103 protein-coding genes and 1 pseudogene (1 of these 104 running past the window's edge) are annotated in these 115343 nt (G+C 63.4%); 59 read left to right on the forward strand and 45 right to left on the reverse strand.

Going from position 1 to position 115343, the window contains the following annotated elements; genetic code table 11:
- Positions 1 to 1957, reverse strand: a 1957-nt coding sequence (locus tag P3C39_RS23945; RefSeq protein WP_275955456.1) for a VCBS domain-containing protein, incomplete at its 3' end; no start/stop codon positions are given.
- 323 nt (positions 1958 to 2280) lie between these two features.
- On the opposite strand from P3C39_RS23945, the gene P3C39_RS23950 reads away from it, so the two are divergent.
- A complete protein-coding gene (locus P3C39_RS23950; protein WP_275954428.1) occupies positions 2281 to 3210 on the forward strand; it encodes a transglutaminase-like cysteine peptidase in 930 nt (309 codons plus the stop codon).
- Between the two features lie 49 nt (positions 3211 to 3259).
- Here the strand turns inward: P3C39_RS23950 and P3C39_RS23955 are convergent, their stop codons facing one another.
- The 11 genes from P3C39_RS23955 to P3C39_RS24005 form a co-directional block, all read right to left on the reverse strand.
- Positions 3260 to 3901, reverse strand: coding sequence for a ribbon-helix-helix domain-containing protein (locus tag P3C39_RS23955; RefSeq protein ID WP_024502654.1), 642 nt, complete (start codon positions 3899 to 3901; stop codon positions 3260 to 3262).
- On the reverse strand, positions 3891 to 5180 hold the full coding sequence (locus P3C39_RS23960) for an HlyD family type I secretion periplasmic adaptor subunit (RefSeq protein WP_275954429.1): 1290 nt from the start codon (positions 5178 to 5180) through the stop codon (positions 3891 to 3893). The genes P3C39_RS23955 and P3C39_RS23960 overlap by 11 nt, the downstream gene beginning before the upstream one ends.
- A gap of 42 nt (positions 5181 to 5222) precedes the next feature.
- Positions 5223 to 7355, reverse strand: a complete 2133-nt coding sequence (locus tag P3C39_RS23965) for a type I secretion system permease/ATPase (RefSeq protein WP_013529845.1) — start codon at positions 7353 to 7355, stop codon at positions 5223 to 5225.
- 39 nt (positions 7356 to 7394) lie between these two features.
- A complete protein-coding gene (locus P3C39_RS23970; RefSeq protein ID WP_013529844.1) occupies positions 7395 to 8843 on the reverse strand; it encodes a TolC family protein in 1449 nt (482 codons plus the stop codon).
- A 421-nt stretch (positions 8844 to 9264) separates the two neighbouring features.
- The gene (locus P3C39_RS23975) at positions 9265 to 9813 is read right to left on the reverse strand and encodes an invasion associated locus B family protein (RefSeq protein ID WP_275954430.1); all 549 of its coding nucleotides are present in this window, start codon (positions 9811 to 9813) and stop codon (positions 9265 to 9267) included.
- Positions 9798 to 10259, reverse strand: a complete 462-nt coding sequence (locus P3C39_RS23980; RefSeq protein ID WP_013529842.1) for a DUF4189 domain-containing protein — start codon at positions 10257 to 10259, stop codon at positions 9798 to 9800. Before P3C39_RS23980 ends, P3C39_RS23975 begins: the two co-directional genes overlap by 16 nt.
- 38 nt (positions 10260 to 10297) lie before the next feature.
- A complete protein-coding gene (locus P3C39_RS23985) occupies positions 10298 to 10966 on the reverse strand; it encodes a hypothetical protein (RefSeq protein WP_275954431.1) in 669 nt (222 codons plus the stop codon).
- 13 nt (positions 10967 to 10979) lie between these two features.
- Positions 10980 to 11537, reverse strand: coding sequence for an invasion associated locus B family protein (locus P3C39_RS23990; protein ID WP_013529840.1), 558 nt, complete (start codon positions 11535 to 11537; stop codon positions 10980 to 10982).
- Between the two features lie 7 nt (positions 11538 to 11544).
- Positions 11545 to 16383, reverse strand: coding sequence for a YadA-like family protein (locus P3C39_RS23995; RefSeq protein ID WP_275954432.1), 4839 nt, complete (start codon positions 16381 to 16383; stop codon positions 11545 to 11547).
- Positions 16384 to 16582: 199 nt separating this feature from the next.
- Positions 16583 to 17101, reverse strand: a complete 519-nt coding sequence (locus P3C39_RS24000; RefSeq protein ID WP_275954433.1) for an AraC family transcriptional regulator — start codon at positions 17099 to 17101, stop codon at positions 16583 to 16585.
- Positions 17102 to 17707: 606 nt separating this feature from the next.
- Entirely contained in the window at positions 17708 to 17911 is a 204-nt protein-coding gene (locus P3C39_RS24005; RefSeq protein WP_275954434.1) for a hypothetical protein, read from the reverse strand.
- Positions 17912 to 18216: 305 nt separating this feature from the next.
- On the opposite strand from P3C39_RS24005, the gene P3C39_RS24010 reads away from it, so the two are divergent.
- From P3C39_RS24010 to P3C39_RS24025, 4 genes are all read left to right on the forward strand, one after another.
- Complete coding sequence (locus P3C39_RS24010; RefSeq protein ID WP_275954585.1) at positions 18217 to 19680, forward strand: phosphatidylserine/phosphatidylglycerophosphate/cardiolipin synthase family protein; 1464 nt, start codon at positions 18217 to 18219, stop codon at positions 19678 to 19680.
- Positions 19681 to 19789: 109 nt separating this feature from the next.
- Entirely contained in the window at positions 19790 to 20638 is an 849-nt protein-coding gene (locus P3C39_RS24015) for an endonuclease/exonuclease/phosphatase family protein (RefSeq protein WP_275954435.1), read from the forward strand.
- 62 nt (positions 20639 to 20700) lie between these two features.
- A complete protein-coding gene (locus P3C39_RS24020) occupies positions 20701 to 21033 on the forward strand; it encodes a hypothetical protein (RefSeq protein WP_224675620.1) in 333 nt (110 codons plus the stop codon).
- Positions 21034 to 21419: 386 nt separating this feature from the next.
- Positions 21420 to 22280: a hypothetical protein gene (locus tag P3C39_RS24025; protein ID WP_024502664.1), complete on the forward strand. Its 861-nt coding sequence runs from the start codon at positions 21420 to 21422 to the stop codon at positions 22278 to 22280.
- A 62-nt stretch (positions 22281 to 22342) separates the two neighbouring features.
- Here the strand turns inward: P3C39_RS24025 and P3C39_RS24030 are convergent, their stop codons facing one another.
- From P3C39_RS24030 to P3C39_RS24065, 8 genes are all read right to left on the reverse strand, one after another.
- Positions 22343 to 23857, reverse strand: a complete 1515-nt coding sequence (locus tag P3C39_RS24030; protein ID WP_063172998.1) for an aldehyde dehydrogenase family protein — start codon at positions 23855 to 23857, stop codon at positions 22343 to 22345.
- 185 nt (positions 23858 to 24042) lie between these two features.
- Positions 24043 to 25317, reverse strand: coding sequence for an RNA polymerase sigma factor (locus P3C39_RS24035; protein WP_024502666.1), 1275 nt, complete (start codon positions 25315 to 25317; stop codon positions 24043 to 24045).
- Entirely contained in the window at positions 25314 to 25688 is a 375-nt protein-coding gene (locus tag P3C39_RS24040) for a YciI family protein (RefSeq protein WP_013529829.1), read from the reverse strand. Before P3C39_RS24040 ends, P3C39_RS24035 begins: the two co-directional genes overlap by 4 nt.
- Positions 25689 to 25795: 107 nt before the next feature.
- The gene (locus P3C39_RS24045) at positions 25796 to 26902 is read right to left on the reverse strand and encodes a DNA topoisomerase IB (RefSeq protein ID WP_063168907.1); all 1107 of its coding nucleotides are present in this window, start codon (positions 26900 to 26902) and stop codon (positions 25796 to 25798) included.
- Positions 26903 to 26986: 84 nt separating this feature from the next.
- Complete coding sequence (locus P3C39_RS24050) at positions 26987 to 27871, reverse strand: transglutaminase family protein (protein ID WP_275954436.1); 885 nt, start codon at positions 27869 to 27871, stop codon at positions 26987 to 26989.
- A gap of 2 nt (positions 27872 to 27873) precedes the next feature.
- On the reverse strand, positions 27874 to 30285 hold the full coding sequence (locus P3C39_RS24055; RefSeq protein ID WP_275954437.1) for a circularly permuted type 2 ATP-grasp protein: 2412 nt from the start codon (positions 30283 to 30285) through the stop codon (positions 27874 to 27876).
- A 6-nt stretch (positions 30286 to 30291) separates the two neighbouring features.
- Complete coding sequence (locus P3C39_RS24060) at positions 30292 to 33651, reverse strand: transglutaminase family protein (protein WP_275954438.1); 3360 nt, start codon at positions 33649 to 33651, stop codon at positions 30292 to 30294.
- A gap of 112 nt (positions 33652 to 33763) precedes the next feature.
- A complete protein-coding gene (locus P3C39_RS24065; protein ID WP_013529824.1) occupies positions 33764 to 34960 on the reverse strand; it encodes an acyl-CoA dehydrogenase in 1197 nt (398 codons plus the stop codon).
- Positions 34961 to 35097: 137 nt separating this feature from the next.
- Between P3C39_RS24065 and P3C39_RS24070 the strand changes: the two genes are divergently transcribed.
- From P3C39_RS24070 to P3C39_RS24080, 3 genes and pseudogenes are all read left to right on the forward strand, one after another.
- On the forward strand, positions 35098 to 35994 hold the full coding sequence (locus tag P3C39_RS24070) for a LysR family transcriptional regulator (protein ID WP_275954439.1): 897 nt from the start codon (positions 35098 to 35100) through the stop codon (positions 35992 to 35994).
- A 53-nt stretch (positions 35995 to 36047) separates the two neighbouring features.
- Entirely contained in the window at positions 36048 to 36302 is a 255-nt protein-coding gene (locus P3C39_RS24075; RefSeq protein ID WP_013529822.1) for a type II toxin-antitoxin system ParD family antitoxin, read from the forward strand.
- A gap of 3 nt (positions 36303 to 36305) precedes the next feature.
- Positions 36306 to 36512: pseudogene (locus P3C39_RS24080) on the forward strand (type II toxin-antitoxin system RelE/ParE family toxin); the annotation flags it as partial.
- Positions 36513 to 36675: 163 nt separating this feature from the next.
- Here P3C39_RS24080 and P3C39_RS24085 read toward each other — a convergent pair.
- The 8 genes from P3C39_RS24085 to P3C39_RS24120 form a co-directional block, all read right to left on the reverse strand.
- Positions 36676 to 39003 carry a Tex family protein gene (locus P3C39_RS24085; RefSeq protein ID WP_275954440.1) on the reverse strand — a complete coding sequence of 776 codons (2328 nt, stop codon included), beginning with the start codon at positions 39001 to 39003 and terminating at the stop codon, positions 36676 to 36678.
- 127 nt (positions 39004 to 39130) lie between these two features.
- Complete coding sequence (locus P3C39_RS24090) at positions 39131 to 40312, reverse strand: serine hydrolase (protein ID WP_063168912.1); 1182 nt, start codon at positions 40310 to 40312, stop codon at positions 39131 to 39133.
- Positions 40313 to 40349: 37 nt separating this feature from the next.
- On the reverse strand, positions 40350 to 41546 hold the full coding sequence (locus P3C39_RS24095; protein ID WP_024502675.1) for a serine hydrolase: 1197 nt from the start codon (positions 41544 to 41546) through the stop codon (positions 40350 to 40352).
- Positions 41547 to 41610: 64 nt separating this feature from the next.
- Positions 41611 to 42645: an extracellular solute-binding protein gene (locus P3C39_RS24100; protein WP_027161445.1), complete on the reverse strand. Its 1035-nt coding sequence runs from the start codon at positions 42643 to 42645 to the stop codon at positions 41611 to 41613.
- Positions 42646 to 42668: 23 nt separating this feature from the next.
- Positions 42669 to 43469 carry an ABC transporter permease gene (locus tag P3C39_RS24105; RefSeq protein WP_275954441.1) on the reverse strand — a complete coding sequence of 267 codons (801 nt, stop codon included), beginning with the start codon at positions 43467 to 43469 and terminating at the stop codon, positions 42669 to 42671.
- Entirely contained in the window at positions 43462 to 44382 is a 921-nt protein-coding gene (locus tag P3C39_RS24110; RefSeq protein ID WP_013529815.1) for an ABC transporter permease, read from the reverse strand. The genes P3C39_RS24105 and P3C39_RS24110 overlap by 8 nt, the downstream gene beginning before the upstream one ends.
- Before the next feature lie 2 nt (positions 44383 to 44384).
- Entirely contained in the window at positions 44385 to 45479 is a 1095-nt protein-coding gene (locus tag P3C39_RS24115) for an ABC transporter ATP-binding protein (protein WP_027161444.1), read from the reverse strand.
- A 141-nt stretch (positions 45480 to 45620) separates the two neighbouring features.
- On the reverse strand, positions 45621 to 47300 hold the full coding sequence (locus P3C39_RS24120) for an amidohydrolase (protein WP_275954442.1): 1680 nt from the start codon (positions 47298 to 47300) through the stop codon (positions 45621 to 45623).
- Between the two features lie 154 nt (positions 47301 to 47454).
- Here P3C39_RS24120 and P3C39_RS24125 point away from each other — a divergent pair, with 154 nt between their 5' ends.
- The 4 genes from P3C39_RS24125 (at position 47455) to P3C39_RS24140 (ending at position 51303) form a co-directional block, all read left to right on the forward strand.
- A complete protein-coding gene (locus tag P3C39_RS24125) occupies positions 47455 to 48216 on the forward strand; it encodes a TetR/AcrR family transcriptional regulator (protein ID WP_275954443.1) in 762 nt (253 codons plus the stop codon).
- 26 nt (positions 48217 to 48242) lie between these two features.
- Positions 48243 to 49274, forward strand: coding sequence for a histone deacetylase family protein (locus tag P3C39_RS24130; RefSeq protein WP_024502679.1), 1032 nt, complete (start codon positions 48243 to 48245; stop codon positions 49272 to 49274).
- 551 nt (positions 49275 to 49825) lie between these two features.
- The gene (locus P3C39_RS24135) at positions 49826 to 50536 is read left to right on the forward strand and encodes a helix-turn-helix transcriptional regulator (protein ID WP_024502680.1); all 711 of its coding nucleotides are present in this window, start codon (positions 49826 to 49828) and stop codon (positions 50534 to 50536) included.
- Positions 50533 to 51303 carry a helix-turn-helix transcriptional regulator gene (locus tag P3C39_RS24140; protein WP_027161441.1) on the forward strand — a complete coding sequence of 257 codons (771 nt, stop codon included), beginning with the start codon at positions 50533 to 50535 and terminating at the stop codon, positions 51301 to 51303. Before P3C39_RS24135 ends, P3C39_RS24140 begins: the two co-directional genes overlap by 4 nt.
- Before the next feature lie 16 nt (positions 51304 to 51319).
- On the opposite strand, the gene P3C39_RS24145 is transcribed toward P3C39_RS24140, so the two are convergent.
- Genes P3C39_RS24145 through motA form a run of 6 tightly spaced genes read right to left on the reverse strand, consistent with a single transcriptional unit; the run spans position 51320 to position 56158 of the window.
- Complete coding sequence (locus P3C39_RS24145) at positions 51320 to 51757, reverse strand: hypothetical protein (protein ID WP_024502682.1); 438 nt, start codon at positions 51755 to 51757, stop codon at positions 51320 to 51322.
- Positions 51754 to 52836 (reverse strand): flagellar biosynthesis protein FlhB, encoded by a 1083-nt coding sequence (flhB, locus tag P3C39_RS24150; RefSeq protein ID WP_027161440.1) that lies wholly within the window; start codon positions 52834 to 52836, stop codon positions 51754 to 51756. The genes P3C39_RS24145 and flhB overlap by 4 nt, the downstream gene beginning before the upstream one ends.
- Before the next feature lie 9 nt (positions 52837 to 52845).
- Entirely contained in the window at positions 52846 to 53856 is a 1011-nt protein-coding gene (locus P3C39_RS24155) for a flagellar motor switch protein FliG (RefSeq protein ID WP_275954444.1), read from the reverse strand.
- 43 nt (positions 53857 to 53899) lie between these two features.
- Positions 53900 to 54286, reverse strand: coding sequence for a flagellar motor switch protein FliN (gene fliN, locus P3C39_RS24160; protein ID WP_023809994.1), 387 nt, complete (start codon positions 54284 to 54286; stop codon positions 53900 to 53902).
- A gap of 16 nt (positions 54287 to 54302) precedes the next feature.
- The gene (locus P3C39_RS24165) at positions 54303 to 55250 is read right to left on the reverse strand and encodes a FliM/FliN family flagellar motor switch protein (protein ID WP_275954445.1); all 948 of its coding nucleotides are present in this window, start codon (positions 55248 to 55250) and stop codon (positions 54303 to 54305) included.
- 32 nt (positions 55251 to 55282) lie between these two features.
- Positions 55283 to 56158 (reverse strand): flagellar motor stator protein MotA, encoded by an 876-nt coding sequence (gene motA / locus P3C39_RS24170; RefSeq protein ID WP_013529803.1) that lies wholly within the window; start codon positions 56156 to 56158, stop codon positions 55283 to 55285.
- Positions 56159 to 56305: 147 nt separating this feature from the next.
- Between motA and P3C39_RS24175 the strand changes: the two genes are divergently transcribed.
- From P3C39_RS24175 to P3C39_RS24325, 31 genes are all read left to right on the forward strand, one after another.
- The gene (locus tag P3C39_RS24175) at positions 56306 to 58117 is read left to right on the forward strand and encodes a DUF1217 domain-containing protein (RefSeq protein WP_024502684.1); all 1812 of its coding nucleotides are present in this window, start codon (positions 56306 to 56308) and stop codon (positions 58115 to 58117) included.
- A 7-nt stretch (positions 58118 to 58124) separates the two neighbouring features.
- Positions 58125 to 58847, forward strand: coding sequence for a flagellar basal-body rod protein FlgF (flgF, locus tag P3C39_RS24180; protein WP_013529801.1), 723 nt, complete (start codon positions 58125 to 58127; stop codon positions 58845 to 58847).
- A gap of 3 nt (positions 58848 to 58850) precedes the next feature.
- A complete protein-coding gene (fliI, locus tag P3C39_RS24185; RefSeq protein ID WP_024502685.1) occupies positions 58851 to 60254 on the forward strand; it encodes a flagellar protein export ATPase FliI in 1404 nt (467 codons plus the stop codon).
- Positions 60241 to 61080, forward strand: coding sequence for a hypothetical protein (locus P3C39_RS24190; RefSeq protein WP_275954446.1), 840 nt, complete (start codon positions 60241 to 60243; stop codon positions 61078 to 61080). The genes fliI and P3C39_RS24190 overlap by 14 nt, the downstream gene beginning before the upstream one ends.
- Before the next feature lie 80 nt (positions 61081 to 61160).
- Positions 61161 to 61541: a flagellar basal body rod protein FlgB gene (flgB, locus tag P3C39_RS24195; protein WP_013529798.1), complete on the forward strand. Its 381-nt coding sequence runs from the start codon at positions 61161 to 61163 to the stop codon at positions 61539 to 61541.
- Between the two features lie 2 nt (positions 61542 to 61543).
- Complete coding sequence (flgC, locus tag P3C39_RS24200) at positions 61544 to 61960, forward strand: flagellar basal body rod protein FlgC (protein ID WP_013529797.1); 417 nt, start codon at positions 61544 to 61546, stop codon at positions 61958 to 61960.
- Positions 61960 to 62286, forward strand: coding sequence for a flagellar hook-basal body complex protein FliE (locus tag P3C39_RS24205; RefSeq protein WP_013529796.1), 327 nt, complete (start codon positions 61960 to 61962; stop codon positions 62284 to 62286). Before flgC ends, P3C39_RS24205 begins: the two co-directional genes overlap by 1 nt.
- A gap of 11 nt (positions 62287 to 62297) precedes the next feature.
- Positions 62298 to 63086, forward strand: coding sequence for a flagellar basal-body rod protein FlgG (flgG, locus tag P3C39_RS24210; protein WP_013529795.1), 789 nt, complete (start codon positions 62298 to 62300; stop codon positions 63084 to 63086).
- Positions 63087 to 63089: 3 nt separating this feature from the next.
- Positions 63090 to 63617, forward strand: coding sequence for a flagellar basal body P-ring formation chaperone FlgA (flgA, locus tag P3C39_RS24215; RefSeq protein ID WP_063168917.1), 528 nt, complete (start codon positions 63090 to 63092; stop codon positions 63615 to 63617).
- The gene (locus P3C39_RS24220) at positions 63614 to 64855 is read left to right on the forward strand and encodes a flagellar basal body P-ring protein FlgI (RefSeq protein ID WP_275954447.1); all 1242 of its coding nucleotides are present in this window, start codon (positions 63614 to 63616) and stop codon (positions 64853 to 64855) included. Before flgA ends, P3C39_RS24220 begins: the two co-directional genes overlap by 4 nt.
- Before the next feature lie 3 nt (positions 64856 to 64858).
- Entirely contained in the window at positions 64859 to 65446 is a 588-nt protein-coding gene (locus P3C39_RS24225; protein ID WP_063168918.1) for a MotE family protein, read from the forward strand.
- On the forward strand, positions 65443 to 66153 hold the full coding sequence (gene flgH / locus P3C39_RS24230) for a flagellar basal body L-ring protein FlgH (RefSeq protein ID WP_063168919.1): 711 nt from the start codon (positions 65443 to 65445) through the stop codon (positions 66151 to 66153). The genes P3C39_RS24225 and flgH overlap by 4 nt, the downstream gene beginning before the upstream one ends.
- Positions 66154 to 66170: 17 nt before the next feature.
- Entirely contained in the window at positions 66171 to 66665 is a 495-nt protein-coding gene (locus tag P3C39_RS24235) for a flagellar basal body-associated FliL family protein (RefSeq protein ID WP_275954448.1), read from the forward strand.
- Positions 66662 to 67393, forward strand: a complete 732-nt coding sequence (fliP, locus tag P3C39_RS24240; RefSeq protein WP_275954449.1) for a flagellar type III secretion system pore protein FliP — start codon at positions 66662 to 66664, stop codon at positions 67391 to 67393. The genes P3C39_RS24235 and fliP overlap by 4 nt, the downstream gene beginning before the upstream one ends.
- A gap of 200 nt (positions 67394 to 67593) precedes the next feature.
- A complete protein-coding gene (locus tag P3C39_RS24245) occupies positions 67594 to 68595 on the forward strand; it encodes a flagellin (protein ID WP_013529788.1) in 1002 nt (333 codons plus the stop codon).
- A gap of 267 nt (positions 68596 to 68862) precedes the next feature.
- Positions 68863 to 69927, forward strand: coding sequence for a flagellin (locus tag P3C39_RS24250; RefSeq protein ID WP_024502691.1), 1065 nt, complete (start codon positions 68863 to 68865; stop codon positions 69925 to 69927).
- 134 nt (positions 69928 to 70061) lie between these two features.
- Positions 70062 to 71708 (forward strand): flagellar basal-body MS-ring/collar protein FliF, encoded by a 1647-nt coding sequence (fliF, locus tag P3C39_RS24255; protein ID WP_013529786.1) that lies wholly within the window; start codon positions 70062 to 70064, stop codon positions 71706 to 71708.
- Between the two features lie 3 nt (positions 71709 to 71711).
- On the forward strand, positions 71712 to 72338 hold the full coding sequence (locus P3C39_RS24260) for a hypothetical protein (RefSeq protein WP_013529785.1): 627 nt from the start codon (positions 71712 to 71714) through the stop codon (positions 72336 to 72338).
- The gene (locus P3C39_RS24265; RefSeq protein ID WP_013529784.1) at positions 72335 to 73672 is read left to right on the forward strand and encodes a MotB family protein; all 1338 of its coding nucleotides are present in this window, start codon (positions 72335 to 72337) and stop codon (positions 73670 to 73672) included. Before P3C39_RS24260 ends, P3C39_RS24265 begins: the two co-directional genes overlap by 4 nt.
- Positions 73669 to 75051: a chemotaxis protein MotC gene (locus P3C39_RS24270; protein ID WP_275954450.1), complete on the forward strand. Its 1383-nt coding sequence runs from the start codon at positions 73669 to 73671 to the stop codon at positions 75049 to 75051. The genes P3C39_RS24265 and P3C39_RS24270 overlap by 4 nt, the downstream gene beginning before the upstream one ends.
- Positions 75048 to 76424 carry a flagellar hook-length control protein FliK gene (locus P3C39_RS24275; protein WP_275954451.1) on the forward strand — a complete coding sequence of 459 codons (1377 nt, stop codon included), beginning with the start codon at positions 75048 to 75050 and terminating at the stop codon, positions 76422 to 76424. The genes P3C39_RS24270 and P3C39_RS24275 overlap by 4 nt, the downstream gene beginning before the upstream one ends.
- On the forward strand, positions 76354 to 76941 hold the full coding sequence (locus P3C39_RS24280; protein WP_275954452.1) for a transglycosylase SLT domain-containing protein: 588 nt from the start codon (positions 76354 to 76356) through the stop codon (positions 76939 to 76941). Before P3C39_RS24275 ends, P3C39_RS24280 begins: the two co-directional genes overlap by 71 nt.
- A gap of 223 nt (positions 76942 to 77164) precedes the next feature.
- Positions 77165 to 77833: a response regulator transcription factor gene (locus tag P3C39_RS24285; protein WP_013529780.1), complete on the forward strand. Its 669-nt coding sequence runs from the start codon at positions 77165 to 77167 to the stop codon at positions 77831 to 77833.
- A 79-nt stretch (positions 77834 to 77912) separates the two neighbouring features.
- Positions 77913 to 79172, forward strand: coding sequence for a flagellar hook protein FlgE (locus P3C39_RS24290; RefSeq protein ID WP_013529779.1), 1260 nt, complete (start codon positions 77913 to 77915; stop codon positions 79170 to 79172).
- A gap of 27 nt (positions 79173 to 79199) precedes the next feature.
- Positions 79200 to 80654 carry a flagellar hook-associated protein FlgK gene (gene flgK / locus P3C39_RS24295; RefSeq protein ID WP_063173019.1) on the forward strand — a complete coding sequence of 485 codons (1455 nt, stop codon included), beginning with the start codon at positions 79200 to 79202 and terminating at the stop codon, positions 80652 to 80654.
- A gap of 4 nt (positions 80655 to 80658) precedes the next feature.
- Entirely contained in the window at positions 80659 to 81702 is a 1044-nt protein-coding gene (locus P3C39_RS24300; RefSeq protein WP_013529777.1) for a flagellar hook-associated family protein, read from the forward strand.
- A gap of 31 nt (positions 81703 to 81733) precedes the next feature.
- Entirely contained in the window at positions 81734 to 82081 is a 348-nt protein-coding gene (gene flaF, locus P3C39_RS24305; protein ID WP_013529776.1) for a flagellar biosynthesis regulator FlaF, read from the forward strand.
- The gene (gene flbT / locus P3C39_RS24310; protein ID WP_013529775.1) at positions 82078 to 82521 is read left to right on the forward strand and encodes a flagellar biosynthesis repressor FlbT; all 444 of its coding nucleotides are present in this window, start codon (positions 82078 to 82080) and stop codon (positions 82519 to 82521) included. The genes flaF and flbT overlap by 4 nt, the downstream gene beginning before the upstream one ends.
- Entirely contained in the window at positions 82521 to 82928 is a 408-nt protein-coding gene (gene flgD / locus P3C39_RS24315; protein ID WP_013529774.1) for a flagellar hook assembly protein FlgD, read from the forward strand. The genes flbT and flgD overlap by 1 nt, the downstream gene beginning before the upstream one ends.
- Positions 82929 to 82952: 24 nt before the next feature.
- The gene (gene fliQ, locus P3C39_RS24320) at positions 82953 to 83219 is read left to right on the forward strand and encodes a flagellar biosynthesis protein FliQ (RefSeq protein ID WP_013529773.1); all 267 of its coding nucleotides are present in this window, start codon (positions 82953 to 82955) and stop codon (positions 83217 to 83219) included.
- A gap of 229 nt (positions 83220 to 83448) precedes the next feature.
- Complete coding sequence (locus P3C39_RS24325) at positions 83449 to 85092, forward strand: MFS transporter (RefSeq protein WP_275954453.1); 1644 nt, start codon at positions 83449 to 83451, stop codon at positions 85090 to 85092.
- 14 nt (positions 85093 to 85106) lie between these two features.
- Here the strand turns inward: P3C39_RS24325 and P3C39_RS24330 are convergent, their stop codons facing one another.
- Both P3C39_RS24330 and P3C39_RS24335 read right to left on the reverse strand, forming a co-directional pair.
- Entirely contained in the window at positions 85107 to 86888 is a 1782-nt protein-coding gene (locus P3C39_RS24330) for a chloride channel protein (RefSeq protein WP_027161424.1), read from the reverse strand.
- Between the two features lie 130 nt (positions 86889 to 87018).
- Positions 87019 to 87318 carry a putative quinol monooxygenase gene (locus P3C39_RS24335; protein WP_224621547.1) on the reverse strand — a complete coding sequence of 100 codons (300 nt, stop codon included), beginning with the start codon at positions 87316 to 87318 and terminating at the stop codon, positions 87019 to 87021.
- A 147-nt stretch (positions 87319 to 87465) separates the two neighbouring features.
- On the opposite strand from P3C39_RS24335, the gene flhA reads away from it, so the two are divergent.
- The 3 genes from flhA to P3C39_RS24350 are packed head-to-tail and all read left to right on the forward strand — an operon-like array spanning position 87466 to position 90688.
- Positions 87466 to 89553, forward strand: coding sequence for a flagellar biosynthesis protein FlhA (gene flhA, locus P3C39_RS24340; RefSeq protein WP_224621546.1), 2088 nt, complete (start codon positions 87466 to 87468; stop codon positions 89551 to 89553).
- Complete coding sequence (fliR, locus tag P3C39_RS24345; protein WP_013529768.1) at positions 89550 to 90302, forward strand: flagellar biosynthetic protein FliR; 753 nt, start codon at positions 89550 to 89552, stop codon at positions 90300 to 90302. The genes flhA and fliR overlap by 4 nt, the downstream gene beginning before the upstream one ends.
- A gap of 2 nt (positions 90303 to 90304) precedes the next feature.
- Positions 90305 to 90688: a hypothetical protein gene (locus tag P3C39_RS24350; RefSeq protein WP_063168930.1), complete on the forward strand. Its 384-nt coding sequence runs from the start codon at positions 90305 to 90307 to the stop codon at positions 90686 to 90688.
- A 185-nt stretch (positions 90689 to 90873) separates the two neighbouring features.
- Here P3C39_RS24350 and P3C39_RS24355 read toward each other — a convergent pair whose 3' ends face one another.
- The 3 genes from P3C39_RS24355 to P3C39_RS24365 all read right to left on the reverse strand — a co-directional run bounded on the left by P3C39_RS24355 (position 90874) and on the right by P3C39_RS24365 (position 94068).
- The gene (locus tag P3C39_RS24355) at positions 90874 to 91569 is read right to left on the reverse strand and encodes a response regulator transcription factor (RefSeq protein WP_275954454.1); all 696 of its coding nucleotides are present in this window, start codon (positions 91567 to 91569) and stop codon (positions 90874 to 90876) included.
- The gene (locus P3C39_RS24360; protein WP_275954455.1) at positions 91566 to 93098 is read right to left on the reverse strand and encodes a HAMP domain-containing sensor histidine kinase; all 1533 of its coding nucleotides are present in this window, start codon (positions 93096 to 93098) and stop codon (positions 91566 to 91568) included. Before P3C39_RS24360 ends, P3C39_RS24355 begins: the two co-directional genes overlap by 4 nt.
- Positions 93099 to 93174: 76 nt before the next feature.
- Positions 93175 to 94068, reverse strand: coding sequence for a hypothetical protein (locus P3C39_RS24365; protein ID WP_275954456.1), 894 nt, complete (start codon positions 94066 to 94068; stop codon positions 93175 to 93177).
- Positions 94069 to 94125: 57 nt separating this feature from the next.
- Here P3C39_RS24365 and P3C39_RS24370 point away from each other — a divergent pair, with 57 nt between their 5' ends.
- From P3C39_RS24370 to P3C39_RS24410, 9 genes are all read left to right on the forward strand, one after another.
- Positions 94126 to 99141: an autotransporter domain-containing protein gene (locus P3C39_RS24370; protein ID WP_275954457.1), complete on the forward strand. Its 5016-nt coding sequence runs from the start codon at positions 94126 to 94128 to the stop codon at positions 99139 to 99141.
- A gap of 421 nt (positions 99142 to 99562) precedes the next feature.
- Complete coding sequence (gene ugpC / locus P3C39_RS24375) at positions 99563 to 100648, forward strand: sn-glycerol-3-phosphate ABC transporter ATP-binding protein UgpC (protein WP_127370955.1); 1086 nt, start codon at positions 99563 to 99565, stop codon at positions 100646 to 100648.
- A gap of 37 nt (positions 100649 to 100685) precedes the next feature.
- Positions 100686 to 102011 carry an ABC transporter substrate-binding protein gene (locus P3C39_RS24380; RefSeq protein WP_013529762.1) on the forward strand — a complete coding sequence of 442 codons (1326 nt, stop codon included), beginning with the start codon at positions 100686 to 100688 and terminating at the stop codon, positions 102009 to 102011.
- A 94-nt stretch (positions 102012 to 102105) separates the two neighbouring features.
- Positions 102106 to 103056, forward strand: coding sequence for a sugar ABC transporter permease (locus P3C39_RS24385; protein ID WP_013529761.1), 951 nt, complete (start codon positions 102106 to 102108; stop codon positions 103054 to 103056).
- Position 103057: 1 nt separating this feature from the next.
- Entirely contained in the window at positions 103058 to 103951 is an 894-nt protein-coding gene (locus P3C39_RS24390) for a carbohydrate ABC transporter permease (protein ID WP_275954458.1), read from the forward strand.
- 138 nt (positions 103952 to 104089) lie between these two features.
- Entirely contained in the window at positions 104090 to 104662 is a 573-nt protein-coding gene (locus P3C39_RS24395) for a rod-binding protein (RefSeq protein WP_024502710.1), read from the forward strand.
- A 13-nt stretch (positions 104663 to 104675) separates the two neighbouring features.
- Positions 104676 to 105101, forward strand: a complete 426-nt coding sequence (locus P3C39_RS24400; RefSeq protein WP_275954459.1) for a hypothetical protein — start codon at positions 104676 to 104678, stop codon at positions 105099 to 105101.
- Between the two features lie 97 nt (positions 105102 to 105198).
- Positions 105199 to 105714, forward strand: a complete 516-nt coding sequence (locus P3C39_RS24405; protein ID WP_224621540.1) for a hypothetical protein — start codon at positions 105199 to 105201, stop codon at positions 105712 to 105714.
- Between the two features lie 173 nt (positions 105715 to 105887).
- Positions 105888 to 106196 carry an SCP2 sterol-binding domain-containing protein gene (locus tag P3C39_RS24410; protein ID WP_275954460.1) on the forward strand — a complete coding sequence of 103 codons (309 nt, stop codon included), beginning with the start codon at positions 105888 to 105890 and terminating at the stop codon, positions 106194 to 106196.
- Positions 106197 to 106291: 95 nt separating this feature from the next.
- Here P3C39_RS24410 and P3C39_RS24415 read toward each other — a convergent pair whose 3' ends face one another.
- Both P3C39_RS24415 and odc2 read right to left on the reverse strand, forming a co-directional pair.
- Positions 106292 to 106861 (reverse strand): N-acetyltransferase, encoded by a 570-nt coding sequence (locus P3C39_RS24415; protein ID WP_275954461.1) that lies wholly within the window; start codon positions 106859 to 106861, stop codon positions 106292 to 106294.
- Between the two features lie 153 nt (positions 106862 to 107014).
- The gene (odc2, locus tag P3C39_RS24420) at positions 107015 to 108148 is read right to left on the reverse strand and encodes an ornithine/lysine decarboxylase (protein WP_027161415.1); all 1134 of its coding nucleotides are present in this window, start codon (positions 108146 to 108148) and stop codon (positions 107015 to 107017) included.
- A gap of 540 nt (positions 108149 to 108688) precedes the next feature.
- Here odc2 and P3C39_RS24425 point away from each other — a divergent pair.
- From P3C39_RS24425 to P3C39_RS24440, 4 genes are all read left to right on the forward strand, one after another.
- On the forward strand, positions 108689 to 109885 hold the full coding sequence (locus P3C39_RS24425) for an amidase (protein ID WP_027161414.1): 1197 nt from the start codon (positions 108689 to 108691) through the stop codon (positions 109883 to 109885).
- Positions 109886 to 109887: 2 nt separating this feature from the next.
- Complete coding sequence (locus tag P3C39_RS24430) at positions 109888 to 110787, forward strand: LysR family transcriptional regulator (protein WP_063168937.1); 900 nt, start codon at positions 109888 to 109890, stop codon at positions 110785 to 110787.
- Positions 110788 to 110876: 89 nt separating this feature from the next.
- Positions 110877 to 111545: a DUF1007 family protein gene (locus tag P3C39_RS24435; protein WP_027161413.1), complete on the forward strand. Its 669-nt coding sequence runs from the start codon at positions 110877 to 110879 to the stop codon at positions 111543 to 111545.
- Complete coding sequence (locus P3C39_RS24440; protein WP_275954462.1) at positions 111542 to 112735, forward strand: nickel/cobalt transporter; 1194 nt, start codon at positions 111542 to 111544, stop codon at positions 112733 to 112735. The genes P3C39_RS24435 and P3C39_RS24440 overlap by 4 nt, the downstream gene beginning before the upstream one ends.
- A gap of 25 nt (positions 112736 to 112760) precedes the next feature.
- Here the strand turns inward: P3C39_RS24440 and denD are convergent, their stop codons facing one another.
- From denD to P3C39_RS24460, 4 genes are all read right to left on the reverse strand, one after another.
- On the reverse strand, positions 112761 to 113738 hold the full coding sequence (gene denD, locus P3C39_RS24445; protein WP_024502716.1) for a D-erythronate dehydrogenase: 978 nt from the start codon (positions 113736 to 113738) through the stop codon (positions 112761 to 112763).
- Between the two features lie 15 nt (positions 113739 to 113753).
- The gene (locus tag P3C39_RS24450; RefSeq protein ID WP_013529748.1) at positions 113754 to 113966 is read right to left on the reverse strand and encodes a hypothetical protein; all 213 of its coding nucleotides are present in this window, start codon (positions 113964 to 113966) and stop codon (positions 113754 to 113756) included.
- Between the two features lie 89 nt (positions 113967 to 114055).
- Complete coding sequence (locus P3C39_RS24455; RefSeq protein ID WP_024502717.1) at positions 114056 to 115024, reverse strand: cation diffusion facilitator family transporter; 969 nt, start codon at positions 115022 to 115024, stop codon at positions 114056 to 114058.
- Between the two features lie 10 nt (positions 115025 to 115034).
- Positions 115035 to 115343: the 3' portion of a GNAT family protein gene (locus P3C39_RS24460; RefSeq protein WP_063173791.1), read on the reverse strand. The gene runs 378 nt beyond the window's last position; 309 of the gene's 687 nt are visible here — the last part of the coding sequence; its start codon lies off the right edge, out of view; it ends in the stop codon at positions 115035 to 115037.

Consider the following 115343-nt stretch of genomic DNA (forward strand, 5'->3'; position numbering starts at 1 on the left):
CATTGGCCGTACCCTCGACCGTGCCAGTCCCAGTGATCACGTTGCCGGTCGCGGCATGCGCCGCGCCGTACTCGCCGTTCGCGATCGTATCGCTGTCGGCATGTGCCGTCGGCACGTCGTCGATGATGTTGATGACCAGGTTGCCGCCGGGTGCCGGATCGCCGTCGGCGTCCTTGACCACCACCGCGAAGCTGGCGTTGGTGTTGTCACCCGAGGTGTTGTCGAGCAGCGTGTAGGAATAGCTGATCGTGCCGACGCCGGTCGATGCATTGTAGACATAGCTTGCCGTCAGCGTGCCCGTCGTCCCATCCGCGTATGCGGTGGGCACGTTGGTCAGCACATGGCCGCCGAGCGACACTTCCGACACGCCGTCCGCCGAGGTGAAGCCGATCGTGCCCGACGTGGTCTCCGAGGGCGCCGGTTCATTCGAGCCCGCCGGTTCGCTGCCGCGTGCCGCCAGGCCCGCTTCGTAGACGGTGGTGTCGGCGCCGCCCGCCACCGGGATCGCGACGGTCGGCGTGGAGTCGCCGATCTTGATCGTCAGCGTGGCGGTCGTGCTGTCGTTGTCGCCATCGGTCAGCGTATAGGTGAACTTGTCCTCCACACCGCCGGCCGTGCCGGCATTGCGCACATAGGAGTAGGAGCCGTCCGTGTGGATCGTCAGCGTGCCGTACTGGCCGTTGACCGTCGCGTCGCTGCCGTCGCTGGCAACCGGCGAGCCGTTGGCCGGCACGTTGTTGCTGGCGATGTTGCTCACATGCGCCCCGTCCGCGCCCTGCACGTCGGCATTGGCCGTACCCTCGACCGTGCCAGTCCCAGTGATCACGTTGCCGGTCGCGGCATGCGCCGCGCCGTACTCGCCGTTCGCGATCGTATCGCTGTCGGCATGTGCCGTCGGCACGTCGTCGATGATCTGGACCGAAAGCGTGCCTGGAAGCGAGACGTCGCCGTCGGTGTCGGTGACCGTCACCGTCAAGTTCTCGAAGATGGAATCGGCGCCCACGCCGGGATGAGGCTCACTATGGACCAGCGTGTAGGTATAGCTCACCTGGCCGGTGCTGGCGTCGTAGCCGTTGATGGTCAGCGTGTTGCCGAACGGCGTGGTGATGCTGACCGGATTTGCTGCGCTGTCGGCAAGGGCGGCGCCCGAAATCTCCTGGCCGGCGATGGTGAGCTTACCGATGCCGTCAGCCGAGGTGACGGTGAACGCGCCGGTGCCGGTCTCGCTGGTGTCGGGGGCCGAGCTCAGGCCCTTTTCGTACACGGTGGTGTCGCCGCCATCGACCGCAGGCGTCAGGTCGCGAATCGACGGCGTGGAGTCGGGTCGAAGGCTCGGGAACAGTTCACGCGCTTCCAAGCGACCAAACTGCAAGGCGGTCGGCGGCAGCAATGCCGACAGGTCGAACCCGTCGCCGATGCCGCCGGGGGGAACCGAGAAATCACCGCCTGCGCTTGAATTCGAACCGCCGGGGCCGGCCGAGATGGAACCGTCGGCGCCGAAGGCGACATCGACATGGCTGGCTTCCAGCGCCGCCAGCAAGGCAACGCGCGGCACCTCGACGTCGCCGATGATGAAGGTCGGCACGTTCAGGGCGCCATCCTTGATCACGATCACCGAGCCGTCGGCCTGTTCGAGCACAAGGTTTTGGCCGTCGACCTTGATGTTGTCGATGGAAGCGTTGGCAGGAAGCCTTACCACGTGGCTGGCGTCGGCTACATATTCGTGCGGCGCAGCTGCCGGCAGCGTCTTCGCTTCCGCGGGGGCTTCCGGCTTGACGGGCGCTCCGCCGCCGACATCGACCGGCACCGGTTCGGACGCTGCCGGTGCGGCCTGCTGCGTCGAATTTGCCTGTGCGACCCGGATCTCCGCCGGCGATGTCTGATCGCCGTGTTCACTGGACGCGGAATGCTCGTTCAAGGAACCCGAAAAGCTGTCCAACTCGATATTGTTCGTCATGGCTGAAACCCCTCCGATATTTACCGGATAGAGACAGCGGCCATTTCTACTTTGCAACTGCCCCCTAATCTATTTCATATATTATGATATGCATTGCTCGGCATTTTTTACACGTGGTAAACCGCGACAATATAACCTGATATATGCTGGCTTCCGGAGGCTTCCCTGACGGAGGACTGGCCGAGATTTTTTGGTAAATCAAAGTATAAAATTGAATAAAATTTTAAATAAAATAGATGAAGACAGTTGCTGGATATTTATCCACCTTCCTTTCCAATAATTTGAGACAAGATTGGTAGCGTCCACAGTCAAAGGTGGCCGTTATGAAAAAGCAAAAATCGGTTCCGGGAAAAACCGGGCTCCAGATGCTCCTGCTGGCAATCGGGCTTGTCGGCCTGGCGGGGCCGTCATTCGCCAGCGATATCGCCGCACCCGGCAGGCCCCAGGAGAAGGTCCAGACGCCGCCCTGTCTCGGCGGTGTTTCACTGACGAGGCCCCAGCCCTGGCAGCCTGCGGACGCTTACCGGATCGGTATGGTCACCGGCAGCTATGGCCCGGATGTCGGCCGCAGGGACGGCTCGTCAACGGCGCGAGATGACGCCGGGATAGATCCGGTGCAGACCGCGTCGATTATTCCAGGGGTATTCGGATCGGTTGCCTTGTCCATGCGCAATTTTCCCGTCGCGGCGCGCTGGGCGCCTGTCTACCGGGCAATCACCGCTTGTTCGGCAGGCAGCCCCTGCGAGCACAAGAGCACGGCTTTTGCCGGCATGATCGCCGCCGCTCAAGACAAGGGATTCAGCGAGAAGCTGTCCTTCGTCAACAGCAGCGTCAATCGCCTGATCGCCTACAGGAAAGACAGCGTCGTCTACGGCAAGCTCGACTATTGGGCGAAGCCTTCGGAGATTCTCGAGCGGCGAGCCGGCGATTGCGAGGATTTTGCCATCCTCAAGATGACGGCCCTGCTGAGGGCCGGCATTCCGACGCAAAGCATGGCGCTTGTCGTCCTCCAGGATCGCAAGAGAGGCTTCTTTCACGCAGTGTTGTCGGTGAGCACAGGCAGCGGCACCTTCATTCTCGACAGCCTCAGCAACACCGTTATGCGTGACAGCGATCTCCCGGATTACGTCCCGCTCTATTCGTTCAGCACGGACCGGGCCTGGATCCACGGTTCAAGACCGGGCGGCGCCCAGATGGCCGACATCAAGGGCGGTTTCGCAACCGTCGCACCCGGCGAAGGTTTTCAGCCATAGGGTTTCGGCCAGTCTAAGCCATAGGTTCTCGCCAAGGACTGGCGGGCATTCAGCCGCCGAAGACGAACGCCATCAGCAGTTCCGGCTCGAGCACCGGAGCCCGCACCGCATTCAATTGCCCCCGGTATCGACGGTCACCCGCGCCGATGACAAAACCGGTGGCCACCGGCGATTCGCCATTGGCGTCGAGCCGCGTGAAGATGTCGGCCACATTGAGGTCCAGCGCCAGCTTGAGGTCGTGCCGTGCGTCATCGCTTGGGGCGATCGGCAATTGGCGTTTGACCAGTTGCTGGAACGGCGCGTTGAACGACAGGATCTTCTTCGAAGAAGCCAGGGCAAAGGCCGGAGACGGGCACGCGACCAGTATGGCGTTGATGGTGTTGATCGATGCAAGCCTTCGCAAGGTCAGGTTTTCGTCCCCCAACCCACGCATGCAGGCCACCCGGATCGCGGATGTCAGATTGCCTGTCTGGGCCTGGCTTTCGGCGATCTCGTCGATGAGCATGCCGATCGTGCACTTCCTGCTTTCGGCCATCTGCTTCAGCGACATCCAGAATGCCCGCTCCAGACGAATGCCGCGCCGTATGCCACCGCGCGCCACGACCCGAAACTCCAGCCCGAAATCCTCGGCGGCGACTGGCGCAAGCAGCCGCTCGCGATCGGAATGATGAGGGCTGGCGCTACCGCTCACTCATCGCCTCCTCGCGCGCCTTGTTGATCGGCTTCAGGAGGTAGTGCAGGATCGTCTTGCGCCCGGTCTTGATGTCGACCGAGCAGATCATTCCGGGGATGATCGAATAGGCCTTGCCGTCTCTTTGAAGCGTCGATTTGTCCGTCGCCACGCGCACCTGATAATAGGGCTCCCCCGTTTTCTGATCGACCAGGCTGTCGGCTGTGATGTTGGAGACCTTGCCCTCGATGCCGCCGAAGATCGAGAAATCATAGGCGGTGACCTTGATAAGGGCTTCCTGGTCGGGCCGGATGAAGGCGACATCCCGCGGCGAGACCCGCGCCTCCACCAGCAACGTTTCGGAGGTTGGCACGATGCCGGCCACGACGGCGCCAGGCTGGACGAAGGCACCGACCGTGTTCAGCTCCAGCGTGTTGACGATGCCGTCCACGGGAGACCGGATATCGGTGCGCGCGACCTTGTCGGTGGCTCCCCTTATGGTCTCATCCACCACCGAAAGGTCCGCCAGCGCCTGGGTAAGGTCGTCCAACGCCTCCTGCTGCAATTGCAGGCCGAGTTCTTCGACCTGAAGCTGGGCTTCCGTGATCGACGATTTGATCTTCTTTATCGTTTCGCCGGCAAGGTTCAGCTGGCCGTTGAGTTCGGTCTGCTCGCGCTCTACCCGGAGCTGCTCGGTCCTTGCCATCAGGCCTTTCCTGACCATCGCATCGACCAGTTTTGCCTCCTGGTCGCTGACCGCCAGGTTCTTGGTAAGACGATCGGAATTGGCCTCCGCCTCGGCAAGTTCCTTCTCGCGCTGATCGAGGCGTGACTTGAGCACGGACAGCTTGTTGTCGAAGTTCCCGCGCCGGGCGATGAGCAGCTTCTGTTCATTGTCGCAGATTTGCGGAGCGACCGACTGGATGTCCTGCGGGCACGGAAATGGGCCCGAGAGATTGCCGGCCTGTTCGTATTTCAGCCTCGCTATGCGAACTTCGAGCGCGCGCGCCTTGGCCTGCTGCTCGCCAAGGCTGGACGTGTTGAGCGTGTTGTCCAGGCGGATGATGAGATCGTTCTTCTTGACGACCTGGCCGATCGTCACGGCGATTTCCTGAACCACACCGGCCTCGCTCGCCTGGATGATCTGGGTCTTGGAAGCAGGTATGACCTTGCCGTCGCCGCGTGCGATCTCATCGACTTCGGCAAAGGACGCCCAGGCGACAAAAACGACGAAGAGCGCTCCGATGATGAATATGGACGCCGACGCAAACAGCGGCGGTCGATCTTCCCTGGCAAGCATTTCCCACGCCCCAACGCATTGGATGCAGCAATAATTGTTTTGTCAGGCGCTTGTTTTCTGCAACGCCTGTATGACTTGGTCCTTCGGTCCGTCGGCAACGATTTTGCCCTGTTCGATAACGATCAGGCGGTCGGCCAGTTCAAGCATGCTGAACCGATGTGTGGAGACGATCAGCGTGGTGTCGCGGTCAAAGGCGACTTTGAGCTGCTTGATCAACTGGCGTTCGGAAGCAAGATCCATCGAGCCCGACGGCTCGTCCAGAAAGACGATTTTCGGTTTGGTCAGCAGCAGGCGCGCGATCGCCACCGTCTGTCTCTGGCCGCCCGAAAGATTGGTGCCGCGCTCGCCGACATTCATGTCGTAGCCGCGCGGGTGGCGTGAAACGAAATCGTCGACACCGGCAGCCTTTGCCGCTTCGATGATCTGTTCGTCTGTAGCCTCGGGGCATGCCATCAGGAGGTTTTCCTTGATGGTGCCCGAGAACAGGTCGCCGGCCTGCGCAACGATGCCGACAGCGGCGCGAACCTCGGACGGGTGATACTGGCGAATGTCGATCCCATCCAGCAGCAACTCACCGGAAGTCGGCAGGAAGAGCCGGCCGACCAGCCGACCCATCGTCGTCTTTCCCGATCCTATGCGGCCGATGATGCCGATCCGCTCACCCGGCTTGACCGAGAAATTCAGGCCGGTCAAAACTTCGTTTTCCGAGCCTGGATAGACAAAACCGACATTCCTGAACACCATCGCCCCCTTGCGGATGGGGCGGTTGACGAAGCCCACCGTGTCGGGCCGGTCTTCCGGTTGAGCCATGATCGAATTCACCATCCTCAGCGAGAGCATGGCCTGGCGGAACCGGGACAACGTTATGGCGATCTGGCCGAGCGGCGCCACGGCCCTGCTCGCCAGCATCACCGTTCCTATGATTGCTCCTGTCGAAACATGCCCTTCCGAGAAGGCATAGGCGCCGGCCACGACCAGGGCGACGGTCACCAGCTGCTGTATGGACTGGGTGATGTTGCCCGCCGCCGCCGAAAGCTGCTTGATTTTCTCGGACGTGTTGGCAGCGTTCTTGGAGTGCTCGCCCCATTTCCGCAGCAGATACGCCTCGGCGCGCAGCGACTTGATGGTCTCCAGCGTCGAGATGGATTCGACCAGCAGGGCCTGGCGCTGCGATGCTTCGTTCATCGAGGCTGCGACGCGCTTGCCGATGCGGCGCTGGGTGACCAGGCCGACGATGACGGACATCACGAAGGCCAGCGCCGGTATGATCACCAGCCAGCCGCCTATTGCATAGATCACAAGGAGAAAGACGAAGACGAATGCCGTGTCGATGAACACGCTTATGGTGTTGGAGGTGAAGAACTCCCTGACGAACTCATATTGCGTGACCCTGTTTGCGTATTCGCCGGTCGAGCCGGGGCGCGCCGAAAGCGACGAGTTCAGCACTTTTTCGAACAGCAGATAGGATATCCGCAGATCCGCCTTGCGCCCGGCATAGTCGATGAGGGAAGCCCTTGCCGTCTTCAAAAGCAGGTCGAACAGGATGACCGCACCGATGCCGAGAGCCAGGACCCACAGTGTCGATATCGCCTTGTTCGGCAGGATCCTGTCGTAGACGTTCATGGTGAAGATCGGCGAGGCTATGGCCAGCAGATTGATGAACACCGCCGCCAGGACGACTTTCGAGTAGGTGCGCCAGAAAGCGCCCATCGTCCCCGTAAGCCAATGTCTTCGCTCGATCCTGGCCGCCGAGCCGACCGACATGGTCTCGGCGGCATTGGCATAGGTGATCGAAAAGGAAGCGCCGCCGCTGATGTAGCTGGCGGCCAGTTCCGACCGGCCGATCGTGGTGCGGCCGTCTTCCTGGGGCGCGGTGATATACGCATCGCCTTCGCCTAGAGCCAGCAGGGCGACGGGCAATTGGCTGACGCGAAAGACGATGGCCGGCAGGTCGATACGCCCCCTGAGAAAATCGCGATGATTGAACTCGGTGACTTCCAGGCCGATGCGTTCGGCAAGGTGCCTGATGTCGTCGGCCGCAATTCGCGTATCCGAGAGCGGCACGCCGGCAAACAGCACGGTCTCCGCGCTCGGCCTGCCGAGATATCCGGCAACGGCCGAGAAGCAGGCCTTGAACGCCTCCTTCGGGGAGAGGATGTTGGGTTGCTGGTTCACGATCTGCCCGTCAGGACGCTCGCTGGACCTTGTGCTGTCCTATTTCTTCCTCACCGGAGCGAGAATATCGAATGGCAGGTCGTTCTTCTGCTCCGATGGCGTCCGCGCATAGGTTTCTGTGTCCGCGGTTTCCGGTGCTGCGAACTCGGTGCGTGCATAGGCCGTCGCTTGCTTTGCCGGCTCGAGATTCATCGTTTTCAGCAACTGTCCGGTCGCGGCCAGGAGCCGGTACTGGGCAAACAGCGATGCGTAGGAAGCGGTATCCGCCAGCGTTGCCGTGTTGAACCGTGTATTCTGCGCATCGAGCACGTCGAGCAGCGAACGCTGTCCGACCTTGAACTGCTCGCGATAGGAAGCAACCAGCTTCTCATTGGCAGCGGCTTGTTGCCTCAGGGTCTTTGCCAGATCGGCTTGCCGGAAACGGCGATCCCATGAGGTGCGAACGGCTTCCTCGATTTCGCGCTGGACCTGATGCAGCGCGAGACGCTGTTCACTGGTGCGGCGGATCTGTTCCTGCTCGTTGGCCTTGTCGATGCCACCGCGGTAGAGGTTCCAGCGCAGGACCACGCGCGCCTGCAGGTCGGTGGTGTCGCCATCGTCGCCGTCAATGTCGGTTCCTGCCCGGGCCCGACCTTCAGCGATGATGGAGGGGCCAAATTTTGCCCGCGCAGCGTCCACGAGAGAGGCCGCCGCGTCGATGTCGCTGTTGGCCATGTGTACGCGCGGATTGCTTTCCCGCGCCAACCCTATCGCGTCGTCGAGCGAGCGCGGGAGTGCGGCCGAAACATCGCCGGGCCTCGAAGGGCTGGTCAGTGGCTTTCCGACGGTTTTGAAGAAGCGGATCTTGGCCGCTTCCAGTTCCTCGGTCGCCTCCTGCATGCGCGCCTTGGCGGCGAACAGCCGTTCCTCGGCCTGTTGTCGGTCGGCCTCGTTCAGCGCGCCGCCCGAGATGCCTTGCCGGATGTCGCCGAGAATTGCCTGGTGGAAGCCCAGATTTTTCTTCGCTTCGGCAACGATCGAAGCCTGCAGCATGTATTCCAGATAGTCCTGGACAACGGACAGCCCGATGAATTCGGACCGTTCCAGCACGCGGAACGAAGCGCCATCGACGCGCGATGCCTGACGGTTCAATTCGGCCCGCCTTCCGCCGCTGTCATAAAGCGTCTGCGAAACGGTAAGATCCGTTTCAGCCGGATAGAGCGCATCGCCTTCGATGGAAAGAGAGCGCCGGGACGGATTGTCGAGCCGGCGAACGCCAGCCGATGCCTCGACATCGACACTGGGAAGATAAAGGCCCTTGGCCTGCCGCAACTCGAACTCGATGGCTTCGCGATTTTCGATCGCCTGTCCAATCTCGGGATTGGACTCCACCGCGACAGCCATCGCCTCCTTGAGCGTGAGCGCGTGAGCACTGCCGCAGGTCAGCATGGTGGCCGCCATCAAAAGACCAAGGCGCCTGCCTATGGTCGACATGTTTGTCGTATTCATTAATCCCACCCTAACGTTTCCCCAGCGTCCTTTTCAGAGCGCTAACCAAGCCAAGGCCTGCCCGTCGGTGGATTATTCACAGATTCACGAAATATGTGAGCGATTATTGATTTAGAGATCGCTAAATAGCCTTTTTGGGCAACAAGGCTGCGAGATGTAGCAAAAATAGCACATAACGTCGGCTCGCTGCGGTTGTATCCGGACGCCGCATTCAGTGGGAAAGCACAAAAAACGGCAGGCCAGTGGGCCGGTATGGCCAGAATCATGGCCGGTTCGGATAGCGGCTGTCGATGATCCAACCTGAAGTTGAGCCCTTTTTCAGGCACGCCCCTTTGGATGCCGCGTCCAAAAATACTCCATCGCGGCGGCCGGCGTACGCTTCATGTGGCTCACTGCGGCCAAAAGCTGGTCAGCGCGCACCCTAATTTGCGCTCAACGCCACCATGCGGTCGAGCGCCGCGGTCAGGCCGCGAAGCGACACAGGGAAGCTCAGCGGGGTCTCGGCGTCCGTCGTGACATTGAGCTTCAGCACCGAGCCTTCCCTCAGCTTTCCAAGCGTCGGCCGATCGACCGTAAAGACGGAGACGCAACCCGTCGGCAGGCAGGTCCTGAAGCGCTGCGCGGACAGCGGCGGTTGATCGTCGATCTGCAGCGTCACGCCCGGATCAAGGAGGATGCCGAAGGGCAGAAGCAGGGTAGCCGTCGTCGAACCGTCCGGGCGTGCCGCGATCTCCATGGCAAGAAGCCTCTGCCCGTTCTGCTGGACCTGGTCTTGCGCAAGCGAGCACACTCTCGCCTTTTCCCGTACCGAACAGGTCACGCTCCAGTCCTGATAGACCTCACGCAGCGATGAGGGTCCATCCGGGACAGCCGCCACCTGTTGCTGGGCAGACGCCGGCGACATCAATGAGAATAGAATTGCTCCACATGCGGAGACGGCCTTCGGGCCAAGCTTCATGTGCAGACCCATTCGCGGATCTTGCATTTCTCTCCCGTCGCCTCGCAGGCCTGCAAAGCGAGATCCTCCGCTTCCCGACGGGTCTCGGCCGAGTTCACGCCCCAGGGCGTGAAACGGTTCTCCACTTTGTCTGCCACGGCAAGCGCACCGCAGTGCTTGTAGGGAAAGCCGGTCTCGTCGTCATCATTCCAATGGCGATGGTTGCGGAAGACGGTGACGACGTTGCAGGCCTTTCCGCCTGCGTTCTCGCAATATTTCTGTGCGATGTCCTTCGCTTCCTGCCGCTTGTCGGCGCCCCAGAAGAAGCCGTATTTGCTATCGGCCTGCGAATAGGCAATGGCCGCCCATATGCCTTTTTCCTCCTGTTGCGGTTCCGATGGGGCCACAAGGTCGGCTGAGACGACTTGTCCGCTCCACAACAAGGTCAAGCCCAAAACTGCCAAAGCCTGCAATCTCATGGTCGGCATCCTTTCCTTGACCTCACTCGCTTCGCGTCCTACTTCGCCGCCGAAGCAAGGGAGATCACCACACAGCTTTTGCCCGTCGGCAGGAGAAGCGCTTCACCGGCATTGCCGCCGAGCTCGTAGACCTCGACCTGCCCGAGATGGTCGGTGATCTTGCTGCCCTGCGGCAGGATGGATGGGATGTCGGCGCACGGGCTGGCGAATGGCGCCACCCGCACCATCGCCCCTTCGCAACCCGTGGCGGTGGGCGATGCGAAGACGATGCCGGCGGCCGGTCCGCTATAGCGTTCCGACGCATAGTCCATGCCGACAAAGGCCTGGATGGCGTGCTTGTCGGCGGCCTGGTCGTTCCACAGGGATTTGACGCTGTATTTCGTGCCGGTCGTCAGGATCTGTCCGAGCACTGGATAGATGGTCGAGCAGGCCTGCACACCGGCCTGCTTGACATGCTCGAGGAAGGGCGTGTCCGGAAGCACGGGGGCCGCCGCTGTTGCTGCAGGTGCGGCCGTCGCGCCGCCGACCAGATTGGCGACCGCGGCGTAATTCCCGGCGGCGAAGCCAAGCCCCGCCACGACCAATCCCAGCAATGAATATCCGGCCAGGCGTGGCCAGCGCCGCCTTGGGGGCTCGGCCCGCCTCTGCCGATCCGCCTCGACGCTCGGAGTGCGTTTGGCGGACGTGAACTGGTCCTGCTGGCTCATGGTGGCGCCTCGGTTATTTGAGTGGTGAAAGGGCGTCTGACAGCCCCTTGAGCGTTGCGGTAACGGTGATCGTCTGCCCGTCGACCGTCGAGTAGGAGATCGCCGGCGTCGCGTTCTGCGATATCTGCCGGCGCATGACGGGGCCGACCGGCAACATGCCGACACAGACCATTTCGTTGCAGCCGTTCAGCTGCACGTCGATCGGCTGCTTCTGTCCATCGAATTTCACGGACACAAGGCCATCGCTCCTGGCGTTCGGGGCGGTGCGCAGGATCATGTACGGCTTGCCGTCCTGGGTGGCGGCAAGCGACCAGCTGAAGGCCATCTTGCCGGACGCGTCCTCGATGATCTGCGAGACGTTGCAGACCTTCTTGCGGGCTTTGAGGTTCTCGTCGCAGATCAGCGTCCAGTTGTCGAATGGGCGTATGGTGCGCTGGTAGTCTCCGAGCTTCACCTCGGGCGGGAGCACCACGTCCGAAGGCTTGATCCTGTAGGTCGACGCGACCTGCCCGGCGGCCGGCACGAGGCCGCCGCAAAGCGCCAGGCAGGTCAGGGCAACAAGTCCTTTCATCCCTGCCTCAGTTCAAGGTGAAGCTGATGCCGGCGCCGACACCGACATGCCCACCCGCGGCCGTGCCCGACAGATTGCCCCGGATGCGGCCGTCTTCGCTGGTGTAGCCGGCGCCGAAGGCGAACGCGCCTGCGTCCCGCCACAAGCCGCCACCCGCCGCGACGCTCAGCTTTCCCGGCCGGTCGTCGTAGCGAAGCGATGCGGCCGCAAGACCTATTGCGGCCGCCTGCCGCGCCTCGTCGCGGATGCCGCTAATGTCCGAATTGAGCTGGCTGAGCTTCTGGTCGGTATAGTCGTTGGCCTGCTGCAAGGTCGTGACCGCCACCTTGTCGGTATAGGCGTTGGACGTATCGATAGCGTAGGCCACGCGGTTGTCCGTATAGCTCTTGCCCGCCGTCAGGCCCTGGTTCATCTGGTCGACGTTGACCGCATCGGTCCCTTTGACGCCGGGGCCGACATTGGAGATGACGACCGGCGCGTTGACGTCGCCACCTTGCAACGTGATGGTGTTCGTCTTGTTGCCGCCTTGGGTGTCATAGGTCACCGCGTTCTGGGTAAGGTTTCCGACGCCGGCTTTCAGATCCTCGATGGCCGTGTTGGTGGCGTAGAGCTGCGAGCCGTTGATCGCATCCGTGCTGCCGGCATCGACGCGGCCGGCGGCGACATTGGTGATCGTCCGCTCGGCGCCGGCATCGCCGACGCTGACGGTTCCGGTCGGCGTCGTCCCGGCATAAGTGTAGGTCTTGCCGTTGATGACGGTGCTGGAGGTGCCGACGGCTGTCTGCGTCACCGAGCCGGAGCCGAGCGCCACATCGTTGGCGTTGTTGGCCTGCGCACCCTGGCCGAGCGCGACGGCGCCCGCCCCGGTAGCCGTCGAGCCATGGCCCGCAGCCACGCTCTCGGCGCCGCTCGCCACGCTTTCCGGCCCGATCGCCACCGCGTTGGTGCCGCCGGCGATGCTGTCGGCCAGCGTCGAATTGGCGTGGAAGTATTTGATGCCGCCGCCATTGCTGATGGTGGTCAGGGCATTGTCGACGGCCGTCAGGCCGTCATAGACGGTCGAGTAGTTGTTGCCCTGGATAGTGTAGGTCGGGCCGGTGATCGAGCCGTCGGGATTGATCGTGGTAACGCCGCCGAACAGGTCGGTGACGTTTTTCGTCACGCCGCGCAACTGCGAGACGTTGACGCCGTCGGTGTCGGCCGAGCCCGCCGCGACATTGGTCAGCTTGCGTTCGGCCCCGGCGGCGCCGATCGACACCTCGCCGACCGAGGTCTGCGGACCGGCGAGCGCGAAGGCCGTGTAGCCGGCCTGCGCGCCGACCGTGGTGATGGATTGCGCACCGAGCGCCACGCTGTTGATGAAGGTGCTCTGGGCGCCGGCGCCGAGCGCCACCGACTGGACCCCGGACGCCAGCGAATTGGTGCCGAGCGCCAGGCCGTCGGCCAGCAACACATGGGCGTTCTGGCCGATGGCCGTTCCGCCGGGCGCTGTCAGGTCGACGATGGCGCCGTTGCCGATGCCGATGCCATTGTCGCCGTTGACGACAGTCGTCGGGCCGACCGCGACCGATTCCGCGCCGACCGCGAGCGAGTCGCCCGCAGCCGAATTGGCGTGGAAGTATTTCGTCGAGGTAACCGATACGGCAGCGATGGCGCCGGCGAGCTGGCGCACCGTCACTGCGTCTTGGTCCTGCGTGCCGTCGGCCACGTTGGTGATCTGCCGGTAGGAGTTGACATCGCCGACCGAAACCGCGCCGAGCAGCGTCTTGTCGCTCGTGTTGTACTGGATGAAGTTGGACGGACCGGCCGCGATCTGGCCGGTGGCCGGAGCGATCGCGCGATCGGAGATCGAACCCGAGCCCAGCGCCACGCTGCCGTCGATGCTGGCCTTGCTGTCGCGGCCGAGCGACAGCGCGCTGATGCCGGTCGCGGTCGCATTGTAACCGACCGCTGTGGACCCGACGCCTTGGGCGAAGGAATCGGTCTGCGCCAGCCCGGCCTCGTTGGTGCGGGCGTAGCGGATGCCTATGCCGTTGGCATCGGTATAGGCCGTCGAGGTGTCGCCGGCGATGTTGTTGAACGTGTTGCCGAGATTGGTGACGGAACCGCCGATGGTGCTGAGCGTGGTGCCGATGGCGTCGACGGCCTGGTTGGTGGCGGCGAGCTGCGAACCGTTGATGGCATCGGTCGACGTCGAACTGATCCGTCCGGCGGCGACGTTGGTGATGGTGCGTTCGGCGCCGACCGCGCCGACGCTGACCGTCGAGGTCGGGTTGGTGCCCTGGAAGGCGTAGGTGGTGCCATTGATCACGGTGCTGGGCGTGCCGACGGCGACGTCGGTGACACTGCCTGAGCCGAGCGCCACGTCGCCCGCATTGCCAGCAGCAGAGCCGGCGCCCAGCGCGAGCGCGTTCTGGGCGACGGCATTGGCGCCTACACCAACAGCAGTCGCCTGAACGCCAGCCGCAAGCGAGTTCTGGCCGATCGCCGTGCTGGACGTGGCTGTGGCGGTGGCGTTTGCGCCAATGGCGGTGCTGTATTGGCCCGAGGCCTTGGAGATGTACCCCAGTGCCGTTGCGTCGAGCGCCGACGCGACGGCGCCACTGCCGATGGCCGAGGCGTTGGCGTCGGAGGCGCTCGAATTGACGCCGGCCGCGATGGCGTTCGTCCCCGTCGCGGTCGCGACGGGTCCGATGGCGACCGAGTCCGTACCAGTGGCCGAGGAGTCCGCCGCCGTCGAGTTGGCGTGGAAATATTTGATGCCGCCGCCGACGTTGAGATTGTTGACGACGGCGCCGATGGCGTCCACCGCCTGGTTGGTGGCGGCGAGCTGCGAGCCATTGATCGCGTCGGTCGATGTTGAACTGATCCGCCCAGCAGCGACGTTGGTGATGGTGCGTTCGGCGCCGGGTGCACCGATGCTGACCGTCGAGGTCGGATTGGTGCCCTGGAAGGCGTAGGTCGTGCCGTTGATCACCCCACTGGCCGTGCCGACCGCCGTGGTGGTCACCGAGCCGGAGCCGAGCGCGACGTCGCCGGAGCTCGCCGCCGCCGTCGCGCCATTGCCCAGTGCGACATTCCCGGCTAGGCCGGCGGCACCTGCGGTCGAGCCGTTGCCGAGCGCCACGGAGCCCTGGCCGATCGCCTTGTTGCTGTTGCCGATGGCGACGGCGCCGTTGGCCATGTTGGCCGCGGTGGCGGTCGCCGTGCCGTCGCTGTTGGCGATGTTGTTGGCGCCGCCGGTGAAGGCGCCGGTGCCGCTGGCATAACTGGGATCGCCGATCGACACCGCGCCGTCGCCGTAAGCGGTGTTGCCGGAGCCGATGGAGACGGCCTTGCCGCCGGTCGCCACCGCATTGGTGCCCATGGCGACCGCCTCGGCGGAATCGGCCTTGGCGCTGGTGCCCATGGCGATGGCGTCCTGTGCGCTCGCAGTGGCCGACTTGCCGACCGCGGTGCTGTTTATGCCGCTCGCCGTGGCGCCCAAGCCCAGCGCGCTTGCGCTCGCGGCGCTCGCCGTGGCGTTGTTGCCGAGCGCGGTGGCCGAGACATCCGTGGCCTGGGCTCCCGAGCCCGCCGCGACCGAGCCTACGCCACTCGACGTGGCCGAATTGCCCAGGGCCAATGCGAAATTGCCCGAAGCCGTGGCGACGTTGCCGAACGCTGCCGAGTTTGACGCCGATGCATTTGCCTGAGGACCGACGGCGGCGGCATTGAGGCCGGCGGCCTGGGCCTGGAAGCCCACGGCTGTCGAACTGTCGCCACTCGCAACCGAGGCAGCGCCCATTGCGGTGGCGAAAGCGCCGGAAGAGAGCGAATTGGTGCCGATGGCGATGCTGTTGGGCAAGGCCGTGTTGGCCTGAACGCCTGCAACCGCGCCCAGGCCGAGCGCGATCGACTGGTTGCCCCACGCGCTGGCGTTCTTACCCATCGCCGTGGCGCTCGTGCCCGTTGCCTTGCTTTGGCGTCCAATCGCAGTGGCGTCTACCTGAGACGCTGTAACATCCGTGCCGATGGCGATGGCGCTCTGAGCCAACGCTCCCGTTCCGGCGGCCGTGCGCGAGCCGAGATAGACGGCGTTTATCGCGGTAGCGGTCGACTGGAAGCCGACGGCGACGGCGTTCTGCTGGCTAGCAACAGTGCTGGTGCCTTGTGCAACAGCATCCAGCCCGGACGCCGCTGCGAACTGTCCAATCGCAGTGCTGCGCAGCCCGCTGGCTACGGATCCGTAGCCAGCGGCGAACGCATAGTTGTTGCTGGCCGTGGAGCTGACACCGACTGCGGTGGAGTTCCCTCCCGAAGCTTGGGCGTTGGTGCCCAGCGCGCTGGCCCCGGCCCCAGTGGCACCCGCGGCGACGCCAATCGCTACCGTGTTGATGTTGTTTGAAATCGTACCGGAGCCAATCGCCACCGCGCCGCCGGTGCCCGTGGCTGATGCGGTCCGCCCGATAGCGATGCTGTATTGCGCCGCCGCATTGGACTGGAAGCCGAGCGCCACGGCCCAGTTAAGGCTGGCGGTTGATTGATTTCCGATCGCCACGGCCTCGGGAGCGCTCGCGGTTCCGCCGCCGGCCTGATATTGTGCCAGAGCCGGCGTCGCAGCCATGCCGATCGCGAAGGCACCCAGCATCGTGGCTGCCGCCGACGCCGCGCCGACGCCCAGCGTTCCCAACCCCAGGCGCTTGCGTCCCATGCCCAGCACGCAATGCGCCATGCGCAGCACCGCCATCAAACGACGGCGAACCGAGCGCGAGCCATGACCGGCCCCCGCAATCCACTGCCCGGCGAAATGCGCCGCGCGACGCTGAACAAGAAGCGAGCCGTTCGAAATCTGATTGTCGGTCATGGTCCCTCTCCGCTGGCCGGCACGAAATGTCTGACAATTCCGTTCCATCGCAGGAAGACATGATTCCTGCCTGCGGTATTTCACGAAATTGCTGTCTTGTGAGAAAAGATCCGAGCATATCGGCAGAGGTTAACAGCTCGTTACCTTAGAGACTGCTTCAAAATTAGGCAAACAAGCAATTCCATAAGCGCCGTCTCATCTAACCTTGGCGTTTAACCTTGCCGACCCGCAACTGCAGCGGTGTTACCTGCCGATATTTCTTCATGGCGGTGGTAAAATGGCTCTGGCTCGAAAACCCGCAGGAGTGCGCGATGTCGGCGATCGCCATGCGGCTGTCGGCAAGCAGTCTTTCAGCCAAATCCAGCCGCAGCTCGAGGACATACTGGTGCGGCGGCACCCCGAACGTCCTCGAGAAAGCCCGCATGAAGTGGTAGGGTGAAAGCTCGCAAACCGCGGCCATTTCCGCAAGCGCCAGCTTGCGCGTAAAGTTCTTGTCCAGGAATTCCTGCACGCGGCGTGTGCTGCGGACCGAAAGTCCGCCTTTCGCGTTGAGCGTCGGCTGTCGCGGATTGGTTCCGGAAGCCGGTCCGGGGAAACCATCATCACCCGGCATTTTTCGGCCTCCTGACACGTCCCAGATGAGGTTCAACCGGAGGCCTTCCTTCCCGTTCCCCCGAAAAACAATTCGTGATTGATCGAAGCTGACCGGCATCGCCATTCATCGGATCGTTCCGGCCGGACGGCGAACAATGAATGTCTGCGAGACGGGATCGCGGACGGAGGATATGACACTCCCCCGCGCGGTGGCCCTCCTGGGCCCGGCGCTTTCAGGAATTATGTCCAGGACAAATCGAGCTGTCCGTTCTCGATTGACGCCCCGGGAAACGCCGCTTTCCCGAGCATCGTCCGTATTTTTCATTGCCTGGCCTCAGCCGCTTGTCCGCCGCCTGAAATCCCCCTTAGCCCGACCCGGAGCCAACGTAACCCACATGGCGCGGAGTGTGAATAACATCCGTACGCAAACAAAAAATTTTGTTCGGGATAAAAGATCCTCCCTTGCGGGACGAGGAACCCAGGCTTTCAGGGCCGCGACTTCGGGTCAACGGGTTGACCTGGGGTCAACGGGTTCTTTCAGCGCATTGCTGATGGAGCATCAATCGAAAAACCCGCCTAGGCGGCGGGTCACTGGCGCAAATCAGCACCATGCACGAATATATACCTTAGCTGAGATCACCGTGTCAAGAAAAAATTCCTATCGCGAAAAGCTGCCGACGCAAAAGCCGCGACACCGCCAGCAATGCAGAGCTACCAGATTGGCTACCGGTCATTGCAGATCGTCGCGACGATTCTCATACAAATCCCATGCAAGTTCGACAAACCCCAGAAGAACGTCCTCCTCGCTCCATCCGGCAGCGACGGCCGCCTGGACGATCTCGCGGACGAGAGGCAGCAATTGGCGTTGGCATTCTGCCGACGTGTCGGCAGCTGCGTCATCGCCGGGAGGTCCATCGAAGTTGAATTTCATCATTCGGCGCCCCCCTCGCCATCAATCAAAGTGTTTATATCAATAAATTCATTCCTTCTGATATACAATAGAGGTGGTACCAAAGCATAAGAGGCTTCGGAGGCTCTGAGCAGAACAGGATGATGCCAGGCTCTATGCTTCCGCTAGGTCAGGTTTGTCCTTCTGAACAGGGTCCGTCGGGAAGCTTCTACCCATCAATCTCTGCGGCTGGTCGAAACCTTCGGCCAGGGCCGCATGCCACCATCCGGCGAATGCGCGGCATGACCGGCTGCATTGCCTTCTGCAACCGCTCGCTGGATAGTCTCGGCATGTTGGCGACCCTGGCGACTCACTGGCCGCAAATTCTGGCGATCATCTCCGTGGTGATGGCGACGGTCGGCATCGTCCATGCCGTCATGACCAAGGAAGATGTGCGCGCCGCCACCGGCTGGGTCGGCGTGATGGTGCTGTCCCCGATCCTCGGCGTGCTGATCTACGCCGTCGCCGGCATCAATCGCATCCGCCGTGCCACGATCACCGCCCAGCGCCCGTTTGCCGACGGCGCGGTGTCCGCCAAGCATGAGCGCGACGTTGCCGTCGAAGAGGCCCTGATCGTCGAGCGGTACGGGCAACGGTTCACGGGCTTGCGGACACTCGGCGACAGGGTGGCGCGGCGCGCGCTCAACCCCGGAAATGCAATCGATGTGCTGGAGACCGGCGACGACGCCTATGCCGCCATGTGCGCGGCGATCGATGGCGCCGAGCGCAGCGTCCTGCTCGAGACCTATATTTTCGACAATGACGCCGTCGGCCTGCTCTTCGTCGAGGCGCTGGCCGGCGCCGTCCGGCGCGGCGTCACCGTCCGCGTGCTGATCGATGCCGTCGGCGCCCGCTACTCGGTGCCGAGCATCCTGGGGCATTTGCGCGAGGCCAACATCCCCGCCGATGTCTTCAACGGCAACATCGTCATGGGCCTGCGCCTGCCCTACGCCAATCTGAGGACCCACCGGAAGATCCTGGTGGTCGACGGCATCGCCGCCTTCACCGGTGGCATGAACATCCGAAAAGGCTTCTCCGCCGAGTTCGCCGGCTCCAACAGCGCCAGGGACACACACTTCCGGGTGGCCGGTCCGATCGTCGCCGACCTCTTTTCGGTCGCCGCCGAGGACTGGCGCTTCGCCACCAACGAGGCGCTGAAGGGCGACGCCTGGCGCATTGCCCCGCTGTCGCCATCGCCTGGCGCACCGATGATGGTGCGGGCGGTCGCTTCCGGCCCGGATGCCAGCAACGAGACCAACCACAAGCTGCTGATCGGTGCATTCTCGGTCGCCCGCAAGTCGATACGCGTGATGTCGCCCTATTTCCTGCCGGATCGGGAACTGATCAGCGCGCTGATCACCGCCGGCAGGCGCGGGGTCGAGATCGACATCGTGGTGCCGGCGGTGAACAATCTTTTCCTCGTCGACCGCGCGATGATGGCGCAGTTCGATCAGGTGCTCAAACACTATTGCCGTGTCTGGCGAACCGAGGGACCGTTCGACCATTCGAAGCTGCTGTCGATCGACGGCGTGTGGGCCTATGTCGGATCTTCCAATCTTGACGCCCGATCGCTGCGGCTCAATTTCGAGATCGACTTGGAGGTGCTCGATGCCGGCTTTGCCAGCGAGATCGAGGCGCGGATCGGGTCGGCGATTGCCTCCGCCGTGCCGGTGACGCTGGAAGCCTTGCGGGCCCGGCCATTTCTGATCCGGCTGTTCGACCGCGTATTGTGGCTCGGTTCACCCTATCTCTAAGGCGGAGGTGCGCTTGAGGAACTCGTCTGTCATGGAACATACGCCGAAATTGCCTATTTGACTGTATCCTGCTTCTGAATTGAAGCCAGCGAGGACGAGCAGCACAGAGATGCACAGAATTGGACGCAGCCTCCCGGCAAGCATGCTTCTCTCCCTTCGTGACCGCCGGATGCAGAAGGCCAACGCCGCCGCACTCAAGACGACAGCCACCACCGGCACGCTGGTCGCCTCCTACAATGTCCACAAATGCATCGGCGTCGACAGGAAATTCGACCCGGAGCGGATCATCCGCGTCATCCGCGAAATCGATCCGGATGTCATTGCGCTGCAGGAAGCCGACAACCGCTTCGGCGACCGTGACGGGCTTCTCGACCTGCCCCGGCTCGAACGGGAAACCGGCCTGGTTCCGGTGCCGATTTCGGCCACCGGCAAAGGCCATGGCTGGCATGGCAACGTCTTGCTGTTCAAGAAGGGCGTCGTTCGCGACGTGCACCAGATCAAGCTTCCGGGGCTGGAGCCGCGCGGCGCGGTGGTGGCGGAGATCGACCTCGATGGAAGCCGGACGCTGCGCATCATCGCCGCCCATCTCGGCCTGCTGCGCCGCTCCCGCTCCCAGCAGGCGCGCGTCGTGCTCGACCTGATGAACAGCCCGGACGAAAGACCGACCTTGCTGCTCGGCGACCTCAACGAATGGCGGCTTGGCAACCGCTCCGCTCTCAACACGCTGCATGCGACGTTCGGCCCGCAGCCGCCGGCCGTCCCCACCTTCCCGTCGAACCTGCCGCTGCTGGCGCTCGACCGGATCATGGCCAACAGGCATGGCATGATTGCCGCCATCGACGCGCATGACACGCCGCTTTCACGCGTTGCCTCCGACCACCTGCCGCTGACGGCTTTCGTGCGCCTGGAGCGGGTGGACGATAACGCCTTGATGTCTCCCGCGTCGCAAAGAGTGTAAAATTAGTCGGAACGCCCAGTTCTTCCGCGAGTTACCATGTCTTGAACGTGTAGGAGGACGAGATGAAGAAGTTGATTCTGGCTTCCCTGTTGGCATTGGCCGCGACAGCGGCGATCACTGCGCCGACGCGAGCGGCAAGCGTGACCATCCAGTCCGACGACGATCGATATTTGCCGGACGACGATTCCGACAGTGGGATCGTTATTCGCCGTCATCACCGCGATCACTATTCCGACAATCAGTATGATGGCGACAGGAACGTTCAGTATGACGATGGCGAATACCGGTACGGCGAATATCGCCGCCACCACCGGCATCATCGCTGCCATATCGAACTGGTCAAGCACTGGCGCCACCACCACAGGGTGATCGAAGAGGTTCGCGTCTGCGGCTGATCCTGATCGAACCAACCGGCCGGCCAAAGCCGGTCGGTTTGGTCGCGTATGGTGGCGAGAGATGCCGCCATCGACCAGTTGGAAACGCTACTGCAGACGACTGACGCGCGGCGCGGTTCGCGCAGCTGGATTACCTGGCTGATCTTGTCGCGATTGCGCTTGGCCCGGTAACTCACTCTCCACCATCCTCGTCAAGCCGCAGATCACCGGCGCGCTTCCCAGGGCATGGCAATCGGCTAGCCGATCCCACCATGGACCGGTCGTTGCCCGACCCGTGTTCGGGTTGGGCTTGCTCTTCGCATTTGGTGCCTCTGGACACAGCCGTGGAAGGCTGAAAAATGTGGAGCGCAACTCGGCTTTTGGAGTTGAACCGGAACACCAGGAGGATGGCGCTGAAATTGGAAGATATTGCCGGCCATCCGGCGTTGCATCGCTACGTTCAGGAACAGTCCCTGGCGCTGATCCGAATCTATGAGGAGAGCCCTCGCCTGGCTTCCATTTTCGCCACGCAGCAGCGTTGGCTGATGGGTCATGTCGGCCTCGCCATGCATTTCAGGCGCGATCCGCACGACCGCCGCAAGGAACTGACGGTATCGCGGTTCATCGAGTTCGTGCACCAGCATGCGGTCGCCAGCCGCAACACGGCGGACGCTTTCATCAAGGAGATGCTGCACTACCACATCGCCGAGTATGTGTCGGGTGGCGACGGCCGTACGCACCCTTTGCAGCCGACGGCGGCAACCGTGCAGACCTTTACCGGCTGGGTCCTTGCCCATCTGCGGACGCTGGATCGCCTCGACGGCGCTGACCGCTTGGCCAGGTTCCTCGAACACCCCGAGATGGTTGCCGGGCTGCAGCCTCTGGTGGCGGACGGCCTGCTTGCCTCCAAGCCGGTGCGCGAACCCAACCAGACCTTTTCCCTGTTCATCTGGCTCAACAATGGCGGCATCGTCATGGACTGGCTGATGTCGGGCATCGACCCCGATCACGCCGGCCTGGACCAGATTCCGACCAGCGTGGTTTCGATCGGAGATTTCGCCAAATGGCTCAAGCTCTCGAGGACCCATCTGGCCCGCAAGCTGCGCGCTGCCGAGAATCTCGGCAGCATCGGCTGGCTCGGCCAGCGCGGCCATTCGGTGATGTGGGTGTCGAATACATTCTACCAGGAATACATGACAGTCCAGGCGGCCAAACTGGCCATCGTCGACACCGCTTTCAATGCCTGTTTTCCGCCGGCTGGAAGCTGATCGGTGCGGCATCCCCGTAGCGGGGATGCCTTTCAATGCGGGCGATCAAAATCCCGAAGTTCTCAGTCGATGTCGAACGACACGCCCTGGGCGAGCGGCAGCGCCTTGGAATAGTTCACCGTGTTGGTGGCGCGCCGCATATAGGCCTTCCATGCGTCGGAGCCGCTCTCGCGGCCGCCGCCGGTTTCCTTTTCGCCGCCAAAGGCACCGCCGATCTCAGCGCCCGAGGTACCGATGTTGACATTGGCAATGCCGCAATCCGATCCGTCGACACCCAGGAAACGCTCGGATTCCTGCAGGTCGCGGGTGAAGATCGACGACGACAGGCCTGCGCCCACGGCATTGTGCTCGTCGAGCACGGCGTCGAAATCCGAATATTTCATCACATAGAGGATCGGCGCGAAGGTCTCTTCCGTGACAGGGGCCACCTGCTTGGGCATCTCGACCAGCGCCGGGTGCACGTAATAGGCATCCGGGTGCCCGTTCTCGACCCGTGCGCCGCCGGTCACCTTGCCGCCATGGGCGGCGGCTTCCTTCAGCGCCTTCTGCATGGCCTCGTATGCCGCCTTGTCGATCAGTGGCCCGACCAGCGAGGAGGTCTCCAGCGGATTGCCGACAGACACACTCTCGTAAGCCTTCTTGAGGCGCGGAACCAGGGCGTCGTAGACGCTGTCATGCACGAACAGGCGCCGCAGCGTCGTGCAGCGCTGGCCGGCCGTGCCCATCGCTCCAAAGGCAATCGCGCGCAGCGCCATGTCGAGATCGGCGCTCGGGCAGACGATGCCGGCATTGTTGCCGCCGAGTTCGAGCACTGCGCGGGCAAAGCGCTTGGCCAGCCGCGGGCCGACGTCGCGGCCCATGCGGGTCGAGCCGGTCGCCGAAACCAGCGGCACCTTGGGGTGGTCGACCAGGATCTCGCCGACGGCGCGGTCACCGATCAGCACCGGCGCCAGGCCATCAGGTGCGTCCGCGCCGAAGCGCTTGACCGCACGCTTGAAGATGGCCTCGCAGGCAAGTGCGGTCAGCGGCGTCTTTTCCGACGGCTTCCACACCACCGCGTCGCCGCAAACCAGCGCCAGGGCGGCATTCCAGGACCACACAGCGACCGGGAAATTGAAGGCGGAAATGACGCCGACGACGCCGAGCGGATGCCAGGTTTCCATCATCCGATGGCCCGGGCGCTCGGTGGCGATGGTCAGGCCGTACAATTGCCGGGATAGGCCTACGGCGAAATCGCAGATGTCGATCATCTCCTGCACTTCGCCGAGCCCCTCGGACGGGATCTTGCCGACCTCGATCGAAACCAGCCGGCCAAGCTCGGCCTTGTGCGCGCGCAGTTCCTCGCCGAGCAGCCGCACCAGTTCGCCACGCCGCGGGCCCGGCACCATGCGCCAGGCCTGGAAGGCCTTGTGCGCGGCATCGATCACCTTGGCCGCGTCAGCCGGCGAGATCGTCTTCAGCGCCGCGATCTGCTCGCCCGTCACCGGGCTGCGCACGATCAGGTCGCCGCCGACGAGCGCTTCCTTGGCCACGCCCAGTTTCGCCAGCAGTTCGGTCGTTTCCTTGCCTATCGTCATTCTTGTCCCTTTCAGATCCCGTCGCCATCATATGGCGCTGGGTTAAGCCTTCGCCGTGCCGCCCGTGTGCCGAAAGGCACTTCAGGCGCAGTCATGGCGTGGCATTACTCGTTTCAGGGGAAAATCGCCACCCCGGCATGGTCCAAGCCCAAACTACACGATTGAGCCAGATGGGGAGGTGACGCTCAGTTTGCCTTTTTCGCCGGCGGGCGCACCGCACCGTCCTTGATCAACCGGTCGATATGCATGCGGATATGGGCAGCTTCTGCCGCCGTGTTCGCAAGCGCTATGGCGCGGTCGAAGGCGACGCGCGCCTCGTCGCCCCGGTCGAGCTGCATCAAGAGGCCCCCCTTGAGCCCGAAAAAGTGGAAATAGCCGGAAAGCCGTTCTTCCAGCGGCTCGATCATGGCCAGCGCCTCCCCCGGTCCACGCACCTTCGAGACCGCGACGGCCCGGTTGAGCGTGACCACCGGCGACGGCTGCATCTGCTCCAGCAAGCGGTAGAGCAGGTCGATCTCGTTCCAGTCCGTATCCTCGGCCTTTTCGGCCCGCGCATGCAGCGCGGCAATCGCCGCCTGCACCTGGTAAGGGCCGGGCTTGCGATGGCGCAGCGCCTTGTCGACCAGTGCCAGCCCCTCATCGATCATCTTGCGGCTCCACAGGCTGCGATCCTGGTCTTCGAGCAGCACGATCTCGCCGCTTTCGTCGAAACGGGCCGGTGCGCGCGCATGCTGCAGAAGCAACAGCGCCGTCAGCCCCATGATCTCCGGCTCGGTCTGGAACAGCCGCAGCAACAGCCGTGCCAGCCGGATCGCCTCCTCGCACAGCGGCGCGCGGGCCGGCGCCTCGCCGCTGTTGGTCGAATAGCCCTCATTGAAGACCAGGTAGACCATGGCGGCGACGGCGGCGAGCCGTTCCGAGCGCTCGACCGCGCCAGGCGTCTCGAACGGCACGCCGGCGTCCGCAATGCGCGCCTTGGCGCGAGTGATGCGCTGCTCCATGGCGCTTTCGCCAACCAGGAAGGCGCGCGCGATCTGCTTGACGGTGAGACCGGAGACGATGCGCAGCGCCACCGCGATCTGCTGTGTTGCCGGCAGATCGGGATGGCAGCAGATGAACAGCAGCCGCAATATGTCGTCGCGGTAGTGCGCCCCGTCCAGCCGCTCGGCGATATCGCTCTCGGCGTCTTCCAGATCGGAAACCTGGTCTTCATCCGGCATCGGCGCCTGCTTGGCGCGCTTGCGCACCGCATCGATGCCGCTGTTGCGGCCGACGAAGATCAGCCAGGCCGCCGGGTCGCGCGGCGGCCCGTTCTGCGGCCAGTTCTTCAACGCCCTGAGGCACGCGTCCTGGAAAGCTTCCTCCGCCGTATCGAGATCGCGGAAATAACGCAGCAGCGCGCCCATCGCCTGCGGGCGGGCGGCGCTGATCGCGGAGCTGATCCAGGCCATTTCGGTCATGCGGAAACCGTTGTTGGGTTGAAGACCGAAACCGGCCGGATTTCATAGGAGCCGCCGCTCGGGTTGACCTCGGAAAGCTCGCGGGCGAACTCCACCGCCTCGTCGAGATCGGCGCATTCGAGCGTGTAGAAGCCGAGAAACTGTTCCTTGGTCTCGGCGAACGGCCCGTCGATGACGACCGATTCGCCTTTGACCTTCCTCAACGTCGTCGCGGCCGTGGTCGGCAGAAGCCGTGCCACCGGGCCGAGCCGACCAGCCTTGGCGTACTTGTCCTGAACGTCGAGGAGATTGGCCATGACCTCGTCGTCCTGTGCCTTGCTCCAGGAGCAGACGACATCTTCGGAGGCATAGCAGAGGATTGCGTAGAGCATGGCTGGTCCTTTTCTCTGTCAAAGGACGAAACAGTAAGACCGATCCCGACATGACGTCGATAAAAAAATCCAGATGTGACGGATTTGGCCACCGTCGGCCGCGTCGGTCAGCTTTCTCCCAGTTTCAGCCATCGCAGCACGAGAGCTTCCTCGTCATCGAGACCGGCAATCGCCCGTTTGCGCTTGTTGGCCTGCGCCATTTCATCCAGCAACCGTCCCTCGGACCACGCTTCGAAGACCCGCGGATGGATATAGCATTTGCGGCAGACGGCACGCGTATTGCCCAGCCGTTCGGCAACCTTGTCGATGACGCTGTTCATCGCCCTGTTTCGCTGCGCCTGGCTTTGCGGCAGTTCCGTTTGCGCAAACAGCGACGCGGCGTGAATGGTGCCGCCCCAGGTGCGGAAATGCTTCGAACTGAAGGCGTCACCGACCGCCTCACGGATATAGCGGTTGACGTCCTCGGAGCGGACCGGCCGCCTGTCGCCGTCCTCATCGAGATACTGGAACAGCTTCTGGCCTGGCAGGTCCTGCGCGCCACGCACAATCCTGGCGATGCGGCGGTCGGCCAGCTTCAGCTTCCACTCCTTGCCCGACTTGCCCTTGAAGGCAAAGCGCAGGCTTGAACCGACAATATCGACATGCCGGTCGCGCAACGTGGTCAGCCCGAAACTCTTGTTGTCGCGGGCGTAGGCGGCATTGCCGACGCGGATCATCGTGTTGTCGAGCAGCCAGACGACCGCGGCGACGACCCGCTCGAACGGCAAGCCACGACGGCGCAGATCGCTGTCGACCCTGTGCCGCAGGTCCGGCAGGCTCTCGGCGAAAGCGACAAGGCTCGAATATTTGGCACCATCGCGCTCTTCGGCCCATTGCGGATGATAACGATATTGCTTGCGTCCCCGCTGGTCCCTGCCGGTTGCCTGGATATGGCCGTCCGCGTCGGGCGAAATCCACACATCCGTCCAGGCCGGCGGAATGACGATCGCCTCGATGCGGGCCTTGGTGGCGTCCGAAACCGTCCGTCCGTCCGGTCCCTTGTAGGAAAACCCCTTGCCTGTCTTCAGCCGCCGGATACCAGGCTCGGCATCGCTGACATAACTAAGCGACGCATGATCGGCCGAGCTTTGTGCCCCGTTTTTGAACACGCCATCTGGCGATACAGCGTCCTCGCCAGCCGGTCGGCCGGGCGACATTCCGGATTTCTGCAACATGTCGGCTCCACGCGAATTCCGTAGATAAGCCACTGGCCGACCGCTGGTTCCACGCGCCGTCCGAAAACGGTGTCGAGCCTGCCTTCAGGCTTTCTCGAGCACAACCGGAATGACGTCGACAGCCTGCTCGCCGACCTGTCCCCCCGTGGTCTTGAGCACGCCGACGATCGGCGCCACGTCCGAATAGTCGCGGCCGTAGCCGACGGTGATATGGTCGTTGCTGGCCCGCATGCCGTTGGTCGGATCGAATTCCTGCCAGCCTGCGTCGCGCCCGCACCAGACCTTGACCCAGGCATGCATGGCATCGGCGCCTTCCAGCCGGGGCTTGCCCTTCGGCGGGATGGTGCGCAGGAAGCCGCTGACATAGCCAGCGGGAATGCCGAGCCCGCGCAGGCCGGCGATCATGATATGCGAAAAGTCCTGGCAGACACCGCGCTTCAGCCTGAAGGCATCGCTGGCCCGGGTCCGCACCGTCGTCGCCTCGCCGTCATAGGTGAAATCACGATGAATGCGATGGCACAGGTTCATGGCCGTGCTGGCGGCGGAACCGGCGATGCTGCTGCGTGCGTAGGCGGTGATCGCATCGTCGATGCCGGCATGGGTGCTGGCCGTCAGGAAATGGTGCGGTGCATCAGGTGCCAGGGACCGCACCGCGGCGAGTTCCTGCCTGAGCCGGGCGAGATCGGGCGACACGTCGAGCCCGGGCTCGGGCCGAGACACCGACACGCGGGCGCTCATCCTGATATCGAGCGCATCATGCGCATCGCGAAAGGCGATCGAGGTGACGTTGTTGCCGAAGAAATCGGAAAAGTCGGAACGCTCGTTGGGCGCCGGCGCAAAGGACAGTGATGCGGCGATGACGCGCTGCACGCCTGATATCGTCGACGGCAGCACACGCACCTGATGACGACCGCCGCCGGCAGCGGAAGCGTAAGCATAGTGGAGATGAAGCCTGATATCGTAGAGCATGATTATCCGAAATAGGCTTTGGCGAGGCTGTTGTAGAGGCCGCCGATTTCGTGGGCGAGCTCGTCCAGCGCCTTTGCCGTCATATCCGAAGGCTCCTTGATGGCGATCTGGGTGTTGAGCTGCAGGATTTCCTTCGCCGCCGGCGACATTTGCCCCTCGCCGCCGAGCGACGGCAACAGGCCGATTTCGGCTTTCAGCCTTTCGAGTTGGAACAGGATCGAGCGCGGGTTAAGCGGATCGAGCGCCAGCAGGTCGATCACCGTGCGCCGGCCAGCCTGCACCGGATATTGGCGGCGATGGGTCATCACGCTGTCGCCGATCTCCAGCATCATGTCGAGCGCGCCGTCCGGCGCCTTGGCGCTGGTCAGCCGCGACAGCGTGCGGGAGATCTGGATGCCGCGCTCCAGCCGGCGGCCGATCTCGAGGAAGCGCCAACCGGCGAAGCGGTACATGTTCTCGTGCAGCAGGCCGGAAAAGCCGGCGAGCTTACGCAGGATGACTGTCATCGCCCGGGTCGCGTCGTCGCCGGGCGCGACCGTCGTTGCGAATTGATGGATGGTTTTCGACAGGTCCTTCAGCGCCAGCCAGCCATCGGGCGAGAAGCGGTCGCGGATCTGCCCGGCGCTGTAGACCGCGCTATCCAGCGTGCCGATCAGCCCTGACGGGATCGCCGTCTCCACATCGATGCCGAAAGGTTCGAGATAATCCCTGATGTCGGCGAGCAGCGGCATATCCGGGTCGGAAGTTTCGGCGAGCCGCACATGATAGGCGCGCAGGATGCGCACCGTGTCTTCCGAGCGCTCGATATAGCGGCCGAGCCAGGTCAGGTTCTCCGCCGCGCGACTGGGCAGGCTGCCGGGCCTGGTGCGGCTGAAACTGTCGCCTTCCTGCGGCAGCAGCGTCTCGCGCTCCACCGGTTTGTCGCTGACAACCCAGACATCCGCTGCCTGGCCGCCACGCTGCATGGCGATCGCCGTCGGATCGAGCGACAGGCCGATGCGGGCAAAACCGCCCGGCATCACCGTCCAGCCCTCCGGCGTTCGCGCCAGGTAGACGCGCAGGCTCGCTGGCCGCGGCTCCAGCCACCCGCCGACATAGACGGGCGTCGTCGAAAGCGTCACCGCTTCCTGGCCGACAAAATCGCCGCCATCGCGTTCGATGCGCGCCACCAGCTCCGCCCGCTCTCCGGCCGACAGCGCCGAACCGAGCTTCGTTGAATCGTCATCCTCGAAGGCAAGTCTCGTCGATAGCGCCGGGCCGATCACCATGCGATCGATGTTGGCCAGCACATGCGCGCGTTCGGTTGCTTGCCCGCACCACCATGTCGCGACGCTTGGCAGCAGCAATTCCTCGCCCCGCAAGGCCCGTGAAATCTTGGGCAGGAAGGCGAGCAGCGCACGCGTCTCCATCAGGCCGGAGCTAAGCGCATTGACGGTAGCAACCGCGCCCTGGCGGAGCGCCTCGACCAGGCCCGGCGTGCCGATCTGCGAATCCGGGCGCAGTTCGAGCGGGTCGGCGAAGGCGGCATCGAGCCGCCGCCACAACACGCTGATCGGCATCAGGCCGGAAACCGTGCGCACCATGAGCCGGCCGCCTGAAACGGTCAAATCCTCGCCTTCGAGCAGCATGATGCCAAGGTAGCGGGCGATGTAGGCGTGTTCGTAATAGGTTTCGTTGAGCGGCCCCGGCGTGAGGATGGCGACGCGGCCGTCGGTCTCCTTGGCCATGCCGATCAGCGCGTCGCGAAAACGGCGGAAAAAGCCGGCAAGGCGGTGCACATGCATCTCGCCATAGATGTCGGACAGCGCGCGTGTGGTGGCGACGCGGTTTTCCAGTGCGAAGCCGGCGCCGGACGGCGCCTGCGTGCGATCGCCAAGCACCCACCACTGGCCGTCAGGTCCACGGCCGAGCTCGAAGGCGCAGAAATGCAGGAAGTGGCCGCCGGCCGGCTTGGTGCCGACGACAGGCCGCAAATATTCGGGGCTGGCGGCGATCAATCCCGCCGGCAGGATGCCTTTTTCGACCAGCCGGTTCGGCCCGTATATATCGGCGATGGTTTCCTCGAACAGTTCGGCGCGCTGCACGAGGCCGGCGCTGATCGCCGCCCACTCGCTCTCTTCGATGAGAACCGGGACATGCGCCAGCGGCCATTCGCGTTCATTGGCGCCGGCCTTGTCATAGACGCGGTAATAAACGCCGGCATCGCGCAGATACTGGTCGGCGCGGGCAAAGCGCTGGCCGAGCTTTTCAGCACCGAGTTCCTCGAGCGCCTCGACAAAATGCTTCCAGGCCGGGCGAGGATTGCCCGATGCATCGACCATCTCGTCGACGACGCCGTCTATGGGCTGGTAGTGCTCCAGCAGGCTGTGGGTCTGCGGCTTGCCGCGTCCCCTCTTGTGATTCCCCTTTGCCATCGCTGATCAGAGTCTTGCCGGCCGCCGAAGGTCAAGGGTCATCGGGAAATCTTCCGCCGGTTGTTCTTCACGGATCACATAGGCGGATGGCGTATGACCACGCGGTTCGAAGCGGGCGAGCCGCCGAGCTTCCGCCTCGTTGCCATTGACCGGAAAGGTGTCGTAATTGCGCCCGCCGGGATGGGCGACATGGTAGACGCAGCCGCCGACCGCACGGCCCGACCATCGGTCATAGATGTCGAAGACCAGCGGCGTGTTGACCGGCAGCGCCGGATGCAGGCCCGATGCCGGCTGCCAGGCCTTGAAGCGCACGCCTGCCACCGCCACTTCGCGATTGTCAGTGACCTTCATCGGCACGATGCGGCCGTTGCAGACGACTGCGTGGCGCTCCGGGTTCAGCCCTTCGGTCTTGACCTGCAGCCGTTCGACCGAGGAATCGACGAAGCGCACGGTGCCGCCGATCGCGCCTTGCTCGCCCATCACATGCCACGGCTCCAGCGCCTGGCGCAGTTCCAGCTTGATGCCGGCATGCTGAACCTCGCCGCAGAACGGAAAGCGGAATTCGAGCTGGGCGTCGAACCATTCGGGACGGAACTCAAAACCATTGAGCTTGAGGTCGTCGAGCACGTCGAGGAAATCGGCCCAGACATGATGCGGCAGCATGAAGCGGTCATGCAGCGATGTGCCCCAACGCACGAAACGGCCGTCGAGCGGGCTCTTCCAGGCACGGGCAATGATAGCGCGGACCAAAAGTTGCTGCGCGAGGCTCATGCGCGCATTGGGCGGCATCTCGAAGCCGCGGAATTCGACCAGCCCCAGCCGGCCGGTCGGTCCGTCGGGCGAGAACAGCTTGTCGATGCAGATTTCCGAACGATGCGTATTCCCGGTGACGTCGGTCAACAAATTGCGGAACAGCCGGTCGACCAGCCATGGCAAGGGTGCGTTGCCCTGGTCTGGATGCGGCACCTGCGCCATAGCGATCTCAAGCTCGTAGAGCGAATCGTGACGCGCTTCGTCGAAGCGTGGCGCCTGGCTGGTCGGCCCGATGAACAGGCCGGAGAACAGGTAGGACAGCGACGGATGGCGCTGCCACTGCAGCACCAGGCTCTTCAGCAGGTCCGGCCTTCGCAGGAACGGGCTGTCATTGGGTGTCGCACCGCCGACCACGACATGGTTGCCGCCGCCGGTACCGGTGTGGCGGCCATCGATCATGAACTTGTCTGCGCCAAGCCGTGTCTGCCGCGCCTCCTCGTAGATCGCCGTCGTCGTCGCCACGCAATCCTGCCAGTTGGAAGCAGGATGGATGTTGACCTCGATGACGCCTGGGTCAGGCGCGACGCGGATGACGTTGAGGCGCGGATCGTGCGGCGGGCCATAGCCTTCGATGTGCACGGGAAGGCCTATCGCCTTCGCCGCGTTCTCGGCCGCCGCGACCAGTTCGAGATAGTCTTCCAGCGCCTCGACCGGCGGCATGAACACGCAAAGCCGGCCATCGCGCGGCTCGACCGAAAGTGCGGTGCGCACCGCGCCGCCGATCTCGGTGATCTCCTGCTCGACCCGCTCCTGCTGGCCGGTCGCAGCGGTGAACGATGCCGCCTGCTGGCGGCGCGCCATCTCGTCGGCGCCTTCCAGTTCGGCTGGAGCCGGTCCGGCCAGTATGGCTTCACGCGCGGGCAGCGGGCCGCGTGGCAGTGACGGATCGACCGGCACGATATAAGGGAATTGCTCCGGCGGCACATAGGGCAACGTGCCGAGCGGCAGCCGGTAGCCGACCGGTGAATCGCCTGGCACCAGGAACAGCCGGCCACGCCGCGTCTTCCATTTTTCCGAACGCCAGCGCGGATCCGATGCCTGGCTGTTCCAGCGCTGGACGGGGAGCACATAGCCGGACGGTTTGGTCAGCCCGCGCTCGAACACTTTCGCCATGCGGCTGCGTTCTTCCGGATCCTCCAGCCTGGAGTTGGACGGATCGACATTGTCGGGCAGCTTGCCTTCCTTGAGCAGCCATTCGGCCGGATCCTCATAGGCTTCGCTGACCATGGCTTTGTCGATGCCGAGCTCGCCGGCAATCGCGGTGAGCAGGCTTTCGGCCTGCTTCGGGCCGATATCGGCCTCGCTCTTTTCGCGTGCGATCAGCGACGGATCGCTCCACACCGGCTGGCCGTCGGCACGCCAGTAGAGCGAAAAGGTCCAGCGCGGCAGGCTTTCGCCCGGGTACCATTTGCCCTGGCCGTAATGGAGAAAGCCGCCCGGCGCAAAGCGCTCGCGCAGTTTACGGATCAGTTCGTCCGCCTTTTCGCGCTTGGTGGGACCGACGGCGGCGGTGTTCCATTCGGCCGACTCGAAATCGTCGATCGACACGAAAGTCGGCTCGCCGCCCATCGTCAGCCGCACGTCGCCGGCGGCAAGTGCTTTATCGACCTTGTTGCCCAGAGCGCCGAGCGCCTGCCAGCTTTCGTCCGAAAATGGCTTGGTGATGCGCGGATGTTCGGCGATGCGGTCGACCCGCATCTCGAAGCCGAATTCGACATTGGCGAAGCTCGCCATGCCGGAAATCGGGGCCGCGTTGCGGAAATGCGGCGTGGCGGCCAGCGGCACATGGCTCTCGCCGGTGAGCAGGCCCGAGGTCGGATCGAAGCCGATCCAGCCGGCGCCGGGAAGATAGACCTCGCACCACGCATGCAGATCGGTGAAGTCGACGGCGGTTCCGGCTGGACCGTCCAGCGCCACCAGATCGGGCTTCAACTGGACCAGATAGCCGGAAACGAAGCGCGCCGCGATGCCGAGATTGCGCAGGATCTGCACCAGCAGCCAGCTCGAATCCCGGCACGATCCCTTTTTCGCGGCCAAGGTCTCTTCCGGCGAGAACACACCGGTTTCCATGCGCACGATATAGGCGATCTCGCGCTGCAGCCGCGCGTTGAGATCGACCAGGAAATTGACGGTGTTGGCAGCGCTGCGATCCATGGTCTTCAGCAGCGCCGACAGCAGCGGTCCCGCCGGCTCCGGAGTGCGATAGATGGCGAGATCGTCGCGTATTTCTTCCGGATACTCGAACGGAAACGCCTCGGCCGACGGCTCGACGAAGAAATCGAACGGATTATAGACCGTCATGTCGGCGACGAGGTCAACCTCGATCTTCAACTCCGTCACTGGCTCCGGAAAGACGAAGCGGGCGAGGAAATTGCCGTAAGGATCCTGCTGCAGATTGACGAAGTGGTTCGCCGGCTCGACCTTGAGCGAATGGCTCAGCACCTTGGTACGGGAATGCGGCGCCGGCTGCAGCCGGATGATCTGGGGCCCGAGAACCACCGGCCGGTCGTATTTGTAATGGGTCAGGTGGTAGACGGCTGCCAGAATTGCCATGGGGCCCCGGAATTCAGCGTTTCAAACGATTTCGCTGAACCCTGACACATCTGGCGACCATTCTCCAAGCAGAGATGTTGCGGTGCACCTAATTTAAGCAACGGTTACCGGCTCAGAAAAATGCCTGCAACCCCGTCTGCGCCCTTCCCAGGATCAGCGCATGCACGTCATGCGTGCCTTCATAGGTGTTGACCGTCTCCAGGTTCTGCGCGTGGCGCATGACGTGGTAGCCGATCTGGATGCCGTTGCCGCCATGCATGTCGCGGGCCTGGCGGGCGATGTCCAGCGCCTTGCCGCAATTGTTGCGCTTGACGATCGAGATCATTTCCGGCGCCATCTTGCCTTCATCCAGCAGCCGCCCGACGCGCAAGGACGCCTGCAATCCCAACGCAATTTCGGTCTGCATGTCGGCAAGCTTCTTCTGGTAGAGCTGCGTCCCGGCCAGCGGCTTGCCGAACTGCTTGCGGTCGAGACCGTATTGGCGGGCGCGGTGCCAGCAATCCTCGGCGGCGCCCATCGAGCCCCAGGAAATGCCAAAGCGAGCCCGGTTGAGGCATCCGAACGGTCCGCCAAGGCCCTTTGCGTTGGGCAGCAGCGCGTCCTCGCCGACCTCGACGCCTTCCATCACCACTTCGCCGGTGATCGACGCCCGCAGCGACAGCTTGCCGCCGATCTTCGGCGCCGAAAGCCCTTTCATGCCCTTTTCCAGCACGAAGCCACGGATCTCGTCCTTGCCGTTCTCCCCCTTCAGCTTCGCCCAGACGACGAACACATCGGCGACGGGCGCGTTGGAAATCCACATCTTCGAACCGGACAGCTTGTAGCCGTTGGCGGTCTTCTCGGCGCGCGTCTTCATACCGCCCGGGTCGGAGCCTGCATCCGGCTCGGTCAGGCCGAAACAGCCGATCCACTCGCCGCTGGCGAGCTTGGGCAGGTACTTCTTGCGCTGTTCGTCCGAGCCATAGGCATAGATCGGATACATCACCAGCGACGACTGCACTGACATCATCGACCGATAGCCGGAATCGACGCGCTCTACTTCGCGTGCGACCAGCCCATAGGTGACGTAGTTCGCGCCAAGCCCGCCGAATTCTTCAGGGATGTTGATGCCGAGCAGGCCGGCCTCGCCCATTTCACGGAAGATCGCGGTGTCGAAGGTCTCGTTGAGGTAGGCGTCCTCGATCCGCGGCGCCAGTCTGTCGGCGGCGAAGGCGGCCGCCCCGTCGCGCACCATGCGCTCGTCTTCCGAAAGCTGGCCCTCGATCAGGAACGGGTCTTCCCAGACGAATGCGTTCTTGTCGGCGGCCATGACGTTCTCCCAAACCAATGCATGTCGCTCAAAACGATGACACGCATGAAGCAAAATGTTGGCCCGTTCTATCGGCCTGTGCCTCGAAAAAATCAAACGAAATTGATTCACCGATCAATGAGCATTAGGAATGGATCATGAGTGTCCAGCGCCGCCTTTTGCCCAACATCAGCGCCCTTGCCGCCTTCGAGGCTGTGGCCCGGCTCGGCAGTTTCACCGCCGCCGCCCAGGAGCTCGATCTGACCCAGGGCGCGGTCAGCCGCCAGATCAAACTTCTGGAAGATCAGTTCGGCCGCCGGCTGTTCGAACGCGACAGCCGCAATGTCAGGCTGTCGACATCGGGCGAGATCTACGCCGAGGCGGTGCGTTCAGCACTTGGGCAATTGCGTGACGCAGCCCTTGGATTGATGAGCAATCGGCATAGTGGTATCCTGAACCTTGCCATTTTGCCGACCTTCGGCACGCGCTGGCTGATGCCGATGATCCCCGATTTCGTCGAAAACAATCCCGATATCACCATCAACTTCGTCACCCGCGTCGGCCGCTTCGATTTCGCCAGGGAGAGGCTGGATGCCGCCATCCACTACGGCCTGCCGGACTGGCCGGAGGCCGACTCGACACTGTTGGTGCGCGAAACCGTGGCGCCGGTCGTGTCGCCCGAATTCCTCGCCGGCCGCGCCATCGCCTCAACGGCCGATATCGGCCGCCTGCCGCTGCTGCACATGGCGACGCGTCCTGGCGCCTGGACAGAATGGTTCGAGCATCAGGGCCTGAGCGCGCCGACCGGGCCCGGCATGCAGTTCGAACAGTTCGGCACCGCCGCCCAGGCCTGCATGGCGGGGCTCGGCGTGGCGCTGCTGCCGTTGATCCTTATTGCAGGCGAATTGCAGCGCGGCCAGCTGGTGCCGGCGCCAGGCCAGCCCATGCAAAGCCGCAGTGCCTACTATCTCGTCGTCCCGCACGACAAGCGCGGCCATCCGCCGGTCGCCAGTTTTCGCGACTGGCTGCTGGGTCAGGTCGCACGTCAAATTTGACTTGGCCGGTTTATCAAAAATTGATAATATTGGATAAAGCGAAAGGAGAGACCATGCCTGCAAGCTACAGCATCGGCACCCGCTATGAGACATTGGTTCGCGAGTTGGTGGAAAGCGGCCGCTATGCCAGCGCCAGTGAGGTTATGCGCGATAGCCTGCGCCTGCTGGAAGAGCGCGAAGAACAGCGCAAGGCAAAGCTTGCTGCGTTGCGCGCGGATATCCGCAAAGGCGTGGAAAGCGGCCCAGGTATCCCTGCCGAAGAGGTATTTCAGCGGCTGGAAGCAAAATACCGCGGCGGAAAGCCGTGAACTATGGCGGTCATATTTGCGCCAGCCGCCGCGCAGGACGTCGAAGAGATCAGCGACTACATCCATGCTGAAAATCCGGCTGCGGGTCGGCGCTTCATTGCCGCGCTCAGGGAACGCTGTAGCCGCATTGCAGACGTGCCGCATGGCGGCGTCCCCCGCCCGACCCTATGGCCCGGCCTGCGCTCCTTTGCATTTCATCGCTATGTTATTTTCTACACCACCGACGGCGATGAGGTGCGTGTCGAGCGCGTCTTGCATGGTGCCCGCGACATCCCAACTATTCTTGAGGGAGGACAGCCACTCAATGGCTCTCGAACTCCACGCCTCCCTGTCTCGTTGGGCTGGAACACTCATAGGGCTCGTCGCAGAATAGCTACTTTCGCTTCAGCGCATCCGCCAAAGCAGCACCGAACGCTCCCTGTTGCGCCGGCCGCTCCGGCTGGCGTTGCTGGGGTGCCGGCGAACGTGGTGCCGGCCTGCCGCCACCATTGTTGCGCGGTCCGCTGCGCGGAGCACCACCCTCGCCGCTATCCTTGCGCATCGAAAGCGCGATGCGCTTGCGCTTGATGTCGACGTCCACGACCCGCACCTTCACCACGTCGCCGGCCTTGACCACCTCATGCGCATCCTTGATGAACCGATCGGCCAGCTGCGAGACATGCACCAGCCCGTCCTGATGCACGCCGATATCGACGAAGGCGCCGAAGGCGGCCACGTTGGTGACCGTGCCTTCCAGCAGCATGCCGGGCTTCAGATCCTTGATGTCGTCGATGCCGTCGGCGAAGGTCGCCGTCTTGAAGCCTGGGCGCGGGTCGCGGCCGGGCTTTTCCAGCTCCGCCAGGATATCGCGCACCGTCGGCAAGCCGAAACGCTCGTCGACGAAGACGCGTGGGTCGAGTGCCTTGAGCGCGGCACTATCGCCCATCAACGACCGCACATCGCGCCCGCAGGCAGCGACGATCTTCTTCGCCACGCCATAGGCCTCCGGATGCACCGACGAGGCGTCGAGCGGCTCGCTGCCATTGGCAATGCGCAGGAAGCCGGCGGATTGTTCGAAGGCCCGAGGTCCGAGCCGCGGCACCTTGAGCAAATCCTTCCGGCTGGCGAAGGGCCCGGTCGCATCGCGATGCGCAACGATCGCGTCGGCCAGCGATGCGCCCAGACCTGAAACGCGCGCCAAAAGCGGCGCCGAGGCAGTGTTGAGATCGACGCCGACGGCATTGACCGCGTCCTCGACCACCGCTTCCAGCGAGCGGCCGAGCCGGTACTGGTCGACATCGTGCTGGTACTGGCCGACGCCGATCGATTTGGGTTCGATCTTGACCAGTTCGGCCAACGGATCCTGCAGCCGCCGGGCGATCGAGACAGCGCCGCGCAACGACACATCGAGACCGGGGAATTCCGCCGCCGCCGTCGCCGATGCCGAATAGACCGAGGCGCCGGCCTCGCTGACGATCACTTTCAGTGGCTTCGGCCCGCCGTCCGCCGGCATGTCGGACAGCATGTCGGCCACCAGCTTTTCCGTCTCGCGGCTGCCGGTGCCGTTGCCGATCGAAATCAGCTCGACCTTGTGCTGGCGGATGAGCTTGGCGAGTTCCGCCTGCGTGCCACGCACATCGTTTCTGGGCGGAAATGGATAGACCGTCGTCGTTGTCAGCACCTTGCCGGTGCCGTCGACCACCGCCACCTTGACGCCGGTGCGGATGCCGGGGTCGAGCCCCATCGTGGCGCGCGAGCCGGCGGGAGCGGCCAGCAGTAGATCCTTGAGGTTGCGGGCAAAGACGTGGATCGCTTCCTCCTCCGCCCGCTCGCGCAGATCGCGCATCAAATCGAGCGTCAGGTGCAGCGACAGTTTTATACGCCAGGTCCAGCCCGCCACCTCCATCAGCCATCTGTCACCCGCAAGGCTGCCGCCGATGGCATAGGCATCGGCGATCATCCGCTCGACCGGCTTCACCGGTGAGGTGTCATCGGCATCGACCTCGATGTCGAGCGACAGCACTTCCTCGTTGCGGCCGCGCAGCATCGCCAGCGCGCGATGGCTCGGCACATTTGCCCAACGCTCGACATGGTCGAAATAATCGGAGAATTTCGCGCCGGCCTCCTGCTTGCCGTCGACCATCCTGGCGCGCATGAAGGCGCGCTCCTTCATGTAGCTGCGCAATTTGCCGACCAGATCGGCATTCTCGGCGAATTGTTCCGACAGGATGTCGCGCGCGCCCTCGAGCGCCGCCTTGGTATCGGCCACCTCTTCGCTGACATAGGCCAGCGCCAGTTCGGCAGGCACCAATGAGCGGTTCGCCAAGATGGCTTCGGCCAGCGGCCCCAGCCCGCGCTCCCTGGCGATCTCGGCCTTGGTCCGGCGTTTGGGCTTGTAGGGCAGGTAGATGTCCTCAAGTTCCGCCTTGGTGGTGGCGGCGACGATCTTGCCTTCAAGCTCCTCGGTCAGCTTGCCCTGTTCGCGGATCGAGCCAAGGATGGTGTCGCGGCGCGCGTCGAGCTCGCGCAGATAGGCAAGGCGTTCGGCAAGATCGCGCAATTGCGTGTCGTCGAGCCCGCCGGTGACTTCCTTGCGGTAGCGCGCCACGAACGGCACTGTCGCGCCCTCATCGAGCAGTTCGATCGCCGCGGCCGCCTGTTCGGGCCGCGCGCTGATCTCGGCCGCGATGATGGCTGCAATGCGCTTGATGTCGGATGCCATGTCGTTCCTGCTCTCATCCAAAGAGCGGCGACCATAGGCGCAGACCTCCGGCCCGCCAACCGCCGCGCTTCGATCAGCCCGGCGGGTCCACAGGAAAGCGTGCGCCAATGTGGCGATCGCGGCGCGCCTAGATCAGCCGGCTGAGCGCCTCGAAGAACGCGACGATCTCGATATCGAGCGGATCGTCGACAGGCTCCGGCTGCGACGACATCTTGGCGATCACCACTTCGGTCCTGGGATCGACATACAGCCACTGGCCATGAATACCGATGCCGCAATAGGCGCCGTTCTCGTGTCCAGTCTGGTACCATTTGTTGCGGTAACGGCCCTTGGGAAACAGTGGCAGCATCGCGCCGCGCTGCCAGGCGTCCGCACTGCCGCCAGTGCTGGTCGTGTCGCGCACCCAGGCTTCCGGTACGATGCGGCGGCCATTGGCCATGCCACCTTGCCGCATCATCTCGCCGACACGCGCCAGGTCGCGCGGCGTCACCGAAATGCCGCCGGCCGTGCGCGCCGTGCCTTCCATGTCGACGCCGATCGAGGCTTCGCTGACAGCGCCGAGCGGCAGCCACAGCTTCTCGCGCATCAGGTCGGTGAACCGCTGGCCCGACGCACGCTCGAGCAGCAGGCCGAGCAGGTCGGAATTCGGCGAGCGGTAGCGGAAGGTCTGGCCATGCGGCTCTGCAAGGCGTTGCAGGGTCAGGATGAATTCGCGCAGGCTCTCCGTACCGCCGCCCGGATTCCACAGCGTGGCACGGCGATAGCGGGCGAAAGCACTTTCCGGATCGAGATAGGCTTCCTCGAAATCGAGACTGACGCTCATATCGAGCACATGCCGCACGCTCGCATCGCCATAGGCCGAGCCGGCGGCTTCGGGGATGTAGGCCGTCACCGGCGCTTCCGGGTCGAACACCCCCTCGCCTTCTAGTATGCCGGCAATGATGGCGGTCAGCGACTTGCTGATCGAAAAGATGATGTGGCGGGCGCCGAAATCCATATGCGGCGCGAACCAGTCGCCGACGATCCTGCCGCCTTTCATCACCGTCAGTGCGTCGGTGCTCGAACGTGCGAGAAAATCAGCCACCGTCTCCGGTGTGCCGGCGATCGCGACCTTCTCGCCGAGCAGGCCGCCCATATCGCGCACGGGGATTTCGACAACGCCCGACGTCGCCGCCACCCGGGCGGTCGGCACCAGTTCGCCGAGATTCTGGAACGACCACCGGTTGAACGGGTTCTCGCGCCAATTGGCGAGCACCACCTGGTTGCGCCGGAAGCCATAGCGGGTCTCGAACACGGTTTTGCCGGTCATGGCGTTTCCTTCCGGGTCGTTTCTTCTTTGTGGAGGCTCAGCGAAGTGCCGTGGCGATAGCGTGCACGGCTTTCAGCGTCGCTATGGAATAGGCACCATTGGCGAAATCCGGCCAGGTCGAAAGCTTCACCACGACCATTCCGGTGTTCCAGTCGATATGGATCATCTGACCGAACACGCCGCGGCACATCAGTGCGCGCGAGCGCGGGTCCTCGATCCAGAACTGGTTGCGATAGCTGCCCTCCGGCAGGCTGGGGCTGAAGTCCGGCCCATGCCTGCCGTTGCGCGTGTCCTCGACCCAGCCGGCCGGCACGACGCCGCCACCATTGTCGAGGATCAATTGGCCGAAGCGGCCATAATCGCGCAACGTTGCATTGAAGCCGCCATCGGCCACCGCATAGCCGGCGCTGTCGACGGTGAAGCAGGCGCTTTCGTCGGCGCCGAGCTTTTGCCAGAGCTCTTCCGAAACCAGCTGCGGCAGCCGTTTGCCTGTCACCCGCTCCATGATGAAGGCGAGCACATCGGTCTCGATCGAGCGGTATTCGAATTGAGCCCCGTGCGGGCGGATCGTGTCCTTCAAGCCCAGGATCAGCTCGAACATGTGCGAGGGCCAGCGAAAATCCGGATCGCTGCCCGGCGGCACCGGCTTCCAGCCGGTGGCGACATCGACCTGGCCGATGTCGGAATAGCGGTCGGTATATTCCTCGGAGAAACGCACGCCGCTGGTCATGTCGAGCACATGCTGCACATTGGCGCCGGCCCAGCCGGTGGCGCCGAGCTCCGGCAAATAATCCGTGACCGGCCTGGCCGGATCGATCAGGCGGCGCCCGACCAGTATGCCGAATACCGAACCGGTGACGGACTTGGCCATCGACTGCGACAGGTGCAGCGTGCGCTCACCCATGCCGTTGAAATAGCGCTCATAGGCTATCTTGCCGTCCTTGAGCACCAGAAAACCGTCCGTATAGGTCTCGTCGAGCAGCCCGGCGAGTGTCGTCGGCTTGCCCTCGCTGTCCTCGACCGCCAGCCCGTCAAGATCGACCTCGGCGCGTTCGAGACGGCGGCGATGGCCGTTGCCGCGCCAGACTTCGGCGGTCGGCAGAATTTCACGGATGTGCTGGAACGCCCAGCGGTTCCATGGCGGCCGGTCCCAGTCGAGCTTCGGCGGCACCATGGCGGGCGGCGAGCCCTGCATGATCGGCGGCCGCGGATCGCTGTTGCGATAGGAGTCCATGAAAGGCCATTCCCGGAAAAGAAAAGACCCGGCGGCATGTGCCGCCGGGTCTCTCATGCAGCGATTACTTCTGCAGTTCGGTCCAGATCTTGGTGTAGAGTTCCTGCGTTTCCGGCGGGCACATCTTCTGGAATTCGCCTTTCGGCTTGGCATCGGCCGGAATGACGACTTCCGGCGCATCCTTCATGTCCGCCGGCATGTATTTGTCCGAGCCGGTGATGGCGTTGGCATAGCGGTGGAAGGCCGAGAGGCCCGCCGCGTTTTCCGGATCCATGATGAAGTTCTGGAACAGCTTGGCATTGTCGACGTTCTTGGCTTCCTTCAGAACGACGACGTTGTCGCTCCACAGGCCGAAGCCTTCCTTCGGATAGTTGTAGTGGATAGCCGGATTGGCCAGCCGCTGGCGCAGCGCCGAGCCGTTCCAGTCGCTGGTCGCCTTGAAATCGCCGGCGCCCATCTTCTCGATGGTGTTGTATTCCATCGCGATCCAGTTCGGCTTGGCCGCCACCAGAAGGTCGCGCACCTTCTTCAGCACCGCCTTGTCGTCGGTGCACTGCTGGCCGCCGACATATTTGATCGCCGCGAAGATGACGTCGCCCATCTCCGGAACGACGTTGACCTTGCCCTTTAGCTCGTCTGGCGTGTTGAAGACGATGCCCCAGCTGTCGGCCGGACCCTTGTAGGCATCGGTGTTGACGACGACGCCGATCGTGCCCCAGGCCCACGGCACCGAATATTTGCGGCCCGGATCGAACTCGGGATTGGCCCATTCCGGCGCGACGTTCTTGAAGTTCTCCATCTTGCCCGGATCGGTCTCGAGCAGGAGACCTTCCTTGATCCAGATCGGCACATAGGTCTGCGACGGCACCGCGATGTCGAAGCCGGTGCCGCCCTGGCGAACCTTGGCCAGCGCGGTGTCGTTGGAATCGTAATCGGTGATGGTCACCTTGACGTTGTATTTGGCTTCGAACTTCTTGATCACGTCGGGGCTGGTGTAGTTGCCCCAATTGTAGATGTTGAGCACGCCGTCGGCGCGGGCCAGGCCCGTCGAGGCGAGCAACGCCAACCCCATGGCGGTTGCTGTTGTCTTCCAGTTCATGGTTTTAACTCCCATTTTTCGGTTCAGTCTCGTTTCCTGCTGACGAAGAAAAACAACGTGACGATGGCAACCGAGAGCAGCAGGAAGGCGGTCGATATCGCGTTGATCTCGGGTGTGATGCCGCGGCGGATCTGGCCGAGCATGTAGGTGGGCAGCGTGTCCTGGCCGCCCGATTTGACGAACTCGGTGATGACGACGTCGTCGAGCGAGATGACGAAGGCCAGCATCAGCCCGGCCAGGATGCCGGGCCACAGAAGCGGCAACGTGATGCGCCGGAACGTCTTCCAGGGCGTCGCGTAGAGGTCGGCTGCGGCACGCTCCAGCGTCAGGTCCATATTCTCAAGCCGCGCCCGGATCGGCAAATAGGCAAAGGGAATGCAGAACGCCGTGTGCGCGGCGACCAGATAGCCGATGCCGGAATAACCGGTGAAGATCTTGATGCGCGAGAAGAAGATCAGCAGCGCCACCCCGGTGACGATCTCGGGCACCATCAGCGGCTGGTTGATCGCCGCATACTTGAAGGTGAGGCCGGGATAGGACGCGGTGCGGGTGGTGGCCAGCGCCGCCATGGTGGCAAACATCGTGGAGAGCACCGCCGCGATGGAGCCGATCTGGAAGGAACGCAGCGTGGCATCGACGACCTGCGTGTTCTGCCATGCCGACTGGAACCATTTCAGCGAAAAGCCGCCCCATTCGGAGGTCGAGCTCGCCGCGTTGAAGGCATAGATGACCAGCACGATGATCGGCAGATACAGCACGATAAAGCAGGTCGCGGCGATCGCGCTGAATCCTGGCTGGTGCTTGATGGAAAAGTTCTTAGCCATGACGCACCCCCGATTTGCCGGCATTGCGCACATAGGCAAGCAGCGCCACCATGACGATGATCATGACGGCGATCGACAGCGCCGAGCCGAGTGGCCAGTTGCGGCCCTGCCCGAACTGCAATTCGATCAGGTTGGACAGCATCATGTTCTTGCCGCCGCCAAGCACGCTCGGCGTCACATAGGCGCCAAGCGCTGGAATGAAGACCAGGATGGAGCCGGCGATGACGCCCGGCTTGACCATCGGAAAGATAATCCGCCGCAGCACCTGGAAGCGCGTGGCGTAAAGGTCGTAGCCCGCCTCGACCAGCCGGAAATCCAGCTTTTCCATGCTGGCGTAGATCGGCAGCACCATCAGCGGCAGGTAGACATAGGCCATGCCGATCAGGATCGCCGTGTCGGTATAGAGGATCTGGATCGGCGCCGAGATGATGCCGAGCTTGAGCAGCATCGTGTTGATGATGCCTTCGTTGCGGATGATCTGCAGCACCGCGAAGGTGCGGATCAAAAGGTTGGTCCAGAACGGAATGGTGATCAGGAACAGCCAGAGATCGCGGGTCTTTTCGCTGCGCGTCGCCATGAAATAGGCGGTCGGGAAACCAAGCACCAAGGTGGCGATCGTCGTCACCACCGAGAGCTTGATCGAGCGCAGGAAGATGGTGACGTGGGCGGCGGCGATCGAAAGCGTGTCGTCGAAGATATCGCGTTCCAGAAACACCGCTATCCAGGCTTCCGGCGAGAACTGCCACTTCACGTCGCCATAGGAGCCTGGCGTCAGGAACGAGTAGACGAGCACGATCAGCAAGGGGCCGGTCGCTGCGAGGAAAATGACCAGCAGCGCTGGCGCTGACAAAAGCCAGCGGTCGCGGACATCGCGCCGCTCCGCTGCCTTGGCGACTTCTTCCGCGGTCGCCATCGTCAGTCCTTCAGGACCTGGGCGGCATCGCTGCCGATGAGGATGCCGACCGCGTCGCCCTTCTCGAAACCGCAGCCCGCGCTGCGCGTGTTCTGCTGGCGTACGGTGAAGAGTTCGCCGCTGTCGAGATGAACATGGATGTGGGTGTCGGTGCCGAAATAGACGATATTATCGACCCTCCCCGACAGTTCGCCCTTGGCTTTGGTCAGCTTGGCGTGTTCAGGCCGAACCACGACCGTGGCATTGGGCTTGGGCTGGAAACCCTGGGCCACGGTCGCCTCGATGGTCGCACCGGACTTGAGCGTGGCGCGCGCCTTGCCGTTGGCCATCTCGCTGATGGCGGCCGTCAGGAAGTTGGTTTCACCGATAAAGTCGGCGACGAAGCGTTCGGCCGGCTTGTCGTAGATATCCCAGGGCGAACCGACCTGGAGGATCTTGCCCGATGACATGACCGCGATGCGGTCGGACATGGTCAGCGCTTCTTCCTGGTCGTGGGTGACGAAGATGAAGGTGATGCCGGTCTCGTGCTGCAGCCGCTTCAACTCGATCTGCATCTCCTTGCGCAGCTTGTAGTCGAGCGCCGACAGTGGCTCGTCGAGCAAAAGCACCTTCGGCTGCGGTGCCAAGGCGCGGGCCAAGGCCACGCGCTGCTGCTGGCCGCCGGAGATCTGGCTGGTGCGACGACCGGCGAGTGCCTCCATCTTGACCAGCTTCAGCATCTCGGCGACGCGCGCCTTGATCTCGGCCCTCGGCTTACCCAGCATTTCCAGGCCAAAGCCGATATTGTCGGCGACCGTCATGTGCGGGAACAGCGCATAGGATTGGAAAACGGTGTTGACCGGCCGTTTGAAGGGTGGCAGCGGCGCGATGTCCTGGCCGTAGAGCAGGATTTCACCGGCGGTTGGAAAATCGAAGCCGGCGATCAGCCTGAGCAACGTCGTCTTGCCGCAGCCGGATGGCCCCAGCAACGTGAAGAATTCGTTCTCGCGGATAGATACCGAGACCGTGTCGAGGGCAGCCACCTGCCCCTCACCTGATCCGAAAATTTTGCTGACGTTTACTACTTCAATCGCATTCCGATCCGGTTTGTCCGGCACGATTACGCCTCACTGTTGACCCCGCTCTTGCTGGCGGAGCTCTTCCCCTGTTCGATGTGACCACATGGCCGGTGGGTTGGCAAGCCCGGCATTGGGTCACAGTTCAGTCAGTCATTGAGGCCTGCAAGCCCCATGCCATAGTCAGGCCTGATAGGTGATCTTGCCGCCGCAAATCGTCGTCACCGGCCGCACCTTGTGCAGATCGGCCGGGGCGGTGTTCTCGATATCCATCGACAAAACCACCAGATCGGCCATGTAGCCCGATCTCAGCGTGCCCTTGCGGTGCTCGGCGAATTCGGCGTAGGCGCCCTCGATCGTGTAACCGGCGATCGCTTCATGCAGCGAGAAACTCTGGTCCGGGTCGCTTTCTGCCCATGGTTTGCGCAACACTGCCGCCTGAATGCCCAGGATCGGATCGATCGGCGACACCGGCCAATCGGATGCGAAGACGACATGCGCGCCGGCATCCTTCAAGGTCCGCCAGGCATAGCTCAGCGGCCAGCGTGCCGGCCCGATGCGCGACACCGTCGGCTCCAGCGGAAAATCCATGGCGCCGGGCGGATGCGGCGGTTGCATGGAGGCAATGACGCCGAGTTCGGCGAAACGCGGCACGTCCGAGGCGGTGGTGACCTCGATGTGCTCGACCCGGTGACGGCTGTCGCGCTTGCCGTTCGCCTTCTGCGCCGCCTCATAACCGTCGAGCACCGCGCGCACGGCGCCGTCGCCGATCGAATGCACGGCGATCTGCAGCCCGCGCCTGTCGGCCGCGACGGCCAGATCGATGAATTGTTGCGGCGTGAACAGCGGCTCGCCCACCCAGTCGGGCCGGTCGGCGTATGGCTCGACCATGACAGCTGTCCAGGAGTCGAGCACCCCGTCGTAGAACACCTTGACCATGCCCGACGACAGCCATTCGCTGTTGTAGCTTTCGGCCATACCAGATGCCTTGTCGAGCATGTCGAGCGTCATGAAATTCTTGTAGTGGAACGGGATCTTGACGCGGCAGGGCAAGCCTTCCTCGGCTTCGATCTCGGCCAGCAGCTCAAGCTGGTAGAGGTTGCCGTCCATGTTCTGGATCGAGGTGATGCCGTGGCGGGCGCACCAGGCGAGCCCGCGCCGCATGATGTCGCGGTCGGCGTCCCGCTCGGCCGCCGTCGGCATCGGGTCCGGCTCGCCGCCGGTCGACAGCCCCAGCCGCACCCGGCTTTCGCCGGCAAGGTCGAGCACCGGGCCAAAGGCCTCGCCTTCGCGCAATTCGCCGGCGGCCAGTCCATCGTCACCCATGACAATCTCATTGCCAGGGCCGAGCGTGCGCCCCTGCAGGATGCCGGCCATTTCCAACGCCTTGGTGTTGGCCCACATGGTGTGGTGGTCGGGCGCCGCCATGCAGAACGGACGATCGGGCAAAATGGCGTCGAGGTGATGGCGCGTCACGCGCTCGCTGCCGAGCACGGTGTAGTCGACGCCTTGGCCGACCAGCATCTTCGCGTCGGGCCGGGTAGGCGCATAGTCGCGGATCGCCTTCTGCAGCGCCTCGAAGCCATGGATACCGGTGAGTTGAAGGTGGGCAAGTTCAGCCCCGCCCGAAAACAGATGCATGTGGGCTTCGATGAAACCCGGCAGGACGGAGCCGCCCTTGGCGTCGATTACCTTGGTGGCCGGTCCCTTGAACTCTTCGATGGAGGCGCGGCTGCCGATGGCGATGATTGCGCCGTCCTTGACGGCGACGGCCTCGGCGGTGGGATTGTCGTCGTCGATGGTCAGTACACGACCATTGATGACGATCAGATCCGCATTGTGACCTGCACCTGTGACAGACATCGCGACTCCGCGCTTTTGACGACTGACTGAGACCGACAACCTCTTGGCCAACGACCTGCCACTCCACCGGAGCGGCGCCATGGGACGAAAAAGAATGCCAGCGCGCTGTCTTGGAAATTCCCCTTGTCATCCCAAGAGGCAGCGTGGATAAAGAATGCGACTGATTATTCGCGTTTGTCAACATACCGAATCTGGAATGTATCGTGGACAGCAATCTCCCACCATGTTGAGACCGGGCGGGGAACGAGGACATCGGACGGTGAAGCGCAGTCTCGACCGCAAAACCAGGATAGCGCTCGAACCGCGCAAACAGCCGCGGCAACAACGCTCCAGCAAGGTGGTCGACCGGATTCTCGACGCAGCGCTGGTCTTGACGCGGGAGCAAGGAACCAAAACGCCGACGACGCTCGCCATTGCGCAGCGCGCAGGCTTGTCGGTTGGTTCGATCTACCAATACTTTCCCAACAAGGAAGCCATTCTTCTGGACCTCGCCCGGCGCTGGCTGTCATCCTTTCCCGAGGTGATCGCCAAGCGTATCAAGGTCGCCCCGCCCACCAACCGTGAAGAGTTTCGGCAGGAAGTGCGCAAGCTCTTCATCGACACGTCCAGACTCTACCTCGAAAACGCCAGCCTGATGCCGGTGATCGAGGCCATTTCAGGCAACGCCGACCTCAGGCCGATCCAGAACGAATATGACGAGCAGATCATCGCGCTCTACGCCGCATGGCTGCAGCATGTGAACCCGGCGCTTGAAGACAATGTCGCCAGCCGGCTCGGCGTGCTGATGATGGACGTCGGGCACGCCTGCCGGCTTGTCGGGCTGAAAAGAGACCGCAAGACATACGACCTCATCGAGGACGATGTGGAAAGAATGTGGCTCGCTCTGGTGAGCCCTTATCTCAATCTTGAATCTTGACTGATTTCGCACTTCGAGAGGAATTTATGAAGACTGTTTTCTCCCCCCTTCACGCCGGCCATGCCGGTCAAATGGAACTGGTCACATCAGCCATCGTGCCGGGTTTCGAGAAGCCATCGAGGGCCGAATTCATCAAGGCGCGGGTCGAAAGCGAGAAACTGGGTCCCATCATCGCGCCGCACGAACATGACCTCGCCGCCGCCAAGCGCATCCACAAATCAGACTATATCGACTTTCTCCCGACGGTCTGGCCGCAATGGCTGGAAGCAGGCCTCACAGGCACGGCGATGCCCTTCACCTGGCCGACGCGCGGCCTGCGCGGCGACGTGCCGCCAAAGCGCGTCGACGCGCTGCTCGGCTATTATTCCTTCGATGCCGGCGCCACTTTCGTCGAAGGCACGTGGGCCGCGATCAAGTCTTCCTACGACGTAGCGCTGACCGCCGCCGGCCTGCTCAAGGATGGCGAGGCTTCCGCCTTCGCGCTCTGCCGTCCACCCGGCCACCATGCCGGGGCTGGCTTCATGGGCGGCTATTGCTACATCAACAACGCCGCTGTCGCCGCGCAATGGTTCCGCGACCACGGCGCCAAACGCATCTCGATCCTCGATGTCGACTACCATCACGGCAACGGTACGCAGGAGATCTTCTACGACCGTGCCGACGTCCAGGTGCTCAATCTGCATGGCGATCCGATGGTCGAGTACCCGTTCTTCCTCGGCCATGCCGACGAACGCGGCGCGGGTGCCGGCGAAGGCTTCAACATCAATTATCCGATGCCCTTCGGCACCGACTGGGATGCATGGAACGCCTCGCTCGAGGATGCCTGCGGCAGGCTCGCCGCTTATGCACCGGATGTCGTCATCGTCTCGCTGGGTGTCGATACGTTCGAGAAGGACCCGATCAGCCAGTTCAAGCTGAAGACGTCTGATTATCCCAAGATCGGCCGCCGCATCGCCAGGCTCGGCCTGCCGACGCTGTTCGTCATGGAAGGCGGCTATGCCGTCGAGGAGATCGGCATCAACGCGGTCGGCGTGCTGACCGGGTTCGAGGATCGGTAAATGCCTGTCGTCCAGGAGCATCTGGCGATTTTGGGACAACGACAGGCATAAGCAAAGGACCACCGGGACCGGGCGGCAACATCGCCCGGCTCCCACTATCGGGCCAAGGCACCAGTCTTCGGCACAGCAACCGGCGCGCCCGTCTGTCCAATGCTCCCGAGCCTGGCGAAATCGACCAGCCGCCGAGGTGGCCGGCGAAGACTTTCGCGTCCCGGTCTTCTGTCCAGGGCGCGAAAACCGACTTGTGAGTCGCACATGAGTCCACCGGATTCGATTTTGTCAAATCGCGTTTGATGTCAGATTCAACTGCGGGTAGATTAGACCCGAATCAGCCGGTCCTGGGGGGCGCGGCGACCACCCAAAGTCTTTTGTTCCGGAGCTTTTCCGGCACCAGACGCGGACGGCTTCGCGTTCCCTGAATGGATTCGGGATTTGGTTCGGTGCAGCCCTGCGCCACGCGTGTGTCTTCGTCAAAGTAATGCGTATTCGGGTTCGGCGGCTGGCTTCCAGTATCCGGACAGCAGAAACGATTCCGGCCAAAAGCAACAAGAATGAGCAGTCCCGCCGCACGTCTTCAATCCGACACATTGGGCTCGCGCCTGACGTCGCGCGGCGATCTCACCAGCTTTTTCATGCAACTGACCGCCGAGATCGGCGCCGACAGCTACATGTTGGTCGCCATCGTCCACGACCAGGACCGCAACGATGCGCGCATCGTCTCCTCCAACTGGATTTTCGATGCCATCGAGCTGATCGGCAAGCGATTGATCGCCGGGCTTGCGCAAGGCGCGCTCACCGTCGCGCCAGGCATCCGCCCACAGCCGCTGGTGGCATCTCAAGCACCAGAAGCAGACGGATTGGTCACCGGCGAGGAAGCCCGCCTTCTCGACGTGCTCGGCCATGCCGAAATCTATTCGCTGCGCCTCAATGTCGGCCGCCAGCGCCTGTTTGCCCTGTTCTCTGCGGCGACCGCCGGCAGCATCGACCAGCCGGCGCTGATGCGCGCGCAGCTGAAATGCTGCTACGCGCTCTCGCACATCCCGCAACTGATTGCCGCCGCCGCCATGCAGGACCCGTTGTCGGATCGCGAGCGCGAATGCCTGTTCTGGGTTTCCGAAGGCAAGACCACCGACGAGGTCGCCGTCATCCTTGGCGTCTCCTCCAACACCGTCAACAGCTACATCACCCACGCCATCCAGAAATTCGCGGCCAGCAACCGCGCGATGGCCATCGCCACGGCGATCAGGAGCGGCATCATTTGAAACACGCCGATATCAAGGAAACGGCCGAAGCCCTTTTCAACGAGCAGCGCAACCCGTTCGGGGCCTTCACCCTTGGCTCCGAAACCCATCACGCGGTCACCATTCCCGATGCCGTGCGCCGCTGCCGCTGGATCGCCGTTGACATGAATGCCTCGGCTTTCGGCCTCTTCTTCGTAAGCCCCTCGCCCGAGCGGGCGCGGCTCGTGCCATGCTTCGATTCCGATTATCCCGGCATTGCCGTGGCGACCAAGTTCATCTCAGGCGCCAACGGCGAGGAGATCGTGCGCCACACCCGCATCTCGACCGAACCGCGCTGGTGGACGGATGACGGCGTCCCTGCCACGGCGGAGCTGTTTGGCGATTTCGCCTGGACCGAGCGGATGGCGGCGCTGGTGCCCGGAACCAGCGGCATCGCTTTTCCCGTGCACGCCGACCGCGGCCAATGCGGTCTTGTCGTGTTCCTGGGCTCGGAGATGACCTTGCAGCAGGATGCGCTCTACGAAATACACGCCCGCTGCTTTTCGCTGTTCGCCGCCGTCGCCCGCATCCGTCCGGGCGATGCCGGCCGCATGCGTGCAATCTCCAAGCGCGAACTCGAATGCCTGAAGCTGACCGCCAACGGCAACACCAGCGAAGAGATCGCGCGACTCCTGAAATTGTCGGTGCACACCGCCAACCAGTATCTGACCCAATCGACCCAGAAGCTCAACGCCGTCAATCGCAACCAGGCCGTTGCCAAGGCGCTGCGGCTGGGCTTGATCGAATAGAGAAATTCGAAAGCGATCAGCGATAGGCCAGCGGCTCGACCTTGCGGATACGCGCCTCTTCGATCACCGCTTCGAGCAGCGCCGTGTTGCGCTCCGGGTCTTCGCCCGGCTTCTCGAACGATACGTAGTTGACCGCCACCGACGCGCCGAGCTCGCTCAGCGTCAGCTGGAAATAGACGGTGACGCCGGGCGGCCTCAGTTCCAGATCGAGCACGATGCGCGGACTGCCGCTCCAGTCGACATGCGCCTCACCACCATGGCCGAGCCGCAGAGTGCCCGGCATGAAGAACAACTCAACCGCTGAATCGACCAGGTCCGACAGGCATGCGAAATGCTCCAGCCGGATAAAGGCGATGTAGTCGGCGACATCGATCAGCCTCAGTTCGCCCACCACCTGCTCGATGGCGCTGGCGACGATGATCTCGCGGGATTTTGCGTGCGGTTGCCGGTTCATGAAATCTGTCTGCGCTCAGCCTTTTTCGAGTAGACGATCCGCACCAGTTCGGCGACGGCCTGGTAGAATTGTGACGGGATCACATTATCGACCGAAACTTGCTTGTACATGGAGCGGGCGAGCGCCACGTCCTCGAAGACCGGGATGTTGTGTTCCCGCGCGATCTCGCGGATCTTGAGCGCCACCAGATCCTGGCCCTTGGCCAGCACCATGGGCGCCGAGTCCTCGTCGCGCACATATTTCAGCGCGATCGAGAAGTGCGTCGGGTTGGCGATGATCAGCGTCGCGCGCGGCACCGCCGTCATCATCCGTTTGCGCGCCCGGTCGCGCGCCAGGGAGCGCAGCCGCGACTTGACGATCGGGTCGCCCTCGGACTGTTTGAACTCGTCCTTGACCTCCTGCTTGCTCATGCGCAGATCCTGCTTCCAGTGGAAGCGCGACCAGACGATGTCGACTGCCGCGATCAGCCCCATGACGAAGACGATCGCCACCAGGATGTCGACGGCGATGCCGCGGATGACGAGACCGAAGGCGACCGGATTGGTGATCATCCCGGCGAGCAGCTTGCGGTGGTCTTCCGACAGGGTGAAGCTCAGCACGACGATGGCAAACCCGACCTTGCCGAGTGACTTCAGGAACTCGACCCAACCCTGGATGCCGAACAGCCTGTTCCAACCCTTGGCGATCGAAATGCGCGAGAGTTGCGGCCGGACCCGCTCGCCTACGAATTGCGGCATGTTCTGGAACACCGAGGCGCCGACGCCGGCGACGGTCAGCAGCACCATCAAGCTCAGGACGGCGCGGCCGACCTCGAGCAGGACGATCTTGTAAAGCGCGATGACGTCGGTCTCGGTGTCCATCGGCCAGGCTTCCGGCTTCTCCAGGAACATCGACAGGAACATGCCGAGATCGATGATCGCATCCTTGGCGTAGAAGACGGTGAACACCAGTATGGCAACGAACGAGGCAAAGAGCGCTGTCTCCCGCGAATGGGGCAGCTTGCCCTGTTCGATGGTGTCGCGGATCTTCTTTTCCGTCGCCTCTTCGGTTTTCGAATCCTTGTCGACCGCGTCAGCCATGGCGCGGTCCTAGGCGGCGTCTTGGGTCGAGGGGAGTTCGAAGGCGCCTTCGCGCGACAGCCGGATCGTCGTCGTGACGATCGTCTTGCGGGCCGCCATGATGTCGGCGAGGGGGATCCCGTCCGAGCCCTGCCCGAGCTCGGCTTCGATCATGCGCCGCGAGCGGGCGCCGATGGCCGAGAGCACCGATTCCGCAAGGGCGGCCGACGTGCCACGCAAGGCCAGCGTGACCAGCTCCGTCGATAGCCCGTCGAACAGCAGCACCCGCGCTTTCTGGGTGAGCAGCGGCAGATCGTCGAAAGCAAACAGCCGGGCTCGCACGCCGTCGAGATCAGGCGTGCCGGCGGCTTCCAGATCCTGCATCACCTCCTCGAGCAGCGGCTTGTCGAGTTCGTTGAGGACGCTGGCGACACGCGCCTGTCCGGCCGAGGTATCCTTGGTCGAGGTCTCCGCCAGCACACTGGTGCGCAGCCGGTTTTCGACGATCCTGGCGGCAGCGTCGGGAACATTGGCCATCGTCACCATGCGCTTGATGATTTCTCCACGCATCGGCTTGGTCAGTGTCAGCAGCACGCTCGCCGCCACCTGCGGCACCAGCTTCGACAACACCATGGCCGCTGTCTGCGGATGCTCACCGGCCAGGAAGGCGCCAAGCCGCGCCGGCTCGAGCTTTTCGAGCTCGGGCCAGATCGGCGGCGGGCCTTCCGGTGCGACCTCGAATTTCCTGTCGCCCATGATCGCGCTCATCTCTTCGGGCGAGAGCGATTCGTTGAGGATGGTGTCCATCCTGTCGGCGGAATCGAGCAATCCCGCCCCTTCGGTGAACTCGGCCTCGAACTCGGCGACGATGCGCTCAAGATCGCTTTGCGGAATCGTCCGCAGCAGCCGGGCGCCCTCGATCAGGGCCTTCAGTTCTTCCTGCTTGAAGAATTTCAGCAGGCGGCTGGCCGACGGCTTGCCCATCGCCACAAGTATGGCGGCCGCCTTCTGCGCGCGGGTCAAGGTCACCGGCGTCGTCATGCCACTCGCCTCCGCTGCCACCGGCAAGCCCCGCAAACCATGTCTAGGCGCCCTTCGTGCCGGCGATGATTTCGGTCAGCCTGATGCCGAAGCGCGAAGGATCGCTTTCCAGCACGGTGATCTCGCCGCGCGCGATCTTTCGGCCGTTGACCACGACGTCGACAGGTTCGCCGATGCGGCGATTGAGCGCCACGGTCGACCCTTTTTGCAGCGCCATCAGATCGGAGACCGGCATCTCGGTGCTGCCGAGGATGATCTGGACATCGACGGGGATGTTCATGATCACGCTCGAATTGGCCGATGAGGCCGCCCTGAACGCCGCATCGGGGCGTTGCTCCTCTTCATGCAGGACCCCGCGCAACTCTTCGATGGCACGGTCGAGTTGCTCGTCCGGCTGGTCGAGGTCGGCTTCCGCCTTGGTTTTGGCCATGATCGTCTCCAAATGCTCAGGCGCGTCCGGCGGCAGCCGGCATCAGCCCGTCGATAAAGTCCTGCCCGGCATCGTAAGGTTGCCTGATCCGGACGGTGTAATTCTGTCCCAGTTTGCCGAACTCGCATACGAACAGCGTCTTGCCCCGTGCGCTGAGACGCGCCTGGGACTGGGCCGTTTCCTCGAATTCGATGACGTCGCCGATTTCGAAACCGGCGAGGTCGCCGAGCGTCAGCCGCGCCAGCGGCATCGTGGCCTCGAGCGCCACGGTGGAGCGCATCACCTCTTCCGAAAAGCGGGCGCGCCAGCTGGGGCCGTGATCGTCGTCGCTGACAGGCACGGCTCCGTCGCGGCTGGCCAGCACGACGCGCTGCGGCATCGTCACCGTCACGGTGCCACTGTCGGCCGGCGTCGAGATGCCAAGCACGATGCGGATTGCCGCGCCATCGCGCAGCACGTACCGCTTCGCCTCGGTGCCCGACATTGCCCGCGGCGCGGGCAGGCGCAGGTCGAGCGAACGCTTTCCCGATCCGTTGAGGGCCTGTGCGACCTGCTGGAACAGCATGGTCGAAACATCGATTTCGATTTGCGACAGATCGCGTTCGATCGGCGATGCCGGCAGATCCGGGTCGCCGCCGAACAGCGTGCAGACCATGATGGCGATCGCCGGAGCATCGATTACCAGGGTCATCGCATCGGAGGACGCCGACGAGCTGATCACGGTCATCGCAAACGTGTCGCCGGCACGCGAACGCGCCTCGGGAACGCGGCTGACCTCGATCGCTTTGAGATCGACGACGACCGGAACGCCAAACTCGCTGGTCAGGTTTTTCTGCAGCAGCGGCACGGCGCGTTCGGCCATGGCGCGGCCTGCGTCGATGACCTGCGCGGCCTCGCCGCTGTCGCCGACCAGACGCTCGATGATCAGCGAGCGCGCTTCCGCTGGACTGCCCAGGCTGGTCATGACAGTGCCGGGACCGATCTGTCGCGCATCGTTCAGGCGGCCTTCTTTTCGACGGTGCCGGTATTCATCGTGCTCTGCTCGACCGCGTCGATCGTCGGCCGTTCATAGGACGAGATGGTCTTGCGGCCGAACTCGATCGCCACCTGCGGCAGCGCGCCGTTCATGTAGGCCAACAGCGTCTGCTTGACGATGATATAGAGGCGGTTCTTCTTCTCGCGCACTGTCTTGATCTTGGTGGCGACCGGTCCGACCACCGAATAGGACAGGAAGATGCCGAGGAACGTTCCGACAAGCGCGGCACCAATCAAACCGCCGAGAATTTCCGGCGACTGGTCGAGCGCGCCCATCGCCTTGACCACGCCGAGCACGGCGGCGACGATGCCGAGCGCCGGCAGGCCATCGCCCACCGCCACCATCGCGTGATAGGCCTTCATCTTGTCGGACCTGATGGTCTGGATTTCTTCGTCCATCAGCGCCTCGATCTCGTGCGAGCGGGCATTGCCGATGATGATGATCCGGCAGTAGTCGCAGATGAAATGCGTCAGATCGTGGTTATGCAGCACGGTTGGGAACGCCTGGAAAATCGCCGACTCTTCCGGATTGTCGATATGCGCCTCGACCTCGCTGCGGGATTTCGAGCGCAGCTCGCGCATCAGCGAGTGCAGCACGCCGAGCGTTTCGAGATAGTCCTGTTCCTTCGGCACCGCCTGCTTGAAGGCTTCGAGAATGCCCTTGCCGGTATCCTTGACCGTCTTCATCGGATTGGCGACGAGGAAGGTGCCAAAAGCCGCACCACAGATGATCACCGCCTCCCAGGGCTGGATCAGCACGTGAAGATGGCCGCCCATGGCCATGAAGCCGCCAAGGACGCAGCCGAGCGTTACCACCAGTCCAATCAGAATGCCCACGACAGGTCCTTCCGCATTTCACATCAGGAGCTAGGGATAGCCCCCGTGCCTTGTGTGAGGCTTGAATCGAAGGCGTCGGAGACGATTCAGTTTCGCGCAAGGAAGTAGGGGTATTGTCCGGACATAGCTTCGGCCGGAGGCACCTTTTTGCTTAATACCTTTACCAGCTACCAGCTCATCACCAGGGACATTTCAAAGTCGATCGACAGGATCGAGCAGCAGCCCGTGGTTGATCGCGACACCAAGTATTATCTGGACAACATCACCAAGGTGAAATCGATCGACGATTTCGTCAAGAATGACCGTTTGTTCAAATATGCCATGAAGGCCTACGGGCTCGAGGACATGGCTTACGCCAAGGCCTTCATGGTCAAGGCACTCAAGGAAGGCGTCTCCGATCCCAACAGCTTCGCCAACAAGCTGACCGACAAGCGTTACGCCGAATTCGTCAGGGCCTTCAATTTCGCCGCCAACGGCACCAGTACGACTGTCTACAACAAGGCGCAGCAACTGGTGACCAGCAACTATGCGCTGCAAGTCCAGATCGGCGCCTCGCAGAAGGGGCTCCCTTACTACCAGAGCGAAACCGCCTACTACGTCACCAACATCGCCAAGGTTAAATCGGTCGACGACCTGATGGGCGACAGCCGCCTGCTGACATATGCGATGGCCGCTTTCGGACTCGACGCCGCAACCGAACCTGCCGCAACCGTCAAGGCGATGCTCGAAGGTGGCGTCAGCGACCCCGACAGTCCCGCCAACAAACTGCCCGACAAGAGCTACGCCAAATTCGTCGCAGCCTTCGACTTCGCCCAGTATGGCGATCAGACGACCATGCGCGACGATGTCCAGCAGGCGGTGCCGAAAGGATACATGGCCGGAGCCGGACTGACATTGGTCGAGCCAAGCGCGCAATATATCAAGGGCGAGGCCGATTATTACGCGGCAAACATTTCCAAGGTGACGTCGATCGACAACCTCATGGCGGACAAGCGCCTGCTCACCTTCGCCATGGCTTCCTACGGACTTGATGCGTCAACCGAAACGCCGCAGCAGATCCGCACAATGCTCGAGGGCGGCGTCAGCGACCCCGACAGCCCAGCAAACAAGCTGACGGATAAACGGTACGCCAACTTCGTCACGGCCTTCAACTTTGCCCAATATGGCGATCAGACAACGTCGCGCGACGAAGTGCAGAAAGACACGCCGAAAATCTATACGACGGAGTCGGCGCTTGGCCTGATCGCGCCGAATGCGGACTACATCAAGTCGGAGACCGCGTACTACCTTGCCAACGTCACGAACGTGAAGTCCATCGACGACCTGATGGCCAACAGCCGATTGTACAACTACGTGCTCTCGGCCTACGGACTGGACCCGGCGACGGAAAGCAAGGACCTCATCCGCAACGTTCTTGCCGGTGGCATTCGCGACGCCGACAGCGTCGCCAACAAGATGACCAACAAGGCCTATGCCGGACTGGCCGCCGCCTTCAACTTCGAACAATACGGCGAAGCGGCCACCACCATCAATCCGGCGCAGCAGCCGACCGTCGACAAATACATGCGCCAGACCCTCGAAGAGGATGCCGGCCAGACCAACCAGGGCGTGCGGCTGGCGCTTTATTTCGATCGCAAGGCCCCAACCATCACCAGTTGGTATGACGTGCTGGCCGACACTGCGCTTGCCAGTGTCGTGCGCACCGTGCTCGGCCTGCCCGATTCCTTCGCCACCGCCGATGTCGACAAGCAGGCGCAGCTGTTCGAGCAGAAACTCGACATCTCGGATTTCTCCGACCCCGAGAAACTCGGCAAGTTCCTGACGCGCTTCACCAGCATGTACGAGATCAACAACCCGACTTCATCGGCCGTCACCTCGGTCAGCGTGCTGTTTGCCCAGCCACTCACCGTCGGCATCTCCACCGACCTGATGATGGCCATGCAGAAACTGAGGTTCTGAGACCATCATGCGGGACAGCCTGTACGTCGCTCTTTCATCGCAGATCGCGCTCGAGCGGCGCCTCGACACCATCGCCGACAACGTCGCCAACGCCTCCACGATCGGCTTTCGCGCCACCGGCGTGAAGTTCGAGGACGTCGTCTCTGGCACCGGGCAGAAATCGGTGTCATTCGCCTCCCCGGGCAAAACCTACCTTTCCGGCGCCCACGGTGCTTTGAGCGAGACCGGAAATCCCTTCGATTTCGCCATCCAGGGCGATGCCTGGTTCGCCATAGAGACGCCGGTCGGCACCGTCATGACCCGCGACGGCCGTTTTTCGATGAACGAGAACGGCGAACTGATGTCGATCGAAGGCCACCCGGTGCTCGATGCCGGCGGCTCGCCGATCCAGCTTGACCCCCGCAACGGTCCGCCCAAGGCCGGGGCCGATGGTTCGTTGCGCCAGAACGATCAGCTTGTCGGATCGATCGGCCTCTACAATTTCGATCCAGGCGCGAACTTCGTCCGCTATGGCAATTCCGGCATTGTTCCGGCACGCACCCCGGAGCCTGTCACCGATCGCTCCGATATCGGCGTTGCCCAAGGTTTTCTCGAAGAGTCCAATGTCAATCCGGTGCTGGAGATCACCAGGTTGATCATGGTCCAGCGCGCCTTCGAGAACACGGCCGCCCTGATGCGCCAGACCGACTCGTCCACCGACGAAGCGATCAAGACGCTCGGCTCGAAATAGTCCATGTCGCTCGACCAGCCATCCCTGCGGGCACTCGAAAGACAACTCCAGCCGGCACCGGAAGACCGGCTTGCCGCCCTGGAACGGGTCTGGCGGCGTTTCGCCGACGCCGAGGCACTGCTCAAGCGCGGCGGCCGCGTCATCGAAGTCACGCCCACGCACTACAAGGTGCACGGCCTTTCCGGCTTCGCCAGGCTGGGTGACATCGTCGAGCAGCCCGGCCATGCCGGTGCGCGCCGCGGCGAGATCGTCAAGATCGGCCGCGACGAGGCCGTCGTGGCACCCTTCGAACGCAGCGCCGATTCCGGCATCGGTGATGCCGTGTTCCGCCGCGGTCCGCTTGTGGTGGCACCGCATGCCTCATGGCGCGGCCGCACCATCGACGCACTCACCAGGGCGATCGATGGCGGCCCGCCGCTCGCCCGGGGAGACGACACATCGCGCGGCGCCCAGACGACGCCGGGCGCCATGGCGCGGCAACGCGTCGGCACTGCCTTCATGACCGGCGTCAAGGTCATCGATATCTTCACGCCGCTCTGCTTCGGCCAGCGCCTCGGCATCTTTGCCGGCTCCGGCGTCGGCAAGTCGACGCTGCTCGCCATGCTCGCCGGAGCCGACGCATTCGATACCGTCGTGGTGGCGCTCATCGGCGAACGCGGCCGGGAAGTCCGTGAATTCCTCGAGGACACGATCGGCGACAGCATGGCCAAGACCATCGCCGTCGTCGCCACCAGCGACGAAAGCGCCATGATGCGCCGGCGTGCGCCGGACACCGCCATGCGCGTCGCCGAGCATTTTCGCGACCAGGGGCATCGCGTTTTGCTGGTGCTGGATTCGATCACCCGCTTCGCTCACGCCTTGCGTGAGGTGGCGACGGGAACCGGCGAGCCGCCGGTCGCCCGCGGTTATCCGGCCTCGGTGTTCACCGAATTGCCCAAGCTGCTCGAACGCGCCGGGCCGGGTACGGAAGGCAAGGGATCCATCACCGCCATCATTTCCGTACTGGTCGACGGCGACGATCACAACGACCCGGTCGCCGATTCCGTGCGCGGCATCCTCGACGGCCATGTCGTGCTCGACCGCACGATCGCCGAACAGGGTCGCTATCCCCCCGTCAACCCGCTGTCGTCCATATCGCGGTTGGCCGGAAAGGCCTGGAGCGTCGAACAGCGCGCGCTGGTGACAAGGCTGAAGTCGATGATCTCGCGCTTCGAGGACACACGCGATATCCGCTTGCTCGGGGCCTATCAGGGCGGCGTCGATGCCGAACTCGACATCGCCGTGCGCCAGGTGCCGCTGATCTATGAAGCGCTGACGCAAGGGCCGAAGGATCGCCCCTCAGCCGACCCGTTCTCCGATCTCGCCCGCCACCTCAAGAGCAAGCTGAACGCCGATGCCGGAGACTGAACGCGAATACACCGAGCGCATCCTGCGCGACATGATCGCCGAGGCCAATGCCGCGCAGCAGGCAGAGGCTGACACGGCGAGAACTGCCAAGGCAAAGGCCGCCCGTGCCATCGCGGCCAAAGCCGAGGCCGTTCTGGCCAGAGCCGTCAAGCCAATCCTGCCACGGGCTGGCAAAGCCGATCCTGATCTGGCCAGGCCCGTCGAACCCGCTCTGTCCCGGGCTCCCCAGGCGGTGGCTGCCGAGATGACGCAGGCCAGCCGGGAATCGCTGATCGACGGCCTGTTCCCGCGCACCGAATGGCCGCAGCCGCCAAAGGCGCCGTTTCCCCGACTGGAGAAGAAGTCCGACCGACGCAGCGACTTCGTCATTGCCGCGCTCGGCATCGCGCTCGGCCTGATCTGCGCCCTGTTCCCCTGGTATATCTTCTTCAACCAGGACCAGTTTGGCGTCCAGGCGATGAAGTTCGGCGGCACAGGCTCCAATTCCGGGCGAGCGGGCGGCGGCGTGGTCGCCGAACGCAGCGCGCCGCTGACGGCAAAGGACGTTCCCGCGGCCAATCTCGATCTTCTTGCCACGGGGACGGTGCGGGATGATGCCGATCCCGCAGCCGCATCCGACGAGCAACCGTTTCCGGCCGACGCGGCGAAATTCCGCATGGTTCATGTCGCCAACGGCCGCGCCATGATCCAGGACGACGCTGGCCTCTGGATCGTCAAGCGCGGCTCGATACTGCCGGATTCCAGCAAGGTATCCTCCATCGAGCAGCGCAACGGCAAATGGGTCATGGTCACCAGTGCCGACCAGGTGATCGAACTGTCCAGATAAACGATCTCCGGCTTCCGGCCATCCGCAAGGCCCGCGCAAGACTGGCGGCCTAGTCTCTGGGTACCTGCTCGGAGATTCCCATGGAGCCCGTTTCCCTTTTCGACCTCGCCGCCAAGCAAGCGCAATGGCTGGCCGTGCGCCAGTCGGCCGTGGCCGGCAACATCGCCAATGCCAACACGCCAGGCTATACGGCAAACGACGTCGAGCCATTCGAAAAAGTGCTCGACCGCGCCGCCGTATCGCTGCAGGCCACCCAGGCCGGCCATCTCGGCAATGCAGCGACCAATGCCGGCTTCACCATCAAGCCGCAGGAAGATGACGGCGTTGTCATGCCGTCCAAGAACTCGGTCGTGCTGGAAGACCAGTTGCTGAAGGCCGGCGAGGTGCGCCGGTCCTTCGAGCTCAACACGGCGATCGTCAAGGCGTTCCATTCGATGATGATGATGGCGGTGAAGAGCTGACCATGGACGCACTGACCGCAGCCCTCAAAGTCGCAGCATCCGGCCTCGGCGCCCAGTCGGAACGCCTGCGCGTGGTTTCCGAGAACCTCGCCAACGCCCAGTCGACGGGCACCGCGCCCGGCTCCGACCCTTATCGCCGCAAGACCATCAGCTTCGTCTCCGAGCTCGACCGGGCCTCCGGCAGTTCAACGGTTGCAGTGAACTCGATCGATCGAGATCCCAGTGACTTTCCAGTCGAGTTCCAGCCCGGCAACGAGGCCGCCGACGAGAAGGGCTACGTCAAGATGCCCAACGTCAACGTGCTGATCGAAATGGCCGACATGACCGAGGCCAATCGCTCCTACGAGGCCAACCTTCAGGTGGTCAAGCAGGCCCGCGACCTGATTTCCATGACCATCGACCTGATGAGGAACCAGTAATGATCAGCGGTATCGGAGCCCTTCAGTTCAAGCCGTCGATCGGCGGCGATGACGCCGCCACAAGCCTGCTCCAGGGCGGCGCGACACCGTCGGCCGGTGGCAATGTCGGCACCTCCTTTGCCGAGGCGCTGAGCCAGGCAGCCTCCAAGACCGTCGACACGATGCAGAATGCCGAGCAGGTATCGATGCAGGCGCTCAAGGGCGATGCCGACACCCGCCAGGTGGTCGACGCCGTGATGAGCGCGCAGCAGGCGCTTCAGACCGCCGTCGCGATACGCGACAAGGTGGTCTCTGCCTATCTCGAAGTCAGTCGAATGGGCATCTGAGGAATTCCGCCATGAAAGCACTCGCCATCGCCGCCACCGGCATGAATGCCCAGCAGACAAATCTGGAAGTCATCGCCAACAACATCGCCAACATCAACACCACCGGCTACAAGCGCGCCCGTGCCGAATTCTCCGACCTGCTCTATCAGGTCGACCGCACGCAAGGCGTGCCCAACCGCTCCAACGCCTCGCTGGTGCCGGAGGGCGTCTCGATCGGCCTCGGCGTCAAGACGACGGCGGTGCGCAACGTGCACACCCAGGGCGAACTGACCAGCACCGGCAACAGTTTCGACCTGGCGCTGACCGGCAGGGGCTGGTTCCAGATCGAGGGTGCCGACGGCGGCACGCTCTACAGCCGCGCCGGCGCTCTCAACACCAACGCCACCGGCCAGTTGGTGACGGTCGACGGCGCTGCGGTCATTCCGGCAATCAATGTTCCCGTTGATGCCGTCGAGGTCATCGTCAACAAGACCGGCCAGGTCTTCGCCCGCATCGACGGCCAGACCGACCTGCAGAACCTCGGTCAGCTTCAGATCGCCAATTTCGCCAACGAGGCCGGCCTGGCGCCGCTTGGCGACAATCTGTTCCAGGAAACCACGGCTTCGGGGCCCGCGAATGTCGGCGTGCCTGGCGATCCCGGTTTTGCCACCATCCAGCAGGGCTATCTCGAAGCCTCCAACGTCGACCCGGTCAAGGAAATCACCGAACTGATCTCGGCGCAGCGCGCTTATGAGATGAACTCCAAGGTCATTCAGGCCGCCGACGACATGGCCTCCGTGGTCTCCAAGAACATCAGGTAACGCATGATGTCGACGCCCGGCCTCCTGTCCGCATTCCGCCGCACCGCGCTCGTCCTTGCGCTGGTGACCGGCACGATGCCGGCTTTTGCCCAGGAATCGGCCAACCAGTCGGCCACCCGGATCGCCAGCAATCAAGCTGGCGGCGAGGTGGTGCTTATTCCGAGCCGGGTTATCTATCCCGGCGAGACCATCAACCTGGCTGCCCTGAAACAGGTCACCCTTATCGTCGGCAAGCACAAGCCGGAGGCGGTCGCCACACGGGCCGAAGAACTGGATGGCAAGGTCGCCAAGCGCACCTTGCTGCCCGGCCGCTACATTCCCTCCGCCGCCATCCGCGAGGCCTGGCTGGTCGAACAGGGTGCCTCCGTGCAGATCTTCTTCATCGCCGGCGGCCTGACGATCTCGGCGACCGCCGTGACGCTGCAACCAGGAGCCGCGGGCGACCTCGTCAAGGTTCGCAACATCGACAGCGGCAAAATCCTGTCCGGCACGGTGATGGCGGATGGAACCATCCAGGTCAGCGCTTCATGATGCGCGGGCTTACCTTGATCCTGGCAGCCGTGCTTGGCCTGCAGCCGGCGCTGGCCGACGGCCTGACGCCGAAGGCCAAGCGCGAGCTCGCCGCCAAGAATGGCGGCGTCTACAACGATCCCGAATATGATCCGGCCACCACCAGCCGCATGTTCCGGGTTTCGACCGGGCCGAGTTCGCTGCCGCCGGGCCAGGTCGCCTCGCGTATCAAGGACATCGCCCAGCTGCAGAGTTCGCGCGACAATCAACTCGTCGGCTACGGCCTGGTCATCGGCCTTGCCGGATCGGGCGACAGCCTGCGCAACTCGCCATTCACCGAACAGTCGATCCGCGCGATGCTCGAAAACCTCGGCATCGCCACCGAAGGCGGCAGCGCGCGCGCCAAGAATGTCGCCGCCGTCATCGTCACCGCCAACATGCCGCCCTACGTGCAGTCGGGCGCCCGCATCGACATCGACGTCTCCTCGATGGGCGACGCGACCTCGCTTTCCGGCGGCACGCTGATCATGACGCCGCTGAAGGCGGCGGACGGCGAAATCTATGCCGTCGGCCAGGGCTCGGTCATCGTGTCCGGCTTTACCGCGCAAGGACAGGCCGAGCAGCTGACGCAAGGCGTGCCAACCGCCGGCCGCGTGCCCAACGGCGCCATCGTCGAGCGTGCCGTCCAAGCCGAATTCGACGATCAGGCGATCCTGACGCTGCAGCTGCGCAATCCTGATTTCTCGACCGCTATCCGCATCGCGGACGCCATCAACGACTACACCGGCCAGCGCTTCGGCATGCGGGTGGCGGCCGAGCGCGATTCGCGCACCGTCCAGATCAGAAGGCCGAAGGGTGTCTCGGCGGCGCGCTTCTATGCCGAAATCGAGAATTTGGTGGTCGAATCCGACACGCCGGCCCGTGTCGTGATCGACGAGCGCACCGGCACCATCGTCATCGGCAATGATGTCAAGATCTCACGGGTCGCCATCAGCCACGGCACGCTCACCGTGCGCATCACCGAAGCGCCGCGCGTCGTCCAGCCCGAGCCCTTCTCCAAGGGCGAGACCGCGATCGAACCGTTCACCGCCATCCACGCCAGCCGGCCCGACGCCCGCGTTGCCGTGCTTGACGGGCCCGATCTCCAGACCCTCGTTTCCGGCCTCAACCGCCTCGGCGTCAAGCCGGACGGCATCATCGCCATTCTGCAGGGCATCAAGTCGGCCGGGGCCCTGCAGGCCGACCTGGTTCTGCAATAGGCGATGCCGATGAAGCGCTCCTTCCCACGCCACGACAGACGCCGCAAAGCCGCGATCCTGCTTGCGACCGCTTTTCTCGCGGCTCTGCCCTTTGCCGGCGGCACCGCGCGCGGCGAGGAGACGGTCCGCCAGGTCCTGCCGGGAGCACAGGTGGCGGCGGCGCCGCAGCAATTGACACGGGAAAAGGCGCCGGACCAAAGCGAGATCGAGCGCTTCTGCTCAAACATCGCCGATGCCGCCCGCGACCGCCGCTATGTCCTGCAGGCGCAGGAACTGAAGCAGCTCCAGGCTGGCATTGACGAGCGCATGAAAGCTCTTGATGCAAAGAAAGCTGAATACGAGACCTGGCTGAAGCGGCGCGAGGTTTTCCTGGCCCGGGCCGAGGACGGCGTCGTCCAGATCTACGCCGGTATGAAACCCGACGCCGCCGCCGAGCGGCTGGCCATCGTCAACGCCGACCTGGCTGCGGCTATATTGATGAAGCTCGATTCACGCAAGGCGAGCGTCATCCTCAACGAAATGGACCAGAAGGCGGCGGCGACGCTCACCGGCATTATGGCCAGCGCAGCCCGAAGGGTAGATCCGTCATGATCCGGAAGATGCTTGTCCTGTGCGCGGTTACTACCATGCTGTCCGGTTGCGGAACCAACCTCAAGGAGGTCGGCAGAGAGCCGGCCCTGTCCCCGGTCGGCTCCGGCATCGATGGCGGCAGCACCGGCTCGCTCTATCGATATCCGCAAACGCCGCCAGCGCCGGTCAAGAAATTCTCGTTGTGGGACGACCGCCAGAGCCGGCTGTTCACCGACCCGCGGGCGCTGTCCCAGGGCGACATCCTGACGGTCAAGATCAAGATCAACGATCGCGCCAACTTCAAGAACCAGAACGACAGGAGCCGCACCGCCAATCGCAAGCTCGGTTATGACCTCAGCGCGCAGTGGGACAAGTGGAGCACCGCCGGCAAGGGCGCCGGGGCGCTCACCTCCACCACCGACACGACGGCTGACGGCGAGATCAAGCGCTCGGAAACGCTTGAACTCAATGTCGCGGCGATCGTCACCGATGTGCTGCCCAACGGCAATCTGATGATCACCGGATCGCAGGAAGTGCGCGTCAATGCCGAGCTCAGGGTGCTGACGCTCGCCGGCATCGTGCGGCCGGCCGATATCGGCGCCGAAAACACCATCCCCTACGAACGCATCGCCGAGGCCCGCATCTCCTACGGCGGACGCGGTCGCATCACCGAGGTCCAGCAGCCTGCCTACGGCCAGCAGATCCTCGACCAGGTTCTTCCGTTCTAGGATCGGGGCAGGTCGCCGTGGCAAATATTGAACAGGTTCAGCCGCACAAGGGTCCCTCCCCTGTCATTCAGGCCGGCATGCTGCTGCTTGTGACGGCGGCCGCCATTGGCGTGGGTTGGATGTCCGGCGGTTATCTCAAGGGCGTCGGCGCACCGGCGTCGGTACCGGTCGCGCCTGAGAACGAAGGTAAGATCATGCAGCCCGCCGCAGCCGAGCAACCAGGCCTGGGCCCGATGCTTGTCGTGCTGGCGCCGATCACCACCAACATCGCCTCGCCTGCCGGCACCTGGATCAGGATGGAGGTGTCCGTCGTCTATGACGCGCCGCAGCCACAGGCAATGTCGGATGACATCCACCAAGATCTCCTGGCCCTGGTGCGCACGTTGAAGATGCATCAGATCGAGGGAGCCAGCGGCTACCAGCACCTGAAGGCCGACCTCGAAGAACGCGCCGCGATCCGCAGCCAGGGTCACGCCAAACAGGTACTCATCAGGACATTGCTGCTCGAATGAGAAAGTTCCTTCTCGCCACCGCCATGATCGCCGCCGCCACCTCCATCGCGGCGGCTCAGCAGCTCGATCTCGGCGGCATCGGCAAGGCTGACGGCACCACCGTCGGCTACATCATCCAGATGTTCGGCCTGCTGACTGTTCTGTCGGTCGCGCCGGGCCTGCTGATCATGGTGACCAGCTTCACCCGCTTCGTCATCGCCTTCTCGATCCTGCGCGCCGGCATCGGCCTGCAGTCGACACCGGCAAACCTCATCCTGATTTCGCTGTCACTGTTCATGACCTTCTATGTCATGGCGCCGACCTTCGATCAGGCCTGGAACACCGGCGTCAAGCCGCTGATGGACAACCACATCACCCAGACCGAAGCCTTCGACAAGATTTCCGATCCGTTCCGCACCTTCATGCTGCACAATGTGCGTGACAAGGATTTCGACCTCTTCGCCGATCTCGCCCGCGAGCGCGGCCAGACCGTTTCGCGCGACACCGTCGACCTGCGCATCCTGGTGCCCGCCTTCATGATCTCGGAGATCCGGCGCGGCTTCGAAATCGGCTTCCTGATCGTGCTGCCATTCCTGGTCATCGACCTGATCGTCGCCACCATCACGATGGCGATGGGCATGATGATGCTGCCGCCCACGGTGGTGTCGCTGCCGTTCAAGATCCTGTTCTTCGTCCTGATCGACGGCTGGAACCTGCTTGTCGGCAGCCTGGTGCGCTCCTTCAACTGACTCTGCCGCGCCGGCTCGAAATTCCAGCAATATATTTTCGATTAACCGTCCGGTTTAGCCCTTTGGTAGGGACTTGCCCGCATATTCGCTCGCAGATGGCGGGTGATCGATTTCAGAGATCATTGGCATGATGCCGCACCGTCATACCGGGAGGCCCGGTATGTCAAAAAAACACCTGTAAAAACCAAGGTACGAGTACCATGTCCAGCATCATGACGAACTCCGCCGCGTTGACGGCTCTGCAGAGCCTTAACGCCACCAGCAAATCCCTCCAGGACACCCAGGCCCGCATCTCGACCGGTTATCGCGTCTCGCAGGCCTCAGACAACGCCGCTTACTGGTCGATCGCCACCACGATGCGCTCCGACAACCAGGCAATGTCCACCGTTTCGGACGCTCTCGGCCTCGGCGCCTCGAAAGTCGACACCGCCTATACCGGCATGAACAGCGCGATCTCCACCATCAACCAGATCAAGGCAAAGCTGCTGGCTTCCTACGGCCAGACGGACGCCTCGAAGGAAAAGACCCAGACCGAAATCACCGCTCTTCAGGCGCAGATGAAGTCCTACGCCGACGGCGCCACCTTCTCCGGCACCAACATGCTGTCCGTAGACAGCGGCTCAACAGCCACGACGGCTGCCGATGTGAAGATCCTTTCGGCCTTCAACCGTGACGCGGCCGGCGCATCTTCGATCTCGACCATCGACGTCAAGGTGGAAAGCATCAAGCTCTATGAAGCTGGTACCACCTCGGGCCTCGCGAAGGGCATCCTTGACACGTACCGCCTCGGCAGCGACGGCAGTGTGGCCGCAGCGGTCTCCGGCACGCAGACAGCTCTAGGGGCGGCTGCACTGGCCACCGACACCTATTCGGCCGCCTCGCTTTCCATCTTCTCGGGTGGCACCGCTGCCAGCGATTCGCAGATCAAGCAGATGCTGACCGTCATCGACTCCGCGCTCGCCGATATGACCAACTCGGCCACCACGCTCGGCGCCGCCAAGAGCAGTATCGACCTGCAGAAGACCTTCACCTCGGACCTGATGGACTCCATCGACCGCGGCGTCGGCCAGCTCGTCGATGCCGACATGAACAAGGAATCGACCCGTCTGCAGGCCCTGCAGGTCCAGCAGCAGCTCGGCGTGCAGGCGCTGTCGATCGCCAACGGTTCCTCGCAGTCGATCCTGTCGCTCTTCCGCGGCTGATCGCCTCCGCCCAACCACGGTTCGCACTAGAAATTAGGGCCGCGCCAAAAGCGCGGCCCTATTTGCGTTTGCTCCAGCCCCGCACAATCCTCGATCCTTAACTCTCAAAAGCCAGCTTTTAACAGGCTGTTAACCATGCCGCGCTAGTTATGGTTAACCAATAGCTTACGACAGTTGGCGAATCGGTCCGACCGGCACGATGCCAATCGTTGAACAGGCCCATCCGGCATGTCTGAGCATGTCGGCTTTTGAGAAGGAGCGACTTTCTTGGCGAGCATCATGACCAACGCCTCGGCGTTAACCGCACTTCAAAGCCTCAGCGCCACCAACAAGTCGCTCGAACAGACACAGGCCCGCATATCGACCGGCTATCGGGTCTCGCAGGCTTCGGACAACGCCGCCTATTGGTCGATCGCCACCACCATGCGCTCGGACAATTCGGCCCTGTCGACGGTGCAGGATGCACTCGGCCTCGGCGCCTCGAAAGTCGATGCCGCCTACACCGGCATCACCAACGTGCTGACGACGATCGGCCAGATCAAGACCAAGGTGTTGTCCATGGTCGGCCAGACGGATGCCGCCAAGGCGAAGACCCAGACCGAGATCAAGGCGCTTCAAACGCAGATGAAGTCCTTTGCCGATGCGGCCACCTTCTCCGGCTCGAATTTCCTCGCGGTGACCTCCAAGCAGGTCACGTCCGCCAATGATGGCGTCCAGCCCGACTCGCAGATCGTGTCCTCATTCAATCGCTCTTCATCCGGCGCTGTCTCGATCGGAACGATCAACATCAATGTCGAGGGCACCAAGCTTTTCGACTACGGCCTTGCCGCCGAGGTCAAGAACCAGGGCGTCCTCGATCGCCAGACCTCCATCTATTCCACGGGCGCCGCCCAGACCCTGTATGACAACGCCTATGCTGGCGTGATCGCGGGCGGAGGAACGGATATCGCCGCGAACACTGCCGGCCAGACGGCGGCGGGAGCGGTCACCAAGGTCGACAATATTTCCGCCTACAACCTCGACATCACGGCCCCAGGGGTGACCGACGGCATCATCACCCAGATGGTCACCATGATGGACAAGGTCATGGCCCAGTTGACTGATTCCGCCACCATCATCGGTTCGGCCAAGAGCTCGATCGACCTGCAGAAGACCTTCACACAGAGCCTGATGGACTCCATCGACCGCGGCGTCGGCCAGCTCGTCGACGCCGACATGAACAAGGAATCGACCCGCCTCCAGGCCCTGCAGGTGCAGCAGCAGCTCGGCATCCAGGCACTGTCGATCGCCAACAGCTCCTCGCAGTCGATCCTGTCGCTGTTCAAGAACTAATCGCGGGCGCCACCGGCGCCTCCTTTTCGCACTCCGATTGACGGGCCGCGCCGCAAGCGCGGCCCGATTTCATTTTCGCACAAGCTTCGAAGACTAGAGTTCCGGCGGACAATCATGCTGGGAGTCGTTGAACCGTGCCGGAACAGATCCAGAGCATCATCTCGAATCTCCGCGGGTTTGGCGTGAAGCGCCTCGCCATGCTGGCGGGCATCGCCGTTCTGGTGATGGGCGTCATCGGCATCGCCTCGGTCTATCTCAACCGCCCCGCCTACGACACGCTCTATGTCGGGCTCGACCGCGCCGACGTGAACCAGATCGGCCTGGTGCTCGGCGAAGCCGGTATCGGCTTCGATGTCGGCGCCGACGGAACCTCGGTTCTGGTGCCGGCCGGCACCACCGCCCAGGCGCGCATGCTGCTCGCCGAAAAGGGCCTGCCGACCAGCGCCAATGCCGGCTACGAACTGTTCGACAATGTCGGCTCGCTCGGCCTCACCTCGTTCATGCAGCAGATCACCCGCGTACGCGCGCTGGAAGGCGAGATCGCCCGCACCATCCAGTCGATATCGGGCATCAAGGCGGCGCGCGTCCACATCGTCATGTCCGAACGCGCCAATTTCCGCCGCGACGAGCAGCAGCCCTCGGCCTCCGTGGTCATCCGCTACGCCGGCATCGACGCCGAGAAGAGCGCCATGTCGATCCGCCATCTCGTCGCCGCCGCCGTCCCCGGCCTGTCGGCCGACAAGGTGACGGTGCTCGATTCCAGCGGCAATCTGCTGGCTGCGGGCGACGACCCTTCAAACACCAGCGCCGCCCGCACGCTCGGCGTCGAGCAGACCGTCGAGGCGCAGATCGGAGACAACATCCGCCGTGCGCTGACGGCCTATCTCGGCCCCGACAATTTCCGCGCCAGCGTCAAGGCCGAGGTCAACACCGACACCCGCCAGACGGAAGAGACCATCTTCGATCCGAATTCCCGCGTCGAGCGCTCGGTGCAGTCGGTGCGCGCCAACGAGAACAACAACCAGAAGCAGGCTTCCACTCCGGCCAGCGTCGAGCAGAACCTGCCCGAGACCCAGGCAACCGCCACCGATGGTCCGCAATCCTCCTCGCAGAACGACCGCAGGGAAGAGATCACCAACTACGAGATCAATTCCAAGAAGATCGCCACCGTCTCCAACGGCTACACCGTCACCAAGATGTCGATTGCCGTGGTCGTCAACCAGCAGCGGCTGACGACCATCCTCGGCAAGGACGCCACACCGGAGCAGATCGCCAAGCGCGTCGCCGAGATCCAGAAGATGGTCACATCCGCCACCGGCCTGGATGAAAAGCGCGGCGACATCATCGACGTCTCGGCGGTCGAGTTCATCGATGGCCTGGACGGCGAGGCGATCCCGCAGGCGGGAATGCTCGATTCGATCGGCCAGCATGCCGGCACGATGATCAATGCAGGTGCCTTCATCGTCGTGGTGTTCCTGGTGGCCTTCTTCGGCCTGAGGCCGATGGCCGCGGCGCTGACGGCAAAGGCTGCTCCAGCCCTGGCAGGTCCCAGCTTCGACGACGTCCAGCGCTCGCTGCCGACGCCGGAGGCAATGGCGGCCACCGACAATGCCGCGGTTGGCGCCTTGCCAGGCACACGCCCAGGCCCCACTCCGCTCGACGATCTTCGCCAGAAGATCCGGCCGGCGCCGCAGGACCGGCTTGCCAGGATGGTCGACCTCAACGAGGAGCGCACCGCGCAGATCCTGCGCAAATGGGCTTCCCAGGAAGTGGCGGTGTAAACCATGCCTTCCGTAGCCCTCTTCGACCTTCTGCCTGATTTCGGCACGCGCGCGCAGCGTGCCGGCCAGCCCCGGGCAGCAGTCGATCCCGAACACAAGCCCGAGACGCCGGCGCCGCAAGCCGATATCGGCACGCTGATCGCCGAGGCGGTTGCCCAGGCGGAGGCAGCGCTTGAGGGCCGCCTGGCGGCTGCGCATGACGCCGCGCTCGAAGCCGAACGCCAGGCCAGTGCTGAGGAAGCAAGGATATTTCTCGAAAGCCTTGGCGACGATGTCGGCAAGGCGGTCTCGTTGCACATCGATGCGATGGAGGCGCGCGTGACCGGACTTGTCGCCGGCACGGTCGCCCGCATCATCGGCGGCATCGTCAGCGACGATCTGCAGAAACGTTCGATCGATGCGTTGGCAGACGCCGTCCGCGAAGCGGTTGGCGACGCCGAGGCTGTGCGCATCGTCGTGCGCGGCCCGCTCTCGATGTTCGAAACACTGAAGGCATCGCTCGGACCCCGCGCCGCCAATCTCGATTTTGTCGAGGCGCCAGGCTTCGACCTGACCGTGGCTATCGACGAGGCGGTGTTCGAAACGCGCATGGCCGAATGGTCGACGACCCTCTCGGAGGTCCTGGCATGAGCGTCGCCAACGCCGATCAGGGCCGCCACGAGATCATCATCGTGCGGCGCAGTCATGACGACCATGACGAGGCCCACCATGGCGGCGTCTGGAAGATCGCCTTCGCCGACTTCATGACGGCCATGATGTGCTTCTTCCTGGTCATGTGGCTGATCAACGCCGCCAACGAGCAGACCAAGGCAGCCGTGGCCAGCTACTTCAACCCGGTCAAGCTGGTCGACCGCAATTCGAGCCGCAAGGGCCTGGAGGATCTCGGCGACGGCCCGCGCGCCATGGGACTGACGGCCGACGATCCGCAAGAGGCGACCAGCAAAGCCGGACAGAACGGCAATGCCGGCGCGGGCGCGTCGGAGCGCAAGCAGGACAAGCAGGAGCCACAGCAGGCGGAACACTCCGACGACCATCTCTTCGCCGACCCCTACGCGGTGCTTTCGGAAATCGCCACAGATACCGGCGTCATGCAGAATGTCAGCCAGAAAGGCGATGGCGGCGTGCAGGCTGCCGGCCCGGCTACCGGCGCCTCCGGTGGCGCCTCCTACCGCGATCCTTTCGAGCCGGATTTCTGGTCGCAGCAGGTCGCCGCGCCCGGCGCCGAGGCCAGCGCCCAGCGCACCAAGATCGAGGGCGATCCGGCCAAGCCCGGCGACAAGACCGCCGAAACGCAGGTGCTCAAAGTCAAAGCCGTGCCGCCTGTCGCGGCACCGCTCGAGCCACTGGCAAAGGACGCGACCAGTAAACAGGCCGCGAACCCTGCCACGGCATTGGCCGGCGAGACGAAACCGGACGGCACCAAGGCCGCGGTAGCGAAGGCTGAGCCTGAGGCGCAAAAGGCCGTCCAGCCCGACATCGGGGAGAAGGCGCCAACCGCTGCTGCCGTGAAGGCAGCGGCCGACGTCAAGCGGCAGTTGGCCGATGCTTTCAAGCCTGGCGACAAGCTGCACGACGGCGTCTCGGTCGAAGCCACCGACAAGGGCGTCGTCATCTCGATCACCGATCAGCTCGACTTCGGCATGTTCGAGGTCGGCTCGGCGTTGCCGAGACGCGAACTGGTGCTGGCGATGGAGAAGATCGGCCGCATCGTCAACAGCCAGAAGGGCACCATCAGCATCAACGGCCACACCGATGCCCGGCCGTTCCGCAGCGACAGCTACGACAATTGGCGGCTGTCGACGGCGCGCGCGCATTCCGCGTACTACATGCTCGTGCGCGGCGGCGTCGACGAACGCCGCATCACCGAGGTCGCCGGTTTCGCGGACCGCCAGCCGAAAATAGCAGCCGATCCATTGGCGGCCGCGAACCGCCGCATCGAGATCCTGATGGCGACCGGCGGATGAAGCGAGCGGCCGTCACCCGCCGGTTGATTGGCCTGTTGCTGCTGGCCGGCGGACACCCGTCCACTGGTTTCGCCCAGGGGGCCCTGCAGCCGTATCAGCTGGTGCGCTCGCTGCAACTCATCCAGGACCGCATAGCCGCCGGCGATCATGCCGCCCTGCCGATGCAGGCCAAGCTGCTCGAGATGACGGATGCGCGCCTGCGCGCGGCGAATGCCGAGGACTACAAGGATCCCAAGAATTTTCGGGCCCTGCTTGTCTACGGCATGAGCGGCGGCAACCCGGTGACCGTCGAAGCAGCCACGTCGCGCGCTACGGCGGACCCGCAAAGCCTTGCCATCGCCAAAGGCGTGATTGAGTACCTCAACGGCCGGCCCGGCAAGGCTATCGAAGCCTTGAGGCCGATCGATCCCATGGCGCTGCCTCCGGATCTCGGCGCCTTCCTCGCTTTGGTCAAAGGCTCGCTGCTTGCCGGCGATCAACCGGCGACCGCACTCGGTCTGCTCGACGAGGCAAGATTGCTCAGCCCCGGCACGCTGGTCGAGGAGGCGGCACTTCGCCGTTCGGTCGGCCTTGCAGTCGCGCAAGGCGACGCGGCACGTTTCGCCCTTGCTTCCACCCAGTATGTCGAGCGCTACCTCTATTCGCCCTATGCCAGCCAGTTCGCGGACTCCTTTGTCTCCGGCGTCATCGCGCTGCACATGTCGATCAGCCAGGACAAGCTGGGCGACATCACCTCGATGATGGATCCCGAGCGCGAGAAGGTGATCTATCTGCGCATCGCCCGCCGTGCCGCGATAGACGGCCTGAACGACCTTTCGGCCTTCGCTTCGGCGCGGGCCGAGCAGGGCCGTGACGGCAACACCAATCAGGACGATCCACGCGCCCTGCTCTATGCCAGCCTTTCCACCGTCACCTCTGGCACAATCGAGGACATTCGTGCCAAGCTCGGCAAGATCGATCGCAGCCGGCTGTCGGAGGGCGACCGCGCCTTGCTCGACGCCGCTCAGGCCATTGCCGGCGAGGTCGTCGCGCCGCCCACCGCCCTTCCGGCGGAAAAGCCTGCCCCTGTCGCGGCCGAGCAACCTCCGGCTCCCGAGATCGCCACGCCGCAAAACGCCGATGACAGTGGCTTGCCACCGGTCGAAGGCGCCATCTCGGAGCAACCCGCCGCCACCGCGGCCTCCGGCGGATCGGCCGCCAATGCGCCGGACACGGCGGCAGTTGCAGCCACCTCCGCCGAGCCTGCGACCGTCGTGCCGGCGTCGGCACCTTCGCCCGCCGCCGGTCCAGAGCCCGCCGATCCGACCGACGCCGCCATGACCAGAACACGTCGACAGCTCGACCTGATCGACCAGATGCTTGGAGCCGCCCCCAAATGACCACCAGCCTCGGCTCGGCCTTGCCAGGATTTGCCTCCACGCGCGCGACGTCGGAGCAGCCGGCCGCGAACGGCAGAAACGATGACGCCGGCTTCGGCAAAATGCTGCGCGACGATGCCCGCCCGGAACGGCAGGCGTCGACAGAGGCGGGATCGCGCGACCGGCGCTGGAGCAAGCTCGCTGCCGGCCTCGCCGGGCATGGCGCCAAGGTCGAACCGGCATCGGCCGAGCCCGGAAGGACCACCTCGGCCAAAGGCGCAAGCGTGAAAACCGGCAAGGACGATTTGGAAGCAAAGGCGCACAAGGCCGACGCCGAACAGACGGCGTCGGATACCGCGCCGCTTCAGGACGACCTGCCGCTGCTGATCGCGTTTCATGACCTGCGGCATTTCTCGACAGCGGCCAAGGCAGCGGGGGGCAATGCGGCCACCGGCGAGATTCCGTCGGACCCGGCGCTCGGCGGACAGGCTGCACTGCCAAAGACCTACCGCTCAAAATCGTCGGGCGGACGCGAAGCACTCGAAACCGTGTCGAAGGCGGAGCAGGCGTCGACCGTCGACGGACCTTTGACGGCGCTTGACGGTCAGTCGCCGAGCGCTGCCTCCAGCGCGCCAAAACGCGACGTCACAGCGGCGGCCCAGAAGCTGTCGGACGCGCCGGCTGCCGATGTGCCCGGCGTGCCGTCGAAGCCCACCACGAATGCGATGAGGAGCATCGAGGATGTGCGGTCCTCGATGCGTCCCGAAGCGGGAAAACAGTCCCTGTCCGCCGCGCGCATCGACGTGGTGTCGGAACGGAGCTTCCCCGCGCCGCCGCAGGGTCCCATCAGCCAGGCGGCCCTCAATGTGATCAACGCCATAGCCGCCGACGCCGGGCCGCAAAAGGCGCTTTCAGCCTCACCCACGACCACCCATCTGGCCAGCTCTGTTGCCGTTCCGACACATGTGTTGAAGATCGAACTTCACCCTGCCGAACTCGGCATGGTGACGGCCAATCTTCGCCTCTCCGGGGAACAACTTTCGATTGAGCTGAAGCCTGAAACACACGATGCCTATCGTCGGCTGTCCGCCGACAGCGAGGCCATCGTCAAGTCGCTGCGACGGCTCGGCTTCGAGGTTGACAAGGTCACGATACTGCAACCTTCGGTAGCAGTTCCCGCTGCAACCCGGACGGATGCAACCGCTCCGTTGGCGGCGGCAACAGGCCGCGATCCAGCACCCTTTCAACCGGGGAATTCGGGCGGCGGCAATGGTGGAGCCGGCGGCCAGCAACCGGGTCAGCAATCCTCAGGGAACCGCAACGATGACGCGCAGGACTACGGCCGCGGCACTTCGCCTTCTCGCGAGCGCGCTGGCGGCGATATCTTTATCTAGCGCGGTAACAGCTGCCGCAGCCACGACCAACCCTTGCGAGCCGGAAATCCTGCGCGCCGCCGACCGCTATGGCGTTCCCCCCGGCATCCTTTATGCCGTTGGCCTGACGGAGACCGGCAACAAGGGCAGCCTTCAACCCAACGCTTTGAATATAGAGGGAAAAGCAGTCTTTCCCAGGAGCCGGACCGAGGCCCTTGCCGCCTTCGCCAATGCCCGGCGCGAGGGCAAGACCCTGATCGATCTGGGCTGCATGCAGATCAACCACCACTACCACGCATCGCATTTTCGCAGCGTCGAGGACATGCTCGACCCACGTCAGAACGTCGACTATGCGGCGCGCTTCCTGGCCAGCCTTCATGCCCGTCACGAGACCTGGTCGATGGCCGTGGCCCGCTATCATGCCGGCCCCGACAATGACCCGGCGCAGAAGATCTATGTCTGCCGTGTCATTGCCAACATGGTCGCCACCGGCTTTGGAAAATGGACCGCGAACGCCCGCGGATTCTGCAACCCATAAGCGCATTTCCCATTACTAATAGACCTGCCACACAACCCCGAATTGTTGTTCTGGCCTGGCCAAGACTTGGCGCCGAATGCGTATCTGGCTGCACGCTAATGCAACCGATACGATTCCAGACTCCCAAGAAACTAGCTATAAGAAATGACGGTTGTTCAGGATTCTCGCCAGCGGATAGGCCTCTCTTCACGGGGCAAATGATTTGATTCGGAAGGCGGGGCCGATGATTGTGATCGTTGACGAGCGCGAGCTCGTAACAGAGGGATACAATTCACTTTTCGATCGTGAGGGCATCGCCTGTGCAGGCTTTGCATCCGGCGAATTCGGTGAGTGGGTGAATTCGGCCGCCGACACCGATCTGCGCTCGGTCAGGGCCTTCCTCATCGGCGATTGCCGCGAAGGTTCCATCTCTCCGCGCCAGATCCGCGACCGCACCGGCGCCCCGGTGATTGCGCTGAGCGAACAGCATTCGCTGGAGAACACGCTGCGGTTGTTCGAGAGCGGCGTCGATGACGTCATTCGCAAGCCCGTCCATATCCGTGAGATCCTGGCCCGCATCACCGCGATCCGCCGCCGCGCCCAGGAAGACGTCGCCTACACCGAGATCGGCGCCATGCGCATCTTCATGGACGGCCGCGACCCCGAGATCGACGGTCAGCCCCTCCCCCTGCCGCGCCGCGAGCGCCGCATCCTCGAATATCTGGCGAGCAATCGCGGGCGCCGGGTCACCAAGACCCAGGTCTTCAACGCCATCTACGGCATCTTCGACGAAGAGGTCGAGGAGAACGTGGTGGAGAGCCACATCAGCAAACTGCGCAAGAAGCTGCGCGAGAAGCTGGGCACCGACCCGATCGATTCCAAGCGTTTCCTCGGCTACCGGCTCGTCTTCTGATGCAGCGCCGCGCCAGCCTCGCGCAAGAAAACATGCGTAGCCTCGCAGCCAGCAGCATGGACACAGCGGAGACGTTTCGATGAGCCTCTATGGAATGATGCGGACCGGCGTTTCCGGCATGAACGCGCAGGCAAACCGCCTGTCGACTGTCGCCGACAACATCGCCAATTCAGATACCACGGGTTACAAGCGGTCCTCCGCCGAATTTTCGACGCTGGTCATGCCGTCGACCGGCGGCGCCTACAATTCCGGCGGCGTCACCACGACGATCCGTCAGGCGGTCAGCGATCCGGGCGTGCTTCAGTACACGACCTCGGTTTCCGACCTTGCCGTCAGCGGCGATGGCTTCTTTGTCGTTCAGGATCCGAGCGGTACCCCCTATCTGACCCGAGCCGGCGCTTTCGTTCCCGACGGTCAGGGCAGGCTTGTCAACTCGGCCGGCTTCCAGCTGATGGCCTACAGTTACGAGAACGGCGTACCGGCAGCGACGGTCAACGGCTTCGAGGGATTGGTCCCGGTTGTCATCTCCGACCAGGGCATGACCGCAACGCCGAGCACCGAGGGCAGCTTTGCCGGCAACCTGCCGGCGGGTGCGACCCCGGTCGCGACCGCCAATCTGCCCGCCGCCAACGCTGCGACCGCGCAATACACGTCGAAATCCTCCATGGTCGCCTACGACAATCTCGGCAACAAGAAGCTGCTCGACGTCTATTTCACCAACACCGGCGCCGGCACCTGGCAGGTGGCGGTCTTCGATCAGTCGAAGGCCACCGCTGGAACATCGTTCCCCTACACCGCCGGCGGCTTGCTGGGCTCGGCCAACCTGACCTTCGACACCACCACCGGCAAGCTCACCGGCACGCCCACCAACGTTTCATTTACTGTGCCGAACGGCGCCACCCTCAATCTCGATCTGTCGGCGCTGACCCAGCTTGGCACCGGCTTCACGGTTTCCGACGCCCAGGTCAACGGCAACGCACCGAGCACCATCGACAAGGTCCAGATCAGCAAGGACGGCACCATCTACGCCCAGTACAAGGACGGCTCGACCAAGCCGCTCTACAAGATCCCGCTGGCCGACGTACAGAGCCCGGACCAGCTCAAGGCGCTGCCTGGCAACGTCTATTCGCAGGGCACCGAGTCCGGCGCGGTTCGTGTCGGCTTTGCCAATGAAGGCAAGCTCGGCTCCATCATCTCCGGCGCGCTCGAGAATTCCAACGTCGATATCGCCGAAGAACTGACCAACATGATCGCGGCACAGCGCAGCTACACCGCCAATTCGAAAGTCTTCCAGACCGGTTCCGATCTGATGGACGTCCTTGTCAACCTGAAGAGATAAGACGGGCGTCGCCCGCGAAAGACCCGCATGTCACTGTCTACCGCATTGAGTATCGCCCAGTCGGCGCTTATGAACACCGCGCGACAGACCAGCGTTGTCTCGCGCAATGTCGCCGACGCCTCCAACCCGGACTATTCGCGGCGCCAGGCCGTCGTCACCAGCACGGCGCCGGGTGCGCGCTCGGTCGATATCCAGCGCGCAGCCAACGAGCTTCTGTTTCGCCAGAATCTCGCCGCGCTATCGGCCTGGAGCGGCCAGAACGCTCTCTACAACGGCATGGATCAGTTGGGTGTTGCGGTCAATGGCGTCGACAATGCGTCCTCGCCCTCGACTGCGATCGCCAACCTGCAGCAGGCGCTGCAGCTCTACGCCACCTCGCCGTCGAATCAGAACCTCGGCGCCTCCGTCATCGACGCCGCCAAACAGGTCGTGCGCTCGCTCAATGAGGGCTCCAAGGCAGTCCAGGATTTCCGCACCCAGACCGACGGTCAGATTGCCACCGCCGTCGACGACCTGAACTCGCTGCTCGGCCAATTCCAGGATGCCAACACGGCCGTCATGTCCGGAACCCGTTCCGGCACCGACGTTTCCGATGCGCTCGACCAGCGCGATGCGCTTTTGAAGAAGATTTCGAACTACGTCCCGGTGTCGACCTTCACGCGAGGCGACAATGACATGGTCATCACCACCGGCGACGGCACGACCTTGTTCGAGACGATACCGCGCACGGTCACCTTCGCGGCGTCGGCAGGCTATACCGCGGGTGCCGCCGGCAATGCCGTCTACATCGACAATGTGCCGATCTCGGCGGGAGCCGGTGGCAACACCAGCGCCAGCGGCACGCTTGCCGGCCTGCTGCAATTGCGCGACGGCGTCGCCTCGACCATGCAGAGCCAGCTCGACGAGACCGCGCGTGGCCTGATCACAGCCTTTGCCGAGACCGCACCCTCGATGGCCAACGCCGCCGGCCTGTTCACCTGGTCTGGTGCGCCGGCCGTGCCGGCCGCCGGCACGCTGGTCAACGGCCTTGCCGCGTCCATCAGCGTCAATGCAGCGATGGACCCGGGCACCGGCGGCAACCCGATGCTGCTGCGCGACGGCGGTGCCAACGGTGCGGCCTACGTCGCCAACACGGGCGGTGGCGCATCCTATTCCACCCTTCTGGTTGCCTATGGCGACCGGCTCGACCAGCCGATGACTTTCGACCCCGCCGCCGGGGTTTCGGCAACGTCCAGCGTGTCCGACTACGCCGCCAGTTCGATCGGCTGGTTCGAGGGCGTGCGCCAGCAGGCTTCGACCGCCTCCGACGCCAAGGAAGCACTGGCGTCGCGCAGCGCCGAGGCGCTGTCCAACGCGACCGGGGTCAATGTCGACCAGGAAATGTCGCTGCTGCTCGACCTCGAACACACCTACCAGGCATCGGCCCGGATGATGAAAACCGTCGACGACATGATGACGGCCTTGCTCAACGCGGTGGGATAATTCCATGACTTCAGTCTCCTCGGCCGCAATCTCCAATGCCATGCGCTCCCAGCAGATGCGCATGCAGGCCGAACTCGTCAAAGCCACGAAAGAATCCTCGACGGGCAGGGTCGCCGACGTCGGCCTGGCTCTCGGCGGGCGCACCACCCAGGCCGTCACTTTCCAGCGCGATCTTGACCGGCTCAACGTCATCATCGATTCCAACGGCCTGGTCGGAGCCCGGCTCTCCTCGACGCAGACCTCGCTTGGTCAACTCTCGACCGCCGCTCAGACGTTCCTGTCCGCCCTGACCACCGCCTCCTCAAGCGACTCGTCCAACAGCCTCACCCAATCCTCCGGCAAGGCGACCATCCAGCAGCTGACCTCGATCCTCAACACCAGCGTCAATGGCGAATACCTGTTCGCCGGCACCAACACCGACGTCAAGCCAATCAACGACTTCACAGCTGCCGGCTCCCCCGCCAAGGCGGCATTCGACGCCGCTTTCGTCGCCAATTTCGGCTTCACCCAGGATGATCCGCTCGCGGCCGACATCACGGCTGCCCAGATGGACGATTTCATCACCAATGATGTCGCCCCGCAGTTCACGGGCGCTGGTTGGCAGGGCAACTGGTCGAACGCCACCGACCAGCAGATCGTCAGCCGCATCGCACTCAACGAAACCACACCGACGTCGACCAGCGCCAACAGCGCCGGCATCCAGAAGCTCGCAATGGCGGCAGCCATGGTCAGCAGCCTGATGTCCAGCAACATCAGCCAGGCGGCGAAGAATACGGTTGTCAGCCGCTCCACCACATTGGTTGGCGAAGCGCTGAGCGGCATTGGCCAGCTTCAATCCGAGACCGGCATCGTCCAGAAGCGGGTTTCCGATGCCAACGATCGGATGAAAACGCAGGTCGACCTTTTCGAACGGCACATTCTCGACCTGGAAGCCGTCGATCCGGCCGAAGCCGCGACACGGGTCGCGGACCTGACACAGCACATCGAAACGTCTTTCGCGTTGACCGCACGCCTGCAGCAGCTCAGCCTGTTGAATTACCTGACCTGACAACGCTTAACGGAACGGTAGAGCCCCAACGATGTACCAATTCTCTTACGCCGACATCCAGAGCAACTCCGTTGCCGACGCGAAGGACCGCGAGCGCGAGCTTCTGACCCGCTCGATCGACATGCTGGCGGCGGCAGCAGTGGCCGGCCACGGTTCGATGGAGGCGATAGAGGCGCTTCACTTCACCAACCGCGTCTGGACCGCCTTCGTCGAGGATCTTGGCTCCAGCGACAACGCCCTGCCAAAGGAACTGCGCGCCAACCTCATTTCCATCGGCCTGTGGCTGCTGCGCGAGGCGGAGGACATCCGTCAGGGCCGCACCAACAATTTCGAAGGGCTGATCGAGGTGTCCCAGATCATCAGGGACGGCATTCAATGACCAACACGCTGAAGATATCGCTGAAGCCGAACGAAAAGATCTACATCAACGGCGCCGTCATCCGGGTCGACCGCAAGGTCACCGTCGAATTGATGAACGACGTCCAGTTCCTGCTCGAAAACCACGTGATTCAGGCCGAAGATGCCTCGACACCGCTCAAGCAGCTTTATTTCATCCTGCAGGTCATGCTGATGAACCCGGCCGGCGCCGCCGCCGCACGCGAGATGTTCCGTCGTTCGCTGCCGCTGCTTCTGGCAAGCTTCGAGGACGGCCAGATCTGCAGCGCGCTGAAACAGATCGACCGCATGGTCGGCGAGGACCATATCTACGAAGCGCTGAAGGCGATCCGCGCACTTTATCCGCTCGAACGCCGCGCGCTGGGTGGCAATGACGATGTTTCGGGTGCCGAGCGCCCGTTGGCTGTGGGAGCACGATACTGATGAACGTGGACATGACGACGACGATTCCGACCGGGGCCAATCAGGCCACCGCGTCCACCTCGAAGACAGCAGTCGACTACCAGTCCTTCCTGAAGCTTCTGATCGCCGAGATGAAGAACCAGGATCCGACCAAGCCGATGGATTCGACGCAGTATGTCGCCCAGCTCGCCACCTTCTCGCAGGTCGAGCAATCGGTGCAGACCAACACCAAGCTCAATCAGATCATGCAGTCCTCGGCGCTGTCACAGGCCGACGCACTGATCGGGCGCTCGATAACCTCCGCCGACGGCCTGACGACGGGCACCGTGGCTTCGGTGCGCCTCGCCAGCAACGGTCTCATCGCCGTGCTGCAGAACGGCACCGAAGTCGCGGTCGGTCCGGGAGTTTCGGTCAAGGCGGCAAGCTGACGCTTTCGACAGAGAGCCAGTCCCATGAATGAGGCCGACGCTCTCGACATCGTCCAGTACGCGGTATGGACGGTGCTCGTCGCGTCCGCTCCGGTGGTGCTGGTCGCCATGGTGGTCGGCATCGGCATCGCCCTCATCCAGGCGCTGACCCAGGTGCAGGAAATCACCTTGACCTTCGTGCCGAAGATCGTCGCCATCATGCTGGTGGTGGCGCTGACCGGCCCCTTCATCGGCAGCCAGATATCGGCCTTCACCAACGTCATCTTCGAGCGCATCCAGAACGGGTTCTAACCTGTTTTGGGAAGGCGTGCCGCGGCATGCCGTTCGTAATTGTCCGAAGACAGACGCCGCCGATCCCCTTGGCGCCTCCGCACGCACGGCAGACAAGGCCTGGACCGCCTCTATCCCATTGTTGGACCATGAGCTTTTTTGCCCTTTGCGGCGCCATGCCCTACTTTCGGCAAACGGTCTGCGCAAACGGATTGTCTGACGGGCAGGCACGACATGGCAGGAATCCCAAATGATTGACGAAAAGCCGGACAGCGAGAGCGTCTCGGCGCTGGCGCCCTTCCGGCACGGCATTTTCCGCGCCGTGTGGGGCGCAAGTCTCGTCTCGAATTTCGGTGGCCTGATCCAGGGTGTCGGCGCCGCCTGGATGATGACCACGATCGCCACCTCGCCCTATCAGGTGGCCCTTGTCCAGGCTTCGACCACCTTGCCGATCATGCTGTTTGCGTTGGTCGCCGGCGCCATCGCCGACAGTTTCGACCGGCGCAAGGTGATGCTGGTCGCCCAGACCTTCATGCTGGTGGTGTCGGTGCTTCTGACCCTGTTCACCTATTCGGGCCTGATCACGCCATGGACGCTGCTTGCCTTCACCTTCCTGATCGACAGCGGCACCGCGCTCAACAGCCCGTCATGGCAAGCCTCCGTCGGCGATATGGTTCCCCGCAACAAGGTGCCGGCGGCCGTCGCCCTCAATTCGATGGGCTTTAACCTGACGCGCAGCGTCGGTCCGGCGATCGGCGGCATCATCGTCGCCGCCGCCGGTGCGGCAGCCGCCTTCGCGGCGAACGCGGTGAGCTATATCGGCCTGATCGTCGTGCTGGCGCGCTGGAAGCCGAACGTGCCGGTATCGACCTTGCCGCGCGAGTCGCTGGGGGCCGCCATGGGCGCCGGCCTGCGCTATGTCGCCATGTCGCCCAATATCGGCAAGGTGCTGGTCAGGGGTGCTGCGTTCGGCTTCAGTGCAGGCGCTGTGCTTGCGTTGCTGCCTCTGGTGGCGCGCGACGTCGTCAAGGGCGATGCGCTTACCTATGGCATCATGCTCGGCGCCTTCGGCATCGGCGCGGTCGGCGGCGCCTTGATCAGCGTCAGGCTGCGGCAGTTGCTCTCCAGCGAGACGATGGTGCGCTGTGCGTTCGCCGGCTTCGCCGTCTGCGCCTTCAATGCCGCCGTCAGCCAGCATGCCTGGCAGACATCGCTCGGCCTGCTTGTCGGCGGTGCCTGCTGGGTGATCGCGCTTTCGCATTTCAACGTCACGGTGCAGATGGCGACGCCGCGCTGGGTGGTCGGCCGGGTGCTGTCGGTCTACCAGACCGCGACCTTCGGCGGCATCGCGCTCGGCAGCTGGATCTGGGGCGTCGTCGCCGACGCGCATGGCGCCGAAACCGCGCTGATCGCCGCCAGCATCGCCATGCTGGCCGGCGGCGCCATCGGTCTTTTGCTCCCGCTGCCGCAACAGCAGGTGCTCAACCTCGACCCGCTCAATCGCTTCAAGGAACCGCATTTGGCGCTTGACCTGAAGCCGCGCAGTGGTCCCATCGCCATCATGATCGAATATGTGATCCGGCATGAGGACGAACCGGAGTTCCTCGCCATCATGGCCGAACGCGGCCGCATCCGCCGCCGTGACGGCGCCCGCAACTGGACGCTGGCGCGTGATCTCGAGAATCCCACCATATGGATCGAGCACTATCACACGCCGACCTGGATCGAATATATCAGGCACAATGGACGCATCACCCATGCCGACGCCGTCATCGGCGAGCGCCTGCGGGCACTGCACAGCGGCAACGAGCCGCCCCGCGTGCGCCGCGTGATCGAGCGCCCGACGACCGCCGGCACGGCCCTCGTGATGGCCAAGGGACCTATTGAGCACTGACTCCGGGTTGTCCCTTAGCCCTCGCCCGACAGGTCCCGGCGGGCCTTGTCGAGTTCCTCGGCATAGCGTCGCATCAGATGGCCTTCGGTCAACAGGCCCAGCACGATATGGTCGGTGAAATCCTCGACCACGGCGAGTTCTTCGGCGCCCGCCCGCTGGAATGTTTCCGCGGCGGCCTGCACGTTCATGCTCGGCACCAGCACCGCGTCCTTGAATTTGGCGAGATCGCGCACCGGCACCTCGCCATCGGACGGATCGCTGTGCAGTTCGGCCACGATCAGCACGCCGACATAGTGGTCGCCCGCATCGACGGCGATGACGCGCTGGGCAGAGCCGAGCGGCACCTCCTTGCGGAAGGCTGCCAGCGTCGTCGAGGCATAGATGGTCTTGATGTCCTTGCGCATCATCGAGCCGACTGTGAGGCTGCGCATCCAGCCGACATCGTGGGCGCTGCGGATGGTCTCGCCGCGCAGATGGAAGCGCCATGTCGAGAACGAGTAGCCGAAGGTTTCGCGCACCAGGATGGCCGACATGATCGAGGCGGCCAGCACGACGCCGGTCAGCGTCAGGTCGCGGGTCGATTCCAGCGCCAGGAAGGTCATCGTCAGCGGACCGCCGACGACACCGACGGCGAGCGACGTCATGCCGACGACGGCGGCGACGGCAGGGTCGATGCCGGTTGCCGGAGAAATAACAAGCATCACATCCGCGAACGCCTTGCCGAGCAGCGCGCCGAGGAACAGCGAGGCAAAGAACAGTCCGCCGCGAAAACCCGACCCCAGCGAGACCGCCGACGCCGCCAGCTTGAGCACGAAGACGCTGGCCACCACGGCCAGCCCGTAATTCATCGAGAATTCGCGATGCAGCGCGCCATGGCCGCTGGACAGCACTTGCGGCGTGATCAGCCCCAACAAGCCAACGATGACGCCGCCAATGACGGGGCGCAGCGACGCATCGATCGACAGCCTGGCGAAACCGCGCTCGATCAGCGTCACCAGATGCATGATGGCGATCGAGGCGGCACCGCCGAGCAGCCCGAGCAGCAGGAACGGCACATACTGGCTGGCGGTGAGCGCCGGCAGACCCGAAAGCTCGAGCGGGAAAGGCACCCCGCCGAACATTTCAGCGGTCAGCGAGGCTGAGATCGCGGCGGTCATGACAGGCGCGACATTGGCGACCGAGTAGATGCCGATGACCAATTCGAAGCCGTAGAAGGCGCCGGTCAGCGGTGCATCGAAGGCAGCGGCGATGGCGCCGGCCGCACCACAGCCGACCAGGATGCGGACATCGTTGCGGCGCAGCCTGAAGATGCCCGCCAGCCGCGATGCCAGCCCGGAGCCAACCTGCGTATAGCCGGCTTCCAGCCCGACCGAGGCGCCAAAACCGCTGGAGATCATCGTCTGGCCGGCGATGATGAAGGTGTCGGTCAGCGACATGCGCCCGCCATAGAGCGCATTGGCTTCGATCGGGTCGATCGGTGTGCGGAATTTCCGTATCCGGAGCCAGACCACCGTCAGCCCCAGCAGTATGCCGCCGATCGCCGGTATCAGCGCCTGCATCGGATTGGCGAGCGAAAACATGCCGGAAAGCCGGCCGCCTGGCTGAACGCCGAACAGCAGCCCGTGCAGGTCCTGCACGATCTGGCTCATCGCCGTGACCAATATGCCAGCCATTACGCCTACGACACCGGCGAGGATGACCACCACGATGCCGCGTGCCTCGAGCAGGGGCAACGACCTGATCAGCACCGCGCGCAGCCGGCGGGCATAGACTTCGCTGTGGTTTCTGGAAAGCACCGGGGCGGCTCGCCGATATCGAAAGGCAGTGGAAAGCCAGCCTGATACGCCCGGCGGCACGGCATGGCAACCACAATGCCGACAGACACCATGTTGGCGACAGCGCGATATCGATCGGCCGATGGACCGTTCAGGTCGGCATGGGCTCGCCGGCTTCATAGAGCACGAGGTTGCGCTCGCCTATGCCAAGCGCCGGCCAGCTCGCACGCCAGTCCGCAATGTGCGGCGAGCGGAAATGCGCGTCGAGCGCTGCCCTGTCGCTCCAGACTTCCGTGACCCGGATGAGCCCGGCATCGAAAACATCCTGCGCATAGGAATATTCGAGACAGCCGGGCTCGGCGCGGCTGCCGGAAACCATGCGCTCCATCGCGGGCTTGGCTTCCTCAAATTTGTCTGGCGGCAAGCGGATGGTACCGATGATCAGAAGCATGAGGTTTGCCTTCTTTACGAGGCCGGCCGACACGGCGACCTGCGCATGATCGTTCGAACTAGCCAGTCTCCCACCCTCGCGCAAGCTTGGCGGACTACCCTCACAGGGCTGTCGCGCGCTCGGCAGTCTATGGGGTTTGGGGACGATATGGCGATCAGCGAAAGCATTCAGCCCGGCGCGGCCGCCAAGAACGGCCGCGACGTCTTCTTCGCCATCGGCATCGTCATCATACTTGCCGTGCTGTTCCTGCCGATCCCGGCCTTTCTCATCGATGTCGGCCTCGCCTTTTCGATCGCGCTTTCGGTGCTGATCCTGATGGTGGCGCTGTGGATCCAGCGGCCGCTCGATTTTTCGTCTTTTCCAACCGTGCTGCTCATCGCCACCATGCTGCGGCTGTCGCTCAACATCGCCACCACGCGCATGATCCTGGCGCATGGCAATGAGGGCACGCATGCGGCCGGCTATGTCATCGCCGGCTTCTCCAAGCTGGTGATGGCCAGCGACTTCGTCATCGGCCTCATCGTTTTCATGATCCTGATCGTGGTGAACTTCATCGTCATCACCAAGGGCGCCACGCGTATCGCCGAGGTCGGCGCCCGCTTCACCCTCGACGCCATCCCCGGCAAGCAGATGTCGATCGACGCCGACCTCTCGGCCGGCATGATCGACGACAAGACCGCGCAGCTGCGCCGCCGTGAACTGGAAGAAGAATCTTCTTTCTTCGGCTCGATGGACGGTGCCTCGAAGTTCGTCCGCGGCGACGCCATCGCCGGCCTCATCATCACCGCCATCAACATCGTCGGCGGCATCGCCATCGGCTACATCAGGCACGGCATGGGCATGGGCGAAGCCGCCGACGTGTTCATCAAGCTGTCGGTCGGCGACGGCCTCGTCACCCAGATCCCGGCGCTGATCGTGTCGCTCGCCGCCGGCCTGCTCGTCTCCAAGGGCGGCACCCGCGGCTCGACCAACCAGGCGGTGTTCGGCCAGCTCGGCGCCCACCCGCGCGCCCTCTATGTCGCGGCATCGCTGCTGGTGCTGCTCGGCCTGATGCCCGGCCTGCCGCTGTTCCCGTTCTTTGCGCTGGCCGCCGGCATGGCCGGCCTCGGCTACGTCATCCCGATGCGCGCCAACCGTGTCCTCGCCGAAGCCGAGGCGATCAAGGACCAGGAAAAGGCGACCAAGGTCGAGGAGGAGAAGAACTCGGTCAAGGCCTCGCTCGCCACCGCCGAGATCGAGCTTTTGATCGGCAAGCAGCTGTCGACAAGGCTGCTGACGTCGCATCAGGAACTGGTTTTCCGCATGGGCAAGATGCGCAAGAAATTCGCCACCCAGTACGGCTTCGTCGTGCCGGAAGTGCGTGTCGCCGACGATTTCGCCATCCCGCCGAAGAGCTACCAGATCAAGGTGCACGGCACCGTGGTGGCCGAATACCAGATGCGCGTCGGCGAGATCATGGTGCTGCTCGGCAATCGCGACATACCCGAGATACCGGGCGAGGAAATCCGCGAGCCGGCCTTCGGCATGCGCGCCTATTCGGTGGTCGAAGCCTTCGCCGAGGATCTGAAGCGCGAGAACTACACCTTCGCCGACAACATGTCGGTGCTGCTCACCCATCTCTCCGAGGTCATCCGCAACAACCTGCCGCAGCTTCTGTCCTACAAGGACATGAAGGCGCTGCTCGAACGCCAGGACCAGGAATACCGCAAGCTCGCCGACGAGATCTGCACCACGCACATCTCCTATCCCGGCCTGCAGGCGGTGCTGAAGCTGCTGCTCGCCGAGCGCGTCTCGATCCGCAATCTGCACCTGATCATCGAGGCGATCGCCGAGATCGCGCCGCATGTGCGCCGCACCGAGCAGATCGTCGAACATGTCCGCATCCGCATGGCCCAGCAGATTTGCGGCGACCTGTCCGAGGGCGGCGTGCTGAAGGTGCTTCGCCTCGGCAACCGCTGGGATCTCGCCTTCCACCAGAGCCTCAAGCGCGACGCCAAGGGTGAGGTGCGCGAGTTCGACATCGACCCGCGCCAGCTCGAGGAGTTCGGCCAGGACGCGACCAAGGCGATCAAGAAATATCTGGAAGCCGGCGAGCGTTTCGTCCTCGTCACCGCGCCCGACGCCCGCCCCTATGTGCGCATGATCATCGAGCGGCTGTTCACCACGCTGCCGGTGCTCAGCCACGTCGAAATCGCCAAGGGCGTCGAGATCAGGGTGCTCGGAACCATATCGTGAGCGTGCTGTCGCAAGGCGTCGTCATCGCGGCGTTCCTCGCCTTCTGCCGCATCGGCGCCTGTTTCATGCTGATGCCGGGCCTGTCCAGCGCCCGCGTCCCGGTCCAGGTCAGGTTGTTCGTGGCGGTCGCCGCCACCGGCGGCCTGCTCGCCTTCCTGTGGGACAAGATCTTTCCTTTCGTCGACCCGCGCCCGCAGATCCTGGTGCCGATGATCATCTCGGAACTTCTGGTCGGCGGCCTGATCGGCGCCATGACCAGGCTCTACATGGAAGCCCTGCGCTTCATGGGCTCGGCCATCGCCATGCTGGTCGGTTATGGCGGCACCGGCGGACCGGCGATCGAGGAGCCCGAACCCCAGGCAGCCCTTGCCGCCATCATCTCGTTCTCGGCGCTGTTGATGCTGTTCGTGTTCGATTTCGACCACGAGATAATACGCGCGCTGGTTTCCTCCTACACGGTCGCGCCGGTCAACATCTTCTTCAACCCGCAGGCAGCCCTCGTCGATGTCACCGACACGGTGTCGGACACCTTCTTCCTGGTCATCCGCCTCGGCAGCCCGTTCGTCGCCTATGCCATTCTCGTCAATCTGACGATCGGCTTCGTCAACAAGCTGACCCCGCAGATCCCGATCTATTTCATCTCCCAGCCCTTCATCATCGCCGGCGGCATGATCATCTTCTATTTCGCCGTCGGCACCATGCTGTCGCTGTTCGTCGACGGCTTCGTCGACCTGACGCTGGCGAGATGACCATGAGCACGCGCAAGGACCGCCTCAAGAAACTGGTCAAGGTGCAGGAACAGCTGAAGGCGCTGCACGAAACCCGCCACGCCACCTTCCTTGCCGCGGCCAGTGCCGCCGAGGCTGAAGCCAGGGAACTGGTCGGCCATTTCGACCAGGCCGATTCGCTTTCCGCCCTGTTCCCCGATCTCTACCACCGCCGCATCGCCCAAGCGGTCGTGCGCCAGGAGGCGAACCTGGCAAGCGCGAAGCAAGAAGCCGGCCTCATCGCCGCCGCGACCGCCCGCACCAACATGGTTGAGCGTGCCTACAAGGACGTGCGCAACCGCGACGAGCGCGAACGCTCCGACCGCGAGCGGCTCGACATCATCGCGCAGAAGCAGGGCGAGGAGTAAGCTGAGGGTGTTCCGCTATGGGCCAACGGTGAGCGTCATTGGCCAGGTTGCGAATGGCGGCAATCTCGGTCTTAGGGGCGGGCATGGTGGCTTCCTGAGAGCGGACATTGCAGGCTGCACATCGAGGTCCTGCCGCGCCATGAACAGTCGATGCTTCGGTCTGGAAGCAGCCGTTGAGCAGACGTTCATTGCACGGCGGCGGCCGCGGTGAAGATGTAGCCAACGCCATAGACGACCTTGATCGGCGCGGGCAAGCTGATGTGCTCCTCCAGTTTGCGGCGTAGCCGGCTGACGACTGCGTCGAGATGCCTGTTGTCGAAGTTCGACCTGGGACGGGCGACAAGCTCCACCAGATCCTCGCGCTGGCAGATTTCGCCGCTACGGTTGCAGAGCACGTTCATGAAGGCGAACTCGGCCGCCGTCAGTTTAAGCGAACGGTGATTGGGCGCGATCAGCATCCAGTTCGTGCCGTCCAGCACCCACCGATCGCTGCTGCCGTTGCCAGAGTCGGGCGGGGCTCCCGTCCGTCGCAGCAGGCTGCGAATTGCGGCGTCGATCTCGCGCAGCGTGCTGTGCTTGACCAGGTAGATGTCGGCGCCGCTCTCAAAGCCACGGATACGGTCGTCGCTGTCACCGAGCGCCGTCAGCATGATGATGCCGCAGGCATGTGATTTGCGGATTTCGGTTGCCAGATCGAACCCGTTCCCATCGGGCAGCCCGACATCGAGGATGATGACAGCGGGCGAACTGCCGTTGGCCAGCGTCTGGCGCAATTCCCCTGCCGTGGCGACGCCTTCGGCCGTGAAGCCCGTCAGTTCCAGGAAATCCGCCAGATCCTTGCGCAGCCGGGGCTCGTCCTCGACGATCAGAATATGCGTCATGCGGTCAGTTCCTCGGGCGAAAGTCGATCCGTTGCCTCGCCTGCCAGAGGCAGGCTGACGATGGACGTAATGCCCTGGTCGTCGTTGGCGAGCAACTGCAGCTTGCCGCCGTGATAGGCCAGCAATTTGCGCGAAGAATAGAGGCCGAGACCGGTTCCGGTTACCGCCATCGTATTGGAGGCCCGGAAAAAGCGCCTGCCGATCTTGTGAAGCTCAGCCTGTGGAATGCCGATGCCACGGTCACGCACCCGAATGACCGCACTTCGACCTTCGCTGCGCACATCGATATCCACTGGCTGGTCCTCCGACGAATATTTGAGCGCATTGTCGATGAGGTTGATCAGGACGGTCGCCAGCATCTCGGGATCGGCGACAAGCGAAACGGCGTCGTCATCCGCCGTAAAGATCAGGCGCTCGCCGCGCCCGGTCATCCCGAAATGCAGCCGCACATCGGCAATAAGCAAACCGACGCGTATCATCTCCGGCTGAAACCCGCTGTCGCGATCATTGGCCATGAAGCGGTCGATCAGGGAAAACAGGCGATCGAGCGCCTCGCCAATGCCGGCAATCCGTTCTCGTGTCGCTTCGGGCGACTTGTGGCCGACAAGGCCGATCATGTCGGCCGCGTTGCGGATGATGGCGAGCGGGGTGCGAAACTCGTGGCTGACGACGCGCATGAAGTCCGCCTGCTCGTCGCGAAGCACACGTTCGGCCGCCAGGCTCGCGTTCAACCGGCTTTCCAACCGTCGTCGTTCCCGTACCTCCCGCGACAGGGCGATATTTTTCTCCAGCAGCGCAGAGGACAGCCGCGAACTGACCATGAACAGCAGGCAGCCGAAAAAGGCGATCAGGAACAGCGCGCCCTGCAGCAGATACCAAGCGTTGCGGTCGGCCAGAACCGAGGCGCCTTGAAAATCGACCGGCAGCCGGTATTCGATGATGCTCTGGAGAACGCTAGCCGCGATATACTCGGCAAGCACACCGATCGTGATCCAGCGCAGGAGGGTTGGTTGCGTCCGGTCCCGCATCAGCCCAAGACACATCACCGACATCATCACGACCGTAAAGAAGGTCGATGCGTGAATGCGTATAGCAATGTCGCCCGGATCCATCGCGAGGGCGGCACTCCATGCGACAATTTGGAAAATCAGCAGTGAAATGCTGATCCAGGTATAGCGTGGCTGTCCCAGAAAGCGCGCCAGACCCTCGGCCAGCAACACCAGGCCCAACTTGATGATCGTGTTGTGGAGCACGATAGCCCAGGCCGCCGGCTGCTCCCCACGCAGGAGAATCAGCAGCACCCCCGCCGCGATAGCGACGAAGCCGGCCGCAAGAAACTTCAACTCATAGAGGCGGCGCCACGCCAGCCACACAAACAACCAGGTGACGGCCTGCAGGCTTGCGGTTGCAAACGTAACAACCAGAACGGTCTTCAGATCAAGCATGGTCGAGTATTCGCACGGGGTTCCCCTGCCGCACCCCCCGATGCGCCAAATGTTGAATCTCGCAGGAGTTGTGCGGGGAGGCAAGCGCGATCCGCCCGTGCAAGAATTGGTCAGAATTCAATAGAATTGATCGGTGGAATTGTCGGGAGAGGACGTTTTATCATCGGCCGCGATCGTCTTGGTGGTTTCGCCGGGCGGATTGTGAGGAAGCAGTCGGGCGATGTGCGTGGCGGACGCACGCGACCCGACGCAGCGGCAAGCGATGATTTTCGCGGGACGTCCGGCGATCGGGCCGGCCGCGGAATCGTTGCTTGCGGCACACGGGGGGAATTCCATGACAATTCGCGATCGTCGCTCGCTCACACGCCCGCTTGTACTTTTGTGCTCCACGGCGCTCGCGGGGTCGTTGCTGCTGCCAGTCATCCTGACGGCGCCGGCGCATGCACAGGCTCTTTATGGTGCGACCGGAGGCAGGGGCGGTGATGGTGACGTAGACAGCAACGGTGGCGATGGTGGCGATGCAGGTGACGCCGGCGTCGCGGGCAACGGTCCGGATGCAGGGACCGGTGGGGCGGCCGGCACGCAGGCCATTCCAGACGGTGGAAATGGTGACAACGGCGGCTCCGGTGGCGGTGGTGGTGGCGGCGGCGGTGGTGGTTACAGCAATATCATTGCTGGCGATATTTCCGCGCCCCTCAATGGTGGCAATGGAGGCTATGGCGGCGGCTTTTTGGACGGAGGCTATGGCGGCGGCGGCGCTGGTGGCGATGGCGTGCGTAATGAAGAGGTGAACCCGGCAATTTCCGTGACGGCTGATGTTCATGGCGGCGATGGCGGCGATGGCAATGGCAATGGCCCGTTTGCCGGCGGCGGCGGCGGCGGCGGCGGCGGCGGGGGCGGGGGCGCCGGCATGGTGCTTCTGAACAACGGCGCCATCACTGTTGAAAGCTCGGCCACCGTTGCTGGCGGAAACGGTGGCAATCCTGGCGCCAATTTCGGCGGTGGTGGTGGTGCGGGCATTGTTTTGAACGCCGGCGGCGACTTGACCAACCATGGCGATGTCCTCGGTGGCACGGGCGGGGCTTTAGCCACTGGCGGAACAGCCATTGTGATGGGAGATTCTGGCAGCGTCGTCAACGACGGTCGCATTACCGGTGGCCGCGCCGGGGTTTCTGCATCCGCCGGTGCAGCGATCGACCTCAGAAATGGTGGGACGGTTTTTAACAGCGGAGTGATCATTGGCGGCGAGGGCAACGGTGGCCATACCGGCGGCTCTAACGGCCCTGCTGGCGGAACCGGCAGTGGCGGCGCCCCCGGCTATATTCCCCTGACGCCCAGCAATGGAAACGGTGGTACCGGCATCGTTGGGGCCAATTTGGCGGTGCTTAACGTTGGGGAGATTACTGGGGGAGATTCTTTCTTTGGCCGGGCTAACGCCATCACCTTCACGGGCGGCGCCAACACGCTTTCCCTGCGAAACGGCTCGATTATCACCGGCAATGTCGTGGTGGAGAGTGGCGCGACCGGCTCATTGATGCTCGGGGACTATGACACGCTGCCTTCCACACCGGCCTTCGATGTCTCGAAGCTCGTGAATACGGCCACGGTAGGCGCGAGTGACGAGTTCGTCGGCTTCACGAGCTTTAACAAGGCCGGGACGAATACCGTGACCCTGACCGGCACGGGTGCGCAGGACTGGACCATCGATCAAGGCACCTTGGTCGGCGACACCAACAGCTTCGGCGGCAATCTCACCTTCTCAGGCGTGAACACCGGCGCCGTCGTCTTCGACCAGGCGAGCGACGGTACCTATGCCGGGACCATTACCGGCCCCGGCCATTTCGGCAAGACCGGCGCCGGTACGCTGACGCTGTCAGGCGACGCTTCCGACCTCGCGGGCAACCTGGGCGTCATGGGGGGCACGCTCGACATCGACACTCAGCTCACCTCTTTTACCGGGATCATTGCTACTGACGGAACTGATCCGGACGAGGGGGCAACCGCAAGAGTTTCAGGGTCGGCCACCTGGACTGCCGACGTCCTTAGGGTCGGGGATTCCAATGGGGATTCCAAAGGGAAAGGGAGCTTGATCGTCGAGAATGGCGGTCAGGTTTTCAACGATTCGGGAGTTGTGGCGTATGGCGCGGGCAGCACTGGCTCCGCGGTGATTTCCGGAAATGATTCGGGTTGGACACTCGTTGATGCCATCGCAGTTGGTCTCTTTGGCAATGGATCGCTCAGCATTGAAAATGGCGGGCAGGTTTCCAGCGGCAACAACGCCATTGTTGGTTGGGATGCTCAAGCCACCGGAATTGTGAATATTACGGGCCCCGGGTCGGTTTGGACAGGCGACTCCATCATTGCCGTTGGCGTCTTGGGCAAGGGCACGCTGACTCTGTCAGAGGGCGGACAGGTTTCGCTTGCCGGGGGTCCTGCTATCGTTGGGTTGGCGGCCCAGCCAGGATCATTCGGAACGCTCAACATCGGTGCGGCAAGTGGGGAAGTGGCGAAGGCCGCCGGCACGGTTGATGCGGCATCGATAGCTTTTGGCGCTGGCACAGGCACGGTTGTGTTCAATCATCTGGGAAATCCCGATGGGTCCGATCTGATTTTCAGCCCTTCCCTGACCGGCTTGGGGACCATCCTCCATGAAAGCGGCACGACCGTTTTGGCTGCAGACAGTTCCAGCTTCACCGGTACCACCATTGTTGCAGGCGGCACGCTTCTTGTCGGGAACCATGCCAGTGCCGGCTTCCTCGGTGGCACGATCAATGTCGAGGACGGCGCCACGCTCGGTGGCTCGGGCACGGTGGGCACGACGACGGTTGCCGATGGCGGGCATATCGCGCCAGGCAATTCGGTTGGTACGCTGACGGTTGCCGGAAATCTGGGCCTCTCTTCAGGGTCGATTCTCGATTACGAATTCGGCAATCCAGGCGGTTCAACCGGCTCTCCGGGGATAAGCGACCGCATCGGGGTGAGTGGCAATCTGACGCTCGACGGTACGCTCAATCTTGCGCAGAGCGGCGACGTGGCCGATGGCACGGCGGGCCTCGGCTATTACCGGCTGATGACCTATGGCGGCAGCCTCACCGACAACGGCCTGGAGATCGGCACGAAGCCGCCGCTTTCCGATCCGGCCGCCTATGAGATCCAGGCGGGCGGCGGCAATGTCGACCTCTTCATCGGAGCGGCCGGCGACGACACGCTGCAGCACTGGCAAGGCGGCGACGGGACCTGGAACACCACGAACGAAAAATGGCTGAACCAGGGCGGCGATACTCTCGTCTCCTGGGCAGGAAACCATGCGGTATTCAAGAACGAACCGGGCGGCTTCGACGGCGGCACGATCGCCGTCGAAGGAGCGCAAAGCTTCAAGGGCCTGCAATTCGTCGACAGCGGCTACCGCCTGGAAGGTTCCGGCACGCTCGCGATAGATGGTTCCGACAGCGCCGATGGCAATGCCGAGATCCGCGTGCTGGCCGGCACGGCAGCCACCATCGCGACGACGATGACCGGCGCGGGCGGGGTCAGCAAGACGCAAGGCGGCACGCTCGTCCTGGAAGGCAGCAACAGCTATCAGGGCGGCACGCGGCTTCTGGGCGGGACTATTTCCGTTTCGTCCGATGCCAATCTCGGCGCCGCAAGCGGTGCCCTGACATTCAATGGCGGCACGCTGCGGAACACGGCGGCCTTCACGACCGCGCGCAATGTCGATCTCGGCGCGGGCGGCGGCACGTTCCAGACCGATGCCGACCTGACGGCGAACGGCGTCATCTCCGGGACCGGCGCGCTCACCAAGACCGGGGCCGGCGGGCTGGTGCTTTCGAGCGCCAACAGCTACGCCGGTGGGACGACGGTTTCGGCAGGATTCATCACCGCGGCGACGACAGGCGCGCTGGGCAGCGGACCGGTGAATGTCAAGGCCGCTGACCTCCGCTTCATCAATGATGCAAGCGCCGAGAGCCTCGACATCGTCATGGAAATGAACGCAACGATGCGCTTCGATGGCAGTGCGTCGGCGGGAACGGCGACGATCGTCACTACCCAAAGCCGCATCAACTTCAACGACGAAACATCGGCCGGTGCGGCTTCGATCACCGGCAATGGTAGCAGGACGTCCTTCAACGGCAATTCGAGCGCCGCCAATGCCACGATTGGCGTTACAATCCAAGGAACGCTCGACTTCTACGACACCGCGTCTGCCGGCAGCGCCGCCATCACCAACAAGGGCGGCTTCGTTGGCTTCCATGGCGCCAACACCGCGGATGGCGCCACGATCATCAACGATACGGGGGGAAAGGTCGACATCTCCGAAATGACGTCGGACGGTATCGCGATTGGCTCGCTTTCGGGCGATGGTCTCGTCTTTCTCGGCTCGAAGTCGCTGACGCTTGGCGGATTGGATAAGAACGACACCATCGGCGGCGTCATCCAGGATGGCAGCACTGGCATCGGAGGGAGCCTCGTCAAAACCGGCGCCGGCACGCTGACGCTGAACGGCGTCAGCACCTATACCGGTCTGACCACCATCGGCGGCGGCAAGCTCGTTGTCGGCGACGGCAGCCATTCCGGGGCAAGCATTGCTGGCGCCATTGCGGTTGCAGCCGGCGGCACGCTCGGCGGTTCGGGAACGGTGGGTACGACCACGATCGTTTCTGGCGGCACGATTACGCCGGGCAATTCGATCGGCACGCTGAATGTGTCAGGCGATTACACGCAGGAGATAGGCTCGACCTACGACGTCGAGATCAATCCGGCCGGCAATTCCGACCTGATCGACGTGACGGGCAAAGCCACCATCCAGGGTGGCACCGTCTTCGCGCTCAAGGCGCCGGGCGGCTACAGTGCCGGAACCCGCTACACGATCCTGAGCGCGGATCAGGGCGTGACCGGCACCTATGATGCGTTCGACCAGAACGCCCCGTTTGTCGATCTGGCACTCGCCTATGACGCCAGTAATATCTATCTCGACGTTGCCCGCAATGACGTGTCGTTCTGCGACGTGGCCGGCACCCGCAACCAGTGTGCCACCGCCAATGGCGCCGAAAGCGCCGGGCCGGGCAACCCGATCTACGATGCAATCGCCGGCCTGCCGGACGATGAAACCGCACGCGAAGCCTTCGATGCGTTATCTGGCGAGATCCATGCGTCCGCCAAATCGGCGCTGATCGAGGACAGCCATTTTGTCCGCGATGCCATCAATGACCGCCTGCGTGCGGCCTTCGAGGGGGTAGGTATCCCGGCAACGCCGGTGCTGGCCTATGGCGAAGGCGGTCCGGTACTGGTGCCTGCCGCCACCGATCGCTTTGCCGCCTGGGGCACGGCTTTCGGGTCATGGGGCACCTTCGACGGCGACGGCAATGCCGCAGGCCTCGATACCTCCACCGGCGGCTTTCTTACCGGCGTCGACGGCCTTGTCGCGGAGGATGTGCGGCTTGGCATCATGACTGGCTACAGCCACACGAGCTTCGATGCCGACGGCCGATCCTCGTCAGGCTCGAGCGACAATTATCATCTCGGCCTTTATGGTGGCACGCAGCGGGGCGCTCTCGCCTTCCGCTCCGGGCTTGCCTATACGTGGCATGACATGAAGACATCGCGCTCGGTGGCCATGCCCGGCTTTGCCGACAGCCTGAGCGGCGACTACAACGCTGGCACCTTCCAGGCGTTCGGGGAACTCGGCTATCGCATCGATACGCCAGTCGCGGCCTTCGAGCCTTTTGCCAACCTCGCTTATGTCAACCTGCATACGGACGGCTTCACGGAAAAGGGCGGTGCGGCGGCATTGACCAGTGCAAGCCAGACCACCGACGCCACCTTCACCACGCTTGGTCTCAGAGCCTCCGCCGGCTTCACGCTCGGCGCCATCAATGCCACAGCGCGCGGCATGCTGGGCTGGCGCCATGCCTATGGCGACGTCATACCGACCAGCACACATGCCTTCTCTGCCGGTGATGCCTTCACGATCGCTGGCGTGCCGATCGCCACGGACAGTGCCGCCATCGAAGCGGGGTTCGATCTCAACCTGACCGATGCCGCAACCCTCAGCGTCGCCTACCAGGGTCAGTTCGGCTCCGGCGTCCAGCAGAACGGCTTCAATGCAAAACTCAACGTGGAATTCTAATCAAGCGGGAAGGATCGTTCCGGAATGACTGCCCCTGACGGAAAAGGGGCTATTCAATCCGCTTGTCGCATCGCCCAGGCGGTCGTACGCCAGGAAGCGAACCTCGCGAGCGCCAGGCAGGAAGCCAGCCTTATCGCCGCCGGTTGAGCGAGCCTACAAGGACGTGCGCAACTGTGATGAACGCGAACGCTGCGACCGCAGGTGCCGGACTTTATCGCGCAGAAGCGGACGCAGGAGCAGCTGGGAGGATTGTGTGGCGCGAAGCGGACCCTCCCAAGGTTCGGCTTTCCCCTAAACGCTTTACAGCCCGGTTTGGTAGCGCTACCGTTTCGGCCTAGCGTGAGCCTGGGAGGAGCCAGGGCTGTCGCTGGCGGAAGCGTTGTTCCTTCGACGACGTCGCGGGAATTTGTTGGGAGGATCGATGGCGTCTGTCGCAATTGGCGAAGTCTACAAATCATTCGGCGCTGTCGAGATCCTGCACGGGGTCAGCGTGAACATCGAGGACGGCGAGTTCGTCACTCTGGTCGGGCCATCGGGCTGCGGAAAATCAACCCTTCTCAGAATGATCGCCGGCCTGGAAAAGATTTCACGCGGCCAGATCGCGATTGGCGAACGGGTCGTCAACAACGTTGCGCCCAAGGAGCGCGACGTCGCCATGGTCTTCCAGAACTATGCGCTCTACCCACACATGACCGTTGCCGAGAACATGGCGTTCTCGCTGATGCTCAAAGGAGTTTCCAAGCCGGAGAGCGATGCAGGCGTGCGCCGCGCGGCCGAAATCCTTGGGCTGGTGCCGTTGCTGGCGCGCTATCCTCGGCAGCTTTCCGGCGGCCAGCGCCAGCGCGTCGCCATGGGCCGCGCGATCGTGCGTGATCCGGCGGTCTTTCTCTTCGACGAACCGCTGTCCAATCTCGACGCCAAACTCAGGGTGCAGATGCGCGCCGAGATCAAGGAACTGCACCAGCGCCTCAAGACCACGACAGTCTACGTCACGCACGACCAGATCGAGGCCATGACCATGGCTGACAAGATCGTGGTCATGCATGACGGCATCGTCGAGCAGATAGGGCCGCCGCTGGAACTCTATGACCGGCCGAACAATCTTTTTGTCGCCAGCTTCATCGGCTCGCCGGCCATGAATTTGCTGAGGGGCGAGATCGCTATTGACGGCTCACCCTCGTTCCGCGGCGCCGGGGGGATTTCAGTCCCGTTGGCCTCGGCACTTTCCATCCCCAATGGCGAGCCTGTGGTGCTGGGAATAAGGCCCGAGCATTTGCGGCTGTCCGACGACCAGGGCATTCCGGTCACCGTCGCGGTGGTTGAACCAACCGGGTCCGAAGTGCAGCTCATCGGCCGGACAGCCGGTGGCGAAGAGATCGTCGCCAATTTCCGGGAACGACATTCCTTCACGCCGGGCGAAACCATCCGGCTTACGGCCGAGCCCGGCCTCATCCATCTCTTTCACGGAGAAACCGGACAGAGGTTCCAAACACGTGCCGATCAGTAGGACCACAGGCAAGGACAACAAGCAGGAGGAAACGAGCATGAAGTTCACCAGACGTGACGTGATCCGCACCACCGCCGGCGCGGCGGCAGGTGCCTTGGGAAGTCGGTTCATCAGCTCTCCGGCCCTTGCCCAGGACGGACCGAAATACAAACCCGAGGATGGCGCCAAGCTTAGGCTGTTGCGCTGGTCGCCCTTCGTCCAGGGCGACGAGGACCAATGGCTGGCCAACACCAAGCGCTTCACCGAAGCGACCGGTGTCGCGGTCCGCGTCGACAAGGAAAGTTGGGAGGACATTCGCCCCAAGGCGGCGGTCGCGGCAAATGTCGGCTCCGGCCCCGACCTGATGTTCGTCTGGTTCGATGACCCGCACCAATATCCCGACAAGCTGCACGACGTGAGCGAACTCGGCGAGTATCTCGGCTCGAAATACGGCGGCTGGCATGATGGACCAAAGCAATATGCAACCCGGGAAGGCAAATTCATCGGCCTGCCACTGGCCACGATCGGAAACGCCATCGTCTATCGGGAAAGCTGGGTGAAAGAGGCCGGCTTTTCGGAGTTTCCCAAGGACACGAAAGGCTTCCTGGAACTTTGCAAGGCCTTGCAGGCGAAGGGACATCCGGCCGGCTTCACGCATGGCCATGGCGTCGGCGACGGCAACAACTATGCTCATTGGCTGCTGTGGAGCCATGGCGGCCAGATGGTCGACGAGAGCGGCAAGGTAACGATCAACAGCCCCGAGACCCTCAAGGCCATCGAATACGCGCAGGAACTCTACAAGACCTTCATTCCAGGCACGGAAAGCTGGCTCGACGTCAACAACAACCGCGCCTTCCTGGCCGGCGAACTGGCTGTCATCGCCAACGGCATCTCGGCCTACAACACCGCCAAAATCAATAAGGACAATGATCCGAAGCTGGCTGAAATCGCCAAGGACATACGCACCACCAACCTGCCCATCGGTCCTGTCGGCAAATCCGTCGAATTGTTCCAGGTGACCACGGCTGTCATCTTCAATTACACGCCCTACCCCAACGCGGCCAAGGCGTATTTGCAGTTCATGTTCGAGGAACCGCAAATGAAGGACTGGATCACCTCCTCGGCCGGATATTGCTGCCAGACCCTGAAGGCATTCGACAACAACCCGGTATGGACTGCCGATCCCAACAACGCCGCTTACGCCAAGGCTTCGGCTACTCTGCGGCCTAACGGCTATGCCGGGCCGCTCGGCTATGCTTCGGCGGCAACCATGGCCGACTACGTGCTGGTCGATATGTTCGCCAAAGCGGTGACCGGCCAGGCGACGCCGCAAGAGGCAATGGAAGAGGCCGAGAAGCGGGCAAATCGCTATTATCGCGTTTGAGCCGGCTCAGCCGGGCAGCGCGGCTGCCCGGCTGGCTTCGGATTGCGTCGCGGCCGATCCGGCCGATCAATGAGACCTCAGCAGGAGCCGACCCATGGCCGTGCCGTCAGCTGCTATCCAGCCGCGATCTTCGATCTTCTCACGGATTCTATCGCGCTGGAGCGAAAGCCGGAACGCACTTGGCTTCGGCTTCATGCTTCCGGCGGCTGCACTGCTGCTTGTCTTCCTGACCTATCCGCTGGGGCTCGGCGTCTGGCTCGGCTTCACCGACGCCCGCATCGGCCGCCCCGGCATCTTCATCGGCATCGAAAACTATGAATATCTGTGGAGCGACGCCGTCTTCTGGCTCTCCGTCTTCAACACCTTGCTCTACACGATCAGCGCTTCGATCCTGAAATTCGCGCTCGGCCTCTGGCTGGCGCTCCTCCTCAACCAGAACCTTCCCTTCAAATCGTTCTTCCGCGCGATTGTCCTGCTGCCGTGGGTGGTGCCGACGGTGCTCTCGGCCATCGCCTTCTGGTGGATCTACGATTCGCAGTTCTCCATCCTCTCCTGGGCGCTGCAGCAGATGGGACTGATCGACCACCGCATCAATTTCCTTGGCGATCCGGAGAACGCACGCGCCTCGGTGATCGCCGCCAATGTCTGGCGCGGCATTCCTTTCGTGGCCATCACGCTGCTGGCCGGCCTGCAGACGATTCCCCAATCGCTTTACGAGGCCGCGACGCTCGACGGCGCCAGCCGTTGGCAGTTGTTCCGCTATGTGACGCTGCCGTTGCTGACGCCGATCATCGCCATCACCATGACCTTTTCGGTCCTGTTCACCTTCACCGATTTCCAGCTGATCTATGTGCTGACTCGCGGCGGGCCGGTGAATGCCACCCATCTGATGGCGACGCTCTCGTTCCAGCGCGGCATTTCCGGCGGCCAGCTTGGCGAGGGAGCCGCGATCGCGGTGGCGATGATCCCGTTCCTGCTTGCGGCGATCCTTTTCAGCTATTTCGGGCTGCAACGTCGTAAATGGCAGCAGGGCGGTGGAGACTGACATGGCCGCGATCGAAACGAACGATCGTCCGAACACGGATGAAGGCGGCATGGGCTATCTTCAGAGCCTGCCCCGGCGCGTGGTGACCGTTTATCTGCCGCTCCTGATCTTCGTCATCGTGTTGCTGTTCCCGTTCTACTGGATGACGATCACGGCGGTGAAACCCAATCTCGAGATGACGGATTATGCCAATTTCAACCCGTTCTGGGTCGTCCATCCGACGCTCGAGCATATTCGGTATCTGCTCTTCGAGACGTCCTATCCGGGTTGGCTTCTCAACACGATCATCATCTCGACCGCCGCAACTTTCCTGTCGCTGCTGGCGGCGGTGTTCGCTGCCTATGCGATCGAGCGCTTGAGGTTTTCCGGGGCGCGGCAGGTCGGCTTGGCGATCTTCCTGGCCTATCTCGTGCCGCCCTCGATTCTGTTCATTCCACTGTCGGTAATGGTGTTCAACCTCGGCCTTTACGATACGCCGTTCGCACTGATCCTCACCTATCCGACGTTCCTCATTCCATTCTGCACGTGGCTCTTGATGGGCTACTTCCGCTCGATACCCTTCGAACTGGAAGAATGCGCGCTGATCGACGGAGCGAGCCGCTGGCAAATCCTGACCAAGATAGTTCTGCCGCTGTCGGTGCCCGGCCTGATCTCCGCCGGCATCTTCGCCTTCACCCTGTCATGGAACGAATTCATCTACGCCTTGACCTTTATCCAGTCGTCCGAAAACAAAACCGTGCCGGTCGGCGTGCTTACCGAACTCGTACGTTCGGACGTCTATGAATGGGGAGCCCTGATGGCAGGCGCGCTGATCGGCTCCCTGCCGGTGGTGGTGCTCTATTCATTCTTTGTCGAGCACTACGTCTCCTCGATGACGGGGGCGGTCAAGGAGTGAGGCTGAGGCGCAAATCCCACCCTCGGCCGGCAGCTTCGATCCGATCCCCGCACTCCGCTCCCTCTCCTTCCCGCAAGCCTGCCACAAGCTTGTTGAGGCATGGTCTGGTCAGGGAAAACCGGTAAAAGGCGGACTTTCTTGGCGATTTCTCCACCCAGCGACATCGTTATGGATGTGGCCCGAGCCGTCGACCCGGCGGATATCGAGACCGCCCGCGCCGCGCTGGCAAAGCGGGCCGGCGGCGCTGCGGGCACGTTTTCACTCGACACAGCCGCTTCCGTCGATGCCGGCTCGATCCTGTCGCGCGCCACCGCCGACAAGGCCGCCGCCGCAACCGACCCGGCCAAGAAATTCAAGAAGTTCGAGGCGATGGTGCTGCAGACCTTCATCCAGAACATGCTGCCCAAGGACACCGAGGGCGTCTACGGCAAGGGCTTGGCCGGCGACATGTGGAAATCGCAGCTTGCCGAGCGGGTGGCGGACGTAATGGCCGAACGCGGCGGCATCGGCATCGCCAAATCGATGCTCGCCGACCACTATCTCGAAGGCAAGCGCGTCGTGCCCGTCGGTCCGGTTTCGGGCGGGCCGGAAAAGACCGAGGTCGACCAGCAAAACAGCCTGTCGACCTCGCTGGTCCATCAATTGCAGCGCAAGGCTGCGGGATCGATGACCGGTGACGAGACGACCATAAAAACAAATATCAAGATCTAAACTGGGAAACGCCATGGCCGACTTTTCGGAATCCACGCCCAACCTGCCAGCACGCACGACCACGTCGGAAGCGCCGATCCCGTTCGCGCGGCCCGGCAATCTCGCCGCCATCATCGGCCGCATCGAGGAAGTGGTCGAGGAAGAGACGGCAGGCATCCAGAACGCCACCAACTATGATCTCAAGGCATCGAACGCCCGCAAGAGCCGCTACCTCTACGAGTTGACCCGCGCCATGAAGGGCGGCAGCGAAGCCGAATTCCTCGAGCAGCACCGCGAGGGCCTGACCCGGCTGCGCCAGAAGCTGGCGAAGAACGAAGCGGCGATCCTGGCGCATCTCAGCGCGGTCAACGAAGTCGCCAGCCTGCTGCGGCACGCCATCCAGCGCGCCGAGACCGACGGCACCTATTCCGCCGGCGAGTTCGGCTGGATAAAGGCGTGATGGCGAACACAGGCGACACGTCGGAGATCCTGCCTCGGCAACGGCGCCGTGCCGCGTTGCCATTGCAAGGGACTGACCAAGGGACTGACAAGGCCCGATGATCAAGGTCATCGCCATCGCCGTCTGGATCTGCGCCGCAACGCTGGGCGCCGTGTTCTATTCTTTCCAGGCGGCCGGCGAGCGCGGTGTCGGCGAAACGCCGAAGCCGATGCTGGGCGGCCTCGACTACGTCAAGACCGACATCATTTCGGTGCCGCTGATCCGCGATTCCGAGATCGGCGGCTATTTCCTGACCAAGCTTGTCTACACGGTCGAACCCGAGCAGATCAAGAAACTGTCCATTCCGGCCGAAGCGCTGATCACCGACCAGGTCTATTCCTACCTCTATTCCAATCCGCAGATCGACTTCACCAACAAGGCGACGATCGATCTCGATGCCTTCCGCGCCGCGATCCGCGATACCGTCAACATGCGTGTCGGGGCGCCTTTGGTGCATGAGGTTCTGATCGACCAGGTCAATTTCCTGTCGAAGGACGAAATCCGCGACAACTGGCTGCGCCGCAAGAAAAGCGAGACGGCGAGCGAAATGACCAAGGCGTTCAAGGAACACTGAGTTGCCGGGCTCGCATTCCCGGCCTCCTCCAGGCTCGCCTGCCGCAACGGCAGGAACCAACCGCCTGAATTCGCGTTGACGTAAACGTCAACCCAAAGCTATATGCGGCAGCGACCGTGATCGCGAAACCGCGGCACGGGCTTCGGCTGGATCGAAGCGCCGTTGCGAGACAGATGCAACCAGACAAGGAGAACAGCGTGAGCGTTCAGGAGATTGCCGAGAAGATCAAGTCGCGCGTGGCCAGCAGCGGGTTCGATCGTTCCGTGAAATTCGACACCGGCAGCGGCGGCGTCATCGTCATCGACGGCGCAACCGTCTCGAACACCGATGCACCCACCGACTGCACCATCAAGCTCTCGCTCGACGATCTCGATTCGCTGATCGCTGGCGACCTGAACCCGACAATGGCGTTCATGACCGGCAAGATAAAGGTCGAAGGTGACATGACCGTTGCCATGGCGCTCAGCCAGCTGATCGGCTGAAGGCATGCAGGCGCCCAAGGTGGCGCCCACCAATCGCGAAAAAACGCCGCCTTTTCGGGCGGCGTTTTTGCATGAAATGCTGGCGGCTTCGTATCTCAGGCCGCCGATGTCAACGCCTGCGCCTTCAGCTTGCGGCCGGCCGCCTTCAGCGTGCCGTGCACGCCGTCAAGCGCGCCTTCCACCAGTTCCAGCGCCAGCAGGCGGTGCCGCTCATAGGGTCCCGGCATGGCAAGTGAACCGGTCTTCTCGGCCGAGAAGCCGAAGCGCGCGTAATAGGGCGCATCGCCGACCAGAAGGATCGCGGCATGGCCAAGACGTGCCGCCTCGGCGATGGCATGGCGCATCAGGGCCGAGCCGATGCCGGCGTTCTTGAGCGACGGATCGACGGCAAGCGGGCCAAGCAGCAGCGCAGCCGCACCGCCCTCGCCCAGCCTGACGTCCCACAGCCGCACGGTGCCGGCGACGCCGCCCGAGCCATCGCGGGCGACGAAGGCCAGGCCTTCCGAGGGCCGCCGGCCACGCCGCAGCTTCTCCGACGACTTTTTCCTGCGCTTCGGCCCCATGGCCCGATCGAGCAACGCCTCGCGCGCCGAAACATCGGCGGCGGTTTCGGCAACCATCACAAAGGCCGGTGCATGGCCCCCAATTTCAACTGGCATTTCCATTTCCGTAATCCCTGGCGAGCGGAGATCTGTTCCACAGGCGAGCCCGGGTGGACGAAAGTCGCCCACCTGGGATGATCTGATCGGCTCTCTCAGCGCATTTTCAGGCGAAGTTGTGTCCGGTTCGCCGTTCGAAAATGCGCTGAGCAAGCGCCGTCAGATCACGTAGGATCGGAGAGGCTCGAAGCCGTTGAAGGCGACCGCCGAGTAGGTGGTCGTGTAGGCGCCGGTGCCTTCGATCAGCACCTCGTCGCCGATGGTCAGCGACAAAGGCAGCGGATAGGGCGTCTTCTCGTACATCACGTCGGCCGAATCGCAGGTCGGGCCGGCGAGCACGCAAGGTGCGGTCTCCGTGCCGTCATGCGCGGTGACGATCGGGTAGCGGATCGCCTCGTCCATCGTCTCGGCCAGGCCGCCGAACTTGCCGATGTCGAGGAACACCCAGCGCACATTGTCGTTGGCCGCCTTCTTCGAGATCAGCACGACTTCCGACTTGATGACGCCGGCATTGCCGACCATGCCACGGCCCGGCTCGATGATGGTCTCGGGAAGCGCATTGCCGAAATGCTTGCGCAGCGCCGAGAAGATCGCCTGGCCATAGGCCTGGGCGGCCGGCACGTCACGCAGATAGCGCGTCGGGAAACCACCGCCCATATTGACCATCTTCAAGACGATGCCTTCCTCGGCCAGCGTCGCGAACACCACCTTGGCGTCGGCCAACGCACGGTCCCAGGCGGTCAGGTCGGTCTGCTGCGAGCCGACATGGAACGACACGCCATAGGCGTCGAGGCCGAGCCCCTTGGCATGGCGCAGCACGTCGACGGCCATCGCCGGCACGCAGCCGAACTTGCGCGACAGCGGCCACTCGGCGCCCTCGCCATCGGTCAGCACGCGGCAGAACACGCGCGCACCGGGCGCGACGCGGGCGATCTTCTCGACCTCTTCGACGCAATCGACGGCGAACAGGCGGATGCCGAGCTGGTAGGCGCGTGCGATGTCACGCTCCTTCTTGATGGTGTTGCCGAAGGAGATGCGGTCCGCCGGCGCACCAGCGTCCATCGCCATCTCGACTTCGGCAACGGAAGCGGTGTCGAAGGACGAGCCCATCGCAGCAAGCAGGCGCAGGATTTCCGGCGCCGGGTTTGCTTTCACCGCATAGTAGATCCTGGAATCGGGCAGCGCCTTCTCGAAGGCACGGAAATTGTCGCGCACGACATCGAGGTCGACGACGAGGCAGGGGCCGGTCGGACGTCGGGTGGCGAGGAAGTCAAGGATGCGCTGGGTGGCCATCGGGGTCTCTCCATCAGCGCCTTTCGGCGCGCAATAAGGCTGCGGGACGCGGGCTGTCGGCCTCGCGAACTCGCGGTGGACAAAGGCGGGACGGAAATCCATGGAACCAGCCGGTGGAGACCCCGGAACCATGAAGCGCCGTCTCGCGGCGGTGAACCTTGGCCTTGCCCGGCCTCGGTTCGCTTTGTCTGCCTTGGCTTGGATGGGAGACCCGTCCGCACTGCCGGCAATGAAGGTGTGCCTCTTCAGTAACCCCGGTTTTTGGACAACCGGCAGAACACCAGAAAGGCCCGCACCGTCGTTGCTTCAAGGTGTCCTCGGGCTGGCGGTTGGCCGCTAGACCGACTGGAGGGGTTGGCTCCAGTTACCTTACCGATTTCCCTCACCATTCGAGGATCGGCGGACACCCACAGGCACGTGCGACTTTGGGCAAGCGCGATATAAGGGCGAAGACTTTCACAATCAATAAAAATCGTATCGCAGGTTGTAAAATTTCTGGCGTCGAACAATGTTGCGGCAACCGTATCCGGATATCGAACGATGACAGGCACGCACGGCCCTCTCAACGCCTTTCTCGATCTTCGCCAGATGCCCGTGGCACATGCCCAGCTCGGCCCGCTGGCCGGCCTGCGGCTGGCCGTCAAGGACATATACGACGTCGCCGGCTACCGCACCGGTTGCGGCAATTTGCAAAAATTCGCCGAAAGCCACGCAGCCTCGCGCACCGCACCCGCCGTGCAGATGATCCTCGATGCCGGCGCACGCTTCGTCGGCAAGACGCAGACCGACGAGCTCGCCTTCGCGCTGTTCGGTCAGAATGCGCATTTCTCGTTTCCGGTGAACCCGGCGGCACCCGACCGCGTCACCGGCGGCTCCTCATCGGGGTCGGCGGCGGCGGTGGCGGGCAGGCTGGCCGATATCGCCACTGGTTCCGACACCGGCGGCTCGATCCGCGCGCCGGCGAGCTTTTGCGGACTGATCGGGCTGCGCACCACGCATGGCCGCATTTCGCTCGACGGCACGATGAAGCTGGCGCCGAGCCTCGACACGTTCGGCTGGTTCGCCGACGACATCGAGACCTACGAGACCGTCGGCAAGCTGCTGCTCGGCCGCGATCCGCACCAGCACGTGTTGGACCGGCCGCTGGCGCTGGATTGGCTGGACGGGCTGGTCGCCCGCCCGGCGCTGGCCGAATATGCCGGAATGAAGGGGCTGGCGGGCGCGGTTTTCGGCGCGCCGGCGACGCCGGCAATCCGCTTCTCCTCATCTCCCGATGAACTTTACTGGTGCTTTCGCCGGCTGCAGGCCAGGGAGGCCTGGGCGGTGCATGGCGAATGGATCACCAGCGGCGAGCGCGGCCTCGGCCCCGGCGTCGAGGAGCGTTTCGGCTTCGGCCGCGCCGTCGACGACAAGACAGCCCAGGCCGAGAAGGTGCGGCGTCTGACCTTTCGCGGCGAACTGAGCGCCCTGCTCGGCAAGGACGGCTTCCTTGTCCTGCCGACGGTGCCTGGTCCGGCGCCTTACGTGGACAGCACGCCGGAGCAGTTCCAGGCCTATCGCGAACGGGCGCTCCAGCTTCTGTGCCTGGCCGGCCTGTCCGGTTTTCCACAGATCACACTGCCCGTCGGCTCGGTCGCCGGCGCCCCGTTCGGCCTGTCGCTGCTTGGCCCTTCCGGCAGCGACATTGCCCTGATACGGCTCGGCCGGAAACTTCTCGACGCGGCACGAAAGGCCTGACCATGGACACACTGACGCGCATGCGTGCCTTCATCGACGTGGTCGAGGCCGAGGGCTTTTCCGCGGCGGCGCGCAAGATCGGCCGCTCCAAGGCCTTGCTGTCGAAATATGTGCGCGAGCTGGAGGACGAACTCGGCGCTTTGCTGCTCAACCGCACCACGCGCCAGTTCTCGATGACCGAGGCCGGCCACACCTATTACCGGCGCGCCTCGGAGATCGTGCGCGAGGTCGACAGCCTGGCCGACGCGGTGCGCGAATCCTCCGGCGACGTGCGCGGCCGGATCAAACTGTCGGCGCCCCGCACCTTCGCCGACGCGCCGATCGGCCAGTCGCTGATCGACTTCGCCAAGCAGCATCCAGACATCGTGCTCGACATCCAGCTCGACGACCGCTTCGTCGATCTGGTCGAGGAAGGCTTCGACCTTGCGGTGCGCATCTCGCGGCTGGAGAACTCGTCGCTGATCGCCAGGCGGCTGGCGCCGTTTTCGATAAAGCTCTGCGCCTCCCCCGAACTGATCGCCAAGCACGGCACGCCGACACGGCCGCAGGATCTCAGCCGCATGCCTTGCATCGTCGACACCAATGGCCGCGGACTGAACAACTGGCCGTTCAAGGGCGACAATGGCGATCCGGTCAGCGTTTCGGTGTCGGGTCCGATCGAGGTCAACAGCCCGATGACGGCGAGAGCCGCTGCCGTGTCCGGGCTGGGATTCACCGTCCTGCCGGATTTCATTGCCGCGCCCGATCTCGCGAGCGGCCGGCTGGTGTCGGTGATGGATGACCGTATCCTGTCGGGCGGCGGCATCTTCGCCGTCTACCCGCACCGCCGCTATCTGCCGGCCAAGGTCCGCGTTTTCGTCGACTTCCTGGTGCAGTGGTTCAGGACGCGTGAAGTTGCCTGACCCACTTCAGCCGAGCAGCGGTCCCAATTTCGCCCCCTTTCTGGTAACTCTCGGCAACTCTTCCGAGGCCTAGGGAATCGCGACCGAGAATGCACCTGAAACGGCACGCAATCATGCTGGCTTCGGCCTTGGCGGCTAGCTTTGCCGCCACTGGACCCGCTTACGTGCATCCACACGTCTTCGCCGAGGCTCGCCTCGATGTGATCCTCTCCCCGGATCACCAAAGCGTGAAGGCTCTGCGTCATCTCTGGCGCTTCGACGATCTGTTTTCCTCGACGGTGATGATGGAATTCGACAAGAACTCCGACCTGAAGCTCGACGACAAGGAGCTGAAGGAAGTCGCCGACACCGTTCATGCCTCGTTGGCGGAGTTCAATTACTTCCAGCTCGTCACCGTCGACGGCAAGGACGTGGCGATGACGCCGCCGCCGCATCTGATGGCCAATTTCGACAACGACCAGCTGATCATCCTGTTCGAGTCCGAACCGAAGGTGCCGATCAAGCTCAACGGCAAGATCGATATCGGCGTCTACGATCCGACATTCTACACGGCGATCGACTTCACCGAGGACTCCAACATCACGGTCGAAGGCCTGCCCTCGAACTGCACCAGCAAGGTGGTCCGTCCCGACCCCGACGAGGCCATCAAGGAAAACCAGAAGACCCTCACCGATGCCTTCTTCAACGATCCGACCGGCACCGATATGAGCAAGATCTTCGCCACCAAGCTCGAACTGACCTGTCAGCCAGAAGGATGAAGCCGGTGACGAAACCGTCCCTGCGTTTGGCATTCGGCCTGTTGGCCCTCACAGTCGCCATGATGCATTTCGCCGACGCCGCTCATGCCCAGAGTTCGCTCGGCATCGGCGTCAATGACGGCATGGCGCCCACCACCGGCCCGTTCGCCCATATCCTGATGTGGATCAATCTCAGGCAGCAGGAATTCTACCGCGCGCTGGCAACGGCGATGAAGGCGATGCGCCAGGACGGCAGCAAGATCTGGATACTCGTCGGCCTGTCCTTCGCCTACGGTATTTTCCATGCCGCCGGCCCCGGTCACGGCAAGGCGGTGATCTCGTCCTACATGGTGGCCAATGAAGTGGCGTTGCGGCGCGGCATCCTCTTGTCCTTCGTCTCGGCGCTGCTGCAGGGCCTGACCGCGGTCGCGGTGATGGGGGTCGCCTATTTCGTCCTGCGCGGCACCTCCGTCTCGATGACGGACGCAGCCTGGTTCATGGAGATCATGAGCTTTGTCTTCGTCACCCTGTTCGGCGCCTGGCTGCTGTGGCGCAAACTCGGTCCTTCCGTCCTGCGTCTGTTCGGCAAGGGCCCGGCCTACAGCCTGTCGGCGGCTCATGCCGGCCATTCTCACGCCGGTCATTCTCACGGGGGTCATTCGCACGGCGCGCATTCGCATGCCGGCCATTCCCATGCAGCTCACAGCCATTCGGCGCATGCCCATTCGCACGCGCTACACGCGCATGACCATGTGCACGGCCCTTCGCACGATCATCACGATCATGCCGAACACGATCATGCTCATCACGATCACGCGGCCGGCGAAGTCTGCGACACCTGCGGCCATTCGCACGCACCCGATCCGGCGCTGCTGTCAGGCGACCGCTTCGACTGGCGCACGGCCTGGACAGCGGTGGCGGCGGTCGGCATCCGCCCCTGCTCCGGCGCGCTGATCGTGCTCAGCTTCGCCCTGCTCAACGGCCTCTGGCTCGGCGGCCTGCTGTCGGTGCTGGCAATGTCGCTGGGCACCGCCATCACCGTTTCGGCACTGGCGACGCTGGCGGTGACCGCCAAGAACTGGGCGGTCTATTTCGCCGGCGACGGCCGCATGGGCAACGGCATCCACTCGATCGTCGAGATCGGCGGCGCCGCCTTCGTGTTCCTGTTCGGACTGCTGCTGCTGTCGGCAAGCCTGGCGAGCGGCGGATGATGCCCGGCGCCAAGAGGCTCGGAGTTTAACCCGCGATCTTGCCGCCCAGCTCATCCTCGATGTGAGCGCGGATGATCTCGTCAAAACTCTTTTCGGCGCTGAAGCCGAGCTCCCGTGACCGCTTTGCCTCGAAGCGCGTCGGCCAGCCCTTGACGATCGCCCAGATCGTGTCATCCGGAACCTCGCGGATCAGGCTTACCGCCTTCGGCCCGGCGATGCGTTCCAGCGCCTCGATCTGCTCGCCGACGGTGACGGCGACGCCGGGCATCGTCAGATTGCGGCGTGGCCCGACAGCGCTGCCGTCGATCCCCGCCGCATGGATCAGGAAGTTCACCGCCGAGCGCGGGCTGGCATGCGTGTGCACGACCGAGCGCGGCACCGGCAGGATCGCCTCATGGCCGCTCAACGGCTCGCGGATGATGCCCGAGAAGAAGCCGGACGCCGCCTTGTTCGGCTTGCCCGGCCGCACGCAGATTGTCGGCAGCCGGATGCCGATACCGTCGAAGAACCCGCGCCTGGAATAGTCCGCCAGCAGCGCTTCGCTCATCTGCTTCTGGGTACCATAAGAGGTCAGCGGCGTCGGATGGAAGTCATCGGGAATGACGTCCGGGAACGGCGCGCCGAACACCGCGATCGACGAGGTGAAGACGACGCGCGGCGCAAAGCCCGCCACCCGGATGGCATCGAACAGGGCGCGCGTGCCATCGAGATTGACGCGGTAGCCGAGTTCGAAATTCGCCTCCGCCTCGCCCGATACTATGCCGGCGAGATGAAAGACGACGTCGGGGCGCGATGCGACCAGGCGCTCGGTGGCACCCGCTTCGGCGAGATCGCCGGTGTGCAGCGTGACGCTGACGCCATCCAGGCTCGGCGCCTGTGGCGGCACGATATCGTGGAGATCGAGCGCGGTGATCTTGCCCCCGCGCAGCGTCCCGTCCTTGGCCAGCCGGGCGATGAGCTTGCGGCCGACCATACCCGCGGCGCCAGTGATCAGAATGCGCATGTCGATATCCCTTGCCTATTTACCCTGGTTTTTGCGCTGGTTGCGGGCGCGCAGCCAGAACACCGAGAAGAACGCCAGCACGAAGACGATGCCAAAGGCGCCGGCCAGCACGGTGGAAAGGCTGCCGAGTGCCAGCATTACCGTCGGCAGATAGTAGGCGCCTATACCGAACAGCAGCATGATCCACGCGGCGGCGATGACCGCGTTCCTGGTGTCGCGGTCCATCATGCCGCGTCCGGAGGATGGGCGTTCGTCAAGCTGGTCTTCAAGGTTTTGCAACTCCTGAGGCAGGACGATCGACATCGATCGATCCGGTCCTAGTGATGGTGGTCGTGGTATGCAGCCGCTTCATGCTCGTGCCCGTGGTCGTGCTCGTCGCCATCGTCGGCGCACTGGCCGAATTCCGGTTCCACGGTGGCATGGCTGATGCCGTGCTCGCTGGCAAGCCGCTTCTTGACGGCACTCACCGCCTGATGCGCATCGACGCCCTCGTCGAGACAGGCATGCAGCGTCGCCATGTTGCTGGTCCCGTCGAGCGACCAGACATGCATGTGGTGCACTTCGCGCACGCCCTGGATGGTCGCCTCGATATCGCTGGCGATCAGATCTCGGTCGAGGCTTGGCGGCACGCCCTCGAGCAGGACATGGGCGGCCTCCCGCATCAGCGACCATGCCGTGTAGAGGATCAGCAGTGAAACCAGGACCGACAGGATCGGGTCGATCGGCGTCCAGCCGGTCGCCAGGATGACCAGCGCCGCCGCGATGGCCGCCGCCGAGCCGAGCAGGTCGCCAAGCACATGCAGGATGGCGCCGCGCATGTTCAGGCTCTCGCGGTCGCCGCCATGCAGCACGAAGAACGAGCCGAGGTTCACCAGCAGGCCGAGGATCGCCACCACCAGCATCGGCCCGCCAAGCACCGGCGCCGGCGCCTGCAGGCGTCCCCAGGCCTCATAGACGATCCACAGCGCGATGACGAAGATGGCGATGCCGTTGGTATAGGCCACCAGCGTCTTGACCCGGCCGAAGCCATAGGTGAGGCGAACGGTCGCCGGCCGGCCGCCAAGATGAAACGCATACCAGGCAAGGCCGAGCGCGATCGAATCGGCGAGCATGTGGCCGGCATCGGCCAGCAGCGCCAGCGAGCCCGTGAGGATGCCGCCAAGCGCCTCGGCGACCATGAAGCCGCCGGTCAGGCAGGCTGCGATCAGAACGCGTTTCTTGTCGGTCGAGCCATGCACATGACCAGGGCCGTGACCGTGCCCGGTGTGATCGTGGGTATGTGCCAATAGTGAACTCCTAAGCGCCGAATTCCGCGCGAAAATCCTCGAGCCGTCGCTTCTGCCGGCCGTCGCCATCGAAATTGGCCGGATCGAGCCACGCCTCATAGGCACTGCGCAGCGCCGGCCATTCCTTGTCGATGATCGAATACCACGCAGTGTCGCGGTTTTCACCCTTGACGATGAGATGCTGGCGGAAAATGCCTTCGAACTTGAAGCCGAACCGCTCGGCGGCCCGCTTCGATGGCTCGTTGCGGTTGTTGCACTTCCATTCGTAGCGGCGATAGCCGAGCCCGTCGAAGATGTATTTCATGAACAGGAACTGCGC

Origin of the sequence: Mesorhizobium sp. XAP4, assembly GCF_029269325.1 — a bacterium.
GTDB lineage: Bacteria > Pseudomonadota > Alphaproteobacteria > Rhizobiales > Rhizobiaceae > Mesorhizobium > Mesorhizobium ciceri.

Excerpts from the sequence above, each read along its gene's own strand:
- P3C39_RS23950 (WP_275954428.1), top strand. The coding sequence starts at position 2,281 with ATGAAAAAGCAAAAATCGGTTCCGGGAAAAACCGGGCTCCAGATGCTC.
- P3C39_RS23960 (WP_275954429.1), bottom strand. The coding sequence starts at position 5,180 with ATGCTTGCCAGGGAAGATCGACCGCCGCTGTTTGCGTCGGCGTCCATA.
- P3C39_RS23970 (WP_013529844.1), bottom strand. The coding sequence starts at position 8,843 with ATGAATACGACAAACATGTCGACCATAGGCAGGCGCCTTGGTCTTTTG.
- P3C39_RS23975 (WP_275954430.1), bottom strand. The coding sequence starts at position 9,813 with ATGGGTCTGCACATGAAGCTTGGCCCGAAGGCCGTCTCCGCATGTGGA.
- P3C39_RS23980 (WP_013529842.1), bottom strand. The coding sequence starts at position 10,259 with ATGAGATTGCAGGCTTTGGCAGTTTTGGGCTTGACCTTGTTGTGGAGC.
- P3C39_RS23985 (WP_275954431.1), bottom strand. The coding sequence starts at position 10,966 with ATGAGCCAGCAGGACCAGTTCACGTCCGCCAAACGCACTCCGAGCGTC.
- P3C39_RS23990 (WP_013529840.1), bottom strand. The coding sequence starts at position 11,537 with ATGAAAGGACTTGTTGCCCTGACCTGCCTGGCGCTTTGCGGCGGCCTC.
- P3C39_RS23995 (WP_275954432.1), bottom strand. The coding sequence starts at position 16,383 with ATGACCGACAATCAGATTTCGAACGGCTCGCTTCTTGTTCAGCGTCGC.
- P3C39_RS24000 (WP_275954433.1), bottom strand. The coding sequence starts at position 17,101 with ATGGCGATGCCGGTCAGCTTCGATCAATCACGAATTGTTTTTCGGGGG.
- P3C39_RS24005 (WP_275954434.1), bottom strand. The coding sequence starts at position 17,911 with ATGATGAAATTCAACTTCGATGGACCTCCCGGCGATGACGCAGCTGCC.
- P3C39_RS24010 (WP_275954585.1), top strand. The coding sequence starts at position 18,217 with ATGTTGGCGACCCTGGCGACTCACTGGCCGCAAATTCTGGCGATCATC.
- P3C39_RS24015 (WP_275954435.1), top strand. The coding sequence starts at position 19,790 with ATGCACAGAATTGGACGCAGCCTCCCGGCAAGCATGCTTCTCTCCCTT.
- P3C39_RS24020 (WP_224675620.1), top strand. The coding sequence starts at position 20,701 with ATGAAGAAGTTGATTCTGGCTTCCCTGTTGGCATTGGCCGCGACAGCG.
- P3C39_RS24025 (WP_024502664.1), top strand. The coding sequence starts at position 21,420 with ATGGCGCTGAAATTGGAAGATATTGCCGGCCATCCGGCGTTGCATCGC.
- P3C39_RS24030 (WP_063172998.1), bottom strand. The coding sequence starts at position 23,857 with ATGACGATAGGCAAGGAAACGACCGAACTGCTGGCGAAACTGGGCGTG.
- P3C39_RS24035 (WP_024502666.1), bottom strand. The coding sequence starts at position 25,317 with ATGACCGAAATGGCCTGGATCAGCTCCGCGATCAGCGCCGCCCGCCCG.
- P3C39_RS24040 (WP_013529829.1), bottom strand. The coding sequence starts at position 25,688 with ATGCTCTACGCAATCCTCTGCTATGCCTCCGAAGATGTCGTCTGCTCC.
- P3C39_RS24045 (WP_063168907.1), bottom strand. The coding sequence starts at position 26,902 with ATGTTGCAGAAATCCGGAATGTCGCCCGGCCGACCGGCTGGCGAGGAC.
- P3C39_RS24050 (WP_275954436.1), bottom strand. The coding sequence starts at position 27,871 with ATGCTCTACGATATCAGGCTTCATCTCCACTATGCTTACGCTTCCGCT.
- P3C39_RS24055 (WP_275954437.1), bottom strand. The coding sequence starts at position 30,285 with ATGGCAAAGGGGAATCACAAGAGGGGACGCGGCAAGCCGCAGACCCAC.
- P3C39_RS24060 (WP_275954438.1), bottom strand. The coding sequence starts at position 33,651 with ATGGCAATTCTGGCAGCCGTCTACCACCTGACCCATTACAAATACGAC.
- P3C39_RS24065 (WP_013529824.1), bottom strand. The coding sequence starts at position 34,960 with ATGGCCGCCGACAAGAACGCATTCGTCTGGGAAGACCCGTTCCTGATC.
- P3C39_RS24070 (WP_275954439.1), top strand. The coding sequence starts at position 35,098 with ATGAGTGTCCAGCGCCGCCTTTTGCCCAACATCAGCGCCCTTGCCGCC.
- P3C39_RS24075 (WP_013529822.1), top strand. The coding sequence starts at position 36,048 with ATGCCTGCAAGCTACAGCATCGGCACCCGCTATGAGACATTGGTTCGC.
- P3C39_RS24085 (WP_275954440.1), bottom strand. The coding sequence starts at position 39,003 with ATGGCATCCGACATCAAGCGCATTGCAGCCATCATCGCGGCCGAGATC.
- P3C39_RS24090 (WP_063168912.1), bottom strand. The coding sequence starts at position 40,312 with ATGACCGGCAAAACCGTGTTCGAGACCCGCTATGGCTTCCGGCGCAAC.
- P3C39_RS24095 (WP_024502675.1), bottom strand. The coding sequence starts at position 41,546 with ATGGACTCCTATCGCAACAGCGATCCGCGGCCGCCGATCATGCAGGGC.
- P3C39_RS24100 (WP_027161445.1), bottom strand. The coding sequence starts at position 42,645 with ATGAACTGGAAGACAACAGCAACCGCCATGGGGTTGGCGTTGCTCGCC.
- P3C39_RS24105 (WP_275954441.1), bottom strand. The coding sequence starts at position 43,469 with ATGGCTAAGAACTTTTCCATCAAGCACCAGCCAGGATTCAGCGCGATC.
- P3C39_RS24110 (WP_013529815.1), bottom strand. The coding sequence starts at position 44,382 with ATGGCGACCGCGGAAGAAGTCGCCAAGGCAGCGGAGCGGCGCGATGTC.
- P3C39_RS24120 (WP_275954442.1), bottom strand. The coding sequence starts at position 47,300 with ATGTCTGTCACAGGTGCAGGTCACAATGCGGATCTGATCGTCATCAAT.
- P3C39_RS24125 (WP_275954443.1), top strand. The coding sequence starts at position 47,455 with ATGCGACTGATTATTCGCGTTTGTCAACATACCGAATCTGGAATGTAT.
- P3C39_RS24130 (WP_024502679.1), top strand. The coding sequence starts at position 48,243 with ATGAAGACTGTTTTCTCCCCCCTTCACGCCGGCCATGCCGGTCAAATG.
- P3C39_RS24135 (WP_024502680.1), top strand. The coding sequence starts at position 49,826 with ATGAGCAGTCCCGCCGCACGTCTTCAATCCGACACATTGGGCTCGCGC.
- P3C39_RS24145 (WP_024502682.1), bottom strand. The coding sequence starts at position 51,757 with ATGAACCGGCAACCGCACGCAAAATCCCGCGAGATCATCGTCGCCAGC.
- flhB (WP_027161440.1), bottom strand. The coding sequence starts at position 52,836 with ATGGCTGACGCGGTCGACAAGGATTCGAAAACCGAAGAGGCGACGGAA.
- P3C39_RS24155 (WP_275954444.1), bottom strand. The coding sequence starts at position 53,856 with ATGACGACGCCGGTGACCTTGACCCGCGCGCAGAAGGCGGCCGCCATA.
- fliN (WP_023809994.1), bottom strand. The coding sequence starts at position 54,286 with ATGGCCAAAACCAAGGCGGAAGCCGACCTCGACCAGCCGGACGAGCAA.
- P3C39_RS24165 (WP_275954445.1), bottom strand. The coding sequence starts at position 55,250 with ATGACCAGCCTGGGCAGTCCAGCGGAAGCGCGCTCGCTGATCATCGAG.
- flgF (WP_013529801.1), top strand. The coding sequence starts at position 58,125 with ATGCGGGACAGCCTGTACGTCGCTCTTTCATCGCAGATCGCGCTCGAG.
- fliI (WP_024502685.1), top strand. The coding sequence starts at position 58,851 with ATGTCGCTCGACCAGCCATCCCTGCGGGCACTCGAAAGACAACTCCAG.
- P3C39_RS24190 (WP_275954446.1), top strand. The coding sequence starts at position 60,241 with ATGCCGGAGACTGAACGCGAATACACCGAGCGCATCCTGCGCGACATG.
- flgB (WP_013529798.1), top strand. The coding sequence starts at position 61,161 with ATGGAGCCCGTTTCCCTTTTCGACCTCGCCGCCAAGCAAGCGCAATGG.
- flgC (WP_013529797.1), top strand. The coding sequence starts at position 61,544 with ATGGACGCACTGACCGCAGCCCTCAAAGTCGCAGCATCCGGCCTCGGC.
- P3C39_RS24205 (WP_013529796.1), top strand. The coding sequence starts at position 61,960 with ATGATCAGCGGTATCGGAGCCCTTCAGTTCAAGCCGTCGATCGGCGGC.
- flgG (WP_013529795.1), top strand. The coding sequence starts at position 62,298 with ATGAAAGCACTCGCCATCGCCGCCACCGGCATGAATGCCCAGCAGACA.
- flgA (WP_063168917.1), top strand. The coding sequence starts at position 63,090 with ATGATGTCGACGCCCGGCCTCCTGTCCGCATTCCGCCGCACCGCGCTC.
- P3C39_RS24220 (WP_275954447.1), top strand. The coding sequence starts at position 63,614 with ATGATGCGCGGGCTTACCTTGATCCTGGCAGCCGTGCTTGGCCTGCAG.
- P3C39_RS24225 (WP_063168918.1), top strand. The coding sequence starts at position 64,859 with ATGCCGATGAAGCGCTCCTTCCCACGCCACGACAGACGCCGCAAAGCC.
- flgH (WP_063168919.1), top strand. The coding sequence starts at position 65,443 with ATGATCCGGAAGATGCTTGTCCTGTGCGCGGTTACTACCATGCTGTCC.
- fliP (WP_275954449.1), top strand. The coding sequence starts at position 66,662 with ATGAGAAAGTTCCTTCTCGCCACCGCCATGATCGCCGCCGCCACCTCC.
- P3C39_RS24245 (WP_013529788.1), top strand. The coding sequence starts at position 67,594 with ATGTCCAGCATCATGACGAACTCCGCCGCGTTGACGGCTCTGCAGAGC.
- P3C39_RS24260 (WP_013529785.1), top strand. The coding sequence starts at position 71,712 with ATGCCTTCCGTAGCCCTCTTCGACCTTCTGCCTGATTTCGGCACGCGC.
- P3C39_RS24265 (WP_013529784.1), top strand. The coding sequence starts at position 72,335 with ATGAGCGTCGCCAACGCCGATCAGGGCCGCCACGAGATCATCATCGTG.
- P3C39_RS24270 (WP_275954450.1), top strand. The coding sequence starts at position 73,669 with ATGAAGCGAGCGGCCGTCACCCGCCGGTTGATTGGCCTGTTGCTGCTG.
- P3C39_RS24275 (WP_275954451.1), top strand. The coding sequence starts at position 75,048 with ATGACCACCAGCCTCGGCTCGGCCTTGCCAGGATTTGCCTCCACGCGC.
- P3C39_RS24280 (WP_275954452.1), top strand. The coding sequence starts at position 76,354 with ATGACGCGCAGGACTACGGCCGCGGCACTTCGCCTTCTCGCGAGCGCG.
- P3C39_RS24285 (WP_013529780.1), top strand. The coding sequence starts at position 77,165 with ATGATTGTGATCGTTGACGAGCGCGAGCTCGTAACAGAGGGATACAAT.
- P3C39_RS24290 (WP_013529779.1), top strand. The coding sequence starts at position 77,913 with ATGAGCCTCTATGGAATGATGCGGACCGGCGTTTCCGGCATGAACGCG.
- flgK (WP_063173019.1), top strand. The coding sequence starts at position 79,200 with ATGTCACTGTCTACCGCATTGAGTATCGCCCAGTCGGCGCTTATGAAC.
- P3C39_RS24300 (WP_013529777.1), top strand. The coding sequence starts at position 80,659 with ATGACTTCAGTCTCCTCGGCCGCAATCTCCAATGCCATGCGCTCCCAG.
- flaF (WP_013529776.1), top strand. The coding sequence starts at position 81,734 with ATGTACCAATTCTCTTACGCCGACATCCAGAGCAACTCCGTTGCCGAC.
- flbT (WP_013529775.1), top strand. The coding sequence starts at position 82,078 with ATGACCAACACGCTGAAGATATCGCTGAAGCCGAACGAAAAGATCTAC.
- flgD (WP_013529774.1), top strand. The coding sequence starts at position 82,521 with ATGAACGTGGACATGACGACGACGATTCCGACCGGGGCCAATCAGGCC.
- fliQ (WP_013529773.1), top strand. The coding sequence starts at position 82,953 with ATGAATGAGGCCGACGCTCTCGACATCGTCCAGTACGCGGTATGGACG.
- P3C39_RS24325 (WP_275954453.1), top strand. The coding sequence starts at position 83,449 with ATGATTGACGAAAAGCCGGACAGCGAGAGCGTCTCGGCGCTGGCGCCC.
- P3C39_RS24335 (WP_224621547.1), bottom strand. The coding sequence starts at position 87,318 with ATGCTTCTGATCATCGGTACCATCCGCTTGCCGCCAGACAAATTTGAG.
- flhA (WP_224621546.1), top strand. The coding sequence starts at position 87,466 with ATGGCGATCAGCGAAAGCATTCAGCCCGGCGCGGCCGCCAAGAACGGC.
- P3C39_RS24350 (WP_063168930.1), top strand. The coding sequence starts at position 90,305 with ATGAGCACGCGCAAGGACCGCCTCAAGAAACTGGTCAAGGTGCAGGAA.
- P3C39_RS24355 (WP_275954454.1), bottom strand. The coding sequence starts at position 91,569 with ATGACGCATATTCTGATCGTCGAGGACGAGCCCCGGCTGCGCAAGGAT.
- P3C39_RS24365 (WP_275954456.1), bottom strand. The coding sequence starts at position 94,068 with ATGGTTGGTCAAGTCGCCGCCGGCGTTCAAAACAATGCCCGCACCACC.
- P3C39_RS24370 (WP_275954457.1), top strand. The coding sequence starts at position 94,126 with ATGGGAGATTCTGGCAGCGTCGTCAACGACGGTCGCATTACCGGTGGC.
- ugpC (WP_127370955.1), top strand. The coding sequence starts at position 99,563 with ATGGCGTCTGTCGCAATTGGCGAAGTCTACAAATCATTCGGCGCTGTC.
- P3C39_RS24380 (WP_013529762.1), top strand. The coding sequence starts at position 100,686 with ATGAAGTTCACCAGACGTGACGTGATCCGCACCACCGCCGGCGCGGCG.
- P3C39_RS24385 (WP_013529761.1), top strand. The coding sequence starts at position 102,106 with ATGGCCGTGCCGTCAGCTGCTATCCAGCCGCGATCTTCGATCTTCTCA.
- P3C39_RS24390 (WP_275954458.1), top strand. The coding sequence starts at position 103,058 with ATGGCCGCGATCGAAACGAACGATCGTCCGAACACGGATGAAGGCGGC.
- P3C39_RS24400 (WP_275954459.1), top strand. The coding sequence starts at position 104,676 with ATGGCCGACTTTTCGGAATCCACGCCCAACCTGCCAGCACGCACGACC.
- P3C39_RS24405 (WP_224621540.1), top strand. The coding sequence starts at position 105,199 with ATGATCAAGGTCATCGCCATCGCCGTCTGGATCTGCGCCGCAACGCTG.
- P3C39_RS24410 (WP_275954460.1), top strand. The coding sequence starts at position 105,888 with ATGCAACCAGACAAGGAGAACAGCGTGAGCGTTCAGGAGATTGCCGAG.
- P3C39_RS24415 (WP_275954461.1), bottom strand. The coding sequence starts at position 106,861 with ATGGAAATGCCAGTTGAAATTGGGGGCCATGCACCGGCCTTTGTGATG.
- odc2 (WP_027161415.1), bottom strand. The coding sequence starts at position 108,148 with ATGGCCACCCAGCGCATCCTTGACTTCCTCGCCACCCGACGTCCGACC.
- P3C39_RS24425 (WP_027161414.1), top strand. The coding sequence starts at position 108,689 with ATGACAGGCACGCACGGCCCTCTCAACGCCTTTCTCGATCTTCGCCAG.
- P3C39_RS24430 (WP_063168937.1), top strand. The coding sequence starts at position 109,888 with ATGGACACACTGACGCGCATGCGTGCCTTCATCGACGTGGTCGAGGCC.
- P3C39_RS24435 (WP_027161413.1), top strand. The coding sequence starts at position 110,877 with ATGCACCTGAAACGGCACGCAATCATGCTGGCTTCGGCCTTGGCGGCT.
- P3C39_RS24440 (WP_275954462.1), top strand. The coding sequence starts at position 111,542 with ATGAAGCCGGTGACGAAACCGTCCCTGCGTTTGGCATTCGGCCTGTTG.
- denD (WP_024502716.1), bottom strand. The coding sequence starts at position 113,738 with ATGCGCATTCTGATCACTGGCGCCGCGGGTATGGTCGGCCGCAAGCTC.
- P3C39_RS24450 (WP_013529748.1), bottom strand. The coding sequence starts at position 113,966 with ATGATGGACCGCGACACCAGGAACGCGGTCATCGCCGCCGCGTGGATC.